Source organism: Actinacidiphila sp. bgisy167 (genome assembly GCF_965342175.1).
Taxonomy (GTDB): Bacteria; Actinomycetota; Actinomycetes; order Streptomycetales; family Streptomycetaceae; genus Actinacidiphila.
Genome location: NZ_CBDRBL010000014.1, coordinates 1 through 106,216 on the forward strand (window position 1 = coordinate 1; position 106,216 = coordinate 106,216).

A 106,216-nucleotide genomic window follows, 5' to 3' on the forward strand; every position below is an offset into this window, starting at 1 on the left:
TCTAGCACGGCCGCGCGCACGGGGGAACACGGCGCGTCGCTTCCGGCCCGCGGAGACCGCCGGCCCCACCGGCCACCAGCGGCCCGCTCGGCCCGAGCGCCCCGGGCTCACCAGGGCCTCGGGGCCGGGGGTCAGGCGGCGCGCCCGGCGTCGCGGGCCAGGGCGGTGAGGCGGGAGATGGCCCGGAAGTACTTCTTGCGGTAGCCGCCTGCGAGCATCTCCTCGCTGAAGACGCGGTCGAAGGGCTCGCCGGAGGCCATGACGGGGACCTCCCGGTCGTAGAGCCGGTCGGCGAGGACGACCAGGCGCAGGGCGGTGGCCTGGTCCTCCACCGGGCGGACGCCGCGCAGGAAGACCGCCTCGACGCCGTCGCAGAGCGCCCCGTAGCGGCTGGGGTGGACCCGGGCGAGGTGGGCGAGGAGGGCGTCGAAGTCGTCCAGGGAGGCGCCTGGGGTGCGGCCCGCGGCGGCGGTCACCTCGTCGGCGGTGTACGGCTGCGTGGCCTTCGGCAGGCCCCGGTGGCGGTAGTCCTCACCGTCGATGCGCAGGGAGCGGAAGCGGGCGGACAGGCCCTGGATCTCGCGCATGAAGTCGGCGGCCGCGAAACGGCCCTCGCCGAGCTTGCCGGGCAGGGTGTTGGAGGTCGCGGCCAGTCTGACTCCGGCGTCGGCCAGCCTGCCCAGCAGGGTCGAGACGAGCACGGTGTCGCCGGGGTCGTCGAGTTCGAACTCGTCGATGCAGACCAGCCGGTGGCCGCTGAGCGCCTGAACGGCCTGCTGGAAACCGAGGGCGCCGACGAGGTTGGTCAGCTCCACGAAGGTGCCGAAGGCCTTCTGCTCGCGCGGCGCGGGCGCGGCGTGCCACAGCGAGGCGAGCAGATGGGTCTTGCCCACGCCGTAGCCGCCGTCGAGGTAGACGCCGCCGGGGCCGGCCGGGGCGGACGGCGCGGCCTGCCGCCGGAACCATCTCTTGCGGCCGCCGCCGTCGGCGGCGCCGAGCCCCTCCGCGAAGGCCCGCAGCGCCCCGACGGCCTCGGACTGGCTGGGCTGCTTCGGGTCCGGGAGGTAGTTGTCGAAGCGTACGGAGTCGAAGCGCGGCGGCGGCACCATCTCCGCCACCAGCCGGTCCGCGGGGACGTGCGGCTCGCGTCCGCTCAGCGACACGGGCGGCGTCCCGCCGGGTATCGGACTGGATTCTTGCGCGGCGGCGAAGGACGAGGACACAGCACTCCAGCCTAGTGCCTCACCCGGGCTTTCCCCGCCGAGGTGTGGCCGCCCCCACCGCGCGGGGCCGTGGAAGACTGCAGCCATGCGCCGCCTCTTCCCCGCACCCGCACCCGCCGAGACCCTCGACACGCCCGAGGCACTGGCCGACGCGTACGCGTACCCCGAGCCTGCCGGCGGGGCGCCCTGGCTGCGAGCGAACATGGTGTCGTCGCTGGACGGCGCGGCACGGCACGACGGCCGCTCCCAGCCGCTGTCCTCGGACGCCGACATGCGGGTCTTCGGAGTGCTGCGGGCCCTGGCCGACGTCGTGGTCGTCGGCGCGGAGACGGTGCGGCAGGAGGGCTACCGCCCGGCCCGCGCCCGGGAGGCCTTCGCCGGCCGCCGGGCCGCGGCGGGGCAGGGTCCGGCCGCCGCGATCGCCGTGGTGAGCGCCCGGCTCGACCTGGACTTCTCGCTGCCCCTGTTCACCGAGCCGCTGGTGCCGACGCTCCTGCTGACCGGCGAGGACGCCCCGGCCGACCGGGTGGCGGCGGCCGAGGCCGCGGGGGCGCGGGTCGTGCGGGCCGGCTCCGGCACGGGCGTGGAGCCGGCCCGCGTGGTGCGCGAGCTGACCGCACTCGGGCTGCGCCGGATGCTGACCGAGGGCGGGCCGCGGCTGCTCGCCCAGTTCGCCGCGGCCGGGGTGGTCGACGAGCTGTGTCTGACGCTCGCGCCGCTGTTGACCGCGGGGAACGCCATGCGCATCATGAACGGCCCCGGCATCCCCGACCCCGCCCGGTACCGCCCGCTGTCGGTCCTGGAGGAGGACGGCTTCCTGTTCACCCGCTACGTACGCGACTGACCGCCCCGAGGACCGACCGGGGCGCGCCCGCCTCACCCGGATGGCGCGGTGCCCGCGCCGCGCGGACGCCGCGTGCCGGGGTGCGGGAACAATGTCCCCACGTGCCCCGCGTCCTACGGGGCAGGATGGTTTCCGTGGCAGGCCCGACGGCCCGCGAGAGAGAAGGAAGCGTCCGTGTTCACGACCGTACTCATGATCGAGCAGCCCCTCGTACCCGCCGACGTGGAACTGGTCACCTCGCTCCACGGCGACGAGCCCGTCTCCTTCGTCGTCCTCATGCAGCCCCGAGGCGACCAGGACCGGCTGCTGCGGGCCATCGACGACGTCGCCCTGGGCGAACTGGACAAGGCCGTCCACGAGCCCGACCGCCCGGAGGGCGACGAGGCGCTGCTGCCGGCCGAGCGCGCGCTGAACCACAGCCTGGCCGCGCTGCGCGAGGCGGGCTGTGAGGCCGTCGGCGAGGTGGTCGAGCGGCACCCCATCGAGTTGCTCGCCTCGGTGGTCGAGCAGACCCACGCCGACGAGGTGATCGTGCTGACCGCCCCGCACCTGGTGGAGGAGTTCTTCCACCGCGACTGGACGTCCCGGGCCCGGCACAGGGTCGGCGTGCCGGTGCTGAAGCTGTTCGCGCACAACGCGGAGGACTGAGCGGACCGGGACGGCCGCGACTGGTGGAAGAATCGGGCACGGCCGACCACCGACCCCATGATCTGCAGGGAGCACCGCGCATGAGCCCCACCCTTCCCCCCGGCATGGACCGCCCGCACTTCATCGGGATCGGCGGGGCCGGGATGTCGGGGATCGCGAAGATCCTGACCCAGCGCGGCGCCGCCGTCGCGGGCAGCGACGCGAAGGACTCCGACACCGCGCGTGCGCTGCGCGAGCTGGGCGCGGCCGTCCACATCGGGCACCTCGCGGCCCACCTCGCGCCCGACGCGACCTGCGTCGTCGTCTCCAGCGCCATCCGCGACGACAACCCGGAGCTGGTGGCGGCCCGCGAGCGCGGCGTCCCGGTGGTGCACCGCTCGGACGCGCTGGCGGCGCTGATGCGGGGCTCACGTCCGATCGCGGTGGCGGGCACGCACGGCAAGACCACCACCACCTCCATGCTCGCGGTCAGCCTGGCGGCGCTGGGTCTGGACCCGTCGTACGCCATCGGCGGGGACCTGGACGCACCGGGCTCCAACGCCCACCACGGCACCGGCGAGATCTTCGTGGCGGAGGCGGACGAGAGCGACCGTAGCTTCCAGAAGTACGACCCCGAGGTCGCGATCGTGCTGAACGTGGAACTCGACCACCACGCGAACTACGCGTCGATGGAGGAGATCCACGAGTCCTTCGAGGTCTTCGTCGGCAAGATCGTCCCCGGCGGCACCCTGGTCGTCGGCGAGCACGCCGGAGCGCGCGAGCTGGCCGCCCGCGTGGCGGGCCGGGAGGGGCTGACCGTCGTGCGCGTCGGCGAGGACGAGGAGGCCGACGTGCGCATCCTGCGGGTCGCGCCGCACGGGATGGCCAGCGAGGTCACCGTCCGCCTCGGCGGCGAGGAGCACACCTTCACCGTCTCCGTGCCCGGCCGGCACTACGCCCACAACGCGGTCGCCGCCCTCGCCGCGGCCGTCGCGCTGGGCGTCCCGGCGAGCGGCCTGGCCAAGGCGCTCGGCACATACACCGGGGTGAAGCGCCGGCTGCAGACCAAGGGGACCGCCGGCGGCGTCCAGGTCATCGACTCCTACGCCCACCACCCCACCGAGATGACCGCCGACCTGCAGGCCCTGCGCGAGGCGGTGGGCGACCGGCGCATCATCGTGGTCTTCCAGCCGCACCTGTTCAGCCGCACGCAGGAGCTGGGCTCCGAGATGGGCCGGGCCCTCGCGCTGGCCGACGCCTCCGTGGTGCTGGACATCTACCCGGCCCGCGAGGACCCGATCCCCGGCATCACCAGCGACCTCATCATCGCGGCGGCCGGCGCCGCGGGCGCCGACGTCGCCGCGGAGCACGACAAGGACGCGATCCCCGAGGTCGTCGCCGGAATGGCCAAGCCAGGCGACCTTGTTCTCACCATGGGCGCGGGCGACGTGACCGATCTCGGTCCGCGCATTCTCGCGCGCCTGGAGAACTGAGGAGAGGGAGGACCATGGGGTACGAAGTCGACAAGTCCGAGGAGCAGTGGCGCCAGGAGCTGACGCCGCAGGAGTACGCCGTCCTGCGCCAGGCGGGCACGGAGCGTCCCTTCACGGGTGAGTACACCGACACCACGACCCGAGGTGTCTACGCGTGCCGTGCCTGTGGTGCCGAACTGTTCACCTCGGACACGAAGTTCGAGTCGCACTGCGGCTGGCCGTCCTTCTACGACCCGAAGGACAGCAAGGCCGTCGAACTGATCGAGGACCGCTCGATGGGCATGGTCCGCACCGAGGTCCGCTGCTCGCGGTGCGGTTCCCATCTGGGCCACGTCTTCGAGGGCGAGGGGTACGACACCCCGACCGACCAGCGCTACTGCATCAACTCGATCTCGCTGCGGCTGGCTCCCGTGGCGGACTGATCACGAAATCCGACGGATACGCCCCTCGCGTGGGCTCGCGCGCCGCGCGGGGCGCGTCCGTCGACTCCCCGCCCGCCGGGTGGCAACGTGGCCGGGCATGGAACACCACGTACGGGCCAGGTTGCTGCTGGCCAGCGCCACCATGCTCTTCGTCGAACTGGCGCTGATCCGGTGGGCGGGCGCGAACGTCGTCCATCTGAGCTACTTCTCCAACTTCATCCTGCTCGGCTCGTTCCTGGGGATCGGGTTGGGCTTCCTGATCCCCAAGGACCGCGGCCGGTGGCTCAAGCGGTGGGCGCCGCTGCCGCTCGCCGTGCTCGTGGTGCTGGTGCGGGAGTTCCCCGTCCAGGTGCGGCAGAGCAGCGGCGACATCATCTACTTCACGGCGGTGAAGACCACCGGGCTGCCGCAGTGGGTGACGCTGCCGGTGATCTTCCTGCTGGTGGCGGTCGCCATGACGGCGATCGGCAAGATCACCGCTGATCTGTTCCGGCAACTGCCCTCGCTGGAGGCGTACCGCTGGGACCTGCTCGGTTCGCTGACCGGTTCGGCGGCCTTCGCCGGGCTGTCGTGGCTGCGCGCGCCGTCCGTGGCGTGGGGGCTGATCGCCGCGGCGGCGCTGCTGGTCCTCGGCGGCCGACGGAACACGACGCGCTACGCGCTGCCGCTGGCGGCCATGGTCACGGCGCTGCTCTTCGAGTCGCTGGCGCCAGGGGTCTCCTGGTCCCCGTACTACAAGATCGAGCTGACCCGGCCCGAACCGGGTACCAGCTCGCGGACGTACAAGATCGCCGCCAACGGGGTCCCGCACCAGAGCATCGCGCCGCTGAGCGTGCTCCAGAAGCCCGGTTCGCCGTACGAGCAGGCCTACCGGGAGACCCCGGACAACCCGCACGGCAAGGTGCTGGTCATCGGCGCGGGCAACGGCAACGACGTCGCCGTCGCGCTGGCCAACGGGGCGCAGTACGTGGACGCCGTCGAGATCGACCCGAGGCTGCAGGAGATCGGGGCGAAACTGCACCCCGCGCGGCCGTACGACGATCCGCGGGTGCACGTCCACATCAACGACGGCCGGGCCTTCCTGGAGCGGACGAACGCGAAGTACGACCTGATCGTGCTCGCGCTGCCGGACTCGCTGACGCTGGTGTCGGGGGCGAGCAACCTGCGACTGGAGAGCTACCTGTTCACCAAGCAGGCCTTCGAGTCGGCCCGCGACCACCTCGCGCCCGGCGGCGCGTTCGCCATGTACAACTACTACCGGCAGCAATGGCTGATCGACCGCTTCGCCGGAAGCCTGGACCAGGTCTTCGGGCACGCGCCGTGCATGACGGAGTACAGCAAGCGCGCCGCGGTGCTCGTGGCGGGGCTGACGCCGGCGGACCAGAGCTGCGGGACGGTCTGGCGGGCGAGCGGGGCGGTGCCTCCGCCGGCCGACGACGACCACCCCTTCCCGTATCTCCTGAACCGCACCGTGCCGAGCCTCTACCTCGGCGCGCTCGGCCTGATCCTGCTGGTCACCGTGATCTCGGTGCGGCTGACCGGGGTACGGCTGCGCGGGACGCTGCGCTACGCCGACATGTTCCTGCTGGGCGCGGCCTTCATGCTGCTGGAGACGAAGAACGTCATCGGCTTCGCGCTGTACTTCGGCACCACCTGGCTGGTGAACGCGCTGGTCTTCATCGGGGTGCTGCTGGCGGTGCTGGCCGCCGTGGAGGTACGGCGCCGCATGCGCCGGGTCAACCAGACGGCGCTGCAGATCCTGCTCTTCGTCACCCTCGCCGTCGGCTGGCTCGTCCCCGCGCAGGCCGTGCTGTCACTGCCCTTCGCGGCACGGCTGGCGGCGGCCGTCGCACTCGCCTTCGCACCGATCTTCTGCGCCAACCTGATCTTCTCCGACCGCCTCGCCCAGGCGCCCGACCCGACCTCCGCCTTCGGCGCCAACCTCCTGGGCGCCCTGACCGGCGGCACCCTGGAGTACCTGGCGCTGCTCACCGGCTACCGGGCGCTGCTGGTCCTGGTGGCCGTGCTGTACGCAGGGGCCTGCGTGGTGATGCGCCTGACGGGCGGCGGGGGCCCCGGGGACGGAGCGGACGGCGCCGACGGCGCGGGGAAGACCGGACAGGACGCGGCGGCGAGCGGAAAACGGCTGGTGCGCGAGCGTCCCGCCACCGCACCATGACGGATGGCGGGGCGCTGCTCATCAGGCACTCCCTCGGCAGCCGCCGCGCCGGCTTCGCCACCGTGCGCGGCGAGGAGACCGGCTCGGCGTCCACGCAGCCACCCGCCGCGGCCCGGACCCCGAGCGGGCCGCGGCGGGTGCGGGCGGGGCGGTGACCCTGTGGGCGGCCTGCCGCGCGGGTCTCGGCATGAATCCGGCCGACCCGAAGGCGGCGGTGTTCGCGATGTCGTTCCTGCGGTAGTTCGTGCCCCCGGCGCGGCCGCGCTGCCCGCGATGGCGGGGCTCGCCGCGCCGTGGGCGGTCTTCGAGGTCGGCTACTACGGCGGCTGTGTCCGGTTCGTCGACCGTCGGAGAGCCGTGTTCGACCGTGTCGCGGCGCGGCGCCGCCCGGAGGCGGTCTCGGGCGGGGCTTGTGGCACTTCGCCTGCGGAGGTCGACACCGCGCAGCGCCCGCCGCCCGCGCCCCCGTACCGGCGGCCGACCTCCTCCAGGCGCACGTCAGTTGGACGGCTGGTGGGGCCTGGACTCGCTCGGCCGGACGATGACGAAGCCCTCCCCCTGCAGCATCAGCTGCACGGCCTCGCCCGACCCGCCGCGCAGCATCGAGCCGAAGCTCTGCGAGCGGTGCAGCGAGGTCTGCAGCTGAGCGCTCCAGCCCACGACGGCGTCGGTGTCGACGTACACCGGGGCCTGCGGGGTGACCGGGATGACGATCGGGTTGCCCTCGCACATGACGCCGAGGCGGCCGTGCCCGGTGAAGACGCTGTTGAACAGGCCGCCGCCGGCCATGCCCGCGCCCTTCACGACCCTTATGTCGTAGGAGAGGGTCGAGTCGAAGACCAGCACGTTGCGGCCGTTGATGGTGAGGCTGTCGCCGGGGTCGATGTCGATGACGAAGCAGTTGGCGGCCTCGTGCGCGAACCAGGCCTCGCCCTGGCCGCGGACCGCCATCAGGGGCAGGCCTTCACCGGTGAAGGCCCGCTTGAGGAACGTGCCGACGCCCTGGCCCTTCACCTCGAACTGCAGGTTGCCGCGGAAGGCGATCATCGAGCCCTGGCGGGCCAGGCACTCGCCGTTGACCGCGTACTTGATCGACTTGGCATTCTGAAGGGTCATGCCGGGCGAGGTGGCCGGCTGCGCCGTGTTCTCGGTCGCGAAGAGGTCGCTGCGCATCCCGGCATCCTGGCCCGGAAGGATCGGCTCCGACAAGCCCTCCGGGCGGCGGGTGGCAGACTGTCGAGGTGACAACCGATCCTCGCGACGCCGCACCCCAGTTCGTCCTGCCCCTGGTCGTCCGCATCGAGCGGGCCGCCCCGCCGGCGCGCACCGACGCGTTGGAGACGGCCGCACGGGCCGTGCTCCTGCTGCGCTCCGACGAGCGCGTCACCGCCGTCGGCGGGGAGTGGGCCGAGGCGGTACGGGGTTGGGAGGACGCCCGCATCCGCAAGGTCGTGCGGCGGGCGCGCGGCGCCGAGTGGCGGCGGGCCGAGGCGCTGCCCGGCATCACCGTCACCGGCAAGTCCGCCGAGGTCCGGGTCTTCCCGCCGGTGCCGCTGGACGGCTGGCCCAAGGATCTGGCGCGCCTGCAGGTGTCCGGCACGGAGCTGGAGGACCCGGAGGCCCCCGCCGCGGCGGACCGCGGGACGCCGGTGCTCTGGCTCAACCCCGGGGTGGCGATGTCGGCCGGCAAGGCCATGGCCCAGGCCGGGCACGGAGCCCAGCTCGCCTGGCTCGCGCTGTCCCCCGCCGAGCGCGGGCACTGGCGTGACGCGGGCTTCCCGCTGGCGGTGCGCACGGCGTCGCCGGCCGAGTGGGAGGCGCTCACCGCGTCCGGGCTGCCCGTGGTGCGGGACGCCGGGTTCACCGAGATCGCACCTGGCTCGTCCACCGTCGTCGCGGACCACCCCGCGCTGCGCCGCTGAGCACCACCGGGCCCCGACGCGGCGCACCGGCGGTGCGCACCGCGTCGCCGGCCGACCGGGAGGCGCTCACCGCGTCCGGGCTGCCCAAGCTCAGATCGAGCTCTGAAAGGTGCTTCTCGGCGGTTGAGCGGCTCCGCGCCGGGCGAGAACCCCGGCAGGAGGAAGGGGGCCCCATGGAGCACGCGCGTCTGGGGACGGGCATCGGCTGGCGGCCGGAGATCGCGGCGGCGGTCGAGGCGCTCGCGGAGGCCGGTCGCGTCGACTGGGTCGAGGCGGTCGCCGAGAACGTGTGCCCCGGCCACCTCCCGGACTCCCTGCTGCGGCTGCGCGAGCGGGGTGTCACGGTCGTCCCGCACGGTGTCTCGCTCGGCCTCGGGGGCGCCGAGCGGCCCGGCCCGGACCGGCTGGCCGCGCTCGCGCGGCGCGCGGAGGCCCTGGGCGCTCCGCTGGTCACCGAGCACATCGCCTTCGTGCGCGGCGGCGGGGAGCTCACCGGCTCGGCGCGCCTGGAGGCGGGACACCTGCTGCCCGTGCCGCGGACCCGGGACGCGCTGGACGTGCTGTGCGAGAACGTGCGCATCGCGCAGGAGGCGCTGCCGGTGCCGCTGGCGCTGGAGAACATCGCGGCGCTGCTGGCCTGGCCGGACGAGGAGATGAGCGAGGGCGCCTTCCTCGCCGAACTCGTCGAGCGGACCGGGGTGCGTCTGCTCGTCGACGTCGCCAATCTGCACACCAACCACGTCAACCGCGGCGAGGATCCCCTCGCGGCGCTCGACGCGCTGCCGGTGCACGCCATCGCCTACGTCCACGTGGCGGGCGGCGTCGAGAAGGACGGTGTGTGGCACGACAGCCACGCGCACCCCGTCCCCGGGGCCGTGCTGGACGTGCTGGCGGCGCTGTACGAGCGGGCCTGCCCGCCCGGTGTGCTGCTGGAGCGCGACGACGACTTCCCCGCGGGCGCGGAGTTGGACGCCGAACTGAGCGCGATACGCCGCGTGGTGGACGCCGGAACGGGCGGGCGCGCGGGCGGGCTCACGGACGAAACGCCGGCCGTGTCCGGGGAGCCCGGGGGACCCCGGGGCCCTGCGGCGTCCGAAGCGGCCCGCCAGCGCCTCGCGCTGGAGCAGACCGCGCTGCTGTCCGCACTCGTGGCCGGGACACCGGTGCCGGAGGGCTTCGACCGGGTCCGGATCGGCGTGCAGCGCCGCGCGCTGGCCGCGAAGCGCGCCGGCATCGTGGCCAAGGCGGCTCCGGAGCTGCCGGAGATCCTGGGGGCCGCGTACCGGCCGGCGTTCCTGCGCTACGCCGCGGTACAGCCGCTCACCGGCGGCTACCGCCGCGATGCCCTGGACTTCGCCGCGTACGTCCTCGACGGCCGGGGCGGTGCCCATGACCCCGTGGCCGCCCGGCGGCTGGCCGCGTGGTGGCGGGAGCGGTCGGGTCCGGCGCCGCTCCCCGCCTGGCGCTCCTGGCTGGGCGGACGGGTCCTCCCGGCGCCACGACAGCCCGCACCCGCATTGATCCGCATCCGGGAAACGCTCCGTTCGAAGCGGCTGTGAACCTCTCCCCTGCACCTCCCTGCCCGCGGCGGCGGTCGCGGTGGCCGCCCCGGGGGGAGATAGGGGAGCACGGCGTGCCCAGGCCACCAACTCGTGGGTCCTGCCCCGGAGTCAGGTCGTCAGCTGCGTCACGACCCGCCGCGCCTGCAGCTGGCGCGCTGCTGCGGCCGGGGCCGCCTCCCGTACACGGGTGTGCGGGAGGCGGTCACCACGGCGGTGCGACACGGCAGCCGCGACGGGGGCGCGACCCCCGTCCGCTCAGGCCAGACCCGCCACCAGATCCGCCACGGACTTGCGGCGGCCGGTGAAGAACGGCACCTCCTCGCGGACGTGCATACGCGCCTCGGAACCCCGCAGATGGCGCATCAGGTCCACGATGCGGTGCAGCTCGTCGGCCTCGAACGCCAGGATCCACTCGTAGTCGCCCAGCGAGAACGACGCCACGGTGTTCGCCCGCACGTCCGGGTAGTCGCGCGCCATCTTGCCGTGGTCGGCCAGCATGCGGCGGCGGTCCTCGTCGGGGAGGAGGTACCAGTCGTAGGACCGGACGAAGGGGTAGACCGAGACGTAGTCGCGGGGCCTCTCGTCGGCGAGGAAGGCGGGGATGTGGCTCTTGTTGAACTCCGCCGGGCGGTGCAGGGCCATGTTCGACCACACGGGCTCCAGCCGGCGCCCCAGCTCGGTGCGGCGGAAACGGTTGTAGGCGTCCTGGAGGGCGTCGGAGGTCTCCGAGTGCCACCAGATCATCACGTCCGCGTCGGCGCGCAGCCCCGACAGGTCGTACGTGCCGCGGATCGTGACGTCCTTCTCGGCGAGCTGTGCGAAGAGCTCCTCCACCTCCTGCGCGTACCGGGTGCGGTCGTCGGGGAGGACCTCGCGCAGCCGGAACACCGACCAGAGGGTGTAGCGGACGACCTCGTTGAGGTCCTTGGCCCTCTTGCCGACGTTGGGGGCCTTGGCGGGGACGGCGGAAGCAGTGGAGTCGGTCATGGGGCTATTGTCCCGCGTCCGGTTCCACGGCCTGCCGCAGGGTGCCCAGGACCTGCGCCGCCGCGCCGCGCGCGCTCGCGACACAGGCGGGGATGCCCACGCCCTCGGTGAAGGCGCCGCACATCTCCAGGCCGGGCAGTTTCGCGACGTGCTCGCGCAGCCGGGCGACCCGGGCCAGGTGGCCGACCGGGTACTGCGGCAGACCGCCCTCCCAGCGGGTGACCCGGGCCGCGACGGGGGCCGCCGTGAGCCCGACGGCCTCGCCCAGGTCCTCGCGGGACAGGCGGACGAGGTCGGTGTCGTCCCAGGCGAGGTCGGCCTCCTGGCCGTGCCGGCCGATCGAGGTGCGCAGGACGTAGACGTCGGAGTCGGAACCGCCGCTCCAACGCCACTTCTGGCTGGAGAACGTGGACGCCTTGATGGTGCGCCCGTCCACCGGGGGGACGAGGAAACCGCTGCCGGGCAGCGTGTGGGCGACGTCACGGCGCCGGAAGGCCATGGTGACCAGGGCGACGCCGGCGTACTCCACGGCCGACAGCTCCGCGGCGGCCCCCGGTGACTCGGCGGCCAGCAGCTTGGCCGCCACCGGGGCGGGCACGGCGAGCACGACCGCGTCCGCGGCCAGCGTCTCGCGGGCGCCGTCGTGGTCGAAGGCGACCTGCCAGCCGTCCGGGGTACGGCGCAGCGTCCGGACCGGGGCGCCGGTCTCGATGCGGGCCCCGGCGGCGCGGCAGGCCTCGGCGACGGCGAGCGGGAGACGCCCGACGCCGCCGCGGATGCCGGCGAAGACCGGGCCGTCCTGCCGCGCGGCGGCGGCCTTGCGCACGCTCTCACGGACTGCCTCGATCAGGGAACGCCCGCCGCGGGCGGCCTCGTAGAGCTGGGGAATGGCGGCGCGCAGCGAGATCTCGTAGGCGTTGCCCGCGTACACCCCGCCGAGCAGCGGGTCGACGAGCCGGTCGACGACCTCGTGGCCCAGCCGGGAGGCGACGAAGGTGCCCACCGCCACGTCGTCGCCCACCTTGGTGCGCGGCATGAGGTGGTCGAGCGGCAGCCGCGCGAGGCCGGCCGGCGACAGCACACCGGAGGCGGCGAGCGAGCCGAGGTCGCCGGGCACGCCCATGACGCCGCCCTTGGGCATGGGGCGCAGCCGGCCGCGCGTCCACAGGCCGGCGCTCGTCGTGGCGGGCGACTCCAGGTCGTCGCCGAGGCCGACCGCGCGGGCCAGGTCGACGGCCTCGGGGCGGCGGGCCAGGATCGACTCGGCGCCCAGGTCGACCGGGACGCCCGCGATCTCGTCCGCGTACAGCTTCCCGCCCAGGCGCCCGGACGACTCCAGCACGGTCACCCGTGCCGCCCCGCCCTCCAGCAGGAAACGCGCCGCGGCGAGTCCCGAGACCCCGCCGCCCACGACCACCACGTGCCCGGTCCGGGGCTGCGAATTGCTCATGCCTCCACTGTCTCAGACGCCGGAACCAGCCCTGGCCTTGACATCCTCCCCCGCCTCCACCCGCGGCGACGAGTAGCTGCGGCGGCGGCAAGGGGGACCGACTGGTCTTCGAGCGCTCCTGCAGCAGGCACGGTGCCGGGCGCGGCGTCGGCGGCGGCGCCTGCGGAGGGCGACATCCGCTGACCCCGCCGGGGTACTGCCCTGGATGCTGCTGCCAGGCCCCACTTCTCCTGGCCCTGACCGCCGACCAGCGTGAACCGGCAACGCGCGTGCGGAGTTCGTGTCCCTGTCGCATACGGCTCCGCACGCGGTGCAGGTGCGGACGGGGGATCCTCCGAGAGGTGATCGTGACCTTTTCGGGACCCCGGAGCTGAAACCAGCCCCGCGCCTCCCCCGTCGAACCGGCGACAGCCACAACGGACTTCGGGGGGATGCCCTGTGAGCACACCGACCACCGCCCGTCGCAGACCGCTCGCCGCCGCCCTGGGCGCGCTCGCCCTCGCAGCCGCCCTCACCCTGACCGGCTGCGGCGCGGGCGACAGCGCCGACAGCGCGGCGGAGAGCAAGGCCGGAGCCGCCGCTCCCGGCGCGGCCGAGCGGGCCGACGCGCAGACGGCGGAGGATGGCGCGCGGGCGCCTGAGGGCGACGCGCAGAACGCCACCGGCAAGAACCCCGGCGCCGGAGCCGGCGCGGGGACGGCGAGGAACCCGACCCTCGCGCCCTCGTACATCGTGCGCACGGCGACGCTGACGGTCGAGGCCAGGAACGTCCCCGGCGCCGCGGCCAAGGCGCGCACCCTCGTGGAGGGCACGGGCGGCTACGTCGGCAACGAGAGCACCAGCCTGGACGACGACGGCCGCGAGTACTCCACCCTTACCTTCCGTGTTCCGCCCGACGGCTACGACCGCGTGCTGCGGGACCTCTCCGAGCTGGGCACACTGCGCAACCGCAAGGTGGCCGCCGAGGACGTCACCGGCCAGGTCGTGGACGTCGAGAGCCGGCTCAAGACGCAGCGGGCGAGCGTGGCGCGGGTGCGGGAGCTGATGAACCGGGCGACCAAGTTGAGCGACATCGTCGCCCTGGAGAGCGAACTCAGCTCCCGGCAGGCCGACCTGGAGGCGCTCGAGGCCCAGCAGGCGTCGCTCAAGGCCCGTACCGGGATGGCGACGATCACGCTGGAGGTGCAGGAGCCGGCCGTCACGAAGGCGCCGGAGAAGGACGACGGCTTCTGGTCCTCGGTCGGTGACGCCCTCGGCAGCGGCTGGCACGCCTTCTACGTGACGCTGCGGGCGATTCTCGTCGTGCTCGCCATGGTGGCGCCGTTCGCCGCGCTGACCGTCCTCGGGTACCTGGGCTACGGCCTGCTGCGCCGTGTGCTGCCCACGCGGCGCACCGCCGCCGCACCCCTGGAGCCGGTGTCCGTGCCCGCGCCGGCGGGCGCCGGCGACGGCACCGGCGAGGCTCCGCCTCGGGCGTAGCGGCGTACACGGTGGCCCCGCGCCGGCCGGCGCGGGGCCACCGGCGTCAGCGGGCCGTCTCGGTGTGGACGAAGTCCGCGAGGCGGGTCAGGGCGTCGGGGTCCGTGGTGGGCAGGACGCCGTGGCCCAGGTTGAAGATGTGGCCGGGAGCGGCCTCCGCCGAGGCGAGGACCTCGCGGGTCTTCCTCTCGACCGCCTCACGCGGGGCGAAGAGGACCGCGGGGTCCAGGTTGCCCTGGAGCGCCTTGCCGGGACCCACCCTGCGGGCGGCCTCGTCCAGCGGGACCCGCCAGTCGACGCCGACGACGTCCGCGCCGGCCTCGCCCATGAGCCCCAGCAGCTCGCCGGTGCCGACGCCGAAGTGGATGCGGGGCACACCGTGGTCCTCGACGGCGCGGAAGACCTTGGCCGAGGCGGGCATGACGTAGCGCCGGTAGTCCTCGGGGGCGAGCGCGCCGACCCAGGAGTCGAAGAGCTGCACCGCGCTGGCGCCGGCCTCGATCTGCACCTTCAGGAAGGCCGAGGTGATGTCGGCGAGGCGGTCCAGGAGCTCCGCCCACAACTCGGGCTCGCCGTACATCAGGGCCTTGGTGCGCTCGTGGTTGCGCGACGGGCCGCCCTCGACGAGGTAGCTCGCCAGGGTGAAGGGCGCGCCCGCGAAGCCGATCAGCGGGGTCGTGCCGAGTTCACCCGTGAGCATGCCGACCGCCTCGGTGACATAGGCGACGTCGTCCGGCTCGAGGGGCCGCAGCCGCCGCAGATCCTCACGGGTGCGGATGGGCTGCCCGACGACGGGGCCGACGCCCGGCTTGATGTCGAGGTCGAGTCCGATGGCCTTGAGCGGCACCACGATGTCGCTGTAGTAGATCGCCGCGTCGACCTTGTGCCGACGCACGGGCTGCAGCGTGATCTCGGTGACGAGCTCGGGCCGCATGCACGACTCGAGCATGGGGATCCCCTCGCGGACCTTGAGGTACTCGGGGAGGGAACGCCCGGCCTGGCGCATGAACCACACGGGGGTGTGCGGCACGGGCATGCGCCGGCACGCCAGGATGAAGGGGGAAGCAGCGGTCTGCTGGTGCGCACTCACCCCCGAATCTTCGCATGCGCCAAGTGGGCGACCCGCCCGACCGGGTGTCCTCCCTCACCGCAAGCATCCTTCGGCCTACGCTTCCGGGCATGGCAGCGGCTCATGGGCACCTCTCGGACGGGGACGACGCCCCCCTCCCGTTCCAGCACGCGGTAGACGCACTGCTGCGCGCCCGGGTACGGCACGAGGTGGAGCTCGATCCGGTTCCCCCGCCCAAGCGCCTGGCACCGCACGCGTACGCCCTGGAGGCAGCGGTCGTCGTCGACGAGGAGGACCTCGGCGACGGGCGCCTGGTGCTGCTCTACGACCCCGACGGGCAGGAGGGCTGGCACGGTGCGTTCCGTCTGGTCACCCTCGCCCAGGCGGAACTGGAGCCGGAGATCGCGGCGGACCCGCTGCTGCCCGAGGTGAGCTGGTCATGGCTGACCGGCGCCCTGGAGGGCCGCGGCGCGGCCTTCACCGAGGCGGGCGGCACGGTCTCGCGCAGTTCCTCGCACCACTTCGGCGCGCTGGCCGGCCGGGAGGACTCCACCCGCATCGAGATCCGCGCCTCGTGGACGCCGCTCGCGGTGAACGGCGGGGTGCCCGACATGGCCGCCCACATCGCGGCCTGGTGCGACCTGATCTGCACCTGCGCGGGCCTGCCGCCCGCGCCCTCCGAGCCCTCCTGCCCCCCGGCAGGCGGCCCCTCGGTGGTGCCGCTGCCGAAGCGGCGCGGTCCGCAGCAGCCGCGCTGAGGACGGCCGCAGCCGCGCACACAGCCGCACTGAGGACGGCCGCGCCCGCCGGCCGGCCGCTTTACCGTCGTCAACAAGCTCTGACACGCGATGACCGCGATCTTCACACCTTCGATCGACGCTGCTCGACAGCGCGTCCGAATTGCCGGAATTGTTACTAAACAAGTCGTGATCATTCTCTAAAGCCGGGCGAAGTTGCTGCCGAAGGAACCTGTGACCCTTCCAGCCAATGTCCCAGGAGGCCCGGTGTCGGTTCTTCTCGAGCACCCCACAAGCCTGGTCGCCTACCGCCCCAACAAGCCGACGGCGATGGTGGTGGTCGCCGATCCCCGCGTACGTTCCACCGTCACGCGCCACCTGTGGGCGCTCGGGGTGCGCGATGTGATCGAGGCGTCTTCCATCGCCGAGGCCAGGCCCCGGGTGGGCACCCCCCGAGACATCTGCGTCGCCGACGTACACCTCCCCGACGGTTCCGGGCTCACCCTGCTCGCCGAGACCCGTGCCGCGGGCTGGCCCAACGGCCTGGCCCTCTCCGCCGCCGACGACATCGGCGCCGTGCGCAACGCCCTCGCCGGCGGTGTGAAGGGCTACGTCGTCACCGGCACCCGCACCAACCTCGGCATCCCCGGCCGGCCCGGCGCCGTTCCCCTCGGTCCGGCCGGGCAGCGGCTGCAGCGCCGCCCGCCGGGCGCCCCCGGCCACGGCGGCGGGTACCGCGAGCTGTCGGGCCGCGAGGTGGAGGTGCTCCGGCTGGTCGCCGAGGGCCAGTCGAACAAGGCGATCGGCGTCTCCATGGGGCTGTCCGCGCTGACCGTGAAGAGCCACCTCGCCCGGATCGCCCGCAAGCTGGGCACCGGTGACCGCGCGGGCATGGTCGCCGTCGCGCTGCGTACCGGCATCATCCACTGAGCGGCGCCATATCCCGGGTGCACCCGCCGACGGAACGTTCCGTCGGCGGGCTCCTTCCGCACACGGATACTCTTGACTGGTGACCGACGCCCGAGAGACCGCAACAGAAGCACTGCCGGCGCCGGTCCCGCTGCTGGACCCGCGCGAGGGAATCCCGCCGGTGACCGCAAGCCCGGAGGCCCTCGCCGACGTCGTCGCGGCTTTCGCCGCGGGCTCCGGACCTGTCGCCGTCGACGCCGAGCGCGCATCCGGCTACCGCTACGGCCAGCGGGCCTATCTGGTCCAGCTGCGCCGCGCCGGGGCAGGGACCGCGCTGATCGACCCCGTCGCCTGTCCGGATCTGTCGGCGCTGAGCGCCGCGCTCGACGGCACGGAGTGGGTGCTGCACGCCGCCACCCAGGACCTTCCGTGCCTCGACGAGGCGGGCATGCGCCCCACCAGTCTGTTCGACACCGAGCTGGCCGGCCGCCTCGCCGGCTTCGCCCGGGTCGGGCTGGGGGCGATGGTGGAGAACGTCCTCGGCTACGCCTTGGAGAAGGGGCACTCCGCCGTCGACTGGTCCACCCGCCCGCTGCCCGAGCCGTGGCTGCGCTACGCGGCGCTCGACGTCGAGCTCCTGGTGGACCTGCGCGACGCGCTGGAGGAGGAACTGCGCGCGCAAGGCAAGCTGGAATGGGCGTTGCAGGAGTTCGCGGCCATCGCCGCGGCGCCGCCGCCCCCGCCCCGGGTCGACCCCTGGCGCCGCACCTCCGGCATGCACAAGGTGCGCCGGCGCCGCCAGTTGGCGGTCGTGCGCGAGCTGTGGAACCTACGGGACCGCATCGCCCGCGAGCGGGACGTCTCCCCGGGCCGGGTCCTCACCGACGCGGCGATCGTCACCGCGTCGCTGGAGGCCACCCCCAACGCGCACGCGCTCGCCGCGCTCCCCGGGTTCGGGCACCGCATGGGGCGGCGCCAGCTGGAGCAGTGGCAGGCCGCGATCGACCACGCCCGGAGCCTCCCCGAGCGGGACCTGCCGCAGCCCGGCCCCGCCTACGCCGGCCCGCCGCCGCCGCGCGCCTGGGCCGACAAGGACCCGGCCGCGGCCGCACGGCTCTCCGCGGCACGGGCGGCGGTCTCGGCACTGGCGGAGCAGCTGAACCTCCCTCAGGAGAACCTGGTCACCCCGGACACGGTCCGCCGCCTGTGCTGGGCGCCCCCGCGCGATCACGGCCCCGAGTCCGTCGCGGCCTTCCTCCAGGAGGCCGGCGCGCGTCCGTGGCAGGTCGAGCTCACGACGCCGATCCTCACGGCGGCACTGGCGGCGGCGCCCTCCGCGTAACCCGGAGGGTGCCCCCTGCGGCCGGGGCTGCCCCCCCACCCGGGCGGTCAGTGACCGCCTCGCGCGGTCGTTGCGGGTCGGGGCCGCGCCGGGGTACGCCCCGGGCCTTCGGCCGGGGCGCCCCCACCTCGGCGCGCCGGCGGCGCCGCCCCACGACGTTCGGCCCCGGCACCCGACCGCTCGTCGCCTGCCGGGGCACCACCCGCCACACCCCCTCGTGCCATGGGGGTTCGGAGACGGTCCGGGGTCGCCCGAAGTGCCTTGCCGACTCTCTACCGGCCATCATGCGACCACACAACGGGAGGGGTGTGGAAACGGTGGTCGCAGGTTGTCGACCAGCCGGGTCTCTGAAGGCGTTTTCGAAGGCTCGGGGCCCTTACGGCGGCCCTGCCCGGCGATCTCCGGCTAGCGACGGGTTTCTTGGCTTTGTCCACGAGAACGGGAGTTGTCTGTCGATGAGCGCGGGAGGCACCCCGAAGGCGGCCAGTCGATGCTCACCAATTCGGGAGGCACCCGCCGCTGACCTGATGGGTACATGTACCCCGGACTCCAGGCGCCGAGCGTTGTGAACCGTGCTGCCGAGATCGTCACCAGCTACAACCAGGCTGGCGACTGCGGCCGCAGGCGGGCCCCTGCCTACACGGCCGCATCGGTGGGGGTTCCGTCCCGCTCCGGGAGCAGCTCGGGCATCCCCTCCACCAGCACCACGACACCGATTACCTCACCGGCCTCGGAACGGCCGACCCACACCGGGTAGGTACCGTCCCCGGTCGTCGCGAAGGACATGAGCTCGCCGCCGGAAGCCTCGTCCCAGGTGCGCAGCGTGAACATGGAGCCGTCGTCGATGTCCTCGTACCCGTCCAGGTCCGACTCCCCCCGGATCAGCCCCCGCTCGAAGAGTGCGATGAGCGGCTCCCAGGCCCCGGCGTCGGCGAAGCAGCCGGTGGCGCCGTCGGTGTCGAAGCCGACTATCTGCTGCTCGATGAACAGCCGCGGATCGTCATCCGGGCCGAGGGCCATCTCCCAGGTCGCTGCGGGGGTCTCGCTGACGAGCAGGCGGACGGCCGTGGGATCCGTAGTCGTGACCTCGGCGTCCCGCCACTCGCAGTGGTAGCTGAAGCGGACCCGCGCCTCGTCGAGTACGTACTCCCCGGGCGGGACGGGGACCGTAATGCGCGGCCCGTCGCCGTGGTCGAGGTCCGGGCCGGAGACGGCCAGCAGCCCGCTGGGTACGCGCAGGGTGCCGACCCGGCGCGGCTCCACGACGGTCATCTCGGGGTGGTACCCGTCGGTCACGCGCACCCCGGGCCGGAACAACTCGTTGATCGGCCCGGGCTGCGCGGGGCGTGGCGGACGCCAGCAGGTAGCGGGGGCGTCTCCGCCACCTGGCTCGGCTGCCTCGGCCACCTCAGCCGCCTCGAAGGCCGGCGGCTCAATGAGCCCGTGTACCTGGGCCGAGAGCAGCGGCCACTCCCCGAAGGCGGGGCGGTCCATCCAGCGCTCGGCGTCCAGGAGTCCGGGCGAGGTGGCGGAGGAGCCCCCGCCCTGCCCCTGCCGCTCCTCCGTCCGTCGGCCCCTCCCGTCCGGGAAGAGGTCCACGGCGATGCGTGGGCACGCGTTGTCGAACTCCGCCATCTCTGGGCCTGTGTAGTACCAGCCGACAGAGTACCGGCGCAGCAGCCGCGACGGATCGTCCAGCAGCCGCATGTCCAGGTCGTAGGTGCGGCGGCCCTGGGCGTCGTAGACCCACAGCCCGACGTAGTGGTCCCGCCAGGAGACGAGCCGGACTTCCAGCGGAACCTCCCGGTCCGGCTCCCGGTACACCACCACGTACGGAAGCCCGGCGGCATCCCGCTCCCGGGCCTCCTCGGCGGATATCGGCCGCCAGGGCGCACAAGCCTCCAGGTTCCACGCCTGCGCGTACCCCACCTCGACGACCATTGCCGCTCCGCTTCCTGCAACCTGCCTTGGTTCTGTGCCGAGCTGCAAGGTAGCCGCTGCCTGTGAGAACGGCCCCACTGGGCGGGCGGCGGGCCAGCTCCGGCGCCCAGACGGTCGTGCCGGTGATCCGGTCCATGACCCGCTCAGCGAGTGGCTTGCCAGCGTGATCCGTTGAGCCGCCAGCACCACTCTGTCATGGACGGCTCAGACACGGGCGTTCGGCCTAACGAAATGGCCAGGTGCGAAGCAACGGGGTCACCGTCAGAGCGTGGCGGCTGCTTCGCACCGTGGATCCGGGACAGGAGACCGGGGCCGGGTAGGGGGCGCCCCGGCCGGAGGCCGGGGTAGGGGGTGAGGCGGAAGAGCGGGGAACACATCCAACAGCACGAACGGCCGCACGCGAGAACCCCGGGGGCGACCGAACGTGTGACGCCGCGCACCCGCACTGGGCACATCGGTTACCCACGAGTAGCATGGTGCGCGGAGCCGCCATTTCCTGCCCGCGGCAAGCGAACCCGCACCTTGAGGAGAGCCAACGTGCCTCGTACCGCTAGGGACGTCGTCTTCGTCGACGGCGTCCGCACCCCGTTCGGCAAGGCGGGCCCGAAGGGCATCTACCACGAGACCCGTGCCGACGACCTGGTCATCAAGTCCATCCGGGAGCTGCTGCGGCGCAACCCGTCGCTCCCCCCGGAGCGCATCGACGAGGTCGCCGTCGCCGCCACCACCCAGATCGGCGACCAGGGGCTGACCCTGGGCCGTACGGCCGCGATCCTGGCGGGACTTCCCACGTCGGTGCCCGGTTTCTCCATCGACCGCATGTGCGCGGGCGCGATGACCGCGGTCACCAGCGTCGCCGGCGGCATCGCCTTCGGCGCGTACGACCTGGCGCTCGCGGGCGGCGTGGAGCACATGGGCCGGCACCCGATGGGCGAGGGCGTGGACCCGAACCCGCGCTTCGTGTCCGAGAAACTGGTCGACGAGTCCGCCCTGTTCATGGGGATGACGGCGGAGAACCTGCACGACCGCTTCCCGCACCTGACCAGGCGGCGGGCCGACGAGTACGCCGTCCGCAGCCAGGAGAAGGCGGCGAAGGCGTACGCCGACGGCACGATCCAGCAGGACCTGGTGCCCGTCTCGGTGCGCCGCACCTCCCCCGAGGCCGGAGAGACCGGCTGGGGCCTGGCCACCGCGGACGAGCCGATGCGCCCGGGTACCACGCTGGAGGGCCTGGCGGCCCTCAAGACCCCGTTCCGCGCCCACGGGCGGGTCACCGCGGGCAACTCGGCGGGCCTCAACGACGGCGCCACCGCCTCCCTCATCGCGGCCGAGGACGTCGCCGAGGAGCTGGGCCTGCCGGTGCGGATGCGGCTGGTCTCGTACTCCTTCGTGGGCGTCGAACCCGAGGTCATGGGCTTCGGCCCCATCCCGGCGACCGAGAAGGCGCTCGCCAAGGCGGGCCTGTCCATCTCCGACGTCGGCCTGTTCGAGATCAACGAGGCCTTCGCCGTGCAGGTGCTGGCCTTCCTGGACCACTACGGCATCGCCGACGACGACCCGCGCGTGAACCAGTACGGCGGCGCCATCGCCTTCGGCCACCCGCTGGCATCCTCCGGCGTGCGCCTGATGACGCAGCTGGCCCGTCAGTTCGAGCAGCAGCCGCACGTCCGCTACGGCCTGACCACCATGTGCGTCGGCTTCGGTATGGGCGGCACCGTGATCTGGGAGAACCCGCACTTCGACGGAGGCAGCAAGTGACCACCACCGCCGAGCTCCTCAAGGGAGCGGCCGAGCTCTTCCCGGACGAGGTCGTGACGCAGGCGCACGTGCGCCACCTCGACCTTCCGCTGGGCGCCGGGCGCTTCGCGCTCATCACCCTGGACAACGGCCTGGACCACACCAAGCCGACCACCTTCGGCCCGCAGTCGCTGGCGAACCTCAACACCGCCCTCGACCAGGTCGAGAAGGAGGCCGCGGACGGCGCCGTCGTCGGCGTCGGCATCACCGGCAAGCCGTTCATCTTCGCGGTCGGCGCCGACCTCAAGGGCATCGAGCTGCTGAAGCGCCGTGACGACGCGCTGGCCATCGGCAGGGGCGGCCACGACGTCTTCCGCCGTCTGCGGTCGCTCGGGGTCCCGACCTTCGCGTACTACAACGGCGCGGCCATGGGCGGCGGCGTCGAGGTCGGGCTGCACTGCACGTACCGCACCGTCTCGTCGGCGATCCCGGCGTTCTCGCTTCCCGAGGTCTTCCTGGGCCTGGTCCCCGGCTGGGGCGGCTGCACCCTGCTGCCGAACCTCATCGGCGCCGAGCGCGCGGTGAGCGTCATCATCGAGAACTCGCTCAACCAGAACAGGCAGTTGAAGGGCGGCCAGGTCTACGACCTCGGGATCGCCGACGCCCTGTTCGACGGCGCGGACTTCCTCGAGCAGTCGCTCTCGTGGACCGCAGCCGTCCTCAAGGGCCAGATCCAGGTCGTCCGCCCCGACATGGACCGCGGGGCGGCGTGGGACGAGGCCGTCGCCAAGGGCCGCGCCTTCGCCGACTCCAAGGTGCACCGCGCCGCTCCGGCGGCGTACCGGGCGCTGGACATCATCGCCGCCGCCAAGGACGGCGACCTGTCGGCCGGCTTCGCCGCCGAGGACGAGGCGCTGGCGGACCTCATGATGGGCGGTGAGCTGCGCGCCGGTGTCTACGCCTTCAACCTGGTGCAGAAGCGCGCCAAGCGCCCGGCCGGCGCGCCGGACAAGAGCCTGGCGCGTCCGGTCACGAAGGTGGGCGTGGTCGGCGCCGGTCTGATGGCCTCGCAGCTCGCGCTGCTCTTCGCGCGCCGTCTGGAGGTGCCGGTGGTGCTCACCGACATCGACCAGGAGCGGGTGGACAAGGGCGTCGGCTATGTCCACGGCGAGATCGACAAGCTGCTCCTCAAGGGCCGCGTCAACCGCGACAAGGCGAACCGTCTGAAGGGCCTGGTCTCCGGCTCGCTCGACAAGGACGCCGCCTTCGGCGACGCGGACTTCGTCATCGAGGCGGTCTTCGAGGAGATCGGCGTCAAGCAGCAGGTCTTCGCCGAAGTCGAGGCGGTGGTGAAGCCGGAGACGATCCTGGCCACCAACACCTCCTCCCTCTCGGTCAGCGAGATGGCCTCCAAGCTGGAGCACCCGGAGCGGGTCGTCGGCTTCCACTTCTTCAACCCGGTGGCGGTGCTGCCGCTGCTGGAGATCGTGCGCGGCGCGGAGACCGACGACGCGGCGCTGGCCACCGCGTTCGCCGTGGCGAAGAAGTTGAAGAAGACCGCGGTGCTGACCAAGGACGCCCCCGCGTTCGTGGTCAACCGCATCCTCACCCGCTTCATGGGCGAGATCCAGAACATCATCGACGACGGCACCCCGATCGAGACCGCCGAGAAGGCCATCGAGCCGCTCGGCCTGCCGATGTCCCCGCTGGTGCTGCTGGAACTGGTCGGCCCGGCGATCGGTCTGCACGTCTCCCAGACGCTGCACGCCGCCTTCCCGGACCGCTTCACGGTCTCCCCGAACCTCGCGGCCGTCGTCGAGGCGGGCAAGCGCGGCTTCTACGTCTACGATTCCGGCACACCGGAACTGGACCCCGAGGTCGCCGCGCTCCTGGTGCAGGGCGACACCGTCCTGACGGAGCAGCAGGTGCGCGACCGCGTCCTGGACGCGGTGACGCGGGAGATCGGCATCATGCTGGAGGACGGCGTCGTCGCCGAGGCGCAGGACATCGACCTCAGCCTGATCACCGGTGCGGGCTGGCCCTTCCACCTGGGCGGCATCACGCCGTACCTGGACCGCGAGGGCGTCTCGGAGCGGGTGAACGGCAAGCGGTTCCTGCCTCCGGGCATGGCGAGCGTGCCGGCGTGACGCCGACTGCCGCAGTGCTGTGAAGGGAGGGCCGTACGGAGGAAGTGATCCCGTACGGCCCTCGCTGGCGTTCAGGGTGCGTCACCCCGTGAAGCGGGCGACTCCGTCGTGCAGCTCACGGTCCGTGGGCGCTGGGAACACGGACGCCGCCGGCTCCTGCGTGACGGAGATGGCGACCTGGGTCCGTGCGGACTCGTAGCCCCGGGCGTCCACGGCGAAGACCTTGACCAGGTGCGTGCCCTCGCTCCACGGCCGGTCGGGTTCCCACGACCACGTGCCCTCGGTGCCGACCGCACCCGAGCCCAGGTACCGGCCGTTCTCCCACAGGCTGACACGGACGGCGCCGGGGGCGGTCCCCGAGATCCGCACGGCGCCTGCGGGCACCTGCCGGCCGTCGACCGGAGTCACGACGACCGGCGCCGCGATCGCCTGGCCCTGCCGAACCGATGTGGCCTCGAGGTAGGAGTCGATCGCGGACCTGTCGCGGCGGGGCTCCTCGAATCCGTTCTGCACGAATCCGATGCGCGGGGCGATCCCGTCGACCAGGAGGTGGGCGATTCCCATGAGAGGAGGGACGTTCCGCCTGGTCACTTCCGTGTGATCGGCGATGAGCGGGGAGTCGCTGTAGATGAAGTTGACGTTCTCGTAGTCCTGGAACAGGTCGAGGAAGGGGGCGATCTGCTCCTCGTACTGCGCGTCCTGCCGGGAGGAGAGCAGGTAGAGGTTGGCACCGCGGTTGGCGCCGGCGCGAACGAGGTTGGGAAGGGCGGAGTCGAGGATCCGCACGTTCTGCTCCGACACCTCACCCATCATGAACCGGGCGACCTTCGGGTGGTACCGCTCCACGTAGGAGCCGACCAGGAACTGCGGCACCATGGACACGACGTTCCGGAATCCGTATTTCAGACCGAAGTAGAGGGCCGCGCTCCCGCCCTTCGAGCCACCCCACAAGGTGCACTGGTCCGGTGTCAGGTCAAGTGCCTCCATCACCTTCCACACCAGGGTGGCCACGGACTGCTCCAGCCCGAAATCCATGCCCTTGCAGAGGTAGTAGCTGTTCATCCCCTCGAACCGGTCGCGAATCCACAGGATGTTCGCGCGCAGCCCGTCGAAGACCCCGTTGGACCAGCCGTAGTCGAGCGGTGCCGAGAAGTTCGCGAACACCACCACCAGGTGGCGGTTCCCGTTCTTCGCGTGAGCGAACCGGTACTCGACGGGGAACGCCCCGGAGGCTTCGATGCCTCTGAACGTAGGACGTCCTCCCGATGCTTCCTTCGCCATGCGCGAGATCATTCTCCCTGGATCAACGACGCGACACGAGACGTCCCGCGCACGGTCGGTGAGGCGGAACCGTGCCGGGGGGCACGCCCCTCGGGGGTTCCGTCCGTCGTTCGGCGGGGTCAGGTCGTGACTTCGTATTCGCTTCCTGCGGCGCCTTCGGGCGCCTTGTTCCCGACGCCCTGCGTCCCCATGCGACGCGCCGGGGCCGGTGGCGCCCAAGGGGCCGGAGACTGCGGGGAGTCACCGCCTGCCGCGAGGATGCGGTCCGTGAGCCGCACCGAGGCGTATCCGTCGTCCAGGTCGCAGAACTCCTCCTGGAACCAGCGGTACCGCTCGGTGTAGGCCTTCTGGACCAGGTCGATGTCGCTGATCGCGTCGATCAGTTCCCGGGAGGTGTAGACCAGCGGTCCGGGAGCGCACTGCTCGAAGTCGAAGTAGAAACCGCGCAGCGTGTCACGGTAGTGCTCGAGGTCGTAGGTGAAGAAGAGGATCGGCCGGCCGGTGTTCACGAAGTCGAACATCAGCGACGAGTAATCGGTGATCATCACGTCGGTGATCAGAGAGAGGTCCGCCATGTCCGGGTAGTCGGACACGTCGAACACGAAGCCGTCCCCCGCCCGCGGCACCGGGTCCACGACGTTGGGGTGGCGGCGCACCAGCAGGACGTGGTCGTGGCCGAGTCGCGCACGGGCGTCGTCCAGGTCGACGCGGAAGTCGAACTTGTACTTCCCGGGTGCGTAGAACTGGTCGTCGCGCCAGGTCGGCGCGTACAGGATGACGCGCTTGCCGTCGGGCAGCCCGATCCGCCGGCGCACCGCGGCCGCGCGCTCTCCGGAATCGGATCGGCGCAGGACGTCGTTGCGCGGGTACCCGGACTCGACCATCTCCCCGGGGAAACGGAAGGCGCGCTGGAGGATGGGCGTGCTGAAGCTGTTGGGCGACACCAGCATGTCCCAGTTGCGCACCTCCTTCTCCACCCGCTCCAGGTAGCGGCGGTCCGCGAAGTGGACGGCCTCGATGTCGTGGCCGATGCGCTTGAGCGGGGTGCCGTGCCAGGTCTGGACGACCACCTGGCCGTCGCGCTTCTCGAACCAGTCGGGAAGGTGGTTGTTGGCGACGATGTACCGGCAGGTGGCCAGCGCCTCGTACCACTCGGGCGACCACATCCGGACCGGGCGGGCCGTGGACGGCAGCGCGACCTGGTCGTCGCGGACCGCCCACAGGGCCTCGAGGCCGACGCCGCGCCGCACCATCTCCTCGTGCACGGCACGGGGGCTGTCCGAGTACTGGGTCCCCTTGAAGGCGTCGAACAGCACGGCCGGACGGACGGGTTTGCGCCGGGCGGCGGGATAGGTCCTGGTGCGCAGGAGCTTCTGCCGGTACGGGCCGCGGGCAGCGTCCGGCATCGCCGAGTGCACCAGCAGCGACAGCCGGTCGTACCCCTCCGCCTGCAGTTCGTACGTCCGGTCGTTCTCGGTGTGCGAGCGGGGGAGCCCGCCGATGAGCCCCTGTTCGATCTTCACCATGAGGTCCTCGGAGCGCTCCTCCGCCGGGACGACGGAGGGGTCCTGCCGTCTGAGGAAGAAGTCCCAGCGTCCGGAGGCGAGCGGTATGTCGCCCGCCAGGGTGCGCATCGCTGCCGGGGTGAGGACGGAACGGAACCCGTGACCGCTCCAGACGAGCGGGACGACGCGCTCGGCACCGTGGGCTCGGGAGCGGGCCACCAGGTGCGCGGAGGCGAACTCGATGGAGGAGAGGCGGTCCACCGCCGGGTACCGGCCGACGATCTCCAGCGATCCGTCCGCCCACCAGTTGACGTCCGTGACCGTCGGGAGCATGGCGCGCTCGAAGAGCACCAGGTATCCGGCTCCGTTGCGGTGGACGAAGACCTCCCGGTCACCCTCCGGGGTCTGCAGGCGGTGCGGCATCGGGTGGCGCCCGTCCTCGACGCCCTCGGCCATGACGGGGTAGAGGGTCGCGTTCCGGCCTTCCACCCGCAGGGTGGTCTTCCACCCGTTGCTGCCCATGCTCCAGCTCTGCGGGATCGCGCTGTCGTCCTGCGAGCGGGAGCGGGGCACGAGGCTGTCCAGCGGGATGCGGGTGACGAAGCTGCACCAGCCCTCGCCTCCCGGGGTGAAGACCACCCGCGACTCGTGGTGCCCCGAGCCGCCCATGCTGGTCACTCCGAACAGGCCCCAGTCCGGTACCCGGGGCCCCAGGTACACGCCGCCGATCACCAGGTGGTCGCCGTCGACCCGGTGCCGGGTGATGCGGCAGCGGACGATCTCCACCCGGAGCTTCAGCTTGTCCTGCAGGAAGACGGGGACCAGCCGGACGTTCTTGTCGACATAGCGGTACGGCGGGTTGGCGGCGGTACCGGCGGTGCCGCGCGTGAGGCCCCGGTAGCGGAACAGACCGCGGCTGAGGACCCCGGCGGCCACGTCCCAGGTGCCCTCGACCCACTTCCCCTTCTTCTTCAGCCGGGTGGTGTCGATCCGTGCCTCGAAGCCCGACCAGTCGTAGCAGTAGCGGCTCTGGTTGGACTGCTCGGTGGCCTGCGGATCGAACGTGGTCTTCGCGGCCGTGACCAGCAGGCGGCCCTGCTTCTTGTGGCGGAGCGCTATGACCTTGACCGACATATGCCGTTTGTGCACGTTGATGAAGCGTATGTAGGCGGAGCCGTCGATGACGAGGTCGTCTTCGTCCCAGCGCACGCCGCGGACGGAACCGTGCAGCGACAGCTCCTTGTCCAGGCGGTAGGCGCTCTTGTCGAGCCCCACCGAACGGTCGCCCAGGTACGGGTAGTTCAGATAGCGGTGGACGCGGCGGCGCACCGGCATCGGGCCGCCCTTGCGCTCGAACTCGATGACGTCGAGGAGCTCGTCGAGCTTTCGCTCGCGCACCAGCAGCCACTTGACCCGCGCGTCGGCCGGCAGTTCCTGGATGATGGTCGGATCGGCCTCGTCCAGGAACAGGTTGGCCCAGTTGACGAAGGCGTCCCTGTACTCCTCATCGGCGTCGGGCAGCACCTTGAGGTGCAGCATCAGGTCGGACTTGAGGCAGGCGAGGTCGTACGTGCGCTTGTGGAGATCGAACTCCCGCGACTGGTGCCCGGCAAGGAATCGGCTCACCGACTGCACCGCGGACACACGGTCCCGGAGGTTGCCGATCTCCGTATGGCGCTGCGTGATCGACGGGGCCGCCCCGCCTTCCCGCCGACGCCAGAAGTACACGACGTCCGTGACGACATCGACCTTCTCCGCCCTGAAGTGGGCGAACATGTTGACCCAGGAGTCCTCGTACAGGACGCCCTCGGGGAACGCGATGCGGTGGTGGTCCCAGAACGACCGCCGGAACACCTTGTTCCACACCGTGCGGTCGTAGATGAGGGCGTCGAACTTCGTGATGTGCGTGCCGCGGCGATTGGCCTGCATCGGCCCTCGGTGCAGCGGGGACTGCCATTTCGTGCTGGAGTTCATCATCTGCACGTTTCCCGACACGAAGTCCGAACCGGACTTCTCGAGCGTGCGCACCAGCACTTCGTAGGCGTGCTCGGGGATGACGTCGTCCCCGTCGACGAAAGCGAGGAACTCGGCGCCTGGGTGGGTGGCGCGGATGCCGACGTTCCGGGCGTGACCGGGACCGTGCGGCTCCTGGCGAATCAGCCGGAAGCGGGAGTCACGGGCACAGAAGTCCCGGGCGATCTCCGTCGACGCGTCAGTCGATCCGTCGTCGACGAGGATCACTTCGAGATCCCCGAAAGTCTGCCGGGCGATCGACTCCAGGCATTCCTCGAGATAGATCTCGACGTCCTGGAAGGGCACGACAACACTCAGCCGCCGGCGCACAGGCACCCATCACTCCCACTCAAGCAACTCGCACGGTCCGGCACCAGACGCCGGACGTGCCGAACCCCGCCCCGAATGCCGCGTCCACGCCTGATGAGCGAGCGGGTCCGCGGGTCTCCCCCGTGGCATCGCGATGGTTTAACAGGAAACCCTCACGGGGTGAACACAATCTCATGTCCTGGATACGGTCAAGGCTTGACCTGCGATTCCAGGCGGTATGTCCGACATGGGGGCGGGCCGTGTTGGCGCCCCCGGGCTCGACCGCCGCCTCAGACGCGCGCCCACGCGGCCAGAGTGAGGCCGGGTTCCTCGCGTTGCCGTGCCACCCGGAGCCCTCCGTCGGGACCCAGCAGGGCGAGCACGACACGTCCCTGGGCGTCGGTGGCCAGGGAAGGCGTCCCGAGACAGGGCACGCCGGTGTCGACCCACCACGTCCCGGAGGCCTCGGCCTCCGTACGGCAGACCGCGACCATCGCGCTCCCGTCCCGTCCCCGGTGGGCCACCACCATGCAGTCCTGGCCGTCCAGCACCGTACGCAGCACCGCGTTGCCCGTGTCGGCGGCCGGGCTGCCGCCCAGCGGGACGACCCAGCCCCCCAGTCGGTGGGCGACGAGGCCGGAGCCCGCCGCATCGGTCCAGAGGTAGGTGAGCCTGTCCGGAGCGGTCACGAGCGCGGTGAGCGATCCCGGCGCCGGTGCCGGGATCATGTCGAGGGAGCGCCGCAGTGCCCCGCCGGCCTCCGACTGGGTCCAATACAGGGCCGAGGTGGCGGTGGGCGCCAGCAACTCGATGCGGCCGTCCGGCGAGACGACGGGACAGAGCCCGTCACGGACACCGTGACCGCGCAGGTCCCGCCAGGGTTCCCAGGCGCCGCCCCTGCCCTCGCGCCGGAGCATGACGCCGCCGTCAGCGGTACGCACGAAGACGTGCACCGTGCCCGCGGCGTCGACGGCGGCCGCCGGCGCGCCCAGCCGCACGGCCAGCCCCGGGTCCTTGTGCGGGTTGCCCACCGACACCCACTCCGTCAGTGGGCGCCCCGTCTGGTACTGCAGCGCGTAGGCCACGTCCACCGTCACCCCGCCGTCGGGCAGCGGACGTTCGCGGCGGCCCACGAAGTGCACGAATCCCTGGGGGCCCCGAACCACCGACAGATCCGTGAGACCGGCGGCCGGGAAGAAGCGCGGACCCGTCCACTCGTCGCCGCCCGGTGCGGTCTGCGTCCACCGGAGCAGGCCGTCCCGGCCGGGGGCGTAGGCGGTGAGCCTGCCGTCGGCGCCGCGCACCAGCCAGGTTCCGGCGGCCGCGCCGGTCGCCGCTTCCCCGGTGTCCGCGGCGCCCGAGGGGCCGGCCGCCCGCCGGGCCGCCGGCCGACGTCGCGCGGCGCGTGCCGCTCCACCCCTCATGACGTGCGGCCCCCCTCGGCCCCGTTGGTTGTTCGCCATCAGAACACCCGATTCTTCTCATGATATGCACGCGGGCTACACTTCCGCGGATCTCGGCCACGAGAGGGAGGGCTGCGGCGCCCGGCGTCGCGACCGGTTCCCGGGACCGCGCACCACGGAGGACTTCGCACGCAATGCCGCACGCCACCGACACCGTTCACGAGACCGTCCCGGCCGCCCCGGCCGCGAAGGCGGGCGGGTCCCGCGGCCGGCGGATCCGCAGGGTCGTCATATGGACGCTCCTGGCCCTGATCCTGCTCACCGGGGGCGGCGCCTGGTGGGCCTACCAGCGCCTGGACTCCAACCTCAGCAGCATCGACCTGGAACAGGAACTCGGGCCGGACCGCCCCGAGAAGCTCGCCACCGGCGCCATGGACATCCTGGTGCTCGGCTCCGACTCCCGCTCGGGCGCCAACAAGGGCCTGGCGGGCGGCGACACCGGCGGCACCGCCCGCTCGGACACGGCCATGGTCCTCCACATCCCCGAGGGCCGCACGAGCGCCGTCGCGGTGAGCATCCCGCGGGACACCCTGATCACACGTCCCGAGTGCACCGCCCGCGACGGGAGCCCGCTGCCGTCCGCGAGGCGCGTGATGTTCAACTCGGTCTACACCTTGGCCGGCCCGGCCTGCGTGGTGAAGACCGTCGAGCGGATCTCGGGCGTCAGGATCGACCACTACGTCGAGGTGGACTTCGCCGGCTTCCAGGATCTCGTGGACTCCCTCGGCGGGGTCACAATCACCCTCGACAAGACCATCCACGACACGTCCAGCGGCCTGGACCTGGAGGCCGGCACGCACCGCCTCGACGGCACCGAGTCGCTCGCCTTCGTCCGCACCCGCCACGGCATCGGCGACGGCAGCGACCTCGGCCGCATCGGGCTGCAGCAGCAGTTCCTGCTGGCTACCCTCGACGAGGTCAAGCGGCAGAACCTGCTCGGCAGCCCCGCCAAGGCCTACCGCGTCGCCGACTCGGCCACCCGCTCCCTGACGACCGACTCCGGTCTGGGCTCCCTGCGGAAGCTGGCCGACTTCGGGCGCAGCCTGCAGGGGCTCGACCCGGACCACCTGCGCACGGTCATGCTGCCGGTGGCCTACGACAAGGTCGACCCCAACCGCGTGGTGGCCGCCGAGCCGCAGGCGTCCCGGCTGTGGAAGGCGATCCGGGAGGACACCGCTGTCCCCCGGTCGGTGCTGGAGTCCACGACCTCCAACTGAGGCTCACCCGGCGGGCGGCGGCCCCTCCACGGCCCGCGCGGTGCAGTAGGCGACCGTCAGATCCCGTACCAGCGCCTTGCGTTCGTAGTCTTCGAGGTCGACCAGGCCGCGGTCGAGGAGACCCCGCACGGTCTCGCCGACGGCGGTGAGGGCGTCGTCCAGGGCGGCCCGGCGGTGACGGGCGTCCAGTGCGGCGAGTTGGGCGCGGCGCATGGCCGCGGCCACGGCGGGGGCGTAGTCGACGCGGACGGGCCGGGCGGAGAACACCTCGACCCCGACCGGCCGCAGGTCCTCGACGAGGCTCCGGGTGAGGTCGTCGGCGAGGCGGTCGGCGTCGCGCAGCGTGGGACCCGGGCCGTGGAAGTCGTCGGCGGGCAGCCGGGACACACACCGCGCGACCGCGGCCTCGACCTGCTCGCGCAGGTAGCGGACATGGTCGTGGACGGTGAAGGCGGCCCGGGCGGTGTCCCGGACCCGCCACACCACCAGGACCGTCGTCCGGAGCGGGATGCCCTTGGCGTCGGTGGCCTCGATGGGGCTGCTGCGCCAGTGGCGCAGGCTGGTGTCGACCCGCCGGCGGAGGAGCAGCGGGCTGATCCACAGCAGCCCGGTGCGGCGGACGGTGCCGCGGTAGGCGCCGTGCCGGGACAGCAGCCAGACGGCGCCGGGACGGCCTCGGACCAGGCCGAGCGCGGTCAGGGCGGCGACCGCCGCGAGGAAGGCCGCGGCGCTGCCGCGCAGGACGGGCGACGACCCGGCGGGGCCCAGCAGGAGCGCGGCCGTGCCGGCGGCGACCGCCAGGGCCGTGAGCACGGCGACGCCGCCGGGCAGGCAGCGCCCCGGACGCTCGGCGATCTCGGGCAGCGGCGCCGCGGCGGCCGGGCCGGGGGCCGCGTCCACGGCGGGGGCCTGGGCGGGGGCGGGGAGTTCGGCCGGGCTCCCCTGAGCGGTGATCGTCACGAGAACAGCCGCCTCCACGTCCCGGGGCCCGGGTAGCCGTCCGCCTGGCTTCCCGACCAGCCCAGTGACCGCTGGAAGGCCTCCACCGCGCGCCGGTCGGCCTCACCCCAGCGGGGACCGGGGCCCATCGCGTAGAACCGGCCGAAGCCCTTAGCAGCCAGCCGCCGTCCCAGCGCGAGCACATGCGGGCTCGACCGGCCGGGCCTGAAGGCGTCGATGCCCGGGTAGGCCGGGGGCGCCGCCGGGCGGCTGCCGCCGATGTCGGACCCCGCGCCCTGGATCAGGTAACGCCACGTCAGGGGACCCGGGAAGCCGTCGGCCTGGTCGCCCTCCCAGCCCTGGGCGCGCTGGAAGGCCCGGGTGGCGCGGCGGTCGGCGTCGCTCCAGCGGGGCCCGGGACCGTCGGCGTAGTAGGCGCCCGCGCCGCGCTGCCGCAGCATCGTGCCGAGCCGGGTGACATAGCCGTTGGTGGCGCCGGGCCCGAAGGACCAGCTGCCCGGGTAGCCCCCGGAGGCCAGGTCGCCGAGGCCGAGGTCGCCGGCGAGCTCCCCGTAGAGGTCGTCGTAGAGGTCGCCTGGGCCCTCGCCGCGCAGGTACTTGTAGCGGTAGGGGACATAGCGCTTGGAGTGGTCCCAGTAGGCGTACGGCGTCGTGCGCACGCGGGCCCGCGGCCGGGTCTGCTCGTAGGCCACGTAGCGGGTGTGCGCGGCGTTCGCCCAGCCCCCGAAGATCGTGACGTGGGAGCCGTCCACGGGGTCGCGGGGGTTGTGGAAGAGCAGGATGTCGCCCGGTTCGAGCTCGTCGCGGCCGATCCGTTCGGCGTAGCGCGGCAGGGTACCGGTCCACTGGCTGCTGCCCAGGCCCCAGGCCATGGAGACGAATCCCGAGCAGTCCTGCCGGTAGCCGTCCCGCCAGCGGCGGCCCATGTCGTACGGGACGCCCGCGTCGACCCAGCGCCGGGCCCGCTGGATGACCTGGTCGCGGGTCAGCCGCAGCGGGGCCGTGGCGCCGGCCAGGTCCGGCCGCGCCTGTTGGGTCCGACCGGCGGGCGCGGCCTGGCCGGCGTCCTGCGCCGGGGCGGCCACCGCGGCGGGCGCCATGACGGCGGCACCCCCCGTGGCCAGGAGGACCAGCGCGGCGGGGACCGCGGCCGGTGGCGCGCACGGGGACGTGGCGCGGGTCGCCGCCCGGATCAGCCGCCGCCGTGCGCAGTCCTCACAGACGCAGCCCGGCTGCGGCCCGACCTCGTCGAACACCGGCGTGGACATGTGCACCACCACTCCTCGCGATCGAGTGCCACATGCCCTTATTACCCGATTTTCCAGTCAATCTGACGGAATGACAGCGGGTGGTGTGGTCAGCCGGTCGCGGTGGTGTTCTCCACGACCTCGGCGACAGCCTTGTCGACCAGCCGCGTCAGCTGCTCGGGCGTGAGATCCGGCGCACCGCCCGCGGGGTCGGTGACCGTCTCGCCGTTCACCTGCACGACCGGCACGGAGGTGAATCCGGCCGCGGCGAACTCCTCCTGGGAGCGCCGCACCCAACCGTCGTGGTCCCCGCCCTGGACGCAGGGGACGAAGTGCGTCTCGTCCACGTCCCCCGCCTTCTTCGCCAGGTCCTTGAGGAACGTGACCCTGGTGAAGGGGTCGTCCTGGGGGTCGGCGGGCTGCGCGTCCCACACCTGCGCGACGAACTCCTGGAACCGGCCCACGTCCTGCGCACAGGCGGCAGCGTTGGCCGCGGCCAGGGAGCCGGCGCCGCCGTCGGCGGCGTCGGTGGGCGTCACCAGACGGTAGTCGATCTGCACCTGCCCGGTGGCGACCAGCTTGGCGAGGGTGTCCGCGTACTCGGAGGCGAAGGCCTTCGACTCCGGGCTGCGCAGGTCCTCGTACACGGTCAGGGTCACCGGCAGCTTCGTCGGCCGCACCGGCACCGCCAGCTGTTCCTCGCCGGAGGCCCCGGCCGGTGCCTTGACCTCGTGCTGCTTCTCACTGCGTACATGGGCCCCGAGGACGGCGGAACCCCCGAACACCACGCCCAGGACGATCACCGTCCCGGCATAGGACCGCCAGCGCTTGGACTTCGTCTGTTTCACCGGGACTTTCTACCATCGCGTACACGCACGCCCCGTGGGGGGTACGGATCACCGGCGGGAGCGGGGCAGCAGTCCCCTCGCCGGTCGCCCGAGCCGCCCGAGGGCCGTTGTGGGAGGGTGGGCCGGTGGACGGTGCGCCGATGGACGGTGGGACAGCGCCCCTGGTGGTGGTCGACGCCGCCAACACCGTGGGGTCCGTGCCCGACGGATGGTGGCGGGACCGGCAGGGGGCGACGGAGCGTGTGCGGGACGCCCTGGCAGCGCTGGCGCGGACCGGGCTGCCCGAGCGGGCGGACGTGCCCGAGTGGGCCCGGCGCGCGCCGCTCGACATCGTTCTCGTGGTGGAGGGCGCGGCCCGGGGCGTGGCGCCCGCCCCCGGAGTGCGGGTCGAGGCGGCGGCGGGCAGCGGCGACGACCTGATCGCGCAGCTCGTCGCGGACCGCGATCCGCAGCGGCTGTGCCTGGTCGTGACGGCCGACCGCGAACTGCGCCGCAGGGTCACCGCCCACGGCGCGGCAGTCACCGGGCCTCGCTCGGTACGCGCCTGACGCACCCCGCCCCAGCCGCTCTCGGAGGCCGCGCGGACAGGCGGGCCGGCGTCGCGGGTCGATGGCTCTCTCCTGGCCGCGTTGTCGGTCGCCGCAGCTCCGCGTCCTCCTTCTCCGCCGTGCCGGACTCGGCCCTCGACCCGCTCCTTGCTCCACCCCGCCTGTCCGCGCGGCCTCTTATTCGCTGTCGCCGGCGGACAGCGGGGAGGTAGAACTGACACGCCGGGTTCAGGAGTTGATCGGTGAGTCTCACGAAACGGGGGATCGGCGGACGGACCGTGCCGTGGTCGCCGCAGTCGCGGACCGGGTCGCGGTACCGCCCATGCCCCGGCCGCCCGTCCGACGTCGGCGACGTCGCCTGGGCCCCTGACCCCGAGCAATGGCCCGCCGGATGCGCCGCTCGCGGCGCGGCTCCGGAACAGAAGAGGATCGGCCGAAGGCAGCGAGAGAGAACATGACGACGGAAGCTCCCGGCGCGACACGGATGCCCCGCGCCTTCGGGCTGTTCTACGCGTCCTTCGCCGTCTCGATGCTCGGCGACTCCTTCCGGCTTCTGGCCGTCAACGTCTGGCTGTTCGAAACGACCTCCGGCTCGATCGGTGCCCGGCTGCTCGTCGTACTGCTCGCCACTCTGCCCGGGATGCTGCTCGGCGGGGTGTCCGGTGTCATCGCGGACCGCTACGACAAGTACTCCGTGCTCGTGGTGGCGGATCTCGTCCGCATCGCCGTCGGCCTCGGCCTTGCCGGGTGCGCCGCCACGGGGAACGCCGCGTGGGCGCTCGTGCTGGTCGCGTCGGGCAACGGCATCGGGGTGTTCTTCTCCTCGTCCTCCTTCGCGCTCCTGCCCAGGCTCGTACCGCAGGACCGGCTGCCGCGCGCCAACGGCCTGATGGAGACCGGCCAGTGGGTGATGCAGATCGCCGGGCCCTCGCTGGCCGCGGTGACGCTGGCGTTCGGCGGGGCCGGTCGCGCCTTCCTCATCGACAGTGCCACCTTCGCCGTGTCGGCAGTCATCCTGTGGGTCCTGCGCCGGAAGCTGACCGCCGCCCCGGCCGGGGCCGCCGCGGGCGCCGATGGGGACGGCGCCGTCGACGACGGCGATGGAGACGGGACGCCGGACACGAAGCCCTGGGCGGCCTTCGTCGACGGCACCCGGATCATCCTGCGGAGCCCGCCGATCCGCTCCCTGCTGCTCGCCTCGTACGGCGTGGCCTTCCTGACCGCCTGCACCAACTACGGGCTGATCTTCCTGATCACCCGGAGCCTGGCCCTGGGCCCGTCCTCGCTCGGCTACCTCTACTCGCTCAACGGCGCCGTCGCCGTGGTGGCGGCCCTCGCGGTGACCGTGCTGGCCCGATCCACCCACCTCGGCAGGATCATGGCCCTGTCCATGCTGGGGCTCTGTGTGGCCCAGGTGGTCATGGGCATCGCTCCGAACGTCTACGTACTGGGCGTCGGCGTCGCCGTCAGCGCCCTGTCCAACGCGCCCTACAACGTCGCCGTCAGCTCGCTCTACATGAGCAGGATCCCGGCCGCCTACCTCGGGCAGGTCGAAGGCATCGACACGATGGTGGACAGCTTCGCCAACGTCCTCGGCTTCGTCACCGCCTCGCTGGCCGTCCTGTGGTGGAGCCCGCGCGGGATCTTCCTGCTGTCGGCCCTGGTCGCGGCACCATGCGTGGTTCTCGCATTCACCAGGGTGGCCCGGGGCAGCGGGGCCTTGGACCCACCGCCCCGCGCGGACGTCGGGACCACCGAGGTGACGGCCTGACCGCATCCCTCCGGAGATGCGGATCGTACGCACCGATGCGGCGACGAACCGCGCCGCCGACCCCCGACCGCGGTCGGCGCGCGCCTGACTACCGCTGCTCCGGCCGCGCGTACAGCACCGCGCCGTCGACGGTGGCCACGGGCTCGTAACCGCCCCGGTCCAGCAGACGGCGCAGGCCCGGCACATACGCCGCGCCGTAGGGGGCGCCCCGGGAATCGTCGACGACGACGGTCGGCGGCGCGGCGGAGAACTCCCTGCGGAAGTCCGCCCAGGCGCCCGGCACGGCGTACTCCTCGCCGACCCGGGTCCCACCGCGGCCGCCGCTGAAATTGGTGAGGAACCCCGCGGTGAGGAAACGGCCGGCCGGTGCGCGCCCGGAGAGCCAGTACTGCTCCGGGTGCATGCCCCAGACCAGGACGGTCTCCCCGGCGCCGGTGCGGGCGCGGACCGCTTCCGCGACCGCGCGGGCATGGTCGAGTTCGGCGCGCGGCGCGGCGAAGCCCCAGCCGGTGAAGACGGCTGCCGCCAGCACCGTCCAGGCCACAGCGGCCCTGCGGGCCATGCCGCGCGCGGGCAGCCGGCGCAGCGCCGCCACCCCGACGAGTGTGAGCGGGGGCAGCGCCTGCAGGTAGTAGTGCCCGTAGAACTGGAAGCCCGCCAAAACGGCGACGGCGGACGCGGCGAGCCAGAGCCACAGCTCGGCCCCGGCGCCGGACCGCCGGCGCGCGGCGAGCCAGGCGGCCGGCAGCACGAGCCCCGCCCCGGCCGCCGCGAGGATCGCGGCGTTGCCGAGCCCCCGCCCGGCCGCGAGCAGCCACGCGCCCTCGGGCGAGAGGTAGGCGCCGGAGCCGGTGACGGTCCAGAAGACGAAGCGCCCCGCACCGGTCGCCAGGGCCACGGCCGTCACGGGCAGCGCGCATCCCGCCGCCAGCCGGGCCCACGCACCGGCGCCCGCCGGCGCCCGGGCGGGCGCTGCCGCACTCCCCCGCCGGGCCTGCCACAGCATCCACAGCACCGGGAGGAGCACCGCGGCGCCGGTCTGCTTGGTCAGCGCCGCCCCCGCCACCGCCACCCCGGCGGCGCCCCAGCGCCCGCGGTCGGCGCAGAGCACGGCGGCGACCGTCCACGGCAGGGTGAAGACCTCGAAGATGGCCGCCTGGGTGTCCTCGGGCGCCAGACCCACCGACAGCAGCAGATAGCCGAAGCCTGCGGCGGCGCCCCACCGGTCGCCCCAGCGGCGCCGGGCGAGGGCGACGAGGAGCGCTGCCGTCACCACGTGCGCGGCGACCGCCGCCACCCGCAGGGGCCACAGCGAGCCGTCGCCGAAGAGGGCGAAGGCCCCCTGGTAGAGCCAGGGCACGAACGGTGGCTTGCGGTCCACGACCGTCTCGTAGAGCACACCGCCGGAGGCCAGCACCCGCGCCTGGGTCGCCAGGAACCCCTCGTCGGGGTTCCAGACCGGGCGGAGGAAGGAGGGCAGATGCACCAGAGCCGCCACGAGGGTCAGCAGCGGGAGCAGCACGGTCCACGAGGACCAGCGGGGTCCCGAGGGCGCCGGGGACGGGGCCGCGCTCGCCCGCCGTCCCGGGAACGCGGGCACGGCGGCGCGGGCGGTCTCGGGGCGGGTCGGCACGCGCCCAACGTACCGGGCGCCCTCGGCGTGCGTCAGCTCACCCCTGCCGGGCCGGCCCCTGGAGCCTGCTGTGCCGGTAGCCGTACAGGAAGTAGAGGATGAAGCCGAGGACCATCCAGACGGCGAACCGCAGCCAGGTCTCGGCCGGCAGGTTGAGCATCAGCCACAGCGTGGCGAGCACCGACACCGCGGGGAGCCATGGCACGAACGGGGTACGGAAGGAGCGCGGCAGATCGGGACGGGTGCGGCGCAGCACCACGACGCCGATGGCGACGACGACGAAGGCGAACAGGGTGCCGATGTTCACCAGCTCGGCCAGTTCCTCGATGGAGGTGAAGCCCGCGACGATCGCGACGATGCCGCCGAGCAGGATGGTCGAGCGGTACGGCGTGCCCCGCGTGGGGTGGACCCGGGAGAAGAAGCGCGGCAGCAGACCGTCGCGGCTCATCGCGAAGAAGACCCGGCTCTGCCCGAGCAGCAGGATCATGCAGACCGTCGTCAGGCCCACCACCGCGCCGAAGGCGATCAGGCCCGCCCAGAAGGGGTGGCCGACTGCCTTGAAGGCGTCGGCCAGCGGCGCGTCCACCGACAGCCGGCTGTAGTGCTGCATGCCGGTGACGACGATGGAGACGGCGACGTACAGCACGGTGCAGATCAGCAGCGAGCCGAGGATGCCGCGCGGCACGTCCCGCTGCGGGTTCCTGGTCTCCTCCGCGGCGGTGGCGACGATGTCGAAGCCGATGTAGGCGAAGAAGACCACGGCCGCCGCGGTGAAGATGCCCATGACGCCGAACTGGGAGGGCGTGAAGCCGGAGATCAGCTGGATGAGCGGGGCGTCGATGCCGGCCGCCGCGCCCTCGGACGAGACGGCGGGCGGGACGAACGGCGCGTAGTTGCTGCCCTTGATGAAGAAGGAGCCCACGATGATCACGATCAGCACCACGGCCAGCTTGATGGCGACGACCACGGAGGTGACGCGGGCCGAGAGCTTCATCCCGGCGACCAGGATGGCGGTGAGCGCGGCCACCAGCAGGAAGGCCAGCAGGTCGAAGTGGAAGCCGTCCTGCGTGCCGCCGGACAGCGCGGACGGCAGGTGCCAGCCCCAGTTGTCCAGGATCGAGCGCATGTACCCGGACCATCCGACGGCGACCACGGCGCAGCCCAGCGCCAGTTCGAGCACGAGGTCCCACCCGATGATCCAGGCGGGCAGTTCGCCGAGGGTCGCGAAGGAGAAGGTGTACGCGGACCCGGCCACCGGCACGGTGGAGGCGAACTCCGCGTAGCACAGGGCGGCGAGCGCGCAGACCACGCCGGCGGCGACGAAGGACAGGGCGACCGCCGGGCCCGCGCTCTCCTTCGCCACCTTGCCCGTGAGGACGAAGATGCCGGTGCCGATGATGACACCGACACCGAAGACGGTGAGGTCGAGAGCGGACAGCGACTTCTTGAGCGCGTGCTCCGGCTCCTCGGTGTCCTTCAGGGAGTCTTCGACTGATTTGGCCCGAAAGAACCCGCTTCGACCCTTTGCAGCGTTACCGCCCACGTCCACCGGCGCACCTCCACAGTTGTTCCTGCATCACAGCACTCGCGGATGCGTGTGACCGGATCTGGCGCGCCTACACCTCGGCAGAAGGGCCGGGCGATCACCCGTAAGGGTGTCGCCCGGCCCGGTGTCACAGGAGGGACGGGGAGCGGCGTCAGTCGCTCGCGACCTGCGGCGCGGGCTCGTCGGCGTAGCGCCCCTGCAGCCGGCTGACCAGGCCGGTCACCTGGCGTGCGATGTCCGGGGCGGTCAGGCCGATCTCGGCCATGACCTCCCTGCGGTTCGCGTGGTCCAGGAACTGCTGCGGAATGCCGAAGTCGCGCAGCGGCACGTCCACGTTCGCGTCGCGCAGGGCCTGGGCGACGGCGGAGCCGACTCCCCCGACGCGTCCGTTGTCCTCGACCGTGACGACGACCTTGTGGCCGGCGGCGAGGCCGGGCAGGGCCTCGTCGACGGGCTTGACCCAGCGGGGGTCGACGACGGTGGTGGTGATGCCCTGGGCGTCGAGCAGGTCGGCGATCTCCAGGCACATCGGGGCGAGCGCGCCGACGGAGACCAGCAGGACGTCCGGTGTGCCGCCGTCGCTCTGGGTCTTGGCCTCGCGCAGTACGTCCATGCCGCCGACCGTGCCGACCGCCTTGACCGCGGGGCCGACCGCGCCCTTGGAGTAGCGGACCACGGTCGGCGCGTCCTCGACCGCCACGGCCTCGCGCAGTTGGGCCCGCACCTGGTCGGCGTCGCGCGGGGCGGCGATCCGCAGACCGGGGACGACCTGGAGGATCGACAGGTCCCACATCCCGTTGTGCGAGGCGCCGTCGGTGCCGGTGATGCCGGCGCGGTCCAGGACGAAGGTCACACCGCACTTGTGCAGCGCGACGTCCATCAGGACCTGGTCGAAGGCGCGGTTGAGGAAGGTCGCGTAGACGGCGACCACCGGGTGCAGTCCGCCGGTCGCCAGGCCCGCCGCCGAGACGGCGGCGTGCTGCTCGGCGATGCCGACGTCGTAGACGCGCTCGGGGAAGGCCTTGGCGAACTTGTCCAGGCCGACGGGCTGGAGCATCGCCGCGGTGATGGCGACGATGTCCTCGCGCTCCTTGCCGAGCTCGACCATCTCCTCGGCGAAGACCGAGGTCCAGTCCGCGCCCGAGGCGGCGATGGGCAGGCCGGTGTCGGGGTGGATCTTGCCGACGGCGTGGAAGCGGTCCGCCTCGTCCTGCAGGGCCGGGGTGTAGCCGCGGCCCTTCTCGGTGAGGCAGTGCACGATGACCGGGCCGCCGAAGCGCTTCGCGCGCTGCAGCGCGGACTCCAGCGCGGCGATGTCATGGCCGTCGATCGGGCCGACGTACTTCAGGCCCAGGTCCTCGAACATGCCCTGCGGGGCGATGAAGTCCTTGAAGCCCTTCTTGGCGCCGTGCAGGGTCTCGTACAGCGGCTGGCCGATGACGGGGGTACGCTCCAGCAGCTCCTTGGTGCGGCTGAGGAAGCGTTCGTAGCCGTCGGTGGTGCGCAGCGTGGCGAGGTGGTTGGCGAGCCCGCCGATGGTCGGGGCGTAGGAACGCTCGTTGTCGTTGACGACGATGACCAGTGGGCGGTCCTTTGCGGCGGCGATGTTGTTCAGCGCCTCCCAGGCCATGCCGCCGGTCAGGGCGCCGTCACCGATGACGGCGACGGTGTGGTCGCGCTTGCCCAGCAGCTCGTTGGCCTTGGCCAGGCCGTCGGCCCAGCCGAGCACCGTGGAGGCGTGGCTGTTCTCGATGACGTCGTGTTCGGACTCGGCGCGCGAAGGGTAGCCGGACAGGCCGCCCTTGCTCTTGAGCTTGGTGAAGTCCTGCCGTCCGGTGAGCAGCTTGTGGACGTAGGACTGGTGTCCGGTGTCCCACAGCACCTTGTCCTTCGGCGAGTCGAAGACGCGGTGGAGGGCGATGGTCAGTTCGACGACACCGAGGTTCGGCCCCAGGTGCCCGCCCGTCTTGGAGACCTCGTCGACCAGGAAGGTACGGATCTCGCCTGCCAGCTCGACCAGCTGCTCCGGGGTGAGCCGGTCGAGGTCGCGCGGTCCCTTGATACGGGTCAGCAGCGCCACCCGTGCCTCCTTGTTGTCGCTTACCGGTTACCCGAGTGTATGTGTTCGCGTTTTCAGCACCGCACACGCCTGTGCCCGGCGCTGGGATGATCTTCCCCGCGCCGGGCACGACACACTACCGGTGCGTACGGGGCCTCAGCCGCGGCCGGCGGCCTTCCGGCTCCCGCGGGACACCGGGCGCATACGCCTGTGCCCGGCGCCGGGAGGAACCTCCTCCCCGCGCCGGGCACGTCACACTACCGGTGCGTACGAAGCCGGGTCTCAGCCGCGGCCGGCGGCCTTCTGGCTCTTGCGCGAAACCGAGTCGATGACCACGGCGGCGAGGAGCACCGCGGCGGTGATCATGTACTGCAGCGCGGTGTTCATGTTGAGCAGGTTCAGGCCGGTCTGGATGGACTGGATGACCAGCATGCCCAGCAGGGCGGACCAGACGTTGCCGCGACCGCCGAAGAGGCTGGTGCCGCCGATGACCGCGGCCGCGATGGCCAGCATCAGGTAGTTGCCGCCGCCCGCGCCGAGCGAGGCGGTGTAGGTCTGGGCGGCGAAGAACAGACCGCCGATCGCCGCGAACATACCGGAGATGGCGAACACGGAGATACGGATCAGGGCGACGTTGATACCGGCCCGGCGGGCGGCCTCGATGCCGCCACCGACCGCGAAGATCTTCCGGCCGTAGGAGGTGCGGCGGAGCACGAAGTCGGTGATCACCAGCGCCGCCAGGAAGATGACCAGTGCGTTCGGCACGCCGCTCGCCTGGTTCAGCACGTAGGCGGCGACGAAGGAGACCACCGCGAGGGCGCCGACGCGCAGCGCGATCTCGCTCGTGGGACGGAAGGGCACCCCGGCCGCGCGGCGGCGGCGCTGGTCGATGACCGACCCGGCGAGCATGGCCACCGTGCCGAGACCCGCCAGCAGGTAGGCGCCGGCGATGTCCTGGTCGAGGAAGAAGGACTGCTTGCCCAGGATGTGCAGCGGGCCGCCGTCCGCGATCGAGAGGCTTCCGGTGTCGCCGAGCAGCTGCAGCATCAGGCCGTTCCAGCCGAGGAAGCCGGCGAGGGTGACGACGAACGCCGGCACGCCGATCTTGGCGAAGAACCAGCCGTGCAGGGCGCCGATGACGATGCCGGTCAGGATCGTCAGGATCAGCGCGAGCCACGGGTTCATCCCGTGGGTGGTCGCCATGATCGCGAAGAGCGAGGACGCCAGACCGCTGACCGAGCCCACCGACAGGTCGATCTCGCCGAGCAGCAGCACGAAGACCAGACCGATGGCGAGCATGCCCGTGGAGGTCAGGAAGAAGCCGATGTCGGCGAGGTTGCCCGCGGTCAGGAAGTTGCTCGACTGGGTCTGGAAGACGGTCCAGATGATGATCAGGCCGATGACGACCGGCAGCGAGCCCAGCTCACCGCCGCGTACCTTGCGCTTGAACTCCGTGATGTAGCCCTTGAGGCCCTCTTCACGGACGAGCAGGCGCGGGTCGACCAGGGGAACCGCCGCCGCGGGCGCCTCCTCGACCGCTGCCGCCGCGTCCTGCTCTACGGTCTTCGACGTGTCGCTCACTTTGCAGCCTCCGTGCGCCGCGCCTGACGGCGGGTCACGGCGTTGTCCGTGGCGCCGGTGATCGCGGAGATGATTTCTTCGTGGGACGTGGTCTTGACGTCGAACACGCCGTTGTTGCGGCCGAGCCGCAGCACAGCGACGCGGTCCGCGACGGCCTTGACGTCCACCATGTTGTGGCTGATGAGGATGACGGCGAGGCCGCGCTGGCGCAGCCGCTCCACCAGGTCGAGCACCTGGGCCGTCTGCTCCACGCCGAGGGCGGCGGTGGGCTCGTCGAGGATGACCAGCTTGGGCTCGCCGATCAGGGCGCGGGCGATGGCGACGACCTGCCGCTGACCACCCGACAGGCTGGCGATCGGGATCCGGACGCTGGGGATGCGGATCGACAGGGTGCTCAGCAGCTCCCTGGACTTCGCCTCCATGGCGACCTCGTCGATCACTCCGGCGCGCTTGAGCTCCCGGCCGAGGTAGAGGTTGGCGACGACGTCGAGGTTGTCGCAGAGCGCGAGGTCCTGGTAGACCGTCGCGATTCCCAAGCCCTGGGCGTCCTGCGGCTTGTCGATGCTGACCGGCTTGCCCTCCCACTCGATGACGCCTTCATCGATGGGGTGGACGCCGGCGATCGTCTTGACCAACGTCGACTTACCTGCGCCGTTGTCGCCGACGAGCGCGACGACCTCACCGGCGTGGATCTCCAGATCGACATCGGTGAGGGCCTGGACCGCACCGAATCGCTTGGAGACTCCGCGCAACGCCAGCACGGGCGTAGCGGACACGTGAACCATCTCCTTCGCCGCCTGACCGGCGGGGATGCCGCGCTTGAGATGCGCGGAGGGGGTGTGCGCGAGGCACAGCTTTACATGAACGAACGGATCGTCCGTCCGGAGCCCGCCCCGTCAGCGGGGTTGTCGGACGGGGCGTGGCTCCGGACGGGTCCGTGTAGCGGCCTCCGGAGGGAGGACCAGCCGGTTTACTCGATGCCGGCGGCCTTGCAGGCCTTGGCGAACTCGGCCGTGCAGATCTCGGAGACGGAGTACAGCTTGTCCGCGATGACCGTGTCCTTGACGTTGGCCTTGGTCACCGAGACCGGGGTCAGCAGCTGGGACGGGACCTTGTCACCGGAACCGCTGGTCAGCGTGGTGGTGGCCAGCGAGTCGATGCTCTTGCCCTCGAGCAGGTTGACCGCGAGCTGGGCGGCGGCGTCGGCCTCGGGCTTGAAGGCCTTGTAGACCGTGCTGGACTGCGTGCCCGCGATGATCCGCTGGATGCCCGCGAGTTCGGCGTCCTGGCCGGTCACCGGAATGCCGCTGATGCCGGCGCCCTTGAGGGCGGTGGCGATACCGCTGGCCATGGCGTCGTTGGCCGAGTAGACGCCCGCGATGTTCTTGGCCTTGAGCTGGGTGATGGCCGCCGTCATCTTCTGGTTGGCGACGTTGTCGTCCCACAGACCGCTCTGCTCGTAGGCGATCTTCACCTTGCCGTCGAGGGCGGAGTGGGCGCCCGCCTTGAAGTCGGCGGCGTTCGGGTCGGCGTCGTCGCCGTTGATCATGACGACGTTCGTCGACGGCTTGGCCTTGTCGCCGAGCGCGTCGAGGAGCGCCTGGCCCTGCAGCTCGCCGACCTTCTTGTTGTCGAAGGAGACGTAGGCGGAGACCGGGCCCTCGGCGAGGCGGTCGTAGGCGACGACCTTGATGCCCTTGTCGACCGCGGCCTGGACGGAGGTCTTGATGGCCTTGGCGTCCTTGGCGCTGATCACGATCACCTTGACACCCTTGGTGATCATGGTGCTGACCTGCTGGGCCTGCTTGGCGGAGTCACCGGCGGCGTTCGCGTACTCCACCGTGCAGCCCGCGCACAGCTCCTTGACCTTGGCCTCGAACAGCGGCTTGTCGAACTTCTCGTAGCGCGCGGTGACGCTGTCGGGAAGCAGCAGGCCGATGGACTGGTTCTTGCTGCTGCCGGCGCTGCTGCTGCCGCCTTCAGCCTTGTCGTCGCCCGCCTTGCCGCAGGCGGCGACGGAAAGGGCCATGGTGACGGCCGCGGTGCCGATCACGACGCGACGCATCATTGCGTTCATGTGGGGTTGCCTCCCTGACAGGGCCGCAAGAGACTGCGACCGAGGTGAGCGAGAGTCAACTCGCCTACAGGCTTGGCGTCAAGAAGTAAATACTTAACGAGATGGCAACGGTGCGTTTCGTTATCTAGATGAACGCTCAGTGATCTTCACCGCGCCCCAACCGCCGTCGGCGCACCGGCATTCAGCAGGGCCGAGTCCCCCACCTCGCTCAGCGCCAGCGCCAGCGCGCCCAGCACCTCCGCGCGGGCCCCCAAGGCTCCGGAGACGACCGACAGGCGGCGCGCGGCGCTGGGGATCGCGTACCGCGCAACGGACTCCCGCAGGGGGGCCAGCACCAGTTCCCCGGCCTCCGCGAGGTCGCCGCCGAGCACCACCCGGCTGGGGTTCAGGATATTGGCGAGGCTGGCCACCCCCATGCCGACGTGCCGGCCGACGTCCCCGATGACGCGGCGGCAGCCGGGGTCGCCCTCGCGGCCCAGCTGGACCATGCGCGCCAGGGTGAGGTCCGGGCCGTGGCTGCCGCGCAGCAGGTCCAGCACGTAGCGGGCGGCGGTGAAGGTCTCCAGGCAGCCGCGGTTGCCGCAGCGGCAGACCGGACCGGACTCGTCCAGCGTGATGTGGCCGATCTCACCCGCGGTGCCGCCGGGACCGCGGTAGATGCGGCCCTCGATCACCAGCCCGGCGCCCACACCGCTGGCCACCTTGATGTACGCAAGGTCCCGCACCCCTCGGCCGCTGCCCCAGACCAGCTCGCCGAGGGCGCCGAGATTGGCGTCGTTGTCCACCTGGACCGGCATGCGCAGCCGCTCGGCGAGTTCCTGGCGCGGGTTGATGCCGCCCCAGCCCGGCAGGATCGTCGTCGACCCCAGCGCGCCGGTCTCCACGTCGATCGGGCCCGGGACGCCGAGGCCGACGCCGATCACCTTCTCGGGGCTGATGCCGCGGGACTCGATCAGCCGCGCGACCAGCTGTTCGGCGCGGTCGAAGCCCTCGGAGGCCGAGGCGTCCACGTCGATCGGCTCGGACTGCTCGGCGAGCACCTGGTGCGCCAGGTTGCCGACCGCGACCCGCAGGTGGGAGTGCCCGAAGTCGACGCCCACGACGACGCCCGCGTCGCCGGAGAGCGACACCGCGCGGGCCCGGCGCCCTCCGGAGGAGGTCGGAGTGACCTCGACGGTCCCGTTGTCGCGCAGCTCGCGGACGATGTTGGAGACCGTCGCGGCGGAAAGGCCCGTCGTCCGGGCGATCTCGGCCTGCGTCAGCGAACCCGCGAGGCGTACCGCCCGCACCACCCGCTCGAGATTGGCCCGGTGCAGCGACGACTGGGATCCCGGAGTCTCCACGACCATTCCACTCCTGCCGAACCGGACGGGAGCCACGTCGATGAGACCCCGTCGTCTACAACATGTGAACTCTAAGCAAGCCTTCAGGCGCGCTTAGAGTCAAGGGGAAGAACCAGACCGCTGACGCAATGCCCCGAAACATCCGGAAGCGGCCCCGCATTCGGCGGGACCGCTTCCGTTGCGCGAACCGGCCGTCCGGCGGCAGTCGCGTGGAGTGACACCGCGGTCACTTCAAGGTGCCGGCCGTCAGACCGGCCTGCACCTGCCGCTGGAAGGAGAGGTACACGACGAGCACCGGCAGCATCGCGATCGTCATGCCCGCGAAGAGCGCCGGGTAGTCACCCGAGTACCCCTGCTGCTGCGCCAGGTTGACCAGTCCCTGGGCCAGCATCGACCGGTCCGGGTCGCTGCTCGACTGCTGCTGCATCAGGGTCATCGGCAGGATGTACTGGTTCCACTGGCCCAGCACGTTGAAGATGCCCACGCTGATCAGGCCCGGCTTGGCCATCGGCAGCATCACCTGGAAGAACGCCCGGGAGTGGGAGCAGCCGTCGATCATGGCCGCCTCGTGCACCGCCGTGGGCAGGGTCCGGAAGAAGGAGTGCATGAAGAAGACGGTGAAGGGCAGCGAGTAGGCGACGTAGACCAGGATCAGGCCCTGGTAGGTGTTGAGCATGCCCAGGTTGCTGACCATGAAGAACAGCGGCACGAGGGCGAGGTACACCGGGAACATCGCCCCGCCGACGAACAGGTAGAAGACGGCCCGGTTGCCGGGGAACTCGTAGCGCGCCAGAACGTAGGCGGCCATCGACCCCAGCAGCATGGTCAGCGGTACCGAGAACACCAGCACGATCATCGTGTTCACGAAGAACTCGCCGATGCCCTTCTCCCAGGCCCGGGAGAAGGCGTCGAAGGACCACTGCGATGGCCAGGACCAGGCGCTCGCGCCGATCTCCGAGTTGTTCTTGAAGGAGCCGAGGACGATCCATGCCAGCGGCAGGATGATCAACACGCCCCACAGGACCAGGAAGCCGTGCGAGAACACGTTGAGCGTCGCGCCGCTGTCGGCGAAACGTTCCCGGTCCGCTTTCCTGCCGCCGGCGCGCGCGGGCCGTCCGGTGGGGACCGGTGCCGCGGTGGGCTGCTTGATGGGAGTGGCCATGGGATGCGCTCCCCGCTCAGAACTCGATGCGGTCGCGGCGGGAGAACCGCAGCGCGACGGCGGAAAGGATCAGGGTGAGGAAGAGGATGACGACGCCCATGGCGCAGGCGTAGCCGCTCTTGCCGAAGGTGAGGAAGTTGCGCATCAGGTAGGTCGCCATGACCTCGCCGTGGTGGTCGGGGCCGCCGCCGAAATTCGATCCCGGTGTGAGGACCGAGGCCAGGACGAAGAAGTCCATCGCGGCGATGGCGAGGTACACCCAGGCCGTCTGCACGCTGTCCCACAGCAGGGGGAGCGTCACCTTGAAGAAGGTCTGCAGGCGGCCGGCGCCGTCGAGCAGGGCGGCCTCGTAGATGTCCTTGGGAATGGACTGCATGGCCGCCGAGAAGAGCACCAGATAGAAGCCCACACCGGCCCAGATCTGCACGCCCAGCAGGCACCACATGACGAGGTCGGGGCTGTTGAGCCATTCGATCGGGGCGCTCGGGTCCTCGAGGTGCAGTGCGATGAGGATGCCGTTCAGCAGGCCGCTTCCGTCACTGCGGTAGACCGCCTGGAAGAGCACCACGAGAATGGCGACGGAAAGCACCTGGGGGAAGAAGAAAACGATCTTGTAGAAGGCGGATCCGGCCACGCCCCGGACGCCCGTGGTGCCGCCGCGGCCCCCCACATTGAGCATGAAGGCGAAGAAGAGCGCCAGCAGGATCGTGATCACCGGCAGGAACACCAGCAGCAGCACATTGTGCCGCAGCGCCTGCAGGAAGACGTGGTCCCCGAAGAGCTTCGTGTAGTTCTCCAGACCGACGAAGTGCATCTCCTGGGACTGCCCGGACCAGTCCGTCAGGGAATACCCGAAGGTCTGGAGATACGGCCAGATCACGAAGACGACGTAGAGCACGACCGGGAAGAAGAGGAATCCCGCGATGAACGGGTACTTGCGGTGACGCATGGCGCTGCTCCTGCCATCGGGGGGCCGTCGCACCGGGGCCCGCACGCCCCCGGATCCGTGTCCGGGGGCACCGGGCCCCGGTGCGCGAGGGCCGGCGGGGACTAAGAGCCCTTCTTGGCCTTCTCGGCGGCCGCCTTGACCCGCTTCAGCCAGTCGGCGGGCTTGATGCGCTTGGCCATCAGCTCGGCGCTGGCGTTCTGCACGTCGGTGTCGAAGGCGCTCTGCGTGTTGATGTAGCTGTAGTTGAAGACGTTGCTTCCGGCAGCACTGAGCGCGGTGACCGTGGACTTGGTGCCCGGGCGCAGCTGGACGTCGGATCCGACGCCGTCCTTGAGCACGGTCAGCGAGTTGGCCGTCTGAGCGAACGTGCTCGAGGCTTCCTTGGTGAGCATGATCCGCAAGAACTCCAGGCCGCCGGCCTGGTTCTTGGCCTTCTTGGGGACGATGAAGGGCTCACCGGCACCGGCCCGGATCGCCTCGAAGGGCAGCTTGTCGCCCTCGAGCGAGGGAATCGGCAGAAAGGTCATCTCGAAGTCGGACGGAGTGGCCTTGAGCTGCTCGTTCTCCAGCCACGAACCGCAGGGGATGAAGGCGGCCTTGCCCTCGTTCCAGGCGGTCTGCGACTCGATGTGGGTCATGCCGTTGGTGCCGGGGAGCAGGTAGCCCTTGTCGGCGATCTGGTAGACGGACTCGACGGCCACCTTGGCGGCGTCCTCGTCCCACACGGTCGGGTCGAGGCTGTCGATCCGCTTCACCAGCTCGAGTCCGCCGTGCTTGGCGATCAGGTCCATGACCACGATGTTGATGTAGTACGGGTACTTGCCCTGGTGGCAGAAGGGCGCGATGCCCGCCTTCTTGATCTCCTCGGAGAGGGACATGAAGTCGGCCCACGTCTTCGGCGCGGTCCAGCCCTTCTCCTTGAAGAGCTTGCCGGAGTACCACAGACCCCAGACGGTGTAGATGTAGGACAGCTGGTACATCTTGCCGTCGTCGAAGCTGCCGATCTCGATCGTGCCGGGCTGCAGGACGTCCCTGATCTTCTTGCTCGGGTCGTCGATGTAGGGCGCGTCGAGAAGGGGGGTGAGGTCGGTGAGCTGGCCGCTCTTGTAGAGCACGTCCAGCTTGATCTGCTGGGCGCCGGAGTCGTCGACGACGTCCGGGGGGTTGCCGGCGTTGAAGCGGGGCTGGAGCTTTCCGGTGATCTCCTGGGTGCCGAGGTGGCTGATCTTGGCTCCGGAGAACCTCTTCTTGTAGATCTTCTCGAACTCGATGGCGTACGCGTCGCCGTAGCCGCCCTTGAAGATCACGACGTCCAGGGGGGCGTCGTTGGCCACGCCGAACGGGTTGTCCTTGGACTTCTCGCCCTTAGCGGCACCGCCCTTGTCGTTGTTGCCGCCACTGGACGCACAGGCACTCAGCAGACCCGCGGAGGGAGCGGCCAACAGGCCCACCGCTGCCGCCCGCTTGATCAGATCACGCCGGTTGACGTCGGATCTCATGCTCAAGTCCTCACCTTCCCCAGGACCCATGCGGTGCGGAGTTGAATCTGTGCACGGGCAACGCACCCGCCGTTCCCCCCGCGCAAGCCCGCGTTCAGCGGGCCTCCTGGACGCCGACAGGTATAGTCCACTCTTCGTCAACTGGGCAAGGTCATGTGCGCTATTGGCGGCCGGCTTTCCCTAGTTGAGACCTGCCGGTAACGCCGACGGGCCCGCACCCCCGAAGGGGTGCGGGCCCGTCGCCGATACCCGGCGGACGTGATCCTTACTTGCGGATCAGGGAGCGCAGGACGTACTGCATGATGCCGCCGTTGCGGTAGTAGTCCGCCTCACCGGGGGTGTCGATGCGGACCACGGCGTCGAACTCGACGCCGGTGTCGGTCGTCACCTTGACGGTGCGCGGGGTGGTGCCGTCGTTGAGCGCGGTGATGCCGGAGAACGAGAAGGTCTCCTCACCGGTCAGGCCCAGCGAGTCCGCCGAGGAGCCCTCGGGGAACTGCAGCGGCAGCACGCCCATGCCGATCAGGTTGGAGCGGTGGATGCGCTCGTACGACTCGGCGATGACGGCCTTGACGCCCAGCAGCGCGGTGCCCTTCGCGGCCCAGTCGCGCGAGGAGCCGGAGCCGTACTCCTTGCCCGCCAGGACGACCAGCGGGGTGCCGGCGGCCTGGTAGTTCTGCGACGCGTCGTAGATGAAGGAGACCGGGCCGCCCTCCTGCGTGAAGTCGCGGGTGTAGCCGCCCTCGGTGCCCGGCGCGATCTGGTTGCGCAGGCGGATGTTGGCGAACGTGCCGCGGATCATGACCTCGTGGTTGCCGCGGCGGGAACCGTAGGAGTTGAAGTCGCGGCGCTCCACACCGTGCTCGGTGAGGTACGTGCCGGCCGGGGTGTCGGCCTTGATGGCGCCGGCCGGGGAGATGTGGTCGGTGGTGACCGAGTCGCCCAGCTTCGCCAGCACACGGGCGCCGGTGATGTCGGTGACCGGGTCCGGCTCCATGGTCATGCCCTCGAAGTACGGGGGCTTGCGGACGTAGGTGGACTGCGGGTCCCACTCGAAGGTGTTGCCGGTCGGGATCGGCAGCGACTGCCACTGGGCGTCGCCGGCGAAGACGTCCTGGTAGGAGGTGCTGAACATGTCCTGGCCGATCGCGGAGGCGACGACCTCGTTGACCTCCTGCTCGGAGGGCCAGATGTCCCGCAGGAAGACCGGGTTGCCGTCGGTGTCGGCGCCGATGGCGTCCTTGGTGATGTCCACCTTCATGGAGCCGGCGATGGCGTACGCGACGACCAGCGGCGGGGACGCCAGGTAGTTCATCTTGACGTCCGGGTTGATCCGGCCCTCGAAGTTGCGGTTGCCCGACAGCACCGAGGTCACGGCCAGGTCGTGCTCGTTGACGGCCTTGGAGACCTCGTCCGGGAGCGGGCCGGAGTTGCCGATGCAGGTCGTGCAGCCGTACCCGACGAGGTTGAAGCCCATCTTGTCGAGGTACGGGGTGAGGCCGGCGCGGTCGTAGTAGTCCATGACGACCTTGGAGCCCGGGGCCAGGGTGGTCTTCACCCAGGGCTTGCGGGTCAGGCCCTTCTCGACCGCCTTCTTGGCCACCAGGGCGGCGGCGACCATGACGTACGGGTTGGAGGTGTTGGTGCAGGAGGTGATCGCGGCGACGGTGACGGCGCCGTGGTCGATCTCATAGGTCGAGCCGTCGGGGGCGGTGACCACGGTCGGGCGGGTCGGGACCCCGTTGGCGGTGGCCGGGGCGTCGGAGGCCGGGAAGGACTCCTTGCCCGCCTCGTCGGCGGCGTCCTCGACGTAGTTGCGCACGTCGCTCTTGAACTGCTCTGCGGCGTTGGCCAGGACGATGCGGTCCTGCGGGCGCTTCGGGCCGGCGATGGACGGGACGACCGTGGAGAGGTCGAGCTCCAGCTTCTCGGAGAAGTCCGGCTCGGCGGCCGGGTCCAGCCACAGGCCCTGCTCCTTGGCGTACGCCTCGACGAGCGCGAGCTGCTGCTCCGAACGGCCGGTCAGCTTCAGGTAGTTGATGGTCTCCGCATCGATCGGGAAGATCGCCGCGGTGGAGCCGAACTCCGGCGACATGTTGCCGATGGTGGCGCGGTTGGCCAGCGAGGTGGCGGCGACGCCCTCGCCGTAGAACTCGACGAACTTGCCGACGACACCGTGCTTGCGCAGCATCTCGGTGATGGTCAGCACGAGGTCGGTGGCGGTGGTGCCGGTGGGCAGCTCGCCCGTCAGCTTGAAGCCGACGACGCGCGGGATCAGCATGGAGACCGGCTGGCCGAGCATGGCGGCCTCGGCCTCGATGCCGCCGACGCCCCAGCCGAGGACGCCGAGGCCGTTGACCATCGTGGTGTGCGAGTCGGTGCCGACCAGGGTGTCGGGGTACGCCTGGCCGCCTCGGACCATCACCGTGCGGGCCAGGTGCTCGATGTTCACCTGGTGGACGATGCCGGTGCCCGGCGGGACGACCTTGAACTCGTCGAACGCGGTCTGGCCCCAGCGCAGGAACTGGTAGCGCTCCTTGTTGCGGCCGTACTCCAGCTCCACGTTCTGCGCGAAGGAGTCCGGGGTGCCGAACTTGTCGGCGATCACGGAGTGGTCGATGACCAGCTCGGCCGGGGCCAGCGGGTTGATGCGGGACGGGTCGCCGCCCAGCTCCTTGACGGCCTCGCGCATGGTGGCGAGGTCGACCACGCACGGCACACCGGTGAAGTCCTGCATGATCACACGGGCCGGCGTGAACTGGATCTCCTGGCTCGGCTGCGCCTGGGAGTCCCAGCCGCCGAGCGCGCGGATGTGGTCGGCGGTGATGTTCGCGCCGTCCTCGGTGCGGAGCAGGTTCTCCAGCAGCACCTTCAGGCTGTAGGGGAGGCGCGCGGAGCCCTCCACCTTGTCCAGCCGGAAGATCTCGTACGACTCGTCGCCCACCTGCAGGGTGCTGCGGGCGTCGAAGCTGTTCGCCGACACGACAGTCTCCTTCGTAACTTTGCGCGTACCACCGCAATGCTGCCGCTTCGACCCCTGGCCGATCCGCTCAGGTAAGACTAAGTAAGGTCAGCCTCACCTGTAGCGGCAGCGGTGCGCCTGGGCAGATATCTCGATGTCGAGATAACTCTAGTACATCACCGCTGCCCGGTCATGCGCTGGGCCGCCGGATCGTTCCGGGCCGGCTCTCCCGGGAGACGGAGGGGGAACCGGTGCGCGCGCGGCCACCCCGTGCTCAGCGCCTCGGCCTGGAGTGCTTCCCCAGCGGTAGGCGTCGCCGCGGAGCGTCGCGTGCCCGATGGGGGCCACTGTGCGGTGACCGGCCCGCTGACCGGCACGACGCCGGACGGGGCGGGCCGCGGGCGGGAGCCGGGGTGGCCGGGCCGGGAGCCCCGGCCCGGCCACCGTCCACCGGCGGCTGCCGGCACCCCGGGAGTGCCGAGGGCCGGGGCGGGCACCGCCGAGATCAGCGGCGGGGGTCCCGCTCTCGGCGCAAAATCGCGGCCGGGATCGCCATGGCGCGGAAGCGGTCACGGACGGTCCGGATGTCGGGCAGCCTGCCGATCACTTCATGGACGAGCTCATGGGCACGCCCAACCGGCGGCCGCCGGCGGTCCTCAGCAGCCCCGGTGCGGTCGGTGGTCAGGGCGCTGCCGGCGCGGCACATCCTTCTACGACCGGGGCGGCGTCACCGCGTCGGCTCCAGGATGCGCTCGAGTGTCCGGCGGCCCATCGCGCTCATCGTCGGATTGCTCTCGGCGTAGTACCAGACGAGGCCCATCGCCTGTTCGAAGGCCCATGCCCTGCCGCGCTCCCACTCCAGATCGTCGCAGGCCAGTGCCCGCCGGAGCACCTCCCGTGGGCCCGGTCGCAGCAGGTGCCAGGCGCCGACCAGATCCAGCGCCGGGTCGGCCGGGCCGAAGCCGCCGGTGTCGAGTACGCCGCCGAGCCGGGCGCCCGCGACCAGTACGTTGCCGGGAATCAGGTCGCCGTGGCTCATCACATCGGGAGCCGTGCGCGGCAGCTCCCGGAAACGGCTCCACAGGTGGCGCAGCCGGGGCACGTCGAGCAGCCCTTCGCTCTCCTCGAAGCACGTCGCCATCCAGTCGTCGTGGTCGGCGAGGACGCCGCCACGGTTGTCCCCGCTGAAACGCCGCCCCCGCGTCTCGACGTCCCGCAGCCCTGCGATGAAGGCCGCGAGGTCCTCGGCGAAAGCGTGCGACCCGCTCGGGTCGGCGTCGAAGGCGACTGTTCCCGGCAGCCATGTCTGGACCGACCACGGCATGGGGAAACCCGCTCCGGGTTTCCCCAGGGCGACGGGTTCGGGAACGGGGAACCGGGACACCTGTGCCAGCTCCGCGCTCGCCCGGGCTTCGCGTTCCAGGACGGCCAGCGCCTCCGCGGGATCGGTCCGACGCAGCGGGAAACGCGCGGAGAGGTCGTCCCCGACGCGGAAGACGGCGTTGACCGTCCCGGTCGACGGCCGGCGCCGGATCGGCCTGCCGCTCCACTCGGGGAACTGTTCCCGGATCAGGGTCGCGACGATGTCGGTGGTCACGTCCACTTGGTCGTCGTGCATGGTCATGCTCGCAGGCCCTTCCCCGGATCCCTGCCGACAGCCGTACGAGGCGCCGCCGGCGGGCCGGATCAACGGAGACGACCGCCACGTTCGCATGCTCCAGAGCCCTGATCAACCGGGTTTTCGGGCAGGCACCGCCCGATGCCCGGGCGGCGTGACTCCGGCACGGGGCCCCGGAGATCACGCCGCCGGGACCTGCGTCCCGGGCGGCCCCCGCCCACATGCATGTCGGATTCTCGCTAGCCCCGGCCCTCCCGGGCCACGGATGCTGGGGAATGTGCATGAGGACTTCGAGCGCTGTGTGCGCGCCGTGCAGTCGAAGGACGCCCGTTTCGACGGGTGGTTCTTCACCGCGGTGCTGACCACCCGCATCTACTGCCGGCCCGGCTGCCCCGCGATGCCGCCGAAACCAGAGAACATGAGCTTCTACCCGAGCGCGGCCGCTGCCCAGCAGGCCGGCTTCCGCGCCTGCAAGCGCTGCCGCCCCGACGCCGCACCCGGTTCCCCGGAGTGGAACGAGCGGGCGGACCTGGTGGCTCGCGCCATGCGCCTGATCGCCGACGGGGTCGTCGACCGGGACGGTGTGCCGGGGCTCGCGGCACGTCTGGGCTACAGCTCCCGGCAGGTCGAGAGGCAGCTGCGGGCCGAGCTCGGCGCCGGGCCGCTGGCCCTCGCCCGGGCGCAGCGGGCGCAGACGGCCCGGCTCCTGATCGAGACCTCGGCGCTGCCCATGGCCGACGTCGCCTTCGCCGCGGGCTTCAGCAGCATCCGCACCTTCAACGACACCGTGCGCGAGGTCTTCGCGCTCACCCCGAGCGAGCTGCGCACGCGGGCGGCCCGGGCGCGGCATTCCGTACCCGCTCCCGACGTGTCGGGCTCCCTGGCACTGCGGCTGCCCTTCCGGGCGCCGCTGTGCCCCGGCAATCTCTTCGGGCATTTGGCCGCGACCGCCGTGCCGGGCGTGGAGGAGTGGCGGCAGGGCACCTACCGCCGCACCCTGCGGCTGCCGCACGGCCATGGGATCGTGGCCCTGCGGCCCGAGCCCGACCACATCGCCTGCCGGCTCTCCCTCACCGACTGGCGGGATTTGTCGCACGCCATCAGCCGCTGCCGGTGGCTGCTGGACCTGGACGCCGACCCTGTCGCCGTCGACGCGCTGCTGCGGGAGGACCCCCTGCTCGCCCCTTACGTGGACGAGGCTCCCGGGCGCCGGGTGCCGCGCACGGTGGACGGGGCGGAGTTCGCGGTGCGCGCCGTGCTCGGGCAGCAGGTGTCGACCGCCGCGGCGCGCACCCTGGCCGGCCGGCTGGCGGCGGCGCACGGCGAGCCCGTCACCGATCCCGGGGGCGGCCTGACCCGCCTGTTCCCCTCCCCATGGGCGCTGACCGGCCTGGACCCGCAGTCGCTGGCCATGCCGCGCACCCGGCGTGACACCCTGCGGACCCTGGTCGCCGCGCTCACCGAGGAGGGCCTGGACCTGGACGTCGGCAGCGACTGGGAGAAGGCACGGCGGCAGCTCACGGAGCTGCCGGGCTTCGGCCCGTGGTCGGTCGAGGCGGTCGCGATGCGGGCGCTCGGCGACCCGGACGCCTTCCCCGTCACCGATCTGGGCGTACGGCTGGCGGCGGAAAAACTGGGCCTCCCGGCCACCCCCGCCGCCCTCGTCCGGCGGGCCGCCGCCTGGCGACCGTGGCGCGCCTACGCCGTGCAGCACCTGTGGGCCACCGGCGACCACCCGATCAACGTCCTGCCCGACGAACGAGCCTGAGGAACGATCATGTCCCTTCGCACACACACCCTGATCGACAGCCCCGTCGGACCGCTGACCCTGGTCGCGACCGACGGCGTCCTGACCGGTCTCTACATGACCGCGCAGCGCCACCGGCCCCCGGAGGAGTCCTTCGGCATGCGCCGCGCCTCCGACGAGTCCCCGTTCGTCGGGGCCGCCGAACAGCTGGAGGGCTACTTCGCGGGCGAGTTGACCGCCTTCGACCTACCGCTGGACCTGCGCGGCACCCCCTTCCAGCAGCGTGTCTGGGCCGCCCTGCGGTCCATCCCGTACGGCTCGGTGGTGACATACGGTCAGCTGGCGGAGGAGCTCGGCAGCCCCGGCGCGTCGCGCGCCGTCGGGCTCGCGAACGGACGCAACCCGGTCGGCGTCATCGTGCCCTGCCACCGGGTGGTCGGGGCGTCCGGCAGCCTCACCGGATACGGGGGCGGGCTGGAGCGCAAGAGGTACCTGCTGGACCTCGAGCGCGGGTTGACATCTCACATGTGAGATAGTCTCCCCCCATGGGAGACGACTACCTCGCGCGTATCGGCAAGCTCATCCGTGACGCCCGCCAGCACCGCGGCTGGACACAGGCCCAGCTGGCAGAGGCTCTCGGGACGAGTCAGAGCGCGGTGAACCGTATTGAACGCGGTAACCAGAACATCAGCCTTGAGATGATCGCCCGGATCGGTGAGGCGCTCGACAGCGAGATCGTCTCCCTCGGCTACGCGGGGCCCATGCACCTGCGCGTCGTCGGCGGCCGTCGGCTCTCCGGCTCCATCGACGTCAAGACCAGCAAGAACGCGTGCGTCGCACTGCTGTGCGCCACGCTGCTGAACTCCGGACGGACCACCCTGCGCCGTGTCGCGCGGATCGAGGAGGTCTACCGCATCCTGGAGGTGCTCAGCAGCATCGGCGTGCGCACCCGCTGGATCAACGACGGCAACGACCTGGAGATCGTCCCGCCCGCGCGGCTCGAGCTGGACGCCATGGACACCGACGCCGCCCGCCGCACCCGCAGCGTGATCATGTTCCTCGGGCCGCTCATGCACCGCACCGACCGCTTCCGCATCCCGTACGCGGGCGGCTGCGACCTCGGCACCCGTACCGTCCAGCCGCATATGACCGCGCTGCGGCACTTCGGGCTGGACGTGACCGCCACCAGCGGGATGTACCACGCCCGGGTCACCCCCTCGGTGGCCCCGCGGCGGCCCATCGTCCTGACCGAGCGCGGCGACACCGTGACGGAGAACGCGCTCCTGGCGGCCGCCCGGCACGACGGGGTGACCGTGATCCGCAACGCCAGCTCCAACTACATGGTCCAGGACCTGTGCTTCTTCCTCGAGGAGCTGGGCGTGCGAGTGGACGGCATCGGCACCACCACGCTGACCGTGCACGGCATCAAGGACATCGACCGGGACGTGGACTACGCGCCCTCCGAGGACCCGGTGGAGGCCATGAGCCTGCTGGCCGCGGCCGTGGTCACCGAGTCCGAGCTCACCATCCGCCGGGTGCCGGTGGAGTTCCTGGAGATCGAGCTGGCGGTCCTGGAGGAGATGGGCCTGGACCATGAGCGCACGGCCGAGTACCCCGCCGCCAACGGCCGCACCCGGCTGATCGACCTCACCGTGCGCCCCTCCAAGCTGCGCTCCCCCATCGACAAGATCCACCCCATGCCCTTCCCAGGCCTCAACATCGACAACGTGCCCTTCTTCGCGGCCATCGCCGCCACCGCGCAGGGCTCGACCCTCATCCACGACTGGGTCTACGACAACCGCGCCATCTACCTCACCGAGCTGACCCGGCTCGGCGCCAACGTCAAACTGCTGGACCCGCACCGGGTGCTGGTCGAGGGCCCGACCCGCTGGCGCAGCGCCGAGATGATGTGCCCGCCGGCCCTGCGGCCCGCCGTGGTGACGCTGCTGGCGATGCTCGCCGCCGAGGGCACCTCGGTGCTGCGGAACGTGTACGTCATCAACCGCGGCTACGAGGAACTGGCCGAGCGCCTCAACTCCATCGGGGCGCAGATCGAGACCTTCCGCGACATCTGACCGGCGTGGTGCCGTGCCCCTTGGAGGCAAGGGGCACGGCTGAAGCGGCCCCGCGCAGCCGACGCACCGAAGGACCCGCGGTCTGGTCTCCGCGGGGCCATTCGCATGTACCGCGGAGAGTCGTCCGCGGTCACACGAGGGGGCTGTCCGGCATGGACTCCCAACGCGGCTCCCTCGGCGGCCACCCTCGCGGGAACGACTTCTCGCGCAGCAACCGCCGCAGGAACTCGGTCACTCCCCCGTCGACCAGCAGGAAGGCCGGGCACTGACGGAATGCCACGGCGACCTGCCATCGCTCACCGGCCACGCCGGGTACGAGCAGGCAGACGTCGCCGTTCCAGCCGTGATACGCCCAAGGTACGACGCTGTCCCACGCGGCCACCACCGGCGCGGCGATGTCCGGCACATCCTGGAACGCGGCATGCAGGTCCCGCCGCAACTCACGCATGAAAGTCAGCAGCGGGTCATCGCCCTGGGGGTGCGGAACGAAGAGGTGCTCGAAGAGAACACCGTCGCCGAATCCGTCGACGAGCTCCTTGTAGTCGTCGGGGAGTTCGCGGCCGAGCCAGTCCTCCACGGCCTGCCAGGACTCGGGGGAGGCGGGGCGGAAACGCTCCCGCTCCCCCAGGAGCGATTCGATGGGGCCCGGCAACTCCGTTACCTCTCGTGGGTCTTGGAGGAGCACACCGGGTCCTCGCCGGCCGCCGAGTCGATCACGTGGCAGTCGACGTCCATGCCGCGGTTTCTGTGCGCCTCCACGTGGCTTACGTTCAGGATTCCGGAATGCGGTCCCGGTACACGGGCGTCCCCTCGTAGTGCACTACCGGGCTGCCCCTGATCTGGTTGGCGATGGGTTCTCGATCGTAATCATCGTCGGCGTGTTCGCGGCGCGGTGCAGCGGCACCAGGTTGCGCAGGCCGGTGCCGGAGCCACCGATCCGGCAGCCCGCGAGGTGACCGCGAGGGCGGTTGCGGCCCGGCGGGAGCTTCCAGAAGTCCTGGGTGTCACCATGCCGGGCCGTCACCAGGCGGTCCCGGTGCCGCCGGCAGTGTCCTCCGGCCCGGAGAAGTTGCCGCCGATGCCGGTGGCTCACGCGGTCGCGACGGCCGGGAGCAGGGGGCGTGCCGGTGGGGCCGGGAACCCCTTGGCTCCCCGCGAGGCAGCCGTGATAGTCATGCTTCCGTCACGGATCATGGCCCGGGGGGAAGGGCCAGGCCAGGAGGGGGTCTTCATGAGTTCGGTCCGCCGGCATCCCGGCGTCGCGGCGGCGCCGGGGATACCGGAGCGCACGCCCGCGTTCTCGCTGAAGCGTTGGGCGCCACGTCCGCCGGCCCGGGTGGACCCGGCGCTCGGCGAGCCCGCTCTCGCGCGGCTCCGCACGTCCGCCGCGGCCGCCGACTGGCCCGCTGTGAAGGAGCAGTTGTCCGCGGTGACGGACGGCTGGGAGCTGAGCTGGCTGGTCGACAACGCCCTCGACGTCGGCGGCTACGAGCGGTGGTTGCCCAAGGTCGTCGAAGCGGAACCCGAGTGCGGGACGGCCCTGCTGGTGGCGGGGGCACGGCAGGTGCAATGGGCCTGGGAGGCCCGCACCAGGGCCCGGGCCTCCCAGGTGTCCCAGGAGCAGTTCCGGGTGTTCCACGAGAGGCTCGAAGCGGCGGAGGACCTGCTGTACCGGGCCGCCGAGCGCGAGCCGGAGTCAGCCGCCCCGTGGTACTTCCTGCAGCGGTCCGGCCGGGGGCTGGGGGTCGGCGCCGACCTCGCGCGCCTCCGCTTCGAGGCGACGGTTCGGCGCTGCCCCGGGCACCTGGGCGCCCATCTGGAGCGCCTGCAGCAGGTGTGCCGCAAGTGGGGCGGCTCGTACGAGGAGATGCACGCCTTCGCCCGGGAGTCGATGCTCGGCGCCCCCGAGGGCAGCGCGCTCGGGGTGCTTGTCGCCGTCGCTCATCTGGAGCACTGGCTCGATCTCGAGCCCGGTCGCGACAGCGCCTACATCCTGAGCGACGCGGTGGCGGAGCAACTGCACGAGGCCGCGGACCGCTCGGTCCGCCACCCCGCCTTCGGGCGCCCCACCGGCTGGGCGCACGTCCTCAACACCTTCGCCATGTCCTTCTCCCTGACCGGCGAGAACCCGTCCGCCGCCGCGGTGTTCGCGGCGCTCGGCGGACTCGTCACCGCCGACCCCTGGGAGTACCTCGACAGCGCCGACCCGCGGGTGCCCTACCGCGCCATGCGCTCCGCGGCCGGCCGCCACTGACCGCCGCCGCCCCACCGCCCGTCCGCCCACGCCGGCACCCCTGCGTTCGCGCACCGACCAGAAGGCCACCCAGGTGTCCCAGCCCACGTCCCCGTCACCGTCCCAGACAGCCCACACCTTCCAGGTAGACCTGCGCGGCCTGGTCGACCTTCTCTCCCACCACCTCTACTCCAGCCCCCGCGTCTACCTCCGGGAACTGCTGCAGAACGCCGTCGACGCGATCACCGCCCGGCAGGCGGTCCAGCCGGGCGCGCCGGCGAGGATCACCGTGCGGACCGGTGAGACGCTCAGCGTCACCGACACCGGTGTCGGGCTGAGCGAGGCCGATGTGCACACCTTCCTCGCCACCATCGGGCGCAGCTCCAAGCGCGCCGCAGACGGGGAGATCGAGGCCGCCCGCGGCGACTTCATCGGCCAGTTCGGCATCGGCCTGCTCGCCTGTTTCGTGGTGGCCGACGAGATCACCGTGGTCAGCCGCCCGGCCACCGCCTCCGGCGCCGGCGCCGTCGAATGGCGCGGTCGCTCCGACGGCAGCTACACGATCCGCACGCTCCCCGCCGACGCGCTGCCCGAGCCGGGCACGCGCGTGACGCTGACCCCGCGCGCGGACGCCCGCGAGTGGACGGAGCCCGAGCGGGTCGCCTCGCTGGCCCGGCACTACGGCAGCCTGCTGCGGCACGAGGTCACCGTCGTCGACCCGCGCGGCGAGAGCGCCCAGGTCAACGAGACCCCGCCGTGGGAACGACGCCACGGCTCGCCGCTCGCCCGCGCCGAGGCGCTGGCCGAGCACTGCCGCGCGACGTTCGGCTTCACCCCGCTCGACACCATCGACCTCGACCTGCCCGTCGCCGGGCTGCGCGGTGTGGCGTACGTCCTGCCGACCGCGGTGAACCCGTCGGAGCGGGCCGGGCACCGGGTGCATCTGAAGGGCATGCTGCTCTCGGACCGGGCCGCCGAACTCCTCCCGGACTGGGCCTTTTTCGTCCGCTGCGTCGTGGACGTCACCAGCCTGCGCCCGACGGCCTCGCGTGAGGCGCTGTACGAGGACGAGACGCTGGCCGCCGTCCGCGAGGCCCTCGGCGCCCGTATCCGGGACTGGCTGACCGGGCTCCCGGCCAGCGACCCGGTGCTGCTGCAGCGCTTCATCGACAGCCACCACCTCGCCGTCAAGGCGCTGGCCCGCTATGACGACGCGCTGCTGCGGATGCTGCTGCCGTGGCTGCCCTTCGAGACCACGGACGGCAACGTCACCCTGGAGGAGTTCGCCCGCGCCCACCCCACGGTGCTGGTCACCCGCAGCGTCGACGAGTTCCGGCAGGTCGCCCCGATCGCGGCGGCGGCCGGGCTGGGCGTCGTCAACGGCGGTTACACCTACGACCGGGACCTGGTGCACCGGCTGCCGGAGATCCGTCCCGGCACCACGGTCACCGACCTGGACCCCGCCACGGTGACGGCGCACCTCGACCCCGTCGACTCGGCCGCCGAGATCTCCGCCGCCTCCTTCCTGACCGTCGCCCGCGAGGTCGTCGGCCAGTACGACTGCGACGTCGTGCTGCGGGCCTTCCAGCCGGTCACGGCGCCCGCGCTGCTCCTGGACAACCGCGAGGCGCGCCACGAGCGCACCCGGGCCGGGCTCGCGGAGAGCAGCGACGGTCTGTGGGCGGACATCCTCGGCTCCCTGCGCACGCAGGCCCCGCGGGCGCAGCTCGTCCTCAACCACCTCAACCCGCTGGTGCGCCGGGCCGCCGGCATCACCGAGCGGGGGCTGGCGCTCTCCACGGCAGAGGCCCTGTACGGGCAGGCGCTGCTGCTCACCCGGCGGCCGCTGAAGGCATCGGAGAGCGCGCTGCTCAACCGGGCCTTCATCGGCCTGCTCACCCATGCCATGCACGACCAGGACACGCCCACGTCCGGTCCGGACGCCGAGGAGCACTGATGCTGGACACCCCCGAAGCCGTGTTCGAGGCGCTCCGCGAGAACAACGAGCGCCCCTACGGGACGCCGCGTACGGTGACGGCCGAGGAACTGGTGGAGGCGGCCGCGCAGTTCGAGGAGAAGGACGTCCTCGTCACGGCGCTGCTCGAACTCATGACGGCGTACGAGTACGCCGCAGAGCACCGCAAGTCCCCGGTGGTCTTCGCCCGGATCCTGAAGCTGTGGGAGGAGGCGCCCGGCTCCTTCAGCGAGTGGGAGGCCCGCCAGGTGCTGTGGCGTTACAAGTGGGTCACGACCTCGCTGCTCCAGGTGCCCGACGTCCCGCTCACGGCGGTCGACGGGTGGGTCGCCCAGATGGGCGAGCGCTACCGCTCCGCCGGCGAGGGCGTGCAGCCGGTGGCGGCGATGCGGCACCGCATCGCCGCGCACACGGGCGCGGACCTCGACGCGGCCTGGGACCTGTGGGTCACCCGGCCCCGGGAACCGCTCAGCGACTGCCTGGCCTGCGAGACCCGGCACCAGGGGCTGCACCACCTGGCGGCGGGCGACGACGATCAGGCCCTGAGCGTCTGGGAACCGGTCCTGACCGGCGTCCAGAGCTGCGAGGAGGAGCCCTGGGTCACCCAGGCCCACGCCCTGCTGCCGCTGCTGCGCCTCGGCCGCACCGACGAGGCCCGCTCGTACCATCTGACCGGCTACCGGCACGCCCGGGGCCGCGTCGGCATGGCCGAAGAGGTCGGACTGCACGTGGAGTTCTGCGCGCTGTCGGGCAACGAGGGCCGGGCGCTGGAGATCCTCGCCGAGAACCGCGCCCTCTTCGACGTCACCGGGGCACCGCTGTCGCTGCTCGGCTTCCTGACCGGGGTCGAGGTGCTCACCCGGCGCCTGGTCGACCAGGGGTACGACACGACGCCCGTCGCCGGACCACTGGGACGCACCTGGACGGCCCGGGAACTGCTGGAGCACGTGCGCGAGCAGGGTGACGCCCTGGCCACGGCCTTCGACCGGCGCAACGGCACCGCCACCGTCGGCGACCGCCGCCGGGCCCGGCTCGAGCGGCGACCGCCGCTCGCCGAGCCGCTGCCGCTCGGGCTGCGCACCGCGACCGTGCCGTCCCCTGAGGGCGCGCCCGCCGTCCCGGCGCCTGCCGCGGCCGCGGCCGTGCCGGAGGTGCCGGAGGACTTCGTCGCACTGGTCGAGCGGGCCCGCGAGATGGACGACGCGGGCCGTCCCGGGGACGCGGAGCTGTGGCGCGAGATCGCCGGGCGCGTCGGGGCCGAAGGCCATGTCCACGACCCCCGGCTGGGCTCGGAGGCGCGCCTGCGGGGCGAACTGGCCGAGCACCGCGCCTTCGCGGCCCTGGAGGAGGAGGACCTGGCGGCGGCGAGGGCCGCACTCGCCGAGGCACGGGAGCTGTTCGCCGAGGCCGGCCTGCCCGGGCGGGTGCTGGCCGCCCGTGCCCGGCTGGCCTCGGTGGGCGAGGAGCCCGGCGCGGAGGCGGGCGGGGCGTGGGCGGAACTGGACGCGGTGCTGCCCGAGGCCCGTGCGCTGGTGGACGGTGCCGTGGTGGACGGTGCCGCCACCTCTGAGGTCCGGCGGGCCTACCTCGTGGTGCTGCAGTGCCGGGCCTTCCTCGCGCACACCGAGGCGACGGCCGCGCTGCCCGACGTCCCGGAGCGGACGCGCGAGCGCTTCGAGGCCGCGGTGGCCGAGGCCGTGGCGGAGTCCGAGCGGCTGGGCTCCCCGGAGCGCACCGCCAACGCCCGGATGTTCGTTGCGGATCTCGCGGCGCGCTCCGGGGAACTGGACCGGGCCGAGCAGGAGCTGCGGAACGTGCTGCGGGCCGTGGAGGAGGCCGGGACGCCCTGGCGGGCCACACGCCCGAGGGGGCTGCTCGGCCAGGTGCTGCTGCAGCAGCACCGCCCCGAGGAGGCCATGGAGCAGTTCCGCGGCGCGCTCGCGTCGGCCGCCGCGTACGGCGACACCGCGTTCCCGGTGGCGCGCACCCACGCGCTGCTCGGCCACGCCGCCCACCACGCGGGCGACCTGGGCGCCGCCGTGCGCCATCTGTCCGACGCGGCGGCGCGGCTGGACCGTGAGGGCGACGCTCCCGGCGCCGCCGAGCTGCGGGTGGAGTTGGCGGATGTGCTCGCCCGCGCCGACCGGCAGGCGGACGCCGTCGCCGTGCTGGAGTCGCTGGTCTCGGACGAGGCCGCGGCCGCGGCCGCCATGGACGAACGCGCCCTGGCCCAGGCCCGGCTGCTGCTGGCACGGGGTCTGCGGGAGCTGGCGGAGCACCGCGCGAGCGCCGAGCAGTTCCTGCTGCTCGCCGACGCCGTCGAGCCGTGGGAGGAGCAGTCCACCCACACGCTCGTGGCCTCCGAGGCCGCCGTCGCCCTGCTGGCGGCCGGCCGCGAGGACGCGGCGCGCGCCGCGTACGAGCGCGCCGTCGCCTCGCACGCCAAGGGACCGAACCCGCACGCGGTCGCGGAGATGATGCGGGACTTCGCGGCGCACGCCGTGTCGGCCGGTGGCCCCGAGGGCCTGGAGGCGGCCTTGGGCCACCTGCGCGAAGCCGACGAGGTGGTGGCGGCCGTCCCTGCGGACGACGAGGACATCGCCCTCTGGTACGAGACCGGCTCCACGCACTACCGGCGCGGCAGGGTCTACGCCGGCGCCGAGCGCTTCACCGAGGCGCTCGCCGAACTGGAGCGGGCGATCGCCGCCCACGAGGAGGGCGGACCCCGGGGTGAGGCGCCGCGCGCCGAGGCCGTCCGGGTCGCCGCGCTGGTCGAGGCGAACGGGCTGGACCGACCTCAGGCCGCCCTGGCGCGCCTGCGTGCGGCGGTCGTCCGCTGCCGGGAGGCCGGGCTCGACCACGCGGTCGAGATCCTCTCCCGCCTCGCCGACGAGGTCTCCTCGCGCCGCCGGGGCTGACGCCCCGGGACGAAGACGGCGACCGTCCCGGAGGGCGGTCGCCGTCCGCCCCGAGGGTGGTGGGCCGCCCCGCCGGGCGGGTCCGGGGGCGGACGGGCTTCAAGGACACACCTCGGATACAGCGGTTTTCGTCCGCGGTCTCGACCACCGCACCGGCCGGCACCTCGACGCGACGAGCCCACCGGTCGGCGTCGCCTTCGCCCGGACCGGGCCTGGTCGCCGGCCCCGGCAAAGGCCCTGTCTTGCCTGCCTTGCCTGCCTTGCCTGCCTTGCCTGCTTTGCCTGCCTTACCTGCCTTACCGGGTCAGGACAGCACGGCCAGGCCGTCGAGTTCGACCATGGCCTCCTCGTCCCACAGGCGGGTGATGCCGATGACCGCCATCGCCGGGTAGTCGCGGCCGGCCAGGGCCCGCCAGATGCGGCCGAGTTCGGGCGCGTGGTCGCGGTAGGCGGCGACATCGGTGGTGTGGACGGTGAGCCGGGCGAGGTCGGCGGGGCTCCCGCCGGCGGCCTCGAGCGCGGTGAGCAGATTGATCAGCGCGTGCTCGAACTGGGCGGGCAGGGTGTCCCCGACGACCTTGCCCGAGGAGTCCAGCGCGGTCTGGCCCGCGAGGAGGACGAGGGTGCGGCCGGTGGCGGTGACGGCGTGGCTGAAACCGGTCGGCGGCGAGAGCTCGGGCGGGTTGATCCGGTGGAGGGTCATGCGAAGAGCTCCTTGGCGATGATGGACCGCTGGACTTCGGTGGCGCCTTCGTAGATTCGCGGTGCGCGGACCTCGCGGTAGAGGTGCTCCAGGAGGTGGCCGCGCTCCAGGGCCCGGGCCCCGTGGATCTGCACCGCGGCGTCGACGGCGTACTGGGCGGTCTCCGTGGCGAAGAGCTTGGCCATGGCGGAACTGCGGGCGGTCCCCGCGTCGCCGCGGTCGTAGGCCTCGGCGGCGGCGTAGACCAGCAGGCGGGCGGCCTCGGTACGGGTGGCGATCTCGGCGAGGACGTGCGCGACGGCCTGAAGGTCCTTCAGGGGCGCGCCGAAGGCGGTCCGGGAGGCGGCGTGGGCGGTGGCCGCGTCGAGAGCGGCCTGCGCCATCCCGACCGCGAAGGCGCCGACGCTGGGCCGGAAGCGGTTGAGGGTGGTCATGGCGACCCGGAAACCTCGGTCGACCTCGCCGAGCACGTCCTGCTCCCCGACCGGTACGGCGTCGAAGCGCAGCCGCCCGATGGGGTGCGGGGAGAGCATGTCGAGGGGTTCGCCGGTGAGCCCCGGGCGGTCGGCGGGGACCGCGAAGGCGGTCACGCCGCGGGCGCCGGCGCCGGGGGCGGTCCGGGCGAAGACCGTGTAGACGTCGGCCTCGGGGGCGTTGGAGATCCAGCACTTCTCGCCGGTGAGCCGCCAGCCGCCGTCCGGTGCGGGCTCCGCGGCCAGTTCGAGGGCGGCGGCGTCGGAGCCGGCGCCGGGCTCGGTCAGGGCGAAGGCCACGACGGCCTCGCCGGAGACGACCCGCGGGATCCATCGCGCGGCCGGTTCCGGGGACTGCAGCAAGGGGTGGGCGCCCAGGCCCTGAAGGGCGAGCGCCGTCTCGGCCTCGGTGCACTCACGGGCCAGGGACTCGCGCAGCAGGCAGAGCTCCAGCGCGGTGCCGGGGAAGAGGCGGCCCAGCAGGCCGAGTTCGCCGAGGGCGGCGAGCAGCGGGCGGTTGACCCGCCCGGGTTCGCCGGACGCCGCGAGCGGCCGGAGCCGTTCGGCGGCCCAGTCGCGGACCTGTGCGCACCACTTGAGCTGTTCCGGGTCGAGCGCGAACGATGCCACGCGGCACCTCCCGTATCGCGTACCGTTGACTGCCGTCACAAACACGTTACGCTGAATCCGTCCGCAACCAGGGGCCAACGAGGGGCGAACCCGCCATGGACCTGCTGCCGTCAGCACACGTGGACACGTTCCCGCGGGATCACCTGCCGCCGCGTGACCAGTGGCCCGTCCTCACCCAAGACCTCCCCGAGCTGGCCTATCCGGACCGGCTCAACTGCGGTGCCGAACTCCTCGCCGCCGGCCTGCCCGAGGCGCCCTGCCTGCGGATGCCGGGCGGCGAGGTCTGGTCGTACGCGGACCTGCGCGCCGCCTCCGACCGCATCGCGCACGTGCTGACCGACGATCTCAAAGTGGTGCCCGGCAACCGCGTGCTGCTGCGCGGCCCCACCACGCCCTGGTTGGTGGCGTGCTGGTTCGCCGTCATGAAGGCCGGGGCGGTGGCGGTGACGGTGCTGGCGGCGCACCGCCCGCACGAGCTGGCGACGATCTGCGAGATCGCCGCGGTCCGGCACGCGCTGTGCGACGTCCGCGCGGTCGACGACCTCGCCAAGTGCGAGGCCCCGGGGCTGCGCATCACCACGTACGGCGGTGAGGCGCCGGACGACCTGCTGCGGCTCGCCGCCGGGCGCCCGGACTCCTACGCCGCGGTGCCGACCTCGTCCGACGACGTCGCGCTGATCGCCTTCACCTCCGGCACGACAGGACGCCCCAAGGGGTGCATGCACTTCCACCGGGACGTGCTGGCGATCGCCGACACCTTCTCGGCGCACATACTGCGGCCCACCGCCGTGGACGTGTTCGCCGGCAGCCCGCCGCTCGGCTTCACCTTCGGACTCGGCGGCCTGGTCGTCTTCCCCCTGCGGGCGGGGGCGTCGGCGCTGCTCATGGAGCAGGCCGGACCCGAGCAGCTCGCCCGGGCCGTCGCGGAGCACTCGGTGACGGTGCTGTTCACCGCGCCCACCGCCTACCGGGCGATACTCGCCTCGCACGGCTCGCGCGACCTCTCCTCGCTGCGGCGCTGCGTGTCCGCGGGCGAGAATCTGCCCGAGGCGACCTGGCACGCCTGGCGCGAGGCGACGGGGCTGCGCATCATCAACGGCATAGGGGCCACGGAGATGCTGCACATCTTCATCTCCGCGGCCGACGACGCGATCCGCCCGGGCACCACCGGCCTGCCGGTCCCGGGCTTCCAGGCCCGGGTCGTCGATCCCGTGACGCTCTCCCCCGTACCGGACGGCGAGCCGGGACTGCTCGCCGTGCGCGGCCCCACCGGCTGCCGCTACCTGGCCGACGAACGGCAGCGGGAGTACGTGCGGGACGGCTGGAACCTTACCGGCGACACCTACGTGCGCGAGGCGGACGGCTACTTCCGCTACGTGGCCCGCGCCGACGACATGATCATCTCGTCGGGGTACAACATCGCGGGCCCCGAGGTCGAGGATGCGCTGCTGCGCCACCCCGACGTGCGGGAGGCGGCGGTCATCGGTGTGCCGGACGACCAGCGCGGCCAGATCGTCCGGGCCTGCGTCGTGCTGCGCGACGGGCCGCCGCGCGACGAGCACACGGCCGAGGCGCTGCGCGCCTTCACCCGGGAGGAGATCGCGGGCTACAAGTGCCCGCGCGAAATCGTCTTCCTCGACGCCCTGCCCCGCACGCCCACCGGGAAGCTGCAGCGCTTCCGGCTGCGCGACCTACAGTGATCGCGTGACCGAGCACACCCCCAGTTCACTGATCCTCACCTTCTTCGGCGCCTACGGCCGGGCCGACGGCTGGGACGGGCGGATACCCGTCGCCGGGCTGATCCGGCTGATGGGCGCCGTCGACGTGGACCCGCAGTCGGTGCGCTCGGCGGTCTCCCGGCTCAAGCGCCGCGGGCTGCTGGAGCCGGACCGGGTCGGCGGCGCCGCTGGCTACGGCCTGTCCGAGGACGCCCGGCAGCTGCTCGCCGACGGCGACCGGCGCATCTACGGTCACCCGGCCGGCGGTGCGGGGGACGGGGAATGGGTGCTCGCGGTCTTCTCCGTCCCGGAGAGCGAACGCCACAAGCGGCACCTGCTCCGCTCCCGGCTGGCCCGGCTGGGCTTCGGCACCGCCGCACCGGGCGTGTGGATCGCGCCCGCCCGCCTCCGCGAGGAGGCGCAGCACACCCTGCGCCGGCTCGGCCTCGACCCGTACGTGGACCTCTTCACCGGTGCCCACCTCGGCTTCGAGCCGACGGCCGCGGCCGTGCGCCGCTGGTGGGACCTCGACGCCGTCGCCGAGCGCCACCACGCCTTCCTCGGCGCCCACGAGCCGGTGCTGCGCTCCTGGGCCGCCCGCCGGACCACCCCGCCGCAGGAGGCCTTCGCGGACTACCTGCGCGCCCTCGACTCCTGGCGCCGCCTCCCCTACGCCGACCCCGGCCTGCCGCCCGCCCTCCTCCCGCCCGACTGGCCCGGCGGGCGCGCGGCAGCGGTCTTCGAGGACCTGCACGCGCGGCTGCGCGACGCGGGAGCGGCGTTCGCGCGGTCAGTCGATCGCATGACGTGACCGGCCCCCGCGGCTGATCGTTGGGCACGACGCACGCCCACGCCGCCCGGCGGGGCATAACCTGGCCGCATCGGAGCGAAACCATGACGATCGAGGAGGTACGCGAGATGGCACTGCCCGCGACCGAACGCTCGGGCTCCGGCGGCGACGCGGTGCTCGCCGCCTTCCTCGACCTCACGGTCCCCGAGGGGTACCGCGCCGAGCTGATCGAGGGGGAGATCGTCGTGACCCCGCCGCCCGACGGAGACCACGAGGACATCCTCGGCCGCTTCGTCCGCCAATTGATCCGCAAGTCCCCCGCAGAGTTCTACACCTCCGGCGCCAGAGGGCTCATCACTCCTGCCGGGCGCTTCATCCCCGACCTGACGGTGGGCCCCGAAGGCGTGTTCGCCGGCAAGGACTCGTGGTGCGCCCCTGACGGCGTGGTCATGACCGTCGAGGTGACGCCGACCCGACCCGACAAGGACCGCGGCCCGAAGCGGCGCGGCTACGCGGCCGCCGGCATCCCCTTCTACCTGCTGGTGGACCGCACCGAGGGCACCGTGAGCCTCTACAGCGAGCCGGACGCCGAGGACTACCGCCAGGACGTCCGGGTGCTGTTCGGCAAGGAGCTCGAGCTTCCCGAGCCCTTCGCGTTCGCCCTCGACACCTCCCTCTTCGGCTGACCCCGGGCCGGCCGCGCCTCACACGTCCAGCGTGAGCCGGGGCCGGGGGGCGTCGGTGCGGCCCGTGGGCGGGCGGCGGCTGCCCGCCTGGTACGGGAGGGGCCAGGGGGCGCCGGGGCCGGAGTAGCCCTGCTCGGCGGCGGCGTGCAGCGTCCAGTGGGGGTCGTAGAGGTGAGGGCGGCCGAGCGCGCACAGGTCGGCGCGCCCGGCGAGGAGCAGGGAGTTGACGTCGTCCCAGGAGGAGATGGCGCCGACCGCGATGACGGGCACGCCCACTTCGTTGCGGATCCGGTCGGCGTAGGGGGTCTGGTAGGAACGGCCGAAGTCGGGGGCCTCGTCCGGGACGACCTGGCCGGTGGAGACGTCGATGGCGTCGGCGCCGTGGGCGGCGAAGGCCCGGGCGATCTCGACCGCGTCGCCGGCGGTCGTTCCGCCCTCGGCCCAGTCGGTGGCGGAGATGCGGACGGTCATCGGCCGGTCGTCGGGCCACACCTCGCGGACGGCGTCGAAGACCTCCAGCGGGAAGCGCAGCCGCCCGGCCAGGTCGCCGCCGTAGGCGTCGGTGCGCCGGTTGGTGAGCGGCGAGAGGAAGGACGACAACAGGTAGCCGTGGGCGCAGTGCAGCTCCAGCAGGTCGAACCCGGCGCGTGCGCCGCGCGCGGCGGAGGCGGCGAACTGATCGCGGATCGCGGCGAGCCCGGCGGCGTCCAGGGCGTCCGGGACCTGGCTGACCCGTGGGTGGTACGGCAGCGGGGAGGGCGCGGTAAGCGGCCAGTTGCCCTCGGGGAGCGGCTGGTCGATGCCCTCCCACATCAGCCGGGTGGAGCCCTTGCGGCCGCTGTGGCCGAGCTGGAGGCCGATGGCGGCGCCGGGCCGGGCGTGGACGAAGTCGGTGACGCGACGCCAGGCGGCCTCGTGCCCGTCCGTCCACAGGCCCGTGCAGCCGGGGGTGATCCGGCCCTCGGGGCTGACGCAGACCATCTCGGTCATCACGAGGCCGGCGCCGCCGAGGGCGCGGGCGCCGAGGTGGACGAGGTGGAAGTCGCCGGGGGTGCCGTCGGTGGCGGAGTACATGTCCATCGGCGAGACGACGACACGGTTGCGCAGGGTCAGCCCGCGCAGGGTGAAGGGGGTGAACATGGGCGGGGTGTCCGGCCCGGTGCCGAACTCCCGCTCCACCGAGGCGGTGAACGCCCGGTCGCGCAGCCGCAGGTTGTCGTGGGTGACCCGGCGGCTGCGGGTGAGCAGGTTGAAGGCGAACTGCCGGGGCGGCTGGGCGGTGTACTGCCCCAGGTGCTCGAACCACTCGAGGCTGGCCCGTGCGGCGCGCTGCGTGCTGGCGACCACCGGCTTGCGCTCGGCCTCGTAGGCGGCGAGCGCCTCCGGGACGCCGGGCTGTTCGTGCAGGCAGGCGGCGAGGGCGAGGGCGTCCTCCATGGCGAGCTTGGTGCCGGAGCCGATGGAGAAGTGCGCGGTGTGGGCGGCGTCGCCGAGCAGCACGATGTTGCCGTGCCTCCAGCGTTCGTTGACGACGGTGGTGAAGGCGATCCAGCGGGAGCGGTTGCCGCGCAGGCCGTGGCCGTGCAGTGCCTCGGCGAAGATCTTCTCGCAGCGGGCGACGGACTCGGCCTCGTCGAGCCTGTCCAGTCCGGCGCGCCGCCAGACGTCCTCGTGCATCTCGACGATGAAGGTGCTGGCGTCCTGCCGGTACGGGTAGCCGTGGGCCTGCATCACGCCGTGCTCGGTCTCGGCGATCTCGAAGCGGAAGGCGTCCAGCACAAGGTCGGTGGCGAGCCAGATGTAGCGGCAGCCGTGCCCGGTGAGGGTCGGCCGGAAGACGCCGGCGTGGGCGGCTCGGGTGGCGCTGCCCGCTCCGTCGGCGGCGACGACGAGGTCGTGGTCGCGGGCCAGCGCCTCCGCCGCCGGGGCGGCTTCGCGGGTGCGGACGGTCACGCCGAGATCCCGGCAGCGGTCGTGGAGGATCGCCAGCAGGGTGCGCCGGTCCACCGCCGCGAAGCCGTGGCCGCCGGAGGTGACGGCACGGCCGCGGTGGCGCACGTCGATGTCGTCCCAGCGGGTGAACTCCCGTTCCAGAGCGCGGAAGACGACCGGGTCCGCGTGCTCGATGCCGCCGAGCGTCTCGTCGGAGAGCACGACGCCGAAGCCGAAGGTGTCCTCGGGCGCACCACGCTCCCAGACGGTGATGTCCCGTTCCGGGTCCAGGCGTTTGAGCAGCGCGGCCGTGTAGAGCCCGCCCGGGCCGCCGCCGATGATGGCCGCCCGCACGGCTACCGGCCCTTCCAGTTGGGGCTGCGCTTCCCGGTGAACGCGGCGTGGAACTCGGCGTAGTCCTCACTGGTCATCAGCAGCGCCTGGGTCGCGGCGTCCATCTCCACGGCGGCGCCGAGCGGCATGTCGAGTTCCGCGGTGAGCAGGGCCTTGGTCTGGGCGTACGCCAGCGCGGGGCCGGCGGCCAGGCGTTTGGCGAGGGCGGCGGCGCTCGCGTCGGCCTGGCCGTCGTCGACGAGCTCGCTGACCAGGCCGATGCGGTCGGCCTGCTCGGCGCCCACGGTGTCGCCGAGCATCAGCAGCCGGGTGGCGTGGCCGAGGCCGACGATGCGGGGCAGCAGGTAGGCGGCGCCCATGTCGGCGCCGGCGAGGCCGACTTTGGTGAACAGGAAGGCGAAGCGCGCCGAGCGCTCGACGATCCGGAAGTCGCTGGCGAGGGCGATGACGGAACCGGCTCCCGCCGCGACGCCGTGCACGGCCGCGACGACGGGGAAGGGCGCCTCGCGGATGGCGCGGACGACCTGCCCGGTCATGCGGGTGAAGTCCAGGAGCTGCCCGGCGCCCATGGCGAGCGTGGCGCCGATGATCTCGTCGACGTCGCCGCCCGAGCAGAAGCCGCGTCCGGCCCCGGCGAGCACCAGCACACGGGTGTCGCCGTGGTGCGGCAGCTCGGTGAGCAGGTCGCGCAGGTCGGCGTAGGCGCCGAAGGTGAGCGCGTTGAGCTTGTCGGGGCGGTCGAGGGTGACGGTGACGACGCCGTCGGCGCGCTCCACCCGCAGGTGCCGCCATTCCTCGGTCCGGCCTGCGGAGCCTCGGTAGGGGCTCATGGGCACGTCCTCCTTCACGGTGGAGGCAGGCTTGCCAGCACCGTGAAGTTATCACTCCTTCGTGACTGCCGTCACGAGTGCGCGATACGCGCGCGGCGCCTCAGGCGCCTGCCAGCGTGGCGACGAGGACGGCCTTGATGGTGTGCATCCGGTTCTCGGCCTGGTCGAAGACGATGGAGTGCGCCGACTCGAAGACCTCGTCCGTGACCTCCAGCGAGGCCAGCCCGTGCCGTTCGTGGATCTGCTGGGCCAGGGTGGTGCCGAGGTCGTGGTAGGCGGGCAGGCAGTGCATGAACTTCGCGTCGGGACGGCCGGTGGCCCGCAGCACGTCCATGGTCACGGCGTACGGCTTCAGCAGGGTGATGCGCTCGTCCCAGACCTCGGCGGGCTCTCCCATCGACACCCACACGTCGGTGTGGACGAACTGCGCGCCGGCGACGCCCTCGGCGACGTCCTCGGTCAGGGTGACGCGCGCGCCGCTGGCCCGCGCCAGGCGCCGGGCCTCGGCGACGACCGACTCCTGCGGCCACAACTGCTCCGGGGCGACGATGCGCACGTCCATCCCGAGGAGGGCGCCGGTGACCAGCAGCGAGTTGCCCATGTTGGAGCGGGCGTCGCCGAGATAGGCGTAGGCGGTCTCCTCCAGCGGCGAGGCCGAGTGCTCGGCCATGGTGAGCACGTCGGCGAGCGTCTGCGTCGGGTGCCACTGGTCGGTGAGGCCGTTCCAGACCGGTACCCCGGCGTGGGCCGCCAACTCCTCGACCACCTCCTGGCCCGTCCCGCGGTATTCGATGCCGTCGAACATCCGGCCGAGCACGCGGGCGGTGTCCTTCACCGACTCCTTGTGGCCGAGCTGGGACCCGGCCGGGTCCAGGTAGGTCGTGGACGCGCCCTGGTCGGACGCGGCGACCTCGAAGGCGCAACGGGTGCGGGTGGAGGTCTTGGCGAAGATCAGTGCGATGTTCCGGCCGGCGAGCCGCCGGACCTCGGTGCCCGCCTTCTTGGCCGACTTCAGCTCGGCGGCCAGCTCCACCAGGTGGCGGAACTCCTCCGGGGCGAAGTCCAGCTCCTTGAGGAAGTGGCGGCCCGTGAGGTCGATGGCCATGGGGGCTCCTAGGTCGAGGTCGGCCGGGTGCCGAACATGAGTGCGCCGGGACTTGCGGAAGTCTATACGAAGTCTTGCATCCTTATACAGATTCTCGTGTGGCGGCTCCCGCGGACCCGGGCGCGGACCGCCCGGTCAGACCGGGTCCCGCTCGACGGGGCAGCTCATGCAGCGCGGACCGCCGCGGCCGCGCCCCAGTTCGCTCCCCGGGATCTCTATGACCTCGATGCCGCGCTTGCGCAGGTGGGTGTTGGTGGTGACGTTGCGCTCGTACGCCAGGACGACACCCGGCTCCAGGGCGAGCACATTGCATCCGTCGTCCCACTGCTCGCGCTCGGCGGAGTGGACGTCCTGGGTCGCGGTGAGCACCCGGATGCCGTCGAGGCCCAGGGCCGCCGCGATGGCCCGGTGCATGTCCTCCGGCGGGTGGTCGGTGACCTTGAGGTCGCGCTCTCCCACGCCGGGCTCGATGGTGTACGAGCGCAGCATGCCCAGGCCCGCGTACTGGGTGAAGGTGTCGCCGTCGACCATGGTCATCACGGTGTCCAGGTGCATGAAGGCGCGGCGCTTGGGCATGTCCAGGGCCACGATCGTGCTGGCCGATCCCGAGGTGAAAAGGCGCTGGGCGAGCATCTCCACCGCCTGTGGAGTGGTGCGCTCGCTCATGCCGATGAGGACGGCGCCGTTGCCGATCACCAGGACGTCGCCGCCCTCGATGGTGGACGGATAGGCGGCCTGGCCCTCGGACCACACATGGAAGGAGGCGCCCGCGAAGAGCGGGTGGTGGCGGTAGATCGCCTCGTAGTGCGTCGTCTCGTGCCAACGGGCGGGCCAGCGCATCGCGTTGATGCTGACCCCGTCGTACACCCAGGCCGAGGTGTCCCGGGTGAAGATGTGGTTGGGCAGCGGGTCGAGCAGGAAGTCGTCGAGGTCCATCACGTGGAAGCGGACCGAGACCGGCTCGGCGAAACGGTCGAGGAACTCCCGCTTGGTCATGCCGCCGACCAGGGCCTCGGTCAGCTCGCCCGCGGACAGCTCGTCGAAGGCGGCGCGCAGGTGGTCGGTGACCACCGGACCGTACTCCTTCTCGTCGAAGACCCGGTCGAGCACCATGCGCCGGGCCTCGGGCAGGCCCAGCGTCTCCCGCAGCAGGTCACCGAAGAGGTGCACGACCACACCCCGGTCGCGCAGCACGTCGGCGAAGCCGTCGTGCTCGGCACGGGCCCGGCGCACCCACAGGACGTCGTCGAAGAGCAGGGCGTCCTTGTTCGACGGCGTGAGCCTTTTCAGCTCCAGGTCGGGGCGGTGGAGGATGACGCGGTGCAGCCGCCCTGCCTCGGAGTCCACATGGAATGCCATGGAACTAGACATTCCCACTTGGCAGGGGTTCACCTCCTGGGCGGGGCGGGCACACGGGCGCCCGCCCCCGACCCCTCAAAGCCGGGGGTCCACCGGCTCCGACTCCAGGGACAGGACGGCGAAGACCGCCTCGTGGACGCGCCACAGGGGCTCGCCCGCGGCCAGCCGGTCCAGCGCCTCCAGGCCCAGCGCGTACTCGCGCAGCGCGAGGGAGCGCTTGTGGCCCAGGGCCCGCGAACGGAGCCTGACCAGCTGGTCGGGACGGGTGTACTCGGGACCGTAGATGATCCGCAGGTACTCCCGGCCCCGGCACTTGACACCGGGCTGGACCAGGCGGTTGCCGTCCTGGTCGCGCACCAGGGCCTGCAGCGGCTTGACGACCATGCCCTCGCCGCCGGCCTCGGTCAGCTCCAGCCACCACCGCGTGCCGGCGGCCACCGACTCCTCGTCGCGGGTGTCGACCAGCGTCCTGCGGGTCTCCTGCAGCAGCCCCGTCGGGTCGCCCGCGACCAGGCGGTCGATCAGCGCCAGCTGCTCGTCGTGCGGGAGGGCGGCGAGACTGCGGCCCTGGACGGCCAGGATCTGGAAGGGCGCCAGCCGCACCCCGTCCAGGCCCTCGGTCGTCCAGCAGTAGCGCCGGTACGCCTCGGTGAAGGCGGCGGCGTCGGCGGACCGGCCGCGCTGCCGCTCCAGCAGGCCCGCGACGTCGGTGCCCCGCGCGGCGGCGGACTCCAGGGCGGCGAGCGCACCCGGGAAGACCGCGCCTGAGGCGGCGCCCACGGCGGCGTACTGCCTGCGCAGCAGGCCGGAGGCCTTCAGCGACCAGGGCATCAGCTCGGCGTCGAGCAGCAGCCAGTCCGTGCCGAGCTCCTCCCACAGCCCCGCGGCGGTGACGGAGGCCCGCAGCCGGTCCAGGACCTGCTCGGTGACGCCGGGGTCGTCGAAGAACGGCCGGCCCGTGCGGGTGTGCAGGGCGCCCGTCACTCCGCCGGTCACCCCGAAGCGCTCGCCGGCCGCCTCCGCGTCGCGGCACACCAGCGCCACGGCGCGGGAGCCCATGTGCTTCTCCTCGCAGACGACCTGGCCGACGCCGTCCGCCCGGTAGGCGGCGAACGCCTCGTGCGGGTGCTCCAGGTAGCCCTCCAGCTGCGAGGTCGCGCACGGCGACATCGTCGGCGGCAGGTACATCAGCAGGCGGGGGTCGACCGCGAAGCGGCTCATGACCTCCAGCGCGGCGGCCGCGTTCTCCTCACGGACGGCGACCCGGCCGTGGTGGGCGGTCTCCACGACGCGGCGGCCGCTGACGTCGGCCAGGTCGAGCGGCCGCCCCTCGTGCCCTCCGGGCGCCTCGGAGGCGAGCGGCTTGGCCGGCTCGTACCAGACCCGCTCCGCGGGGACGTCGACGATCTCGCGCTCGGGCCAGCGCAGGGCCGTCAGCCGGCCGCCGAAGACGGCGCCGGTGTCCAGGCAGATCGTGTTGTTGAGCCATGTGGCGCTCGGCACGGGGGTGTGGCCGTAGACGACGGCGGCGCGGCCGCGGTAGTCCTCGGCCCACGGGTAGCGCACGGGCAGCCCGAACTCGTCGGTCTCGCCGGTGGTGTCTCCGTACAGGGCGTGCGAGCGGACCCGGCCGGAGGTGCGGCCGTGGTACTTCTCGGGCAGGCCCGCGTGGCAGACGACCAGTTTCCCGCCGTCGAGCACGTAGTGGCTGACCAGTCCCGCGACGAACGTGCGCACCTGCTCCCGGAAGGCGGGGTCGTGCTCGTCCTCCTTCTCCAGCTGCTCGATGGTCTCCGCGAGGCCGTGGCTGTGCTGGACGTTCTTGCCCCTGAGCCAGCGGCCCAGCTTGTTCTCGTGGTTGCCGGACACGCACAGAGCACTGCCTGCGGCGACCATGCCCATGACGCGGCGCAGCACACCGGGGCTGTCGGGGCCGCGGTCGACGAGGTCGCCGACGAAGACGGCGGTGCGTCCCTGCGGGTGCACGCCGTCGACGTATCCCAGCTTGCCGAGCAGGGTGTCCAGCTCGGAGCCGCAGCCGTGGACGTCGCCGATGACGTCGAACGGGCCGGTCAGGTGGCGCAGGTCGTTGTAGCGGCGCTCCAGCACGACCTCGGCCGCGTCGACCTCCTCGACGCCGCGCAGGATGTGCACCTTGCGGAAGCCCTCGCGCTCCAGCTGCCGCAGCGAGCGGCGCAGCTCCCGCTGCTGGCGCTGGACGACGTGCCGGGGCAGGTGGGCGCGGTCGGGTCGCGCCGCGTTGCGCTCGACGCAGACCTGCTCGGGGACGTCCAGGACGATCGCGATGGGCAGCACGTCGTACTCGCGGGCGAGACGGACGAGCCGGCGACGGCTCTCCCGCTGCACGCTGGTGGCGTCGACGACGGTCAGCCGGCCGGCGGCGAGCCGCTTGCCCGCGATGTAGTGGAGCACGTCGAAGGCGTCGCCACTGGCGCCCTGGTCGTTCTCGTCGTCGCTGACGAGACCGCGGCAGAAGTCCGAGGAGATCACCTCGGTGGGCTTGAAGTGGCGCCGGGCGAAGGTTGACTTGCCGGAGCCGGTGGTGCCGATCAGGACCACGAGGGACAGGTCGGTCACCGGGAGGGTGCGCTTGCCGGTCATGCGGTCGTGACCTCCTTCGTGGTCAGGGTGAAGACGGCCATCTGGGTGGGCGGGCCGACCTCGGGGTCCTCGGGGCCGACGGGGACGAAGCGCACGCCGTAGCCGTAGCGTCCGGCGACCCGCTCGGCCCACGAGCGGAACTCCTCACGCGTCCACTCGAAGCGGTGGTCCGCGTGCCGGGCGTGCCCGGCCGGCAGCGTCTCCCAGCGCACGTTGTACTCGACGTTCGGCGTGGTCAGCACGACGGTCGAGGGGCGGGCCGAGCCGAAGACGGCGTACTCCAGCGCGGGCAGCCGGGGCAGGTCGAGGTGCTCGACGACCTCGCTGAGCACGGCGGCGTCGTAGCCCTTGAGGCGGGCGTCGGTGTAGGTCAGGGAGCCCTGCACCAGCCGGACGCGGGAGGACTGCTGCTCGCCCATGCGGTCGAGCCGCAGCCGCCGGCGGGCCTCTCCGAGGGCGCGGGAGGACACGTCGACGCCGAGGATCTCGGTGAAGCGCGGGTCCTTCAGCAGCGCGCCGACCAGCTGCCCCTGGCCGCAGCCGAGGTCGAGGACACGGCTCGCCCCGGCCTCGCGCAGCTCCGCGAGGATCGCCTCGCGGCGCCGGACCGCCAGCGGCAGCGGCTTCTCCTCGGTGTCCACCTCCTCGTCGACGGCGTTGTCCAGCTCCCCGGCCTCGCTGTCGTCGGCTTCGGCGAGCCGGGCCAGCTCCAGCCGCTCCGTGGCCTGCCGGGTCAGCGACCAGCGACGTGCGAGGTAGCGGCTGGTGATCAGCCGCTGCTCCGGGTGGGCGGCGAGCCATCCGTCGCCCATCCGCAGCAGCTTGTCGACCTCGTCCGGCGACACCCAGTAGTGCTTGGCGTCGTCCAGGACCGGCAGCAGCACGTACAGGTGCCGCAGGGCCACGGACAGCCGCAGCTCACCTTCGAGCGCCAGCCGCACGTAGCGGGACTCGCCCCATGCGGGGAATCGCTCGTCCAGCTCGACCGGTTCCGCCTCGACGGCCCAGCCCAACGGCTCGAAGAGCCGGCGGACGAGGGCGGCGCCGCCGCGCGCGGGCACGGCGGGGATCTCGATCCGCAGGGGCAGCGGCTGCGCTGCCCGCTCGGGGCGGGCGTCGCAGACGCCCCTCAGAGCGCTGGCGAACACCGTGCGCAGGGCGACCGCCAGCAGCGACGACGCGGCGTACGGCCGGTCGTTGACGTACTGGCCGAGCGCTGAGTCGGGGGCTCCGCCCCTGCCCTTGCCCTTGCCGCGCCGCACGAGTGCCACCGGATCGACCTCCAGCAGCAGCGCGGCGGTGCACCGTTGCTCGGACGCCTCGGGGTAGAAGACGTGGGCGTCGCCGTAGGAGGTCGAGAAGACCTGCGCCTTCTCCGGATGCTTGTGCAGCAGGAAGCCGAGGTCCGTGGCGGGCGTGCCGCCGCTGCCGGTGGTGGTGATCGTCAGGAACACCGCCCGAGTATCGCCCGCTCGCCGCCGCTTCTACCAGCGGTTTTCGCGGCCCGGGGCGAGTGAGCGGGCGAGGGCGGATATCTGCCCGGGCCCGACCCGGCAGCACCCCCCGATGAGCCGGGCGCCGGCCCGGTGCCAGGCGGGCCCCAGGGCCGGATCGAAGACCGATCCGCCACGCCAGTCGCGGGCCTGCTCGTCCCATGTCTCGCCGCTGTTGGGGTAGACCACCACGGGCCGGTCCACGGTCGCCGCCGCCGTCTCCACGGCGCGGGTGGCGTCCGCAGGATCACAGCAGTTGACGCCGACGGCGATCACCGCCTTCGTGTCCGCAGCGATCCGGAAGGCCTCCTCCAGGGGCTGCCCGGCCCGGGTCGCCACGCCGGCGACGGTGTAGCTCAGCCAGGCCGGCATCCCGAGGCCCTCGACGATCCTCAGCAGCGCCTCCGCCTCGTCGGTGTCCGGCACGGTCTCCAGCGCCAGGACGTCCGGACCGGCCTCCGCCAGCGCCTCCATCCGGGGCCGGTGGAAGCGCTCCAGCTCCGCGACGCTCAGCCCGTAGCGGCCCCGGTACTCCCCGCCGTCCGCGAGCATCGCGCCGTACGGTCCCACGGACGCCGCTACCCATATGTCGTCCCGGTCTCGGGCGGCGGCACGGGCGAGGGCGACGCTGCGCCGCAGCAGGGCGGTCGCCTCCCGCCGTCCGATGCCGCGTGCGGCGAAGCCCTCGTAGGTGGCCTGGTAGCTGGAGGTGATGAGCACCCGCGCGCCCGCCCGCACATAGGCGGTGTGGGCCGCCTCGATCTGCTCCGGCGCGTCGGCGAGCAGCCGGGCGGACCAGAGGGCGTCGCCGAGGTCGCAGCCCTGGTCGGCGAGCTGGTTGGACAGCCCGCCGTCGAGGACGACGACGCCCTCGGCAAGCGCCTGCGCCAGGGGCCGGCCGGGTGCGGGCATCGCGGGTGCTCCTTGTGCGGTGTGCCGGGGCTCAGCCGAGCTGCGACTGGACCTCGGAGGCGATCAGTTCCAGGTGCCCGAGGTCGCTCAGGTCCAGGATCTGCAGGTAGAAGCGGGTGGCACCGAGCTCGGCGTAGCGGCCGATCTTGTCGACGACCTCGGCGGGCGAACCCGCGAGGCCGTTGGCCTTGAGCTCGTCGACCTCGCGGCCGATGGCCGCGGCCCTGCGGGCGACCTCGGCGTCGTCCTTGCCGACGCAGGCGACGAGCGCGTTGGAGTAGACGATCTCGTCCTTGCCCCGGCCGAACTCCTCGGCGGCCTCCCGCACCCGGGTGAACTGCCGGGCGGTGTCCTCCAGCGAGCCGAACGGCATGTTGAACTCGTCGGCGTAGCGGGCGGTGAGCCGCGGGGTGCGCGTGGGACCGTTCCCGCCGATCAGGACGGGGATCTTGGCCTGGGCCGGCTTGGGCAGAGCCGGAGAGTTCTCCAGCGTGTAGTAGGTGCCCTTGAAGTCGAAGGTCTCGCCCGCCGGTGTCGACCACAGGCCGGTGACGACGGCCAGCTGCTCCTCGAGCCTGGCGAACTTGTCCTTGGGGAACGGGATGCCGTACGCGGTGTGCTCCTCCGCGTACCACCCGGCGCCCAGGCCGAGCTCGACGCGCCCGCCCGACATCTGATCCACCTGCGCGACCTGGATGGCGAGCACACCGGGCAGCCGGAAGGTGGCGGCCGTCATCAGCGTGCCGAGCCGGATCCGCTTGGTCTCGCGGGCGAGACCGGCCAGGGTGATCCACGCGTCGGTCGGCCCCGGCGAACCGTCGACGTCACCCATCTTGAGGTAGTGGTCGGAGCGGAAGAAGGCGTCGAACCCGAGCTCCTCGGTCGCCTTGGCGACGGAGAGCAGGGTGTCGTACGAGGCCCCTTGCTGGGGCTCGGTGAAGATGCGAAGATCCATGGCTCCATCCTGCACCCGTTCGCCCCGGACCGGTCGACACCCCCGCGCATACGGCACTCTCCCGCACCCGGAACGGCCGCGACCAACCAACTCCACCGCCGCAGGATCGACTTGCCGGTCATGCGCTCTCCCGTTGCCATGCCTCGACCGCGCGCAGGAGCACACCCACCCGGTCCTTGGACTCGTCGGCGGCGTCGACCGCCTCGATGCACTGCCAGTACTCCGTCTCGCTCTCGGCGGTGCAGGCCACCGAGACCAGGGCCATCCCCAGCTCGGACAACAGCTCACGCAGCTCGCGCAAGGTCCCGGCCGGTTCGCGCACACCGGTGAGCATGGACGCGCGTAACGGTCCCGACGCCACCCCCGGCGGCCACGCGGCGCCACAGGCCCGGCCACCGGCCTCGCAGACGGAGAAGCCGGGGGTCCGCAGCTCGGAGGCCCCGTGGAGGGCGAGGTGGCTGCCGATCGCCTCCGTCAGCGCCTGCACCTGCCAGGCCTCGGCCATCAGCTCCCGCTCGGTCCCGCCGCTCCTCAGCGCCTCCCGCGTGGCCCGGATCAGCCGTACCGCGTCCATCGTCGACGCACCTCCGCCCCGTCTCCCCGTCGATCCCGTTCTTCACTCAGAGTGACCGGCCGTGACGCGAGAGGGAAGGGGTGCGTTTTCCCTGTGGACAACGCCATCACCCGCCCGAGTGAACGGCGCGGAGTACCGGGCCGACGAGGACGCGGCACCCCGCCTGGCATCACCGTCGCGCGGCACAGGGCGCCGACACGCGCGGTAGGCGCGGCGCACCGGCGGCCGCCCCCTCAGTCCCCGTCCCCCGGCAGCGGGAAGCGCGACTCATTGCGGTCGATCTTGGCGGACAGGGCCTCGAGCACGTCCACGCCGAGCACCTCGCAGAACTGCAGCAGGTACGCGAGGACGTCCGCCACCTCGTCCCGCACCCGCCGCGCCGTGTCGGCGTCCTCCATGACCGCGCGCGCCTCTTCGGGCGTGAGCCACTGGAAGATCTCCAGCAGCTCCGCGGCCTCGACGCTCAGGGCCGCGGCCAGGTTCTTGGGCGTGTGGTACGGCTCCCAGCGCCGGGCGGCCGCGAAGGCGGCCAGCCGGCGCTGCAGAGCGTGCAGGTCCTCGGTCACACCCGCAGGTCTACCCCATCGCCGCCGCCGCGTGGTGCTGCGGTCCCGTCCCCTGCGCCGGCGCCCGTTCCCGGTCGGCCGCGGCGTCCCCGAGACGCAGCAGGGTCACCCCCTGCGCCCCCTCGGCCACCCGGGGGTCGTGCACCGTGCCCAGCAGCCTGATGTGACCGCGCTCGGCGACCTGCGCCGCCAGCGCCAGCAACTGCCGCGACTGCACCGCGTCCAGGCCGGCGTCCAGCCCGTCCGCCAGCACCGTGAGGACCTGCACCGCGTCCGGCACCTCGCCGCTGGTGTCCACCTCCAGCACGCCCGGCCCGGTGAGCAGCACCAGCGCCAGCGCCAGGAAGCGCAACTCCCCGTCCCCGAGCCGGTCCACGGGCACCAGCCCCTGCGCTCCCCGGTCGATCGCCGCCACCACGGACTCCGCGTACGCCCCCGTCCCCGGCTCCGGCGGCGCCGCGGCCGGGATCACCGTCAGCCCCTCGACGGGCGGGCTGCACACCGCACGCAGCGCACCGACCAGCGCCGCGTGCCGGGTGCGGCATTCGCCCTGGGTGCGGCGCAGCACCGCCGAGAGGTTGTCGCAGCCGCCGCGGAGCAGGCCGTCGGCCACCCGGGCGGGCTCCCGCATCGTGTGCGGCCGGGGATCGACGGGGAACACGCCGCGCAGCGCGAGCACCATCTGCTCGGCGGCGGCGAGCACCAGCCGCTGTCCTTCGGTGGTGCCCGCGACACGCAGCGGCAGCAGGGACGTCGCCAGCCGGTCGTCGGGCAGCGGGGCGCGGGTCACCTGGACCAGCCCAGCGGTGTGCCAGGCCGCCTGGACGGTACGCCGACCCGGGTCGCGCAGCGCGGTCGCGAGCAGGGTCTCCCCGGCGCCGGTCAGCCGCTCGCCCACGATGCGAAGTTCGGGTTCGGTCTGCACGGCCACGTCGAGCGCGACGGGACCGACCCCGCCGTCCACCGTGCACCCGATGCGGAAACCGCGCCGGCCCTCGGCGTCCGGCCTGGCCGCGTGGGGCACGCACGCCGCCACTCCCCCGCGCACGCCGTCGAACGCCATGGCCAGCTCCTCGCCGGCGGCGAGCCGGCCGAGCAGGCCCAGCCCCTCCAGGACGCTGGACTTGCCGGTGCCGCTCGCCCCCGCCAGCAAGGTGAGCGGCCCGAGCGGGAAGCTCGCGCCTCGGTGCGACTTGAAGGCGGAGAGCCGCAGTTCGGTGACGATCGGGCGGTCACGCTTCGTGCTCATGGACGTGAACGTAGCGGCGGGAGCCGGTGCCGAACCGTTCCGCCGGGCCCGTGGTCCTCCGAAAGGGGGTAAGCCGCGGCGAGGCGGCGGTTAGTGTGGCCGGGTGACGGATTACGTGGCGCTCCTGCGCGGGATCAACGTCGGGCCGACGACCCAGCTGCCGATGCAGGACCTGCGTCGGCTGCTGGAGGAGATCGGCGGGCGGTCCGTACGCACCCATCTGCGCAGCGGCAACGCCCTGTTCGAGCACGAGGGCGCCGACCCGGGAAAGCTCGCCGAGGCCCTGGAGTCGGCCGTCGCCGCCGCCTTCGACGGCCGGAAGGTGCCGTGCCTCGTGCGTGAGGCGGCGGACCTCACCCGGGTCGTCGAACACAACCCGTTCGACATGACGGGCGTCGACGCCGCCCGTTTCCTGGTCGTCTTCCTGTCGGGGCCGGTCGAGCCGGACCGGATCGCCGGGCTCGACCCGGACGGCTTCGCACCCGACGAGTTCCGCCCGGGCGCGCGGGAGATCTACGTGCACTGCCCCGGCGGGGTGCAGAAGACCCGGCTGTCCCACACGCTGTGGGAGAAGCATCTGAGGCTGACGGCCACGGCCCGCAACTGGAACACCGTGACCCGCCTGGTGGCGATGGCCGCGCGGTGACGGGCGGGGCCGGCGAGCGCGCGTGAGCCGGCCGCCGCGCCGTCGGCCGGCGCCACCCGGATGCCCGGCTCAGCCCAGGACCCAGCCCGTCCCGAGCCGGTACGCGGCGCAGAGGTCCACGTCCAGCATGGAGGCCGCTGCCGTGCCGCACGGGGCCGCCCCGCGCGTCGCGCCGAGCTGCATGCACGGGTACGGCGAGGGCGCCGCGTGTGCGCAGCCGTACGGCATCCCGGCGACCACGCCGCCCGCCGCGTGGACGTCCGGGTAGGCCGCCGTCGTCACCGCGGTCATGGCGCCCCCGCGGAGAGCCCTGTGACGTACACCCGGGACGGATCGGCGCCGGTGTCGGCGACCTGGCGAGCGGTCATCTGCCGGCTGGAGGCGGCCCCAGGCGCGACCGCGCGCCGCGCACCCGGGCGAACCGCGGCGCTGCCCAGGCCCGCTCAGGGCACGAGGACCATGCGGAAACGCGCTGCTCCGGACATCATGCGGGCGAACGCCTCATTGGCCTCCGCCAGCGGTACCGTCTCGGTCATCGGCCGGATCCCGGTGAGCGCGCTGAAGTTCATCGTGTGCTCGACGTCGCGCGAGGTGCCGGACGGGTGGCCGACGACCGAACGCGACGCGAGGATCAGCTGGCCAGGGCTGATGGGCAGCGGCCGATCGTCGACGCCGACGACGATCAGCTGGCCGCGGGGTCGCAGACCGTCGACGCCGGCCGCCATGGCCTGCGAGTTGGAGGCGGTGGCGAGCACGACGGCGGCACCGCCGAGGGCCTGCAGTTCCTTCGCCGGGTCGGCCGCGGCGCTGTCGACGTAGTGGTGGGCGCCGAGTTCCATGGCCAGGGCCCGCTTGTCCTCGCCGCGGGCGACGGCGACCGTCTCGTAGCCGGACTTGGCCGCGTACTGCACCGCCAGATGACCGAGGCCGCCGATGCCGATCACCGCGACGAGGTCACCGGGCCGGGCGGAACTCCTCTTGAAGGCGTTGTACGTGGTGACGCCGGCGCAACCGAGCGGGGCGGCCTCCACAGCGCTCAGCTCGTCGGGGATCCGGGCCAGCGCGTTGACCGGCGCGACCATGTGGGTGGCGTAGCCGCCGTCGTACGCCCATCCGGGCACCCGCAGGTTCTGGCAGTCGATGAAGTCGCCCTCCCGGCAGGGCGGGCAGTGGCCGCAGTTCCCACCGAACCAGCCGACCTCCACGCGGTCGCCCACCTTCCAGTACCGCACTCCCTCCCCGAGGGCGTCGATGCGCCCGGCCACCTCATGGCCGGTGACGAGCGGGAAGGTCTGCCCCGGGAACGCGTTGTGGACGAAGTCGGCGTCGGTGCGGCAGACGCCCGCGGCCTCGACGGCGATCCGTACGTGGCCGGGTCCCGGCTCCGGCATCTCGCGCTCGACGATGTCGAATGGTCCGCCCGGTTCCGAGACCTGGGCCACCCGCATGGAGTTCATTGCCCGTCCGCTGTGTGAGGAGTCGCGGCGCGTAGCGCCCTTCCACTCATCGTGACCCGGGGACCGGTTTTTCTCGCGTCGAGCGGCGCTCGCCCGTCCGCCGGGAGCGTAGGCTGCGCCCAGCAGACGGAAGGACGACCGTGAAGCCCCCCGCCGACCTCCTGGACCTGCTGCGCCGTCCGAGTCCGTGCTTCCTGGCGACCACCATGCCGGACGGCTCCCCGCAGGTGACGCAGACCTGGGTGGACACCGACGGCGAGCACCTGCTCGTCAACAGCGTTCAGAGCCACGTGAAGACGCGGAACATCGCTCGTGACCCGCGGGTGGCCGTCGCCGTGTGCGACCCCGACGACCCGTCCCGCTACTTCCAGGTCCGCGGACGTGTGCTCGAGGTGACCACGCAGGGCGCGGAGGAGCACATCGAGAAGCTCTCGCACAGGTACACCGGCGGGCCGTACCCGTGGTACGGGGGCCGGGACCAGGTGCGCGTGATCTTGATGATCGAGGCCCAGAGCGTCAGCGGCACGCCGTGACGCGGGGCGTCATCGAGGGCGCCGGCTCGCCGGGCGACCTGCCGGCAGGCCCGGTCGAGCCGGACGTCACCGCCCGCGGCCCGCGCGCCCAGGCGGTACCGCGAGCGACGCCCGAACGGGTGAGCGAGGGGGCGTCAGGCCGTCCCTGAGGGACCCTCCCGGGCGATCTTCGCGCGAGCATCGCGTCCCGTCCCCGCGGCGGCCCGCCCCTCGGCTCACTCCCCGGCGTCGATGGCGGGACGGCGCAACTGCACCTCCGCCCCCGTCTGCTTGAAGGACTCGGCGGACACCGGGACCAGCACCGCGTCGCGGTGGAAGTCCCGCAGGTTCGTCGACCCGCAGCTGATCATCGTCGACGTGAGCTTCGCCCGGGTGCGCTCCACCGTGTCGTACAGGCTGCCGGCGTAGGGCACATAGCCGTCGACGCCCTCTTCGAACGCCATCCGGCCGCGCTGGCCGTACCGGGCGGCGTTCTGTGCGCGCCGCGAGCCCTCACCCCAGTACTCCTTGTACCACTGGCCGTCGATCTGCAGCTTGCGCGACGGGCTCTCGTCGAGCCGCGCGAAGTAGCGGCCGAGCATGACGAAGTCGGCTCCCATCGCCAGCGCCACCGCCATGTGCGCGTCGCTCAGCAGGCCCCCGTCGCAGCACAGGGGCACGTACACCCCGGTCTCCCGGGCGTAGGCGTCGCGCGCCTGGACCACGTCGAGCAGCGCGGAGGCCTGTCCGCGGCCGATGCCCTTCTGCTCCCGGGTGGTGCAGATGGCGCCGCCGCCGATCCCGACCTTCACGAACGCCGCACCGGCCTCGGCGAGGTAGCGGAAGGCCCGACCGTCGACGACGTTACCCGCACCGACGAAGACGTCCTCGCCGTAGGCGTCCCGGGCGAATTCGAGGGTCTTGGCCTGGTACACGGAATAGCCGTCGGAGGAGTCCAGGCACAGGACGTCGGCACCGGCCTCCATCAGGGCGGGGATACGGTCCTTGTAGTCCCGGGAATTGATGCCGGCCCCGACCCGCAGACGCTTCTCGCCGTCCACGCTCGCCCGGTGGTACGTCTTGTGGGCCTGGTAGTCGCTCTTGAGCACCAGGGAGACGACCCGGCCCCCTTCGACCACCGGCAGGACGTCCAGGTGGTGCCTCCAGATCAGTTCGTTCGCGTCCGACAGCGAGACCGAGGCCGGCGCGGTCATCAGTCCCTCCCTGCCCCGCATCCGGTTGCCGGCGGTCTCGAGGGCTCCGTGGCGCTCCAGGTGGAAGTCGTCCCGGCTGATGATCCCCAGGAACGCGCCGTCCGCTTCCCCGTTCTCCGTCACCACGGCCAGGCCGTGCTCGGTGTCGGCCAGCAGGCGCGCGAGCTCACCGAGGGGCGTCTGCGCGGCGACGGTGACGTCGACGGTACGGAAGCCGGCTTTGTGCCGCTTGACCGCCAGTACATCCGCGGCCTGCTCTTCGATCCGCTGGTTCTGGTGGATGAACGACAGGCCACCGGCCTGCGCCAGCGCCACAGCCAGCGCCGGTGACGACACCGCCTGCATGATGGCGCTCACCAGAGGCGTGGCGACACGGACCGCGGGATCCTCCCCGACCCGGTGACGCACCATCGGCGCCCCGAGATCCACGGTGTCCGGCGTGCAGTCTTCCGTGGTGAGGCCCGGGATGAGGAGGTACTCGCTGAGCGTGCGGGAAATCTCGGGGAGGATCTTCACGTCGTCTCCAGGACGGGGGCCTCATGCTCCGGTCGACGACGGATCGACGAGGCCCGTGCGGGCAGTGCGGATCGACGCCGGCGGCGCACTGTCAGAAGAACGCGCTCCCGACAAGGCGGGAGCGGGCGCACCCACCCGGCGAGTCAGTGCTCGCACGCGGCCGGACCGGCGGCGAGGGCACGCTGAGCCGCTTCCGCCCGGGTGCTGCACAGGCGCTGACTTCCATCACGCCATGCGTGATCTTATCGCCCCGCCCGACGCGCACCGCCCGGCCCTGGTCGGGCGCCCTTCACGGCCGGTTCCAGGGAACGCGACGCGCTCCCCAGCCACCACCGCCTGTCCGGCGGGAGCGAGCCAGGGGCACGGCAGGCGCCTGCACGGAGTGCGTGACCGAACCGGCGGCGCGACGTTCCCGGGCCCTGGGGCTGACAGGGGCCCCACCGCCGGAGATCGGGTCTTTCCCTGAGGTTTTCCCCAACCCTGGGCTCCGACAGCGAGTTCCGCACATCGAGCCTTGTCAGCGGGGCCACCTCTTGCGAACGCCGACGACCTGTCCCTGCCGAGCAGGCAGCCGTACTCACGTGCCAGGCACCGTGCGGTGTCCGCTGATGTCGGCCCTGCCGGCGCGGGAATCAAACGTCGTCGCCGCTCGGTTCGAACAAAGGTGAAGAAGATTGGGTTTCTCTCGTTCGGCCACTGGTCACCGAGCGAGCACTCGGGCACCAGATCGGCCGCCGACTTCCTGCACCAGTCCATCGATCTGGCGGTCGCCGCCGAGGAACTCGGCGTGGACGGCGCGTACTTCCGCGTGCACCACTTCGCCCGGCAGGCGGCCAGCCCCTTCCCGTTGCTGTCGGCCATCGGTGCGCGGACCTCGAGGATCGAGATCGGTACCGGCGTCATCGACATGCGCTACGAGAACCCGCTCTACATGGCCGAGAACGCCGGCGCCGCCGACCTCATCTCAGGCGGCCGGCTGCAGCTCGGCATCAGCCGCGGCTCACCGGAACAGGTGGTGGACGGCTGGCGCTACTTCGGTTACCGCCCCGCGGAGGGCGAGACGGACGCCGACATGGCGCGCCGACACGCCGAGGAGTTCCTCACGGCACTCACCGGCGAGGGCTTCGCGCAGCCGAACCCGCGGCCGATGTTTCCCAACCCGCCGGGCCTGCTGCGTGTCGAACCGCACTCGCCGGGGCTTCGCGAGCGGATCTGGTGGGGCTCCGGCTCGAACGCGACAGCCGTCTGGGCCGGGAAGCTGGGGATGAACCTGCAGAGTTCCACGCTGAAGGACGACGAGACGGGCGAGCCGTTGCACGTCCAGCAGCGCAAGCAGATCGAGGCCTACCACGAGGCGTACAAGGCGGCGGGCCACACCCGCGAACCGCGGGTGTCCGTCAGCCGCAGCATCTTCGCCCTGACCACGGACATGGACCGGATCTACTTCGGTCGGGACCGCAACTCGCGGGACCAGGTCGGCATGATCGACGAGAACACCAGGGCGATCTTCGGCCGCTCCTACGCCGCCGAACCCGAGGTGCTGGTGAAGGAGCTCAAGCAGGACGAGGCCGTCCAGGCCGCGGACACCATATTGCTGACGATTCCGAACCAGCTGGGGGTCGACTACAACGTCCACGTCTTGGAGAGCATCCTCACACACGTGGCACCGGAGCTCGGCTGGCGCTGAGTGCTCCGCTCCCCCGCGTGCGGGCCGGGCGTCGGCTGTGATGGGCACATCAGCCGCTCCCGGCCCCCCGGAGGTGAGGCTGTATGCGTGCGGGCTCCTGTCGCGTGTCGAGAGCCCCGGGGCCCTCAAGGCCCCGGACGCCGACGGACACCACCAGCGGCATCTGCCACCCAAGGCTCCACAGGTGTGCGGGCGTCACGACCCACGAAAAATCCGATGACACTCTCGGGCGGCGTCCGACATCAGATCGGAAGATCATCGGGCAGCACCCGGAAGACCTTGTGCCGGCCCAATGGGCGCACAGCCCGGAAGTCGCGACGGTCGAGCGTAAGTACGGCGTCGGTATCGTATTCGGCGGCAAGGGCCACGTTCACCGCGTCCGTCAGGTCCAGGTCCAGGTCGCGATAGCGGGCGCGCACCGACTGGGCGACACCAAGGTGGCTGTCCGTGATCTCGGGCAGAACGACGCGGCCTCGACGCACCCAATGCCCGATGTCGTCGACCGCGCTGAGCGCCGCCTCCCGGCCGAGCTCGCACGTCGCAACGTGGTCGATCTCCGCGAGCAACAGCGGGGACATCACCAGGAGCCCAGCAGCCATGATCGCCTCGTTCGACGCCTGGTGCTTGGGGTGGCCGGAGTCGAGCGCCGCAAGCAGCCCGGAGGTGTCCGCGATGACGACGATCACGCAGCGGTCCCGGCGGCCCCGGTCTCGCGGCATACCGCATCGGCGACGGTGTCCCGCACGTCATGCTTGCCGGGGGTGCGGCCTGATCCCCGAAAGGTACGGGAGAACAAAGGCTCGTCCCATACCCGGTTGGCCATGGCCGCGAGATGGATGCCCTGGCGGATGATCTCCGCCTCACTGACGCCCCGCCGCTTCGCCGCCTCCTTGATGATCTCGAGGTCTTCCGGATCCGCATAGACGTTGGTGCGCTTCATCGTCATGTACCAAGACTAGTCCATGTACCACAATGATGTATGTCCGTCGACTCTGACCCCCCATGAGCGACGCGTACCGACCGGGCAGCGGACCGTCGTGTCCCGCCTCGTGGTGCAGGGGGTCCCGTACGTGGCGTTCAGCTTCGCGGCCGCCCGCGGTCGCCGCGAAGGAAGCAGCGCGCAAGGCTCCCGCTCAAGGAGAGCCGGCCCCTGTCCCGAGGCCCCTGCCCAGCCCAGCGCTTCATGTGTCGGCCTGGCAAAGACAGGTGAGCGGATCACGACCACCACAAGACTTCAGGACAGCGAACCTTTTCAACCGGCTCCAGGGTCGCCACGCACTCCACGTGATGCGTCATAGGGAAGGTGTCAGCCTGAGCGAGTGAGGGAAAAGGCCAGGTCAGAGACGCCTTCACGGCTCATCACGAGGCGTGCAGAGGCCCAGAGCGTCAAACGAGCGTCACGGCCGAAAGCTCATCCCGCCTACCTCGGGGCAGACCAAGCTGTCACAACCGGCTCCCCCAGCAGGATCTGCCCCTCGCGCTCCAGACTCGGCTCGCTCATCATGACCCGCACCCCTCCTCCGGCCGCCATAATGGACTCATGCCCCCCAGCTCACAGCACGCCGCACCCCCGCCGAGGGACCTCCCTGGCGCGGACGCCGACGACCTGGGGCTGTACCGGGAAAAGTTCCGGCGGCGTCTACCGGAGTCGCTGAACGAGCTGCACGGTCCGACCCAGGGGGTCGTGGAGCTACCACTGCACATGGCCTGGTCCGGGATGACCTCGTACGACCTGGGCAAACCGCGCCAGCGCATGGGGCTGTACCGCACCGTCCTGCACGAGGGCCTGCACGACGACCTTCCCCGCTACCTCAACCAGGACCTCCTCCTCCAGCTGTGGCCGGTACTGCGCACCCTCGTCGGCCGCACCGTGCGCGCCGTATGGGAAGACGCCTTCCCCCAGCTGGCCTCACGCACCCGGGCAGCCGCGTGACTGACATGCCGGAGCTGCACACGCGGCTCCTGGCGGACGTGATCGCGCTCGGTTCCCCGTATCCCCTGGTTCTCACCGGTGGATACGCCGTGCGGGCGCATCGCCTCGTGAACCGCCCCAGCCAAGACCTCGACGTCGCCACCGAGAACCCGGCGCCCATGGCCGACATCGCCGCTACGCTCCGCGCCGGCCTGGAAGCCCGCGGTTGGACGGTGCACGCGCTGGAAACCGCCCCGCTGTCCGCCCGCTTCACCGTGTCCGACCCCGCCACCGGGCAGGAGTGCGAAGTCGACATCCTCAAGGAGATCTTCTCGCGGCCGGTCGCCCAGAGCCCGTACGGTCCCGTCCTCGCGGAGGAGGATGTGATCGGGACCAAGGTCCGCGCCCTCGCCGACCGCGGAGCCCCCCGCGACCTGATCGACGTGTTCGCGGCCTCCCGCCGCTGGACCAATGCCGAGCTCGAGGAGTTCGGCCGTCGCCACGCCCACGGCCGCTTCGAGCGCGAGGATCTGCAGGCGAACCTCACGGGCGCCGAGTGGACCGACGATGAAGCCTTCGCCGCCTATGGGCTCGATGACGCCACGATCACCGCGCTCCGCGCTTGGGCCGTGGAGTGGGCCGACGACCTCGCGGCCCGCCTCCTCGAAGAGGCCGATGATCCGGACATCGGCTGATACGTCCAAATGAGTCGCGGTGAGACTGCTGGACTTGCGCGCTAAAATCCGCCGCCTGCGCCACAAAGCCTCAGGTCAAGCGCCCTTCACGGCAGGCTCAAGGATCGCCACGCACTCCACGTGGTGCGTCATCGGGAAGAGGTCGAACGCCCGCATCCGCCGCGGGGTGTAGCCCGCGGCCGCGAAGTAGCCGAGGTCGCGGGCGAGGGCCGCGGGGTCGCAGGCGACGTAGGCGATGCGTCGGGGGCCGAGGGAGGCGACGTGCTCCACGGTGGCGCGGCCCGCGCCGGTGCGGGGCGGGTCGAGGACGACGAGGTCGGCCTCGGTGATCCCGGTGCGCGGCAGTACGGACTCGACCTTGCCCTGCTCGATGCGGACGCGGTCGAAGTCGGTCAGATTGTGCCGGGCGTCCTCCACCGCACGCTTGCCGGACTCGATACCGAGGACGGCACCGGTCTCACCGACCCGATCGGCCAGCGCCCCGGCGAACAAACCCACGCCGCAGTAGAGGTCGAGTGCGGTCTCGCCCTTGCGCGGCATGAGGCCCTGCATGACGGCCTCGACCAGAAGGTCGGCGGCCATGGGGTGGACCTGCCAGAAGCCGCCGGAGCCGACCCGCCAGGTGCGGTCGATCGCGCGCTCGCGCACGAAGCCGCGACCGTGCACGCGGTGGACGCCGCCCTGCTCGTCGACGCGCAGGACGGAGACGGGGCGGTCCAGCTCGACGATGGGCAGCCGGGCGCCGGGACGGGGGGTGACGATCACCTGGCGGTCGGAGGAGCCGGTGGCGGCGATGGCCTCGACCGAGGCGATGCCGGGCCAGGCGCGCGACTCGACGCCGAGCTCGGAGACACCGGGGGCGGCGATGAGGCAGCGGTCGACGCGCTCGACCTCGTGCGAGCGGTGGCGGCGCAGACCCGCGTGGCCCTCGGCGTCGACGGCGTACTGGACGCGGGTGCGCCAGGCCGGGACCTCGCCCTTGGCGACCTTGTCGCCGGGGGCGGGCTCGACGGTGCCGTCCCAGCCGGCCCCCTCGGGCGTGAGGTGGGCGAGCCGCTGCAACTGCTCGGTGATCACCTGCACCTTCAGCCGCCGCTGGGCACCGGGGGCGGCGTGCTGCCAGTCGCAGCCGCCGCACTTGCCGGGACCGGAGAACGGGCAGGGCGCCTCGACGCGGTCCGGGGAGGCCTTGAGGACCTCGACGGCGTCGGCGCGCAGGAAGCGCGAGTCCGGGCCGCCCTCGGTGATCTCGGCGACGACCCGCTCGCCGGGCAGCGCGTGCCGGACGAAGATCACCTGCGGCCGCTCGTGGCCCGGCAGGACCGTCCGCGCGATGCAGTGGCCGCCGTGCGCGACCGGGCCGACCTCGACCTCGTAGCGCTCGCCGACGAGCGCGTCGGCCTCAGGGGCCTTCGTACGGTGCTGCATGGCGGGACGGGCTCCTGGGGGTCACGAAGGGACACGGGTCACGAGGGGAACCGCGGACGGGAAGAACGAGCAGCTGACAAGTCTACGGCTCGCGGCAGCCCGCGCTTCACGCCCGGCCGCCGGGCTCCCGGCCCCGGGTGAGCCGCCCCACTTCTCCGCGCCGCACGGAGCCCGGAGCGCTCCACTCGGCTCCCTTGCGGGCGCGGAGCTTCGCACGCTCGGAGGACTCCAGCTGCCAGGGCACGGAGGTGACCATGACGCCGGGAGTGAACAGCAGCCGGCCCTTGAGCCGCAGCGCGCTCTGGTTGTGCAGCAGGTGCTCCCACCAGTGGCCGACCACGTACTCCGGGATGAAGATCGAGACGACGTCGCGGGGGCTGGTGCGGCGCAGGCCCTTGACGTAGTCGATGATCGGCCGGGTGATCTCGCGGTACGGCGAGTCCAGCACCTTGAGGGGCACGTCGATGCCGCGCCGCTGCCACTCGGCCTGCAGGGCCTTGGTGTCGGCGGGGTCCACGTTGATGCTCAGCGCCTCCAGCGTGTCCGACCGGAAGAGCCTGGCGTACGACAGGGCCCGCAGCGTGGGCTTGTGCACCTTGGAGACCAGGACGATCGAGTGCACGCGGGAGGGCTTGACCTCCTCCTCGCCGCGCTGCTCGGTGGCCGCGAGCTCGTTGGAGACGCGGTCGTAGTGGCGCCGGATGGCCGTCATCATGCCGTAGAAGAGGACCATGCCCAGGACGGCGACCCAGGCCCCGTGCGTGAACTTGGTCAGCAGTACGACGACGAGGACGAGCCCGGTGAGGAAGGCGCCGAAGGTGTTGATCGCCCGGGAGCGGATCATGTGGCGGCGCACGGCGGGGTCGGTCTCGGTGGCCAGGTGCCGGTTCCAGTGCCGGACCATGCCGGTCTGGCTGAGAGTGAAGGAGACGAAGACGCCGACGATGTAGAGCTGGATCAGCCGGGTGGAGTCGGCGCCGTAGATGTAGACCAGCACGCACGCGAAGGCGGCGAGCAGCACGATGCCGTTGCTGAAGGCGAGCCGGTCCCCGCGGGTGTGCAGCTGGCGCGGCAGATAGCGGTCCTGGGCAAGGATCGAGCCCAGCACCGGGAATCCGTTGTACGCGGTGTTCGCGGCGAGGAACAGGACGAGCGCGGTGGCTCCGGCCAGGAAGACGAAGGGGATCGATCCCTCGCCGAAGACGGCGGAGGCGACCTGCGCGATCACCGGGTCCTGGGTGTAGCCCGGGCCGACCGGCCTGCCGTCGACCAGCAGGTCGACAGCAGGGTTCTCGGCCATCCGCACGCCGGTGTTCATGGCGAGCGCGATGATGCCGCAGAACATCGTCACGGCCAGCACGCCCATCAGCGCCAGCGTGGTGGCGGCGTTCTTCGACTTCGGCTTGCGGAAGGCGGGCACGCCGTTGCTGATCGCCTCGACGCCGGTGAGCGCGGCGCAGCCCGAGGAGAAGGCCCGCAGCAGCAGGAAGACGAGCGCGAGGCTCGCCAGGTGGCCGTGCTCGGCCTTGATCGTGAAGTCGGAGGTGGGGGCGTGCATCTCGTGGCCGGAGGCGATCCGGAAGATGCCCCAGGCGAGCATGCAGAAGACGCCGAAGACGAAGGCGTAGGTGGGGATGGCGAAGATCGTGCCCGACTCGCGCACCCCGCGCAGATTCATCACCATGAGCAGGACGATCATGCCGATGGCGCCCAGCACCTTGTGCTCGACGAAGAACGGCACGGCCGAGCCCAGGTTCTCGACGCCCGAGGCGACCGACACGGCCACGGTGAGCACGTAGTCGACCAGCAGGGCGCTGGCCACGGTGCGTCCCGCACGCGGGCCGAGGTTGGTCGTCGCGACCTCGTAGTCGCCGCCGCCGGAGGGGTAGGCGTGCACGTTCTGCCGGTACGAGGCGACGACGGTGAACATCAGTACGACGACCGCGGCAGCGATCCAGGGGCTGAAGTGGTAGGCCGACACTCCCGCGATCGACAGGACGAGAAGCACCTCTCCGGGCGCGTATGCCACGGAGGACAGCGGGTCGGAGGCGAAAACGGGGAGCGCCAGCCTCTTGGGGAGGAGCGTCTCTCCGAGCCTGTCGCTGCGGAGGGCCCGCCCGATCAGGATCCGTTTCGGAAGGTCGGTCAGTTTGGACACCCCGCGATGTTAGAGGATCGTCAAGACTCCCGATCCCCCGCCCACCTATCACGGGAATACGTGCGTGTGTAGCTTTGGGCGCGGTCTGAGACCCTGAGAGGGTTCGGGCCGGAATTGTTGGCAGCCGGAAGGACGGTCGTGCACGTCGTGATTATGGGGTGTGGGCGAGTGGGTTCCACTCTCGCGCACTCCCTTGAGCAGCAAGGTCACACAGTGGCCGTGATCGACCAGGACCCGACGGCGTTCCGCCGCCTGGGCGCCGGGTTCAGCGGGCGCCGCGTGACCGGGGTCGGGTTCGACCAGGACACGCTGCGCGAGGCCGGCATCGAGGAGGCGGGCGCGTTCGCGGCCGTCAGCAGTGGTGACAACTCCAACATCATCGCGGCCCGGGTGGCCCGGGAGATGTTCGGGATCGAGAATGTCGCCGCCCGCATCTACGACCCCCGGCGGGCCGAGGTGTACCAGCGTCTGGGCATTCCCACCGTCGCCACCGTCCGGTGGACGGCCGACCAGATGCTGCGCCGCCTGCTGCCGGCCGGCGCCGAGCCGCTGTGGCGCGACCCCAGCGGGCGGGTGCAGCTCGCCGAGGTGCACACGGACACCGCCTGGGTGGGATACAAGATCAGCCGGCTCCAGGAGGAGACGGGGGTGCGCGTGGCGTTCCTCACGCGGCTGGGCGAGGCGATGCTTCCCACCTCGGAGACGGTCCTTCAGGAAGGCGACCTGGTGCACGTGATGATGCGCACGGACGAGGTCGAACAGGTGGAGGCCGCGTGCGCGAAGGGCCCTGAGGAGGCCCACCGGTGAGCGGCGCACACACGGCCCTCGGGCCGCAGACGACGGGCAGGGCGCGCGGTCGCCGCGCGGGCACGGACGGGGGCCTCTCCCGGGCGGCGGCCCAGGGGAAGAACGAGGGAGCACTGTGAGGGTCGCCATTGCCGGGGCCGGTGCGGTCGGCCGCTCGATCGCGGGCGAGCTGCTGGAAAACGGCCACGAGGTCCTGCTGATCGACAAGAATCCGACCTCGATCTCGGTGGAGCGGGTCCCGCAGGCGGAGTGGCTGCTGGCCGACGCCTGCGAGATCACGTCGCTGGACGAGGCCGCGCTGCAGCGCTGCAACGTGGTGATCGCCGCCACGGGTGACGACAAGGTCAACCTCGTCGTCTCGCTGCTCGCCAAGACGGAGTACGGCGTCCCCCGGGTCGTCGCCCGCGTCAACAACCCGAAGAACGAGTGGCTCTTCAACGAGGCCTGGGGCGTGGACGTGGCCGTCTCCACCCCGCGCCTGATGTCGGCGCTGGTGGAGGAGGCGGTGAGCGTCGGCGACCTCGTCCGGTTGATGCGCTTCAGCCAGGGCGACGCGAACCTGGTCGAGCTGACCCTCCCGGAGGAGGCCGCGCTGGTGGGCACCCGGGTCGGGGAGGTCGCCTGGCCGGAGGACACCTCGCTGGTCACCATCATCCGCGGGCACCGCGTGCTCACCCCGTCCAAGGACGACGCGCTCGAGGCGGGCGACGAGCTGCTCTTCGTGGCCTCCCCGCACCGCGAGGAGCAGTTGGAGGACCTGCTCTCGGTGCGCAGCGCCGGGACCGGGGCCCAGGAGTAGTCCTACGGACAGGGGCGGCCGGAACCCGTGGGTTCCAGCCGCCCCTCGTGCGTTCGGCGCGCCGGGCGCGGGGCGCCGGGTCAGCTGCCGGTGGCCTCCTTGGCGGCGCGCTCGGCCTTCTCGAGCCGCTCGGCCTCCTCCATCTCCGCGATCACGTCGATCGGCGGCGGGGCCTTGGCCAGGAAGATCCAGGTCAGATAGACGCAGAGCAGGAAGGGCGGGATGCCGAGGGCGACCTTGACCCAGCCGAGCTGGGTGGCGTTCCCCCAGATGTAGAGCGGGAACAGGATCGCCGACTTGACGAGCAGGATGACACCCCAGGCCCAGGTGGCCTTGGTGTACGCGACGAGCCGGCCCGGGTTCCGCGTGCGCCAGGACAGGTTCTCCTTGAGGATCGGTCCGAGCAGCAGTCCGATCAGCGGGTACTTCAGCAGCGCGGAGACCACGTAGGCGACCGCGAGCCCGAGGGTGTAGAGCATGCCCGGCAGGTAGAAGTTCTTCGCGTCGCCCGACATCATCGCGAACACAGCGCCGAACGCGACGCCGAAGACGCCGCTGAAGGCGTGCTTGAGGGTCTGCCGACGCACCAGGCGGGCCAGTGCCAGCACCAGGGACAGGCCCAGCGCCGCGATCGCCGCGGTGTGGATGTCCCGGTTGATCGTGTAGATCAGGACGAAGACGAGGCCGGGCACCGTCGTGTCGATCATTCCCCACACGCCGCCGAAGGCCTCCAGCAGCGCGCGGTCGGCCGCCGCCTTGGAGGCGGCCGCGTCGTGCCCTGGCCTCCCCTCGGCTCCGGTCGTGGGCTGTGCCCCGGTCCGCTTGTCGATCGACACCACCGGCTACTCCTGTCCGACCGGACGCAACTCGTATCTGGGATTGAACAGCACCGGGCGGCCGCGGTTCATGGCGATCCGCCCCGACGCGATGATCCTGCGGCCCGGCTCGATGCCGACGATGCTGCGCCGGCCGAGCCACACCACGTCCAGCGGCGCCGAGCCGTCGAAGAGCTCGGCCTCCAGGGCCGGCACGCCGGCCCGCGGCCGCAGGGTGACAGCGCGTAGCGTACCCGTCACCGTCACTATGTCGCGATCGGAGCAGTCGCAGATCCGGGTGCACCCGACGTCCGCGGTGTCCTGCCGCAGCTCGTCGGAGTGCAGCTCCTCCTGGGAGCTGGACCATCGGTCGAGCATCTTGCGGAAGCGGCCGGCCGGCCGGTCCGAACGGGTGGAACCACTCATACCTGGAAGGGTACCGGGCCGGGGTGGACGAATCACTGATCACTTCTCGAAGCGGTAGCCCATGCCCGGCTCCGTGATGAAGTGCCGCGGGTGCGCGGGGTCGGCCTCGAGCTTGCGCCGCAGTTGGGCCATGTAGACCCGCAGGTAGTTGCTCTCGGTGCCGTACGAGGGGCCCCAGACCTCCTGGAGCAGCTGCTTCTGGCTGACCAGGCGGCCGGTGTTGCGTACGAGCACCTCCAGCAGGTGCCACTCGGTGGGGGTGAGCCGGACGTCGGCGCCGCCGCGGTTGACCTTCTTCGCGGCGAGGTCGACGACGAAGGACTCGGTCTCCACGGTCGCGGCGCCGTCCTCCGGGCCGCCGGGCGTGGCCCTGCGGACGGCGGCGCGGAGCCGGGCCAGCAGCTCGTCCATGCCGAAGGGCTTGGTGACGTAGTCGTCGGCTCCCGCGTCGAGGGCCTCGACCTTCTCGTCGGAGGCCTGCCGGGCGGAGAGCACGATGATCGGCACCCGGGTCCAGCCGCGCAGCCCGCGGATCACCTCGACGCCGTCCATGTCGGGCAGGCCGAGGTCGAGCACGATGACGTCGGGGTGGCGGGCTGCGGCGAGCTGCAGCGCGGTGGCGCCGTCGTGCGCGGCGTCGACCTCGTACTTGCGGGCCCGCAGGTTGATCACGAGAGCGCGCACGATCTGCGGCTCGTCGTCGACCACGAGCACCCGGTTCATGGAGCCTGCCTTTCCTTCACGATGCGGGGTGGAGCGGGAGTGCGGGGTGGAGCGTCGGGGGTGCGTTGCGGTGCGGACGCGGGTCAGGTCGTGGCCCCGGCCGGGAGGTCCGGGGCGGTGGGGGCACTGCCGGGCGCGGCCCGGAGCGTGAGCACCATCGTCAGTCCGCCGCCCGGGGTGTCCTCGGGCCGCAGGGTGGCGCCCATGGCGTCGGCGAAGCCGCGGGCCACCGCGAGGCCGAGGCCCACGCCATTGCCGCGGGGGGCGTCGCCGTACCGCTGGAAGGGCTCAAAGATCCGTTCCTTGGCTGCGTCGGGGACGCCGGGGCCGCGGTCGACGACGCGCAGGTCGACACCGTCACCCAGGGCGCTCGCGGCGACCAGCACCTGGGCGCCGGGCGGGCTGTACTTGACGGCGTTCTCCACGATGTTGGCGACGCTGCGCTCGAGGAGCCCGGGGTCGACGGAGACCATCGGGAGTGTCTCGGGGACCTCCAGGACGACGCTGTCGTCGGGGACGCCGCGCAGCGCCTTGGGGACGACCTCGTCGAGGTCCACCTCGCGGATCAGCGCGGTGACGGTGCCGGTCTGCAGGCGCGACATGTCGAGGAGGTTGCCGACCAGGTTGTCGAGCCGGTCCGCGCCGTCCTCGATGCCCTCCAGCAGCTCGGCCTCGTCCTCCTGCGACCAGGCCACGTCGTCGGAGCGCAGTGAGGTGACGGCCGCCTTGATGGCGGCGAGGGGGGTGCGCAGGTCGTGGGAGACGGCGGCGAGCAGGGCGGTGCGGATGCGGTTGCCCTCGGCCAGCTCACGGGCCCTGGCTGCCTCGTCCTCCAGCCGCTGCCGGTCCAGGACGCCGGCGGCCTGCGCCGCGAAGGCCGAGAGCACCCGGCGGTCGGAGGCGGGCAGCACCCGGCCGACGAGGGCGAGGGAGAGGTTGTCGCTGACCGGCACCTCCACGTCCGCGTCCTCGGGACGCGGGCACCTCCGGTCGCCGACGCCCGCGGCGCAGGTCCACGCTCCGTGCTCGTCGGCCCGCTCCAGCAGGGAGACGGACTCCATGCCGAAGGTCTCTCGCACCCGCTCCAGCAGGGCGTCCAGCGAGTGCTCGCCGCGCAGCACGCTGCCGGCCAGGTACGACAGGATCTCCGCCTCGGATTGGAGTCTGGCGGCCTGGTGGGTGCGGCGTGCCGCCAGGTCCACCACGGAGGCCACCGCGACACCGACCACCACGAAGATCGTGATGGCGATCAGGTTCTCGGGCTCGGCGATGGTGAAGGTGTGCAGGGGCGCGGCGAAGAAGTAGTTGAGCAGTATCGAGCCGCCCACCGCCGAGACCAAGGCCGGGTAGAGGCCGCCGACCAGGGCCGCCGCGACCGTCAGGGTCATGAACAGCAGCATGTCGGTGGCGATGCCCAGTGCGGGATGCAACTGGGTGAGGAAAAGGCAGAGCAGCGCGGGACCGAGCACACCGGTGGCCCAGCCGGCGATCACCCGGCTGCGGCCGAGATGCGCGCCGCGCGCCACGGGCAGTCCGCGCCCCTTGGCGGCGTGCTCGTGCGTGACGATGTGCACGTCGAGGTCGGGCCCGCACTCGCGGGCCACGGTCGCCCCGACGCCCGGCCCGAAGACGTACTGCCACGCGGGCCGGCGGCTGGTGCCGAGCACCACCTGGGTGGCGTTGACGCCGCGGGCGAAGTCCAGCAGGGCGCCGGGGACGTCGTCGCCCACGACGTGGTGGAAGGAACCTCCGAGGTCCTCGACGAGCGTGCGCTGGACGGCGAGTTCCTTCGGCGAGCCGGCCGTCAGGCCGTCGCTGCGCGCGATGTGGACGGCGAGGATCTCCCCGCCCGCGCCCTTGGCCGCCATCCGCGCCGCACGCCGGATCAGCGTCCGCCCCTCCGGGCCTCCGGTGAGGCCGACCACGATGCGCTCACGGGCCTGCCAGGTGGCGGAGATGTCGTGGTCGGTGCGGTACTGCCGCAGGTACTCGTCGACCCGGTCGGCCACCCACAGCAGGGCCAGTTCCCGCAGCGCGGTCAGGTTGCCGGGCCGGAAGTAGTTGGACAGCGCCGCGTCGACCTTGTCGGAGGCGTAGATGTTGCCGTGCGCCATGCGGCGGCGCAGCGCCTGCGGCGACATGTCGACCAGTTCGATCTGGTCGGCACGCCGGACCACCTCGTCGGGCACGGTCTCGCGCTGCCGCACCCCGGTGATCGATTCGACGACGTCGCCGAGCGACTCCAGGTGCTGGATGTTGACCGTCGATATGACGTCGATGCCGGCCTGGAGGAGTTCCTCGATGTCCTGCCAGCGCTTCTCGTTGCGGCTGCCGGGCACGTTGCTGTGCGCCATCTCGTCGACCAGCGCGACCTCGGGCCGGCGCGCGAGCACCGCGTCGACGTCCATCTCGGTGAAGACGGTGTCGCGGTACTCGATCTCCCTGCGCCGCACGACCTCCAGTCCGTGCAGCATGACCTCGGTGCGGGCGCGGCCGTGGTGCTCGACGAGGGCGACGACGACATCGGTGCCGCGCTCCAGTCGCCGGTGGGCTTCGGAGAGCATCGCGTAGGTCTTGCCCACTCCTGGGGCCGCCCCCAGGTATATCCGCAAAGTCCCGCGTGCCATGGCTCCACGTTCCGCCTCGTGGCGTGCCCCTTCCGGGCCCGTCCGACACTGGGAATCCTATGGTCCCAGGAGCGGACAAATCGGGCGAGGCGCCCCTTCCGGGAACACGTTGACGCGTCCTTGACGCCTCCTTTCGGAGGAGACCAGCCTGGCGGGGTAACGCTTCGCGCGGATGCTGCGCGAGCGGATCGCCGCAGGTCGGGGTGGTGATGCCGCGGTATTCGGGGCCGAGGGCGCGGCTGGGGCCGGAGCATCGCCGGAACCGGGCGCTCGCGAGCGCGTGGGGCGCGCTGCGGTCGAGGGAGGCATGACACCAACCGTCGCAAGGCGTCGGTTGCGGGGCGGCCACTTTCCGGGGTCCGGTGATCCAGGGGCCTGAGCGGACGGTGCTCGCGGGACCCCGGCGCGGGCTGCCGTCGAGAAGTTCCTGCCGGGGCGGCCGCACGCCGACGCCGTCACCGTACGACGCGGGGCCGACCCGACACATCCCCCACCGAAGGGAGGCCTTCGCGGAACGCGGTGCCCTCTCCCGGCCCGGAATCCCCACCGCATTAGGATCCGGACCGGGTGGCGCCCGCCGCCGCTGCTCGGCGACGGCGGTGTGCGCCCTTCCGCCGCCCCCTCCGCGTTGCCGAGCGGCCTGCGCAGGCCTCCCTCCGTGCCTTCACTCTCTCCCGCCGGCCGGCTCCAGGGGCGGTTACTGGCGGTCCCTTGACGCCCGCGTCCCCCCGCCTGACGCCTTTCTGACGCCGTCCGTCCCGGTTCCCGCAGCGGGGCGCGGGATGCCCGGGGTCAGCCGGCGCTCCCTCGCCACCGCCGGACGATGAGCGCTGAGGTGCTCGGTTGCTTCTCACGGATCGTGCCGGCCTGGGTGGTGGACGGGCGATCTTGCTTGGCGGCACCATGGGAGGCTGTTCAGCTCCGCTCGTGCGCCGGGCGACGACAGCCTGGCGGGCGTCGCCGTCAGGAAGGGTCCGGCCCTGGGGTCCGCATCCACACCGATGCCCAGCGGCATGTCCAGGTGATCAGTGGTGACGAGTCTGCCAGGGCGGCACTCGCGGACGATCTGCGTGCCATGGCCGCCGCCGAGGACGGCGGCCACCTTCACATGACTACTTCCCGAACCACCTCCACCTCGTCGGCGGGTCTGTGTCGCTGGGGGTCAACAGCCCGCACGGCGGCCTGTCCACCCGGTGATCGGGCGGTTGACCGATACGGAATCGCCGTAGGCGCCCGGCGCCCGGGGGCACCGATCGTGTCGTAGTGCCGGATGCCGGCCGCCATCGCCGCCCTTGGGCGAACTTCGGATCTACTCGTCCGGCCCTGCCCGTCGATCAAGCACACCACCGCGCCGCCGCGGCCGTCAGCCGGTCAGCCGCCCCAGGGCGATGTTGAGTTCCAAAACGTTGACGGTCGGCTCGCCGAGGATGCCGAACTGCCGGCCGTCCGTATGCGCAGCGACCAGCCGGGCGACCTGGGCGGTGCTCAGCCCGTTGGCCTTGGCCACCCGCGCGATCTGGATGTGCGCGTACGCCGGGGAGATGTCGGGGTCCAGACCGGAGCCGGAGGCCTGGACCGCGTCCGCGGGCACCTCGGACTGCGGGACCCCGTTGAAGGCGGCGACCTCCGCCTTGCGCTCCTTCACCAGGCCGGTGAGGGTCCTGCTGGTGACCGCGAGGTTGGAGGCGCCGGTGTAGGTCGGGTCGTACGGCCCGGCTCCTGCGTCGGCGTCGGCGGCCGAGGGACGGGGCTGGAACCACTTGGGGTTCGGGGCGAAGTCCTTGCCCGTGGCGAAGTTCTGGCCGATCAGCGCGGAACCGACGACCTTGCCGTCGACTCTGACCTCGGACCCGTTTGCCTGGTTGTGGAAGGCCGTCTGGGCCACCCCCCACACCGCGAGCGGGTAGAGGACGCCGAGGACGACGGTCAGCATCAGCAGCGCACGCAGGGCGCTCCAGACCAGCCGGGCAGAGGGGGCTACGGACGCGTTCATGGTTCTCCGTACGCCTTCGTCAGTGGAATCCGGGGAGCAGGGAGATCAGCATGTCGATCAGCTTGATGCCGACGAAGGGGGCGATCAGGCCGCCGACTCCGTAGATCCCGAGGTTGCGGCGGAGCATCCGGTCGGCGCCGGTCGGCCGGTAGCGCACACCGCGCAGGGCGAGCGGCACCAGGGCGATGATGATCAGCGCGTTGAAGACGACCGCGGACAGGATCGCGGACTGCGGCGACGA

Annotated in this window: 83 protein-coding genes and 1 pseudogene; 32 read left to right on the plus strand and 52 right to left on the minus strand. The window is 72.1% G+C overall.

The window, feature by feature from the left end:
• Positions 1-131: 131 nt before the first annotated feature.
• A complete protein-coding gene (zapE, locus tag ACRWND_RS07985) occupies positions 132-1,223 on the minus strand; it encodes a cell division protein ZapE (protein ID WP_431947422.1) in 1,092 nt (363 codons plus the stop codon).
• 85 nt (positions 1,224-1,308) lie between these two features.
• On the opposite strand from zapE, the gene ACRWND_RS07990 reads away from it, so the two are divergent.
• From ACRWND_RS07990 to ACRWND_RS08010, 5 genes are all read left to right on the plus strand, one after another.
• Positions 1,309-2,067 carry a pyrimidine reductase family protein gene (locus ACRWND_RS07990; RefSeq protein WP_431947424.1) on the plus strand — a complete coding sequence of 253 codons (759 nt, stop codon included), beginning with the start codon at positions 1,309-1,311 and terminating at the stop codon, positions 2,065-2,067.
• Positions 2,068-2,241: 174 nt separating this feature from the next.
• Positions 2,242-2,715 carry an indole-3-glycerol phosphate synthase gene (locus tag ACRWND_RS07995; protein WP_431947426.1) on the plus strand — a complete coding sequence of 158 codons (474 nt, stop codon included), beginning with the start codon at positions 2,242-2,244 and terminating at the stop codon, positions 2,713-2,715.
• Positions 2,716-2,795: 80 nt separating this feature from the next.
• Positions 2,796-4,187, plus strand: a complete 1,392-nt coding sequence (murC, locus tag ACRWND_RS08000) for a UDP-N-acetylmuramate--L-alanine ligase (protein ID WP_431947428.1) — start codon at positions 2,796-2,798, stop codon at positions 4,185-4,187.
• A gap of 14 nt (positions 4,188-4,201) precedes the next feature.
• On the plus strand, positions 4,202-4,609 hold the full coding sequence (msrB, locus tag ACRWND_RS08005) for a peptide-methionine (R)-S-oxide reductase MsrB (RefSeq protein WP_431947430.1): 408 nt from the start codon (positions 4,202-4,204) through the stop codon (positions 4,607-4,609).
• A gap of 97 nt (positions 4,610-4,706) precedes the next feature.
• Positions 4,707-6,788, plus strand: coding sequence for a spermidine synthase (locus tag ACRWND_RS08010; RefSeq protein ID WP_431947432.1), 2,082 nt, complete (start codon positions 4,707-4,709; stop codon positions 6,786-6,788).
• A gap of 498 nt (positions 6,789-7,286) precedes the next feature.
• Here the strand turns inward: ACRWND_RS08010 and ACRWND_RS08015 are convergent, their stop codons facing one another.
• On the minus strand, positions 7,287-7,961 hold the full coding sequence (locus ACRWND_RS08015; protein WP_431947434.1) for an AIM24 family protein: 675 nt from the start codon (positions 7,959-7,961) through the stop codon (positions 7,287-7,289).
• Positions 7,962-8,029: 68 nt separating this feature from the next.
• Between ACRWND_RS08015 and ACRWND_RS08020 the strand changes: the two genes are divergently transcribed.
• Positions 8,030-8,710: an aminoacyl-tRNA hydrolase gene (locus ACRWND_RS08020; protein WP_431947436.1), complete on the plus strand. Its 681-nt coding sequence runs from the start codon at positions 8,030-8,032 to the stop codon at positions 8,708-8,710.
• Positions 8,711-8,883: 173 nt separating this feature from the next.
• A complete protein-coding gene (locus ACRWND_RS08025) occupies positions 8,884-10,269 on the plus strand; it encodes a DUF692 domain-containing protein (RefSeq protein ID WP_431947438.1) in 1,386 nt (461 codons plus the stop codon).
• Between the two features lie 258 nt (positions 10,270-10,527).
• Here ACRWND_RS08025 and hemQ read toward each other — a convergent pair whose 3' ends face one another.
• Positions 10,528-11,259, minus strand: a complete 732-nt coding sequence (hemQ, locus tag ACRWND_RS08030; protein WP_431947440.1) for a hydrogen peroxide-dependent heme synthase — start codon at positions 11,257-11,259, stop codon at positions 10,528-10,530.
• Positions 11,260-11,263: 4 nt separating this feature from the next.
• Positions 11,264-12,709 carry a protoporphyrinogen oxidase gene (hemG, locus tag ACRWND_RS08035; protein WP_431947442.1) on the minus strand — a complete coding sequence of 482 codons (1,446 nt, stop codon included), beginning with the start codon at positions 12,707-12,709 and terminating at the stop codon, positions 11,264-11,266.
• Positions 12,710-13,147: 438 nt separating this feature from the next.
• Here hemG and ACRWND_RS08040 point away from each other — a divergent pair, with 438 nt between their 5' ends.
• On the plus strand, positions 13,148-14,188 hold the full coding sequence (locus ACRWND_RS08040; protein WP_431947444.1) for a DUF4349 domain-containing protein: 1,041 nt from the start codon (positions 13,148-13,150) through the stop codon (positions 14,186-14,188).
• 46 nt (positions 14,189-14,234) lie between these two features.
• On the opposite strand, the gene hemE is transcribed toward ACRWND_RS08040, so the two are convergent.
• Complete coding sequence (hemE, locus tag ACRWND_RS08045) at positions 14,235-15,278, minus strand: uroporphyrinogen decarboxylase (protein ID WP_431947446.1); 1,044 nt, start codon at positions 15,276-15,278, stop codon at positions 14,235-14,237.
• Between the two features lie 89 nt (positions 15,279-15,367).
• Between hemE and ACRWND_RS08050 the strand changes: the two genes are divergently transcribed.
• From ACRWND_RS08050 to ACRWND_RS08060, 3 genes are all read left to right on the plus strand, one after another.
• Positions 15,368-16,015: a DUF3000 domain-containing protein gene (locus ACRWND_RS08050; RefSeq protein ID WP_431947448.1), complete on the plus strand. Its 648-nt coding sequence runs from the start codon at positions 15,368-15,370 to the stop codon at positions 16,013-16,015.
• Positions 16,016-16,261: 246 nt separating this feature from the next.
• Positions 16,262-16,924: a response regulator transcription factor gene (locus ACRWND_RS08055; RefSeq protein WP_018563211.1), complete on the plus strand. Its 663-nt coding sequence runs from the start codon at positions 16,262-16,264 to the stop codon at positions 16,922-16,924.
• A gap of 79 nt (positions 16,925-17,003) precedes the next feature.
• On the plus strand, positions 17,004-18,245 hold the full coding sequence (locus tag ACRWND_RS08060; RefSeq protein ID WP_431947451.1) for an HRDC domain-containing protein: 1,242 nt from the start codon (positions 17,004-17,006) through the stop codon (positions 18,243-18,245).
• Between the two features lie 636 nt (positions 18,246-18,881).
• On the opposite strand, the gene ACRWND_RS08065 is transcribed toward ACRWND_RS08060, so the two are convergent.
• Positions 18,882-20,186 (minus strand): DUF4241 domain-containing protein, encoded by a 1,305-nt coding sequence (locus ACRWND_RS08065; RefSeq protein ID WP_431947453.1) that lies wholly within the window; start codon positions 20,184-20,186, stop codon positions 18,882-18,884.
• A gap of 537 nt (positions 20,187-20,723) precedes the next feature.
• On the opposite strand from ACRWND_RS08065, the gene ACRWND_RS08070 reads away from it, so the two are divergent.
• Together ACRWND_RS08070 and ACRWND_RS08075 are read left to right on the plus strand one after the other, a co-directional pair.
• The gene (locus ACRWND_RS08070; RefSeq protein ID WP_431947455.1) at positions 20,724-21,944 is read left to right on the plus strand and encodes a thiolase family protein; all 1,221 of its coding nucleotides are present in this window, start codon (positions 20,724-20,726) and stop codon (positions 21,942-21,944) included.
• Positions 21,941-24,070 carry a 3-hydroxyacyl-CoA dehydrogenase NAD-binding domain-containing protein gene (locus tag ACRWND_RS08075; protein ID WP_431947457.1) on the plus strand — a complete coding sequence of 710 codons (2,130 nt, stop codon included), beginning with the start codon at positions 21,941-21,943 and terminating at the stop codon, positions 24,068-24,070. The genes ACRWND_RS08070 and ACRWND_RS08075 overlap by 4 nt, the downstream gene beginning before the upstream one ends.
• A gap of 81 nt (positions 24,071-24,151) precedes the next feature.
• Here the strand turns inward: ACRWND_RS08075 and ACRWND_RS08080 are convergent, their stop codons facing one another.
• The 3 genes from ACRWND_RS08080 to ACRWND_RS08090 all read right to left on the minus strand — a co-directional run bounded on the left by ACRWND_RS08080 (position 24,152) and on the right by ACRWND_RS08090 (position 30,602).
• A complete protein-coding gene (locus ACRWND_RS08080; protein WP_431947459.1) occupies positions 24,152-25,351 on the minus strand; it encodes a hypothetical protein in 1,200 nt (399 codons plus the stop codon).
• Between the two features lie 119 nt (positions 25,352-25,470).
• Entirely contained in the window at positions 25,471-29,175 is a 3,705-nt protein-coding gene (locus ACRWND_RS08085) for a bifunctional glycosyltransferase/CDP-glycerol:glycerophosphate glycerophosphotransferase (protein WP_431947461.1), read from the minus strand.
• Between the two features lie 293 nt (positions 29,176-29,468).
• On the minus strand, positions 29,469-30,602 hold the full coding sequence (locus ACRWND_RS08090; RefSeq protein ID WP_431947463.1) for a hypothetical protein: 1,134 nt from the start codon (positions 30,600-30,602) through the stop codon (positions 29,469-29,471).
• Positions 30,603-30,775: 173 nt separating this feature from the next.
• Here ACRWND_RS08090 and ACRWND_RS08095 point away from each other — a divergent pair, with 173 nt between their 5' ends.
• Entirely contained in the window at positions 30,776-31,858 is a 1,083-nt protein-coding gene (locus ACRWND_RS08095; protein WP_431947465.1) for an LCP family protein, read from the plus strand.
• 3 nt (positions 31,859-31,861) lie between these two features.
• Here the strand turns inward: ACRWND_RS08095 and ACRWND_RS08100 are convergent, their stop codons facing one another.
• The 3 genes from ACRWND_RS08100 to ACRWND_RS08110 form a co-directional block, all read right to left on the minus strand.
• On the minus strand, positions 31,862-32,818 hold the full coding sequence (locus tag ACRWND_RS08100; protein ID WP_431947467.1) for an SPFH domain-containing protein: 957 nt from the start codon (positions 32,816-32,818) through the stop codon (positions 31,862-31,864).
• Positions 32,815-34,086 carry a peptidoglycan-binding protein gene (locus ACRWND_RS08105; RefSeq protein ID WP_431947469.1) on the minus strand — a complete coding sequence of 424 codons (1,272 nt, stop codon included), beginning with the start codon at positions 34,084-34,086 and terminating at the stop codon, positions 32,815-32,817. The genes ACRWND_RS08100 and ACRWND_RS08105 overlap by 4 nt, the downstream gene beginning before the upstream one ends.
• Positions 34,087-34,175: 89 nt before the next feature.
• Positions 34,176-34,913, minus strand: a complete 738-nt coding sequence (locus ACRWND_RS08110; protein ID WP_431947471.1) for a DsbA family protein — start codon at positions 34,911-34,913, stop codon at positions 34,176-34,178.
• A gap of 140 nt (positions 34,914-35,053) precedes the next feature.
• Between ACRWND_RS08110 and ACRWND_RS08115 the strand changes: the two genes are divergently transcribed.
• Entirely contained in the window at positions 35,054-35,461 is a 408-nt protein-coding gene (locus ACRWND_RS08115; RefSeq protein WP_431947473.1) for an NTP pyrophosphohydrolase, read from the plus strand.
• 454 nt (positions 35,462-35,915) lie between these two features.
• Entirely contained in the window at positions 35,916-37,232 is a 1,317-nt protein-coding gene (locus ACRWND_RS08120) for an MFS transporter (protein ID WP_431947475.1), read from the plus strand.
• 88 nt (positions 37,233-37,320) lie between these two features.
• Here ACRWND_RS08120 and ACRWND_RS08125 read toward each other — a convergent pair whose 3' ends face one another.
• From ACRWND_RS08125 to ACRWND_RS08180, 12 genes are all read right to left on the minus strand, one after another.
• Complete coding sequence (locus ACRWND_RS08125) at positions 37,321-38,865, minus strand: glycosyltransferase family 39 protein (protein WP_431947477.1); 1,545 nt, start codon at positions 38,863-38,865, stop codon at positions 37,321-37,323.
• A gap of 37 nt (positions 38,866-38,902) precedes the next feature.
• Positions 38,903-40,414 (minus strand): amino acid permease, encoded by a 1,512-nt coding sequence (locus tag ACRWND_RS08130; RefSeq protein WP_431947478.1) that lies wholly within the window; start codon positions 40,412-40,414, stop codon positions 38,903-38,905.
• A gap of 148 nt (positions 40,415-40,562) precedes the next feature.
• The gene (dxs, locus tag ACRWND_RS08135; RefSeq protein WP_431947480.1) at positions 40,563-42,491 is read right to left on the minus strand and encodes a 1-deoxy-D-xylulose-5-phosphate synthase; all 1,929 of its coding nucleotides are present in this window, start codon (positions 42,489-42,491) and stop codon (positions 40,563-40,565) included.
• Positions 42,492-42,752: 261 nt separating this feature from the next.
• A complete protein-coding gene (locus ACRWND_RS08140; protein WP_431947482.1) occupies positions 42,753-44,051 on the minus strand; it encodes a sugar ABC transporter permease in 1,299 nt (432 codons plus the stop codon).
• Positions 44,048-44,836, minus strand: coding sequence for an ATP-binding cassette domain-containing protein (locus ACRWND_RS08145; protein WP_431947484.1), 789 nt, complete (start codon positions 44,834-44,836; stop codon positions 44,048-44,050). Before ACRWND_RS08145 ends, ACRWND_RS08140 begins: the two co-directional genes overlap by 4 nt.
• A gap of 185 nt (positions 44,837-45,021) precedes the next feature.
• The gene (locus ACRWND_RS08150) at positions 45,022-46,128 is read right to left on the minus strand and encodes a sugar ABC transporter substrate-binding protein (RefSeq protein ID WP_431947486.1); all 1,107 of its coding nucleotides are present in this window, start codon (positions 46,126-46,128) and stop codon (positions 45,022-45,024) included.
• Positions 46,129-46,274: 146 nt separating this feature from the next.
• Positions 46,275-47,471 carry an ROK family transcriptional regulator gene (locus ACRWND_RS08155; protein WP_431947488.1) on the minus strand — a complete coding sequence of 399 codons (1,197 nt, stop codon included), beginning with the start codon at positions 47,469-47,471 and terminating at the stop codon, positions 46,275-46,277.
• Positions 47,472-47,697: 226 nt separating this feature from the next.
• Positions 47,698-48,633, minus strand: coding sequence for a carbohydrate ABC transporter permease (locus ACRWND_RS08160; protein ID WP_431947490.1), 936 nt, complete (start codon positions 48,631-48,633; stop codon positions 47,698-47,700).
• A 16-nt stretch (positions 48,634-48,649) separates the two neighbouring features.
• Positions 48,650-49,582, minus strand: a complete 933-nt coding sequence (locus ACRWND_RS08165; protein WP_431947492.1) for a carbohydrate ABC transporter permease — start codon at positions 49,580-49,582, stop codon at positions 48,650-48,652.
• A 101-nt stretch (positions 49,583-49,683) separates the two neighbouring features.
• Positions 49,684-51,081, minus strand: a complete 1,398-nt coding sequence (gene ngcE, locus ACRWND_RS08170; protein ID WP_431947583.1) for an N-acetylglucosamine/diacetylchitobiose ABC transporter substrate-binding protein — start codon at positions 51,079-51,081, stop codon at positions 49,684-49,686.
• Positions 51,082-51,346: 265 nt separating this feature from the next.
• Positions 51,347-54,064, minus strand: coding sequence for an aconitate hydratase AcnA (gene acnA, locus ACRWND_RS08175; RefSeq protein ID WP_431947494.1), 2,718 nt, complete (start codon positions 54,062-54,064; stop codon positions 51,347-51,349).
• 706 nt (positions 54,065-54,770) lie between these two features.
• Positions 54,771-55,667, minus strand: a complete 897-nt coding sequence (locus tag ACRWND_RS08180; RefSeq protein ID WP_431947496.1) for an aminoglycoside phosphotransferase family protein — start codon at positions 55,665-55,667, stop codon at positions 54,771-54,773.
• Positions 55,668-55,938: 271 nt separating this feature from the next.
• Here ACRWND_RS08180 and ACRWND_RS08185 point away from each other — a divergent pair, with 271 nt between their 5' ends.
• Genes ACRWND_RS08185 through ACRWND_RS08195 form a run of 3 tightly spaced genes read left to right on the plus strand, consistent with a single transcriptional unit; the run spans position 55,939 to position 59,483 of the window.
• Positions 55,939-57,429, plus strand: coding sequence for an AlkA N-terminal domain-containing protein (locus ACRWND_RS08185; RefSeq protein ID WP_431947498.1), 1,491 nt, complete (start codon positions 55,939-55,941; stop codon positions 57,427-57,429).
• Positions 57,430-57,438: 9 nt separating this feature from the next.
• The gene (locus ACRWND_RS08190) at positions 57,439-57,939 is read left to right on the plus strand and encodes a methylated-DNA--[protein]-cysteine S-methyltransferase (RefSeq protein ID WP_431947500.1); all 501 of its coding nucleotides are present in this window, start codon (positions 57,439-57,441) and stop codon (positions 57,937-57,939) included.
• Between the two features lie 14 nt (positions 57,940-57,953).
• Complete coding sequence (locus ACRWND_RS08195) at positions 57,954-59,483, plus strand: UDP-N-acetylglucosamine 1-carboxyvinyltransferase (RefSeq protein WP_431947502.1); 1,530 nt, start codon at positions 57,954-57,956, stop codon at positions 59,481-59,483.
• A gap of 130 nt (positions 59,484-59,613) precedes the next feature.
• On the opposite strand, the gene ACRWND_RS08200 is transcribed toward ACRWND_RS08195, so the two are convergent.
• Together ACRWND_RS08200 and ACRWND_RS08205 are read right to left on the minus strand one after the other, a co-directional pair.
• Positions 59,614-60,135: an SMI1/KNR4 family protein gene (locus tag ACRWND_RS08200; protein ID WP_431947504.1), complete on the minus strand. Its 522-nt coding sequence runs from the start codon at positions 60,133-60,135 to the stop codon at positions 59,614-59,616.
• A gap of 168 nt (positions 60,136-60,303) precedes the next feature.
• Positions 60,304-60,576 carry a DNA/RNA non-specific endonuclease gene (locus tag ACRWND_RS08205; RefSeq protein WP_431947505.1) on the minus strand — a complete coding sequence of 91 codons (273 nt, stop codon included), beginning with the start codon at positions 60,574-60,576 and terminating at the stop codon, positions 60,304-60,306.
• Between the two features lie 138 nt (positions 60,577-60,714).
• Here ACRWND_RS08205 and ACRWND_RS08210 point away from each other — a divergent pair, with 138 nt between their 5' ends.
• The 3 genes from ACRWND_RS08210 to ACRWND_RS08220 all read left to right on the plus strand — a co-directional run bounded on the left by ACRWND_RS08210 (position 60,715) and on the right by ACRWND_RS08220 (position 66,609).
• On the plus strand, positions 60,715-61,737 hold the full coding sequence (locus ACRWND_RS08210; RefSeq protein WP_431947508.1) for a hypothetical protein: 1,023 nt from the start codon (positions 60,715-60,717) through the stop codon (positions 61,735-61,737).
• Positions 61,738-61,810: 73 nt separating this feature from the next.
• On the plus strand, positions 61,811-63,673 hold the full coding sequence (locus ACRWND_RS08215) for an HSP90 family protein (RefSeq protein WP_431947510.1): 1,863 nt from the start codon (positions 61,811-61,813) through the stop codon (positions 63,671-63,673).
• The gene (locus ACRWND_RS08220; RefSeq protein WP_431947512.1) at positions 63,673-66,609 is read left to right on the plus strand and encodes a hypothetical protein; all 2,937 of its coding nucleotides are present in this window, start codon (positions 63,673-63,675) and stop codon (positions 66,607-66,609) included. The genes ACRWND_RS08215 and ACRWND_RS08220 overlap by 1 nt, the downstream gene beginning before the upstream one ends.
• A gap of 304 nt (positions 66,610-66,913) precedes the next feature.
• Here the strand turns inward: ACRWND_RS08220 and ACRWND_RS08225 are convergent, their stop codons facing one another.
• The gene (locus ACRWND_RS08225) at positions 66,914-67,312 is read right to left on the minus strand and encodes a RidA family protein (RefSeq protein ID WP_431947514.1); all 399 of its coding nucleotides are present in this window, start codon (positions 67,310-67,312) and stop codon (positions 66,914-66,916) included.
• The gene (locus ACRWND_RS08230; RefSeq protein WP_431947516.1) at positions 67,309-68,415 is read right to left on the minus strand and encodes an acyl-CoA dehydrogenase family protein; all 1,107 of its coding nucleotides are present in this window, start codon (positions 68,413-68,415) and stop codon (positions 67,309-67,311) included. Before ACRWND_RS08230 ends, ACRWND_RS08225 begins: the two co-directional genes overlap by 4 nt.
• Positions 68,416-68,510: 95 nt before the next feature.
• On the opposite strand from ACRWND_RS08230, the gene ACRWND_RS08235 reads away from it, so the two are divergent.
• The 3 genes from ACRWND_RS08235 to ACRWND_RS08245 all read left to right on the plus strand — a co-directional run bounded on the left by ACRWND_RS08235 (position 68,511) and on the right by ACRWND_RS08245 (position 71,609).
• A complete protein-coding gene (locus ACRWND_RS08235) occupies positions 68,511-70,115 on the plus strand; it encodes an AMP-binding protein (protein ID WP_431947517.1) in 1,605 nt (534 codons plus the stop codon).
• A 4-nt stretch (positions 70,116-70,119) separates the two neighbouring features.
• Positions 70,120-70,944: a PaaX family transcriptional regulator gene (locus tag ACRWND_RS08240; RefSeq protein WP_431947519.1), complete on the plus strand. Its 825-nt coding sequence runs from the start codon at positions 70,120-70,122 to the stop codon at positions 70,942-70,944.
• A gap of 83 nt (positions 70,945-71,027) precedes the next feature.
• Positions 71,028-71,609, plus strand: a complete 582-nt coding sequence (locus ACRWND_RS08245; protein WP_431947521.1) for a Uma2 family endonuclease — start codon at positions 71,028-71,030, stop codon at positions 71,607-71,609.
• 18 nt (positions 71,610-71,627) lie between these two features.
• Here the strand turns inward: ACRWND_RS08245 and ACRWND_RS08250 are convergent, their stop codons facing one another.
• The 11 genes from ACRWND_RS08250 to ACRWND_RS08300 all read right to left on the minus strand — a co-directional run bounded on the left by ACRWND_RS08250 (position 71,628) and on the right by ACRWND_RS08300 (position 85,560).
• Entirely contained in the window at positions 71,628-73,895 is a 2,268-nt protein-coding gene (locus ACRWND_RS08250) for a bifunctional salicylyl-CoA 5-hydroxylase/oxidoreductase (RefSeq protein ID WP_431947523.1), read from the minus strand.
• A 2-nt stretch (positions 73,896-73,897) separates the two neighbouring features.
• The gene (locus ACRWND_RS08255; protein ID WP_431947525.1) at positions 73,898-74,725 is read right to left on the minus strand and encodes an enoyl-CoA hydratase family protein; all 828 of its coding nucleotides are present in this window, start codon (positions 74,723-74,725) and stop codon (positions 73,898-73,900) included.
• 100 nt (positions 74,726-74,825) lie between these two features.
• Positions 74,826-75,830, minus strand: coding sequence for an ornithine carbamoyltransferase (gene argF / locus ACRWND_RS08260; RefSeq protein ID WP_431947527.1), 1,005 nt, complete (start codon positions 75,828-75,830; stop codon positions 74,826-74,828).
• A 135-nt stretch (positions 75,831-75,965) separates the two neighbouring features.
• Positions 75,966-77,189 (minus strand): arginine deiminase, encoded by a 1,224-nt coding sequence (locus ACRWND_RS08265; protein WP_431947529.1) that lies wholly within the window; start codon positions 77,187-77,189, stop codon positions 75,966-75,968.
• 75 nt (positions 77,190-77,264) lie between these two features.
• Entirely contained in the window at positions 77,265-79,811 is a 2,547-nt protein-coding gene (locus ACRWND_RS08270; RefSeq protein ID WP_431947531.1) for a polynucleotide kinase-phosphatase, read from the minus strand.
• Entirely contained in the window at positions 79,808-81,265 is a 1,458-nt protein-coding gene (locus ACRWND_RS08275; protein WP_431947533.1) for a 3' terminal RNA ribose 2'-O-methyltransferase Hen1, read from the minus strand. Before ACRWND_RS08275 ends, ACRWND_RS08270 begins: the two co-directional genes overlap by 4 nt.
• Positions 81,266-81,295: 30 nt before the next feature.
• Entirely contained in the window at positions 81,296-82,216 is a 921-nt protein-coding gene (gene mmuM, locus ACRWND_RS08280) for a homocysteine S-methyltransferase (RefSeq protein WP_431947535.1), read from the minus strand.
• A 31-nt stretch (positions 82,217-82,247) separates the two neighbouring features.
• Entirely contained in the window at positions 82,248-83,171 is a 924-nt protein-coding gene (locus ACRWND_RS08285) for an LLM class F420-dependent oxidoreductase (protein WP_431947537.1), read from the minus strand.
• Positions 83,172-83,289: 118 nt separating this feature from the next.
• Positions 83,290-83,745, minus strand: a complete 456-nt coding sequence (locus ACRWND_RS08290) for a DUF6099 family protein (RefSeq protein ID WP_431947539.1) — start codon at positions 83,743-83,745, stop codon at positions 83,290-83,292.
• Positions 83,746-83,978: 233 nt separating this feature from the next.
• Complete coding sequence (locus tag ACRWND_RS08295; RefSeq protein WP_431947541.1) at positions 83,979-84,311, minus strand: nucleotide pyrophosphohydrolase; 333 nt, start codon at positions 84,309-84,311, stop codon at positions 83,979-83,981.
• Positions 84,312-84,321: 10 nt separating this feature from the next.
• A complete protein-coding gene (locus ACRWND_RS08300) occupies positions 84,322-85,560 on the minus strand; it encodes an ATP-binding protein (protein WP_431947543.1) in 1,239 nt (412 codons plus the stop codon).
• 103 nt (positions 85,561-85,663) lie between these two features.
• On the opposite strand from ACRWND_RS08300, the gene ACRWND_RS08305 reads away from it, so the two are divergent.
• Positions 85,664-86,206 (plus strand): DUF1697 domain-containing protein, encoded by a 543-nt coding sequence (locus tag ACRWND_RS08305; RefSeq protein WP_431947545.1) that lies wholly within the window; start codon positions 85,664-85,666, stop codon positions 86,204-86,206.
• A 69-nt stretch (positions 86,207-86,275) separates the two neighbouring features.
• On the opposite strand, the gene ACRWND_RS08310 is transcribed toward ACRWND_RS08305, so the two are convergent.
• Entirely contained in the window at positions 86,276-86,497 is a 222-nt protein-coding gene (locus tag ACRWND_RS08310) for a hypothetical protein (RefSeq protein WP_431947547.1), read from the minus strand.
• Between the two features lie 152 nt (positions 86,498-86,649).
• Positions 86,650-87,663 carry an alcohol dehydrogenase gene (locus tag ACRWND_RS08315; protein WP_431947549.1) on the minus strand — a complete coding sequence of 338 codons (1,014 nt, stop codon included), beginning with the start codon at positions 87,661-87,663 and terminating at the stop codon, positions 86,650-86,652.
• A 140-nt stretch (positions 87,664-87,803) separates the two neighbouring features.
• Here ACRWND_RS08315 and ACRWND_RS08320 point away from each other — a divergent pair, with 140 nt between their 5' ends.
• Positions 87,804-88,196 (plus strand): PPOX class F420-dependent oxidoreductase, encoded by a 393-nt coding sequence (locus tag ACRWND_RS08320; protein ID WP_431947551.1) that lies wholly within the window; start codon positions 87,804-87,806, stop codon positions 88,194-88,196.
• Positions 88,197-88,411: 215 nt separating this feature from the next.
• Here the strand turns inward: ACRWND_RS08320 and ACRWND_RS08325 are convergent, their stop codons facing one another.
• Positions 88,412-89,905: an IMP dehydrogenase gene (locus ACRWND_RS08325; protein ID WP_431947553.1), complete on the minus strand. Its 1,494-nt coding sequence runs from the start codon at positions 89,903-89,905 to the stop codon at positions 88,412-88,414.
• Positions 89,906-90,569: 664 nt separating this feature from the next.
• Here ACRWND_RS08325 and ACRWND_RS08330 point away from each other — a divergent pair.
• A complete protein-coding gene (locus tag ACRWND_RS08330; RefSeq protein ID WP_431947555.1) occupies positions 90,570-91,592 on the plus strand; it encodes an LLM class flavin-dependent oxidoreductase in 1,023 nt (340 codons plus the stop codon).
• A 242-nt stretch (positions 91,593-91,834) separates the two neighbouring features.
• Here ACRWND_RS08330 and ACRWND_RS08335 read toward each other — a convergent pair whose 3' ends face one another.
• On the minus strand, positions 91,835-92,278 hold the full coding sequence (locus ACRWND_RS08335; protein WP_431947557.1) for a PIN domain-containing protein: 444 nt from the start codon (positions 92,276-92,278) through the stop codon (positions 91,835-91,837).
• Positions 92,275-92,538, minus strand: a complete 264-nt coding sequence (locus ACRWND_RS08340) for a CopG family transcriptional regulator (protein ID WP_431947559.1) — start codon at positions 92,536-92,538, stop codon at positions 92,275-92,277. Before ACRWND_RS08340 ends, ACRWND_RS08335 begins: the two co-directional genes overlap by 4 nt.
• A 594-nt stretch (positions 92,539-93,132) precedes the next feature.
• Between ACRWND_RS08340 and ACRWND_RS08345 the strand changes: the two genes are divergently transcribed.
• Together ACRWND_RS08345 and ACRWND_RS08350 are read left to right on the plus strand one after the other, a co-directional pair.
• A complete protein-coding gene (locus tag ACRWND_RS08345) occupies positions 93,133-93,525 on the plus strand; it encodes a hypothetical protein (RefSeq protein ID WP_431947561.1) in 393 nt (130 codons plus the stop codon).
• A gap of 5 nt (positions 93,526-93,530) precedes the next feature.
• The gene (locus tag ACRWND_RS08350) at positions 93,531-94,199 is read left to right on the plus strand and encodes a nucleotidyl transferase AbiEii/AbiGii toxin family protein (RefSeq protein ID WP_431947563.1); all 669 of its coding nucleotides are present in this window, start codon (positions 93,531-93,533) and stop codon (positions 94,197-94,199) included.
• A gap of 75 nt (positions 94,200-94,274) precedes the next feature.
• Here the strand turns inward: ACRWND_RS08350 and ACRWND_RS08355 are convergent, their stop codons facing one another.
• Both ACRWND_RS08355 and ACRWND_RS08360 read right to left on the minus strand, forming a co-directional pair.
• Positions 94,275-95,627 (minus strand): class I SAM-dependent RNA methyltransferase, encoded by a 1,353-nt coding sequence (locus ACRWND_RS08355; protein ID WP_431947565.1) that lies wholly within the window; start codon positions 95,625-95,627, stop codon positions 94,275-94,277.
• Between the two features lie 106 nt (positions 95,628-95,733).
• Positions 95,734-97,785, minus strand: coding sequence for an APC family permease (locus tag ACRWND_RS08360; RefSeq protein ID WP_431947567.1), 2,052 nt, complete (start codon positions 97,783-97,785; stop codon positions 95,734-95,736).
• A 138-nt stretch (positions 97,786-97,923) separates the two neighbouring features.
• Here ACRWND_RS08360 and ACRWND_RS08365 point away from each other — a divergent pair, with 138 nt between their 5' ends.
• The gene (locus tag ACRWND_RS08365; RefSeq protein ID WP_431947569.1) at positions 97,924-98,592 is read left to right on the plus strand and encodes a potassium channel family protein; all 669 of its coding nucleotides are present in this window, start codon (positions 97,924-97,926) and stop codon (positions 98,590-98,592) included.
• A 115-nt stretch (positions 98,593-98,707) separates the two neighbouring features.
• The gene (locus ACRWND_RS08370) at positions 98,708-99,391 is read left to right on the plus strand and encodes a potassium channel family protein (RefSeq protein ID WP_431947571.1); all 684 of its coding nucleotides are present in this window, start codon (positions 98,708-98,710) and stop codon (positions 99,389-99,391) included.
• Positions 99,392-99,471: 80 nt separating this feature from the next.
• Here the strand turns inward: ACRWND_RS08370 and ACRWND_RS08375 are convergent, their stop codons facing one another.
• From ACRWND_RS08375 to ACRWND_RS08400, 6 genes and pseudogenes are all read right to left on the minus strand, one after another.
• Positions 99,472-100,230, minus strand: a complete 759-nt coding sequence (locus ACRWND_RS08375; RefSeq protein ID WP_431947573.1) for a DUF3159 domain-containing protein — start codon at positions 100,228-100,230, stop codon at positions 99,472-99,474.
• A 3-nt stretch (positions 100,231-100,233) separates the two neighbouring features.
• Positions 100,234-100,632: an OB-fold nucleic acid binding domain-containing protein gene (locus ACRWND_RS08380; protein ID WP_431947575.1), complete on the minus strand. Its 399-nt coding sequence runs from the start codon at positions 100,630-100,632 to the stop codon at positions 100,234-100,236.
• 39 nt (positions 100,633-100,671) lie between these two features.
• Positions 100,672-101,355 carry a response regulator gene (locus ACRWND_RS08385; RefSeq protein WP_431947577.1) on the minus strand — a complete coding sequence of 228 codons (684 nt, stop codon included), beginning with the start codon at positions 101,353-101,355 and terminating at the stop codon, positions 100,672-100,674.
• 83 nt (positions 101,356-101,438) lie between these two features.
• Positions 101,439-103,982 carry a DUF4118 domain-containing protein gene (locus ACRWND_RS08390; RefSeq protein WP_431947579.1) on the minus strand — a complete coding sequence of 848 codons (2,544 nt, stop codon included), beginning with the start codon at positions 103,980-103,982 and terminating at the stop codon, positions 101,439-101,441.
• Positions 103,983-105,345: 1,363 nt separating this feature from the next.
• Positions 105,346-105,975 (minus strand): potassium-transporting ATPase subunit KdpC, encoded by a 630-nt coding sequence (gene kdpC / locus ACRWND_RS08395; RefSeq protein ID WP_431947581.1) that lies wholly within the window; start codon positions 105,973-105,975, stop codon positions 105,346-105,348.
• A gap of 19 nt (positions 105,976-105,994) precedes the next feature.
• Positions 105,995-106,216, minus strand: a pseudogene (locus tag ACRWND_RS08400) (potassium-transporting ATPase subunit B); the annotation flags it as partial.

Bases quoted from the DNA above. Each gene is read 5' to 3' on its own strand.
- ACRWND_RS07990 (WP_431947424.1), top strand. From the start codon at position 1,309: ATGCGCCGCCTCTTCCCCGCACCCGCACCCGCCGAGACCCTCGACACG.
- murC (WP_431947428.1), top strand. From the start codon at position 2,796: ATGAGCCCCACCCTTCCCCCCGGCATGGACCGCCCGCACTTCATCGGG.
- msrB (WP_431947430.1), top strand. From the start codon at position 4,202: ATGGGGTACGAAGTCGACAAGTCCGAGGAGCAGTGGCGCCAGGAGCTG.
- ACRWND_RS08010 (WP_431947432.1), top strand. From the start codon at position 4,707: ATGGAACACCACGTACGGGCCAGGTTGCTGCTGGCCAGCGCCACCATG.
- ACRWND_RS08015 (WP_431947434.1), bottom strand. From the start codon at position 7,961: ATGCGCAGCGACCTCTTCGCGACCGAGAACACGGCGCAGCCGGCCACC.
- ACRWND_RS08025 (WP_431947438.1), top strand. From the start codon at position 8,884: ATGGAGCACGCGCGTCTGGGGACGGGCATCGGCTGGCGGCCGGAGATC.
- hemQ (WP_431947440.1), bottom strand. From the start codon at position 11,259: ATGACCGACTCCACTGCTTCCGCCGTCCCCGCCAAGGCCCCCAACGTC.
- hemG (WP_431947442.1), bottom strand. From the start codon at position 12,709: ATGAGCAATTCGCAGCCCCGGACCGGGCACGTGGTGGTCGTGGGCGGC.
- ACRWND_RS08050 (WP_431947448.1), top strand. From the start codon at position 15,368: ATGGCAGCGGCTCATGGGCACCTCTCGGACGGGGACGACGCCCCCCTC.
- ACRWND_RS08065 (WP_431947453.1), bottom strand. From the start codon at position 20,186: ATGGTCGTCGAGGTGGGGTACGCGCAGGCGTGGAACCTGGAGGCTTGT.
- ACRWND_RS08080 (WP_431947459.1), bottom strand. From the start codon at position 25,351: ATGGCGAAGGAAGCATCGGGAGGACGTCCTACGTTCAGAGGCATCGAA.
- ACRWND_RS08090 (WP_431947463.1), bottom strand. From the start codon at position 30,602: ATGAGGGGTGGAGCGGCACGCGCCGCGCGACGTCGGCCGGCGGCCCGG.
- ACRWND_RS08095 (WP_431947465.1), top strand. From the start codon at position 30,776: ATGCCGCACGCCACCGACACCGTTCACGAGACCGTCCCGGCCGCCCCG.
- ACRWND_RS08105 (WP_431947469.1), bottom strand. From the start codon at position 34,086: ATGTCCACGCCGGTGTTCGACGAGGTCGGGCCGCAGCCGGGCTGCGTC.
- ACRWND_RS08115 (WP_431947473.1), top strand. From the start codon at position 35,054: ATGGACGGTGGGACAGCGCCCCTGGTGGTGGTCGACGCCGCCAACACC.
- ACRWND_RS08120 (WP_431947475.1), top strand. From the start codon at position 35,916: ATGACGACGGAAGCTCCCGGCGCGACACGGATGCCCCGCGCCTTCGGG.
- ACRWND_RS08145 (WP_431947484.1), bottom strand. From the start codon at position 44,836: ATGGTTCACGTGTCCGCTACGCCCGTGCTGGCGTTGCGCGGAGTCTCC.
- ACRWND_RS08150 (WP_431947486.1), bottom strand. From the start codon at position 46,128: ATGAACGCAATGATGCGTCGCGTCGTGATCGGCACCGCGGCCGTCACC.
- ACRWND_RS08160 (WP_431947490.1), bottom strand. From the start codon at position 48,633: ATGGCCACTCCCATCAAGCAGCCCACCGCGGCACCGGTCCCCACCGGA.
- ACRWND_RS08165 (WP_431947492.1), bottom strand. From the start codon at position 49,582: ATGCGTCACCGCAAGTACCCGTTCATCGCGGGATTCCTCTTCTTCCCG.
- ngcE (WP_431947583.1), bottom strand. From the start codon at position 51,081: ATGAGATCCGACGTCAACCGGCGTGATCTGATCAAGCGGGCGGCAGCG.
- ACRWND_RS08180 (WP_431947496.1), bottom strand. From the start codon at position 55,667: ATGACCATGCACGACGACCAAGTGGACGTGACCACCGACATCGTCGCG.
- ACRWND_RS08190 (WP_431947500.1), top strand. From the start codon at position 57,439: ATGTCCCTTCGCACACACACCCTGATCGACAGCCCCGTCGGACCGCTG.
- ACRWND_RS08195 (WP_431947502.1), top strand. From the start codon at position 57,954: ATGGGAGACGACTACCTCGCGCGTATCGGCAAGCTCATCCGTGACGCC.
- ACRWND_RS08210 (WP_431947508.1), top strand. From the start codon at position 60,715: ATGAGTTCGGTCCGCCGGCATCCCGGCGTCGCGGCGGCGCCGGGGATA.
- ACRWND_RS08220 (WP_431947512.1), top strand. From the start codon at position 63,673: ATGCTGGACACCCCCGAAGCCGTGTTCGAGGCGCTCCGCGAGAACAAC.
- ACRWND_RS08225 (WP_431947514.1), bottom strand. From the start codon at position 67,312: ATGACCCTCCACCGGATCAACCCGCCCGAGCTCTCGCCGCCGACCGGT.
- ACRWND_RS08235 (WP_431947517.1), top strand. From the start codon at position 68,511: ATGGACCTGCTGCCGTCAGCACACGTGGACACGTTCCCGCGGGATCAC.
- ACRWND_RS08245 (WP_431947521.1), top strand. From the start codon at position 71,028: ATGACGATCGAGGAGGTACGCGAGATGGCACTGCCCGCGACCGAACGC.
- ACRWND_RS08255 (WP_431947525.1), bottom strand. From the start codon at position 74,725: ATGAGCCCCTACCGAGGCTCCGCAGGCCGGACCGAGGAATGGCGGCAC.
- argF (WP_431947527.1), bottom strand. From the start codon at position 75,830: ATGGCCATCGACCTCACGGGCCGCCACTTCCTCAAGGAGCTGGACTTC.
- ACRWND_RS08265 (WP_431947529.1), bottom strand. From the start codon at position 77,189: ATGGCATTCCATGTGGACTCCGAGGCAGGGCGGCTGCACCGCGTCATC.
- ACRWND_RS08270 (WP_431947531.1), bottom strand. From the start codon at position 79,811: ATGACCGGCAAGCGCACCCTCCCGGTGACCGACCTGTCCCTCGTGGTC.
- mmuM (WP_431947535.1), bottom strand. From the start codon at position 82,216: ATGCCCGCACCCGGCCGGCCCCTGGCGCAGGCGCTTGCCGAGGGCGTC.
- ACRWND_RS08285 (WP_431947537.1), bottom strand. From the start codon at position 83,171: ATGGATCTTCGCATCTTCACCGAGCCCCAGCAAGGGGCCTCGTACGAC.
- ACRWND_RS08290 (WP_431947539.1), bottom strand. From the start codon at position 83,745: ATGGACGCGGTACGGCTGATCCGGGCCACGCGGGAGGCGCTGAGGAGC.
- ACRWND_RS08300 (WP_431947543.1), bottom strand. From the start codon at position 85,560: ATGAGCACGAAGCGTGACCGCCCGATCGTCACCGAACTGCGGCTCTCC.
- ACRWND_RS08310 (WP_431947547.1), bottom strand. From the start codon at position 86,497: ATGACCGCGGTGACGACGGCGGCCTACCCGGACGTCCACGCGGCGGGC.
- ACRWND_RS08315 (WP_431947549.1), bottom strand. From the start codon at position 87,663: ATGAACTCCATGCGGGTGGCCCAGGTCTCGGAACCGGGCGGACCATTC.
- ACRWND_RS08340 (WP_431947559.1), bottom strand. From the start codon at position 92,538: ATGACGATGAAGCGCACCAACGTCTATGCGGATCCGGAAGACCTCGAG.
- ACRWND_RS08345 (WP_431947561.1), top strand. From the start codon at position 93,133: ATGCCCCCCAGCTCACAGCACGCCGCACCCCCGCCGAGGGACCTCCCT.
- ACRWND_RS08350 (WP_431947563.1), top strand. From the start codon at position 93,531: ATGCCGGAGCTGCACACGCGGCTCCTGGCGGACGTGATCGCGCTCGGT.
- ACRWND_RS08355 (WP_431947565.1), bottom strand. From the start codon at position 95,627: ATGCAGCACCGTACGAAGGCCCCTGAGGCCGACGCGCTCGTCGGCGAG.
- ACRWND_RS08380 (WP_431947575.1), bottom strand. From the start codon at position 100,632: ATGAGTGGTTCCACCCGTTCGGACCGGCCGGCCGGCCGCTTCCGCAAG.
- ACRWND_RS08385 (WP_431947577.1), bottom strand. From the start codon at position 101,355: ATGAACCGGGTGCTCGTGGTCGACGACGAGCCGCAGATCGTGCGCGCT.
- ACRWND_RS08390 (WP_431947579.1), bottom strand. From the start codon at position 103,982: ATGGCACGCGGGACTTTGCGGATATACCTGGGGGCGGCCCCAGGAGTG.
- kdpC (WP_431947581.1), bottom strand. From the start codon at position 105,975: ATGAACGCGTCCGTAGCCCCCTCTGCCCGGCTGGTCTGGAGCGCCCTG.